Genomic DNA, 113,500 nt, shown 5'->3' on the forward strand with positions numbered 1-113,500 from the left:
GATCAGCGCTCTGCTGGGGCAGGGGGTGGATGCTTTCTGGACCACCGTGGCGCTGTTTCGCGACATGCAGTCCACCAACGGTCGCCTGGCAGCGCGGCGCGAAAAACAATCGCTCGCCTGGATGTGGGAGCGCATCGACGCGGGCCTCAAGCTCGCGTTTCGCCAGCACCCGCAGGTCAGGGAGCTGCTGCCCCAGATGCAGGCCGATGTGGCCGCAGGGCGCATCGCGGCATCGACTGCAGCACGAAATCTGCTGCTGGCGCAATCCAGTACAGCGCAAGCAGCTATCAAATAAATAGTAAACAAACCACCGAATTCACCAAAGGACGACCATGCAAGACATCCTGGATCAACTGGAGAAAAAGCGTGCGCTGGCACGCCTGGGCGGCGGGCAAAAGCGCATTGATGCGCAGCACGCCAAGGGCAAGCTCACGGCGCGCGAGCGCATCGAGCTGCTGCTGGACGACGGCACGTTCGAGGAATGGGACATGTTCGTCGAGCACCGCTGCACCGACTTCGGCATGGAGGACAACAAGATCCCCGGCGACGGTGTGGTGACGGGTTACGGCATGATCAATGGCCGCCTGGTGTTCGTGTTCAGCCAGGACTTCACGGTGTTCGGCGGTGCTTTGAGCGAAACCCACGCCGAAAAGATCTGCAAGGTGATGGACCAGGCCATGAAAGTCGGCGCACCGGTCATCGGCCTCAACGACTCGGGCGGCGCGCGCATCCAGGAAGGTGTGGCGTCGCTGGGCGGCTATGCCGACGTGTTCCAGAAGAACGTGCTCGCCAGCGGCGTGATTCCGCAGATCAGCATGATCATGGGCCCGAGCGCCGGCGGCGCCGTGTACTCGCCCGCGATGACCGACTTCATCTTCATGGTGAAAGACAGCTCGTACATGTTCGTGACCGGCCCCGAAGTAGTGAAGACCGTGACCCACGAAGAAGTGACGGCCGAAGAACTGGGCGGCGCCGTGACGCACACCACCAAGAGCGGTGTGGCCGACATGGCGTTCGAGAACGACGTGGAGGCGCTGATGATGCTGCGCCGCCTGTACAACTACCTGCCGCTCAACAACCGCGAAAAAGCCCCGGTGCGCCCCAGCAACGACCCGGCCGACCGCATGGACCGGAGCCTGGACACCCTGGTGCCCGAGAACCCCAACAAGCCCTACGACATGAAGGAGCTGATCCTCAAGACCGTGGACGATGGGGATTTCTTCGAGCTGCAGCCCGAGTACGCCAAGAACATCCTGATCGGCTTCGCCCGCATGGAAGGCCAGACCGTGGGCATCGTGGCCAACCAGCCGCTGGTGCTGGCGGGCTGCCTGGACATCAAGAGTTCCATCAAGGCCGCGCGTTTTGTGCGCTTCTGTGACGCTTTCAACATCCCCGTGGTCACGTTTGTGGACGTGCCCGGCTTCATGCCCGGTACCAGCCAGGAATACGGCGGCATCATCAAGCATGGCGCCAAGCTGCTGTACGCGTATGCCGAGTGCACCGTACCCAAGATCACCGTCATCACCCGCAAGGCCTACGGCGGCGCGTACGACGTGATGAGCTCCAAGCACCTGCGCGGCGACGTGAACCTGGCCTGGCCCAACGCCGAGATCGCGGTGATGGGCGCCAAGGGTGCCGTGGAAATCATCTTCCGCGAAGACAAGAACGACCCCGTGAAGCTGGCCGCACGCGAGGCTGAATACAAGCAGCGTTTTGCCAACCCGTTCGTGGCCGGCGCACGTGGCTTTATCGACGACGTGATCCTGCCGCACGAGACACGCAAGCGCATCTGCCGGTCGCTGGTGATGCTGCGGGACAAGAAGCTCGAAAACCCATGGCGCAAGCACGGCAACATCCCACTGTGAGCGGACAAGGAGCATAAGAACATGTTTACGAAAATCCTGATCGCCAACCGTGGCGAAATCGCGTGCCGCGTCATCGCCACCGCCCGCAAGATGGGCATCGCCACCGTCGCCGTCTACTCCGACGCCGACAAGGAAGCGCGCCACGTCAAGCTGGCCGACGAGGCTGTGCACATCGGCGCGGCGCCCTCGCGCGAGTCGTACCTGCTGGCCGACAAGATCATTGCCGCCTGCAAACAGACCGGCGCGCAGGCCGTGCACCCGGGCTACGGCTTCCTGTCGGAGAACGAAGCCTTCGCCAAGCGCTGCGAGGACGAAGGCATTGCCTTCATCGGCCCCAAGGCGCATTCGATCGCGGCCATGGGCGACAAGATCGCGTCCAAGAAGCTGGCCAACGAGGCGAAGGTCAACACCATCCCGGGCTACAACGACGCCATCAGCGGCCCCGAGCAGGCGGTGGAAATCGCCAAGGGCATCGGCTACCCCGTGATGATCAAGGCCTCGGCCGGGGGCGGCGGCAAGGGCCTGCGCGTGGCGTTCAACGACAAGGAAGCGTTTGAAGGCTTCACCAGCTGCCAGAACGAAGCCCGCAACAGCTTTGGCGACGACCGTATCTTCATCGAGAAGTTCGTGCAGGAGCCGCGCCACATCGAGATCCAGGTGCTGGGCGACAGCCACGGCAACGTGATCTACCTGAACGAGCGCGAATGCTCCATCCAGCGGCGCCACCAGAAGGTGATTGAAGAGGCGCCGTCGCCCTTCATCAGCGATGCCACCCGCAAGGCCATGGGCGAGCAGGCGGTGCAGCTGGCCAAGGCGGTCAAGTACCAGAGCGCGGGCACGGTGGAGTTCGTGGTCGGCAAGGACCAGGACTTCTACTTCCTCGAAATGAACACCCGCCTGCAGGTGGAGCACCCGGTGACGGAATGCATCACCGGCCTGGACCTGGTGGAGCTGATGATCCGCGTGGCAGCAGGCGAGAAGCTGCCGCTCGCGCAAGCCGACGTGAAGCGCGACGGCTGGGCCATCGAGTGCCGCATCAACGCCGAGGACCCGTTCCGCAACTTCCTGCCATCGACCGGCCGCCTGGTGCGTTTTCAGCCGCCGGAGCAGAGCATGTTCCAGGGCGACACCGACAAGAAGCTTGGCGTGCGCGTGGACACAGGGGTGTATGAGGGCGGCGAGATCCCGATGTACTACGACTCGATGATCGCCAAGCTCATCGTGCACGGCACCGACCGCGACCATGCGATCGCCAAGATGCGCGCGGCGCTCAACGGCTTCGTGATCCGGGGCATCAGCAGCAACATTCCGTTCCAGGCGGCCCTGCTGGCCCACCCTAAATTCGTGACCGGCGAGTTCAACACCGGCTTCATCGCCGAACATTACGGCAAGGGCTTCCACTCCGAGGACGTGCCACACGAGGACCCGCTGTTCCTGGTGGCACTGGCCGCTTTCATGAACCGCCGCTACCGTGCGCGCGCCTCGGGCATCAGCGGCCAGCTGGCAGGGCACGAGGTGAAGGTGGGCGAGCAGTTCGTGGTGGTCACGCTGGGGGCCGAGGGGCAGAACGAGCACCATGCGGTCTCGGTCACCGACTTCCAGGACAAGTCGGGCTCCAGCGTGGTGGCCGTGGACGGCAAGAGCTACCAGATCAGCAGCGCCGCCACGCTGGGCCAGATCCGGGTGCAAGGCCAGTGCAATGGCGCCGGGTTTACCGCGCAGGTGGAGCGCGGCGTGGGCAAGAACCCGCTGGCCCTGCGCATCGCGCACAACGGCACGCAGATCGATGCGCTCGTGCTGTCACCCCTCGGTGCACGCTTGCACAAGCTGATGCCCTTCAAGGCGCCGCCGGACCTGTCCAGGTTCCTGCTTTCGCCCATGCCCGGCCTGCTGGTGGATGTGGCGGTGCAGCCCGGCCAGAAGGTGCAGGCCGGTGAAAAGCTGGCCGTGATCGAGGCCATGAAGATGGAGAACATCCTCTTTGCTGCGCAGGATGGCGTAGTGGGCAAGGTGGTGGCGGGCAAGGGCGAGTCGCTGGCGGTGGACGACGTGATCATTGAGTTCCAGTGATGCCGCCGAGCGCCCCGGTCCGCGCAACACGCTGGCCTGGCCACACACCGCGATGACCGTGGTCTTGCGTGTGCTGCTCGGGCTGGCCGGCGCCGTGCTGCTGGTGGATGGCGCCGTGCTCATGGTCCTGGGGCACCTCGATCTGGGCACCATGCTGCCCGCCGCGTTGGGGGCGGTCTTCCTGGCCCTGGCCGCGTGGTGGACTCCGCTGGCGGGCTGGCGGCACCGTGGGCGGCGGCGCCAGCAGCTGTGGCGCGCGGGCTGGTGGGGCCTGGCGGCCTGGATGGCCAGCCTGGGGGTTTTCTGGGCCTTTCTGGAGAATGCCGGCATCCCGCCTGCACAGGTGCCGCCCGTGCAGGCCATCGTGGTGCTGGGGGGCGGCATCCAGAACGGGCAACCCCGGCCGGCGCTGGCAGCACGGCTGGACACGGCGGCCGCGCTGGCCCGCCTGCAGCCCACCGCCCTGATCGCCGTGTGCGGCGGCGAGGTATGGGGTGAAACGCACACCGAAGCCGAGGTGATGGCCCGCTATCTGCAGCAGCGCCATGGCGTCGCCGCAGGGCGCCTGGTGCTGGAGGCGGAAAGCACCAGCACCGCGCTGAATCTGGCGCTGGGGCGCCCCCTGCTGCTGGCGCGTGGGGTGCCGGCCACGGCCCCGCTGGCCCTGGTGACCAGCGACTTCCACCTGCCGCGCGCCCTGCGCATCGCGCGACGCCATGGCTTCACGGCCATGGTGCCGGTGGCGGCGCCCACCCCCCTGGCCACGCGCTACAACGCGCGGCTGCGCGAATACTTCGCCACGCTGAGCAGCTGGGTGCTGCGCGAGGCATGAGGCCAAGCGGCCTTCTACGCGGAATAGGCCGCTTGCGCTGTACGTAACTGCATTTATAGCTATCAATCAAGGAGCAAATCATGACGGCAAAAGAGCGGCCCTTCAAAGTCCTGGGCATTCAGCAGGTCGCCATCGGCGGCACGGACAAGGCACGCATGAAGACCCTGTGGGTGGACATGCTGGGCCTCACGCAGACGGGCACGTTCCAGAGCGAGCGCGAGAACGTGGATGAAGACATCCTCGCGATGGGGCGGGGCGCCTGGAAGGTGGAGGTGGACATCATGCAGCCGCTGGACATCGACAAGAAGCCCGCCGTGCACACCACGCCGCTCAACCACATCGGCCTGTGGATCGACGACCTGCCCATGGCGGTGGAATGGCTCACTGCCAAAGGCGTGCGCTTTGCGCCCGGCGGCATCCGCAAGGGCGCTGCGGGCTATGACATCACCTTCCTGCACCCCAAGAGCAACGACGAGTTTCCGATCGCTGGCGAAGGCGTTCTGATCGAGCTGGTGCAGGCGCCGGCCGAGGTGATCGCGGCGCTGGGCTGAACAACGGCTGGCTGCCGATGGTGCGGGGGCGACGGCATGCGCCAACGTCGCCCATCGTCAGGCGCCCCCGGGCCACGCGGGGCGGCAGATGGGCACAGATAGCGCCGCGTTGCGGTTGCATCGCGATGGTCGCGTTCCACCACGCGCCAACCTGCCGTCAAATGCGCTGAAAACCCCGTGTTCTGCGCACAAAAAACCAAGGACTTGGGGGCTGTTGGCGACGTACTTTTGTTGGCACTTTTTGTGACCCTTCGGCGTGCGTTTGTGCCTTTTTCTCCTCCAGAATCCGCCCACGTCGCCGCGCACCGGCCGGACAACCTCCTGGCCCAGGCCGCGCGCGCTGTGTAACCCCTGCCGATGGCGGCCCCGTGCCGCCATGGAGCAGATGACTTGAAGGGAACCGATCGCCATGACTTCCATGACCTCCGCCACCGCGGCCACCCAGACCGTTCAGTTGCATCGCCGGCCCGCGCCGCCAGCGCCGCAAGGCCCCTGGAGCGTGGACGCCATCCAGGCGCTGCTCGACAGGCCGCTGATGGACCTTCTTTTCGAAGCGCAGACGGTGCATCGCCAGCACTGGCCCGAGGGAGACATCGAACTGGCCACGCTGCTGTCGGTGAAGACCGGAGGCTGCCCCGAGAACTGTGGCTACTGCCCGCAGGCCGCCGAGTTCGACACCGGTGTGAAGGCCGACAAGCTGATGGAGGTGGACGAGGTGGTGCGGGCTGCCCAGGCCGCGAAGGACGCCGGCGCCACGCGGTTCTGCATGGGTGCGGCATGGCGCGCCCCGAAGGACCGGGACATCGAGAAGGTCAGCGCCCTGATCGGCGCCGTGAAGGGCCTGGGCCTGCAGACCTGCGCCACGCTGGGCATGCTCGAATCGCACCAGGCGCAGGCGCTCAAGGATGCGGGCCTGGACTACTACAACCACAACCTCGACACCGCGCCCGAGTACTACACCGACGTGGTCAGCACCCGCGCCTACCAGGATCGGCTCGACACCCTGCAGCACGTGCGCAGCGCGGGCATCAGCGTGTGCTGCGGCGGCATCGTGGGCATGGGCGAGGCGCCCGTGCACCGCGCGGGGCTCATCGCGCAGCTGGCCAACCTCAGCCCGTACCCCGAGTCCGTGCCCATCAACAGCCTGGTTCGCGTGCCGGGCACGCCGCTGGCCGACAGCGAGCCCATCGACCCGCTGGACTTCGTGCGCATGATCGCCGTCGCCCGCATCACCATGCCCAAGGCCCGCGTGCGCCTGTCCGCGGGGCGCCAGCAGATGGGCGAAGCCGTGCAGGCACTGTGTTTCCTGGCCGGGGCCAATTCGATCTTCTATGGCGACAAGCTGCTGGTGACGGGCAACCCGGATGTGGATGCCGACGTGCGGCTGCTCGCCAAGCTGGGACTGGACGGCCACCGGACGGCGGCGATGGCAGCGCAGGAGGACGGTGGCAGCGTGCAATCTCCTTGCCACCACCCGCATGAAGAGGGCATCTGCGGCTAGGCGCCCTGGCCGTCCGGCACCAGGCGGTCTTCCTCGGGCAGGTCGCTGGCCATGCGGTCGATCTGGGCCTGCAGCGCGTGCTCTCCGTCGGCGAAACGCTGGGCAATGCGCCGGAACTCCTCGGAGAGCGACAGGAAGGCGTCCACCATGTCGGGATCGAAGTGGCTGCCCCGGCCGTCGCGGATGATCTCGACCGCGTGCTCGTGGGAGTAGGCGGGCTTGTAGACCCGCTCGGAGATGAGCGCGTCATACACGTCGGCCACCGCCATCAGCCGTGCTGACAGGGGAATGGTGTTGCCCACCAGCCCCTCGGGATAGCCTGAGCCGTCCCACTTTTCCTGGTGGCTGTAGGCGATCTCCTTGGCGTAGCGGAAGAAGGGGTTGTCCTGCGTGGTTTCGCTTTCGGCCGCCACGATGGCGTCGCGCCCCAGCGTGGTGTGGGTCTTCATGATCTCGAATTCTTCGGGCGTGAGCTTGCCCGGCTTGAGCAGGATGCGGTCGGGTATGCCCACCTTGCCGATGTCGTGCAGGGGGGCGGACTTGAAGATCACCTCGATGGCATCCTCCGTGAGCTCATCGCGAAAGCGCGGGTGGTTTTGCAGCTTGCGGGCCAGCGCTTCCACATAGTGTTGCGTGCGCCGGATGTGGTTGCCTGTCTCGTTGTCGCGCGTTTCCGCCAGCGATGCCATGGCGCGGATGGTGGCGTCCTGCAGTTCGGCCAGGGCACGCGTGCGGTTGGCCACCTCCTGCTCCAGAAAGTGGTTGTGGTGGGCCAGCAGGTCCCGCGCGCGCTTGAGCTGCAGATGGTTGCGCACCCGGGCCATGGTGATGGCGGGGTTGACGGGCTTGGTGATGTAGTCCACGGCGCCCAGCTCCAGTCCCACCGTCTCGTCGTCGGTGGCGCTCATGGCCGTGAGGAAAATCACCGGAATGGCCTCGGTGTCGGCGTTGAACTGCAGGCGCCGCAGCACCTCGTAGCCGTCCATGTCCGGCATCATGATGTCCAGCAGGATCAGGTCGGGTTTTTCGGCCGCCACGATCTGCAGCGCGCGCTCGCCGCTGGGGGCCAGCTTGACCTTGTAGTCCGGCCGCAGAAGGTCGCTCATCAAGGAGAGATTGCCGGGCGTGTCATCCACCACCAGCACCGTGCATTTGCCGCCGCTTGATTCCAATGGACTATTCATGAACTGGGTCCTCCGTGTGTCGTGCGTCGGGAATCCACGCCTGGCGCAGCACCGCGAGTGCGTCGGCGAAGAGATAGTTCTCCAGCAGCCGTTTCATGTCGGCATAGGCGGCGGGCCCCAGCCGGGCCTGCAGGCGGGGGCCGGAGTCCCTGAACAGCTCCACGGCTTCCGAGTCGCTGTCCGCCAGCAAGGCGTCCAGGCGTGCCAGGAGGTCGCGGGCGTGCGCCGCATCCATGGGCGCGTGTGGTGACTCAGGGGGCGCGGCGGCCGCGCTGGTGGCGGCGTCGGACTCGTGGGGCAGGGCTTTCTGCAGGGCCGTCACCAGCGCCTGGCAGGCAGCTTCCACCGGCTGCAGCAAGGCCTCCAGGGGGCCGGCCTGCGCGTTCTGCGCGATGGCCTGTTCCGCGGCATGCGCCAGTTCGGCCAGGCCCACCGCGCCAATGGTGCCTGCCGAGCCTTTCAGCGTGTGCATGGCGCGCCGAGCCGCCTGCGGCTGGCCTTCCGCCAGATGGGCGCGCGTCTCCTGCACGGCGCGGGCCTGGCCGACCACGAACTTGCGCAGCAGGCTTTCGTAGGCGGCGCGTTTGCCCAGCACCCGCCGCAGCCCGGCGGCCGTATGGAGGCCTTCGATGTGTGCCAGGGGGTCGGCTGCCGGCGCCATTGCCGCGGCGGGCGCATCCGCCGTGGGCCGCGCTGCAAGCGCTGCATCGCCGGTGCCCCCCGTGTGGGGCAGTGCAATCCACTGCCGCAGCGCGGCAAACAGGGCCTCCGGGTCGATGGGCTTGGCGATGTGGCCGTTCATGCCGGCGTCCAGGCACTGTTCGCGGTCGCCACTCATTGCGTTGGCCGTCATCGCCAGCACGGGCAGGCGCGCCCAGGCTGGGTTCTCACGCAGCCGGCGGGTGGCCGTGAGGCCGTCCATCACCGGCATCTGCATGTCCATGAGCACGATGTCGTAGGCGCCGCGGGCCAGCATGTCGAGCGCTTCCTGGCCGTTGGCGGCCGCATCCACCACCAGCCCGGCACTGGCCAGCAGTTCGCGGCCCACCTGCTGGTTCAGGTCGTTGTCATCCACCAGCAGCACGCGCGCACCCCGGATCGAGTCCAGGCCTGCGCCCCGCGCCGGGGGCGGCAGGCGCCGCGCTTCGTCCACCCGTTGTGTTCCGCCCAATGCCCGCATGGCGGCATCGAACAGCTGTGATGGGTTCACCGGCTTGGTCAGCATCAGCCCGACGCCCGTGCGGGTGAGTTCGTCCAGCACATCGTCGCGGCCATGCGCGGTGACGATGACGGGGCGGGGAGGGTGGGGCAGCCGTGCGAGCTGGCGGGCGGTTTCGAACCCGTCCATGCCGGGCATTTTCCAGTCGAGAAAGGCGATTTCACAGGGCCGCCCAGCCTCGCCGGCGGCGCGTGCCAGTTCCACGGCCTGGGCCCCTGAGCTGGCGAGCGTCACCGAAAAACTCATGCTGGACAGCAGCTCCGCGAGGATCTGCCGCGCCTGTTCGCTGTCGTCCACCACCAGCACCCGGCGCCCACGCAGGTCGGGCTCCGGCAGCAGCGGGCGCTGGGTGGAGTCTCCCAGGCCGAGCCGCGCAGTGAACCAGAACGTGCTCCCCCGGTCGGGCAGGCTTTGCACGCCCACGTCCCCGCCCATCAGGCCGGCCAGCTTCTTGGAGATGGCCAGCCCCAGCCCGGTACCGCCGTACTTTCGCGTGGTGGAAGTGTCGGCCTGCTCGAAAGAGCGAAACAGCCTTGATTGCTGTTCCTCGGTGAGGCCAATGCCGGTGTCCTGCACCTCGAAGCGCAGCAGCACGCCCTGGGCATCCCGCGCCGCCTCGCGGACCCGCACGATGATCTCGCCCTCGTCCGTGAACTTGACCGCATTGTTGGCGTAGTTGACGAGGATCTGCCCCAGCCGCAGCGGATCTCCCCGCAGGTCGGCGGGCAGGTGCGAGTCCACATCGAACATCAGCTCCAGGCCCTTGGCGGCGCATTTGTCGCTCAGCAGGTTGGCCACGTTGTCGAGCACGCCATGCAGGTCGAAATCCACCACCTCGACCTCGAGCTTGCCCGCCTCGATCTTGCTGAAATCCAGGATGTCGTTGATCAGGCCCAGCAGGTGCTGGCCCGACCGCTGGATCTTCTCGATGTAGTCGCGCTGGCGTGCGGTCAGCTCCGTTCCCAGGGCCAGATGGCTCATGCCGATCACGGCGTTCATGGGCGTGCGGATCTCATGGCTCATGTTGGCCAGGAAGTCGGATTTCATGCGCGATGCATCCTCGGCCTTGGCCTGGGCCACCACCAGTTCATCTTCGTGTTCCCGCAATGCCGCGTTGACCTGCTGCAGCTGCTCCGTGCGCTGGGCCACGCGGGCTTCCAGCGCCTCCTCGTTGCGCCTGAGGGCGTCCACCAGTTCGGCCTGCGCTGCCAGGGCGAGGGATCTCGCCTTTTCGCGCTTGAGAAACTGCCGGGCCATCGCGAACGCGAGCAGGAAGGTCAGGATGGCCTGGAATGCCGTCAACCCGGTGGTCAGCAGTGTCTGGCGCTTCACTTCCGCATTGCGCCGGTCGCCCAGCAGGGCCGAGATGCGCGATGCCTGCAGCGACAGTTCCTGGATGATGTCGCGAAGCCTGTTCAGCTCCACCCGCAAGAGCTTCATGTTCGCGTGGCGGGAGGCCGCGTCGACGCTCTGTCCAAAATGGCTGTCTCCCGCGGCGACAAAGTTCTGCAATGCGTCGAGGGCGTTGCCGTAGATGGGCTCTCCCTGCATCAGGGTGCGGGCGGTACCGCTCTCCAGTGCGCTGAAACGGCTCAGGAACAGGTCGTAGCGCAGCTCCAGGCGGTCGGGGGGCATGCTGGCGGGATCGATCTCGAACTGGTGCAGCGCGTGGTCGAGCTTCTCGTATTCGACACTGAGCTGCAGGAACGACCACAGCGCGTTGACGTCACCCCGGCGCATGACCGCTTCCACGCTGCGGTACTGGTGGTACTGCACGCCGGCGATCGCCACATACGCCACCACCAGGCCCGCAATGATCAGCCGCAGAAGGTGTTTGCTGCGCAGCATGGCGTGGTGCTGGGGATCAAGGGCCCAGGCGCTAGCGGATGCGCAGCACGTTCAGCTGCCAGGCCGCGCGGTTGTAGTACAGCTCGCTGCGCAATTCCGCCTTGGTATCGAACGGGTAGACGATGAAAAGCGGGCCTTTCTCGCGCACGCGCATGGGGCGGTTGTTCATGAGGCGGGCGATGATCACGTCGTGGCGCGTGGCGTCGTCCACGGGAATCTCCGTCTTGTAGTCGTTCAACGCCACGGCCGTGATGCTCGTCCCCTTCGCTCCGACCGCCGCCAGGACATCCCGCAGGAGCGGGCCGGTGAAGGAGACCGCGCTGGGATACCACGGCGTCTGGGTGGAGAAGCTGTGCTGGGGCAGCTTTTCCAGCATCGCCATGTCGAACTGGGCCTGCGAACCGTTGTTCGCCTGGCTGATCGCCCCCTCGATGGTGAGGACCACGGGACCCGTGGGCTTGTCCAGCGCATGGGTTGCGGGCCCTGCCAGCGCGAATCCGACCAGAACCGCCACTTTCACCCAGCAGGCAACGCAACGTGCCGCCGAAAACCTGGAGAGCATGTCGACCCCCTTTTTTGCAACAGTCTTACAGACCGTCGCTCAAAATGTAAACTGATTTGTGGCCGGTGCCTGTTGTTTCAGTGTGAGGGGTATCGTTTTTGAGCGGCCGCGGCACGCGCTGCACCCGCCGCCCGCGAGGCCGCCGGGCTGAAGGCGCGCTCTGAAGCATCAAAATCCGAAGGCGCTGCTGAAACCCGGGCCGGCGATGATGTCCCGCGCTGGCGCAGACTTGTTCCCTCGCAACCCATGACACCTGAATCGAAACCACAGCGATGACCATGCCCATCGACACCGCGAGCGACCTCGACCGACTTCGCCGCGCCTCCGACGCTGCCTGCCGCCTGATGAAAGTGCTGTCCAACCCCGACCGCCTTCTCCTCCTGTGCCAGCTCACGCAAGGCGAGAAAAGGGTGGGGGAGCTGGAAGCACTGGTGGGCGTTTCCCAGCCGACCCTGTCCCAGCAACTGGGCGTACTGCGCGAAGAACGCCTGGTGAACACGCGCCGGGAAGGGAAACACATCTACTATGAGATCGCCAGTCCGCAGGCCCTGGCGGTCTTGGACGTGCTGTTCGAGCAATTCTGCGCCGCCCCGCCAGGGGCTCCCTCCATCCCGCCGGGTTGACGGGCGCCTACCGCGTCCGGCACAAAAAATGGTGTGCAAGGGGCCGCAGCACCGGCGCATATTCTCCGCGCAAAGCGCCTTCGCGTTGCTGGGAATACCCTCGTGGTGCATTGATCGCAATATCGTGACAAGCGGCAACGAGATGGGTAAAGTTGCCAGCAAGCTTTGTGCGCCGCAGCGGGCTATTGCGGCCCTTGGGCACTGATCAATGATGAAGCATCCGGCTCACGGTCGGCCTCGCTTCATTCTTCGCAACGCATGGCCAATTTCAGAGTCGAGGGTCCCCCTTTGAGTCGAAAATACCCGACGCCGTTGAACGAACTCGGTTGCGTCCCTTTCCCCGGCGGCAAAGGCTTTCTGCAATGAGTACCCACACAGCCGAAGGCACCCCCTTCGACACGGAGGTTCATCTGTCCGATGCCGACTACCAGCGGCTGGTGGAGCAGGTGCAAGCGGCCGTATTTGTGATTCGCAAGGGCAGATTCCTCTTCGTGAATCCCAAGCTCGTGGAGCTTTTCGGCTACACCAAGGAGGAAATGCTGGAGAGCATGGATCCCATGCTGCTGTGCGCGCCGGAGCACCGGGACATGGTGCGCGAGCAGGCCAATGCGCGGGTCGCCGGAGTCCCCGGCAAAGCCTATGAGATCGAATGCCTGCGAAAGAATGGCGAGAAGTTCAATGCCCAGGTTTGGGGCGTGCGGATCTTTCTGGGGGAGGAAGCGGCGGATCTGGTCACGCTGCACGATGTCAGCGCCATTCGAACGGCGACCCGCTACGCGCAGCAACGCGCTCAGTTGTTCAGCAATGCCGAGGAACTCGCCCGCATCGGCTCCGCCGAGATGGATCTGGTGTCAGGCACCGTCACCCTGTCGTCCGGCATGCACGCCATCTTCGGAATCCCCCAGACTGACGCTCCGGCCGGAAAGGACTGGCTGCTGGCCCGGGTTCCCGCTGTGGAACGGCCGTATGTGCAGGCGATCAGCGAAGGCGTGTCACCTGACGATGTCTGCGAGTTCCAGCACCGCATCGTTCATTCGGACGGCAGTTTGCGCACGGTGCTGCACCGCGTGCTGGCGGACGCCGACGACGAGGGCCGGGTGGTCAGGACGGTCACGCTCCTGCAGGACATCACGCTGCAGCGCGCGGCGGAGCAGCGGCTGGACAAGCTTGCGAACACGGATGAAGTGACCGGATTGCCCAACCGCAGCGCGTTGACGGAGTATCTTGATACGAGGATGCGCGAGGCGGCGCGGGAAGGGCGGCAGATTGCCGTCCTGAGCGTGGAGATCGACCGGCTCAAGCTCGTGAGTGAATCGCTGGGCTACGCGGCAGGGGACCAGCTGCTCATGGAGGTGGGAACTCGGCTGCAGCCCCAGGCGTTCGAGGATGACCTGCTGGCGCACTTTGGCAGTGGCGAGTTTTCGCTGGTGCTGGCGCGCGAGGGCAATGTGGACGAGCAGTTGGCGCGCACCGTTGCGGCCTCGCTGGTGGATGCGCTGTCGCTGCCCGTCGCGATTGGCGACAACGAAATCAAGGTGACGTGCGACATCGGAATATCCCTGTACCCGGCGCACGGCGAGGACCCGGAAAAGCTGCTTCAGCAGGCTCAGGCGGCCATGTACCGTGCCCATGAACTGGGCAAGAACCAGATCTGCGTGTTCAGCTCCGGCATGCACTCCAAGGCCATCTCCAGGCTCGCCATGGAGTCCGGGCTGCGCCGGGCCCTGGAGCGCAATGAGCTTGATCTGCACTATCAGCCCAAGCTGGAACTGGTCAGTGGAACCGTCATTGGCGCCGAGGCCTTCCTGGAGTGGAACTCCCCGGACGGCACCCTGATACCCAGGTCCAGCTATATACGCGTCGCCGAGGAAACCGGCCTTATCGTGCCCATCGGCGAATGGGTGCTTCGCGCTGCCTGCCGCCAGGCGCTGGAGTGGCAGCGTGCCGGGCACGCCAGCTTCCGGATTGCCGTCAACCTCTCGGCCCGCCAGCTCCAGCAGCCTGATCTGGTCCAGCGGATACAAAAGGTGCTCATTGAAACCGGCCTTGATCCCCGGCTGCTGGGACTGGAGATCACCGAAGGCGCCCTGATGGGCGAGAGCACGCGCATCGCGCGGATTCTGGGCGACCTGAAGGCGCTGGGCATCGAGATCTCGCTCGATGATTTCGGGACGGGCTATTCCAGCCTGAGCTACCTGCGCACACTGCCCATCGATGTCGTGAAGGTGGACCGTTCGTTCGTCCACGACGTCACGGCGGCATCGCAGGACGTGTCCATCACGCGCGCCATCATCAACATGGCGCACAGTCTGCAGATGAAGGTGTTGGCGGAAGGCGTGGAAACCGAAGGCCAGCTGGCGCTGCTCATCGCCAACCGCTGCGACCAGATGCAGGGCTTCTACTTCAGCGGCCCCGTCTGCGCCGACGACATGAGCGCGTTGCTGAGCAAAGGCCAGGCACTGCCGGAGCACCTGCTGCTGCGCCGCACCCACCGGCGCACGCTGCTGCTGGTCGATGACGAGGACAGCATCGTTTCGGCGCTGCGCAGGTTGTTGCGCCGCGATGGCTATCACATCGTGACCGCCAACAGCGGTGCGCAGGGCTTGCAGCGGATGGCCGAGAATTCGGTGGACGTGATCGTTTCGGATCAACGCATGCCCGGCATGACGGGGGTGGAGTTTCTGCGCCGGGCCAAGGAGCTGTATCCCGACACCATCCGCATGGTTCTGTCCGGCTATACCGAACTGCAATCCATCACGGATGCCATCAATGAAGGGGCCATCTACAAGTTCCTCACCAAGCCCTGGGATGACGAGAGGCTTCGCAACCACGTCGCGGAAGCGTTCTCCCAGAAGGAGATGGCGGATGAGAATCGGCGCCTGGCCAATGCGGTGCTCAGTGCCAACGAGGAGCTCAGCGCGGTCAATGACCGCCTGCAACAGCTGCTGGCGAACCAGCGGGAGCAGATCCACCGTGAAGAGAGTAGCCTGAGCGTTGCGCGGGAGGTGCTGGACAATATTCCGGCCGCCGTCATCGGGATCGACCTGGAAGGCATGGTGGCGTTTGTGAACGCGGATGCCGAAACGCTGTTTGGCACCACGGCGGCTTTGCTCGGGCAGGACGCGGAACAGGTCCTGCCGGAGGATCTTCGCAAGGTGTGGCATTTCGCGGACCAGAGCTACCACGATGTCCAGGTTGCCGGCGGGGCGTTTCGCGTGGTATGCAGATCGGTGGGAGGGGAAAATCATTCACGGGGGCGGCTGCTGGTCCTGGTTCCCAGCAGCGCGGCCTGACACCTACGGACTCCCATGCAAGCTCTTTCCACCTCGATTGAATGGACCCCGGAGGGGATGCTCCTGGCCCAGCCGGTGCTGGACGCGCACGGACAGCTCCTGCTCCCGGCGGGGACGCCCATCACGCGCGGGATCCTGAACAGCCTGCAGCAGCGGGGAATCGACACCGTCTTCGTCAATCCGCCGGAAGGTGTTTCGGGCATTGTCGACAAGCTGGATCCAGCCACACAGCAGGCACAGACGGAAAAACGCCTGCTGCATCTGTTCCGGCCTGCCATGCGGGCCGGCCAGCTCAATCCGCTGTTTCATCTGATCCTGCGATATCGCTCCACGGAGACACCATGAAGCAGCTCACTGCAGATGCCATATTGCGCAGTGTCCATGAGCTGCCGGCGCTGCCCGCGGTGGTGCTGGAACTGATCCAGTCCTTTGGGGACAGCCATGTTTCCGCCGAACAGCTGGCCGTGAAGATATCGCACGACCAGGCCATCGCCGCCAAGACGCTTCGGCTGGCGAACTCTTCCTTCTATGGCCTTCCTCGCCAGGTCACCTCCATCGCAGAGGCCACCGCGATTCTCGGGCTTCGCACCCTGCGCAGCGTGGCCACGGCCGCGGGATTGGTGGGCGGTTTTGCGAACTCCCGCTGCCAAGGGTTCGACTTTGATGCGTTCTGGCGCCATGCGATCGGTACGGCACTCACCGCCAGAGCCTTGGCGCAGCGCACGCGATTGGACGAGGATGCGGCGTTCACGCTGGGGCTGGTGCATGACATCGGGCGGCTGGTGCTCGTGAGCTCCTACGAGGACGAGTATGCCCAGGCCATTGCTTACCAGCTGGAACACGATTGCCTGATGCATGCCGCGGAGCGCCACTACTTTGGTGTTGACCATGCCGAGGTCGGCGGGGTGATCGCGGAGCATTGGCATTTTGCGCCGGAGATTGTTGCGGCCATTTCATGCCACCACCGCCCGCCGCCTGCCAGCGGCCTGTGCCTGACGGACCTCGTGCATGTCGCCGACAACATTGCGCACGGCCTGGATCTTTCTCACAAGGAAAACGATATGGTGCCCTTGCTGGCCCTGGATGCCTGGGGCAGACTGGCACTGGCCGACGGTGACTACATGGCAGTTTTCGATGCGGTGGCAGAGCAGCATGAGGTTGTCTGCCACGCACTCCTGGCCTGAAAGAGGTGCCCTACATGAATTCTCACGACCCACTACTTCGCGAAAGCACCGTGGACACGCCGTCGGCCGTGTCGTCCCCTGACACCACGGAAGACAGGGTCAAGGAGCTGCTGCGATCCAACGAAGAGTTGACGCAGCTCAATGCAAAGCTCTCGGATGCGCAGGACAAGCTGATGCAGTCGGAAAGGATGGCATCCATCGGGCAGCTGGCCGCGGGTGTCGCCCACGAAATCAACAACCCCATTGGATTCATATTCTCCAATTTCGGCACCCTGGAGCGCTATCTGAGCGACCTGTTCCAGATGCTCGCGGCCTATGAAGAGGCGGAGTCTGCGCTCGGTGATACCCCGGTGGCGGTGCGCCTCAAGGCATTGCGCGAAAAAATAGAGCTGGATTTCCTGAAGGAAGACATTCCCTCCTTGATGGCGGAATCGAAAGACGGCATTACCCGCGTGCGCAACATCGTTCAGAACCTCAAGGACTTCTCGAGGGTAGACACCTCCCAGAAGTGGGTGCTGGCCGATCTGCACCACGGCATCGATTCCACCCTGAACATCGTCAACAACGAAATCAAATACAAGGCGGACGTTGTCAAGGCATATGGGGAGCTTCCCGACATCGAATGCCTCCCCTCCGAACTCAACCAGGTCTTCATGAACCTCCTGGTCAATGCCGCCCATGCCATCCAGGCGGACAGGGGCACCATCACCATCCTCACAGGCGCCGACGACTCACGGGTGTGGGTGGAGATACAGGACACGGGCGAGGGCATCGCCAAGGAGAATCTGGGGCGCATCTTCGATCCGTTCTTCACCACCAAGGCGGTCGGCAAGGGCACCGGGCTGGGCCTTTCGCTTTCGTACGGAATCGTCAAGAAGCACCTGGGAAGCATCGATGTCTTCAGCGAACCGGGTGTCGGGACGCGCTTTCGCGTCACGCTGCCGATACGCCACGCAGCGGAGGCGTAAGGGGTGAACTCCGATATCGACCTCACGGCCGCTCTTCCGACCTTGTCTCCGGAGGTCGGCCAATCGCAGGAGGATGCACGCGTCTGGCGAATTCTGTGCGTGGACGACGAGCCCAACATCGTGGCTTCGCTCAAGCGCCTGTTCCGGGGCAGTGGATACCAGGTAACGACCGCCACCAGCGGTGCCGAGGCGATTGCCCAGATGGAGCAGGAACCCGTGGACCTGATCTTCTCCGACATGCGGATGCCAGGAATGAGCGGCGCCCAGTTGCTGGAGCAGGTGCGCCAGCGCTGGCCCCGAACGACGCGAATCCTGTTGACGGGGTACGCGGACATCGGATCCACCATCGCGGCCATCAACAGCGGTGAAGTCTATCGGTACATCACCAAGCCCTGGGATGACGGGGAAGTGCTTGCGACGGCCCACCAGGTGTTCGAGCGCCATGCCCTGGAGCATGAGAAGGACCGCCTGGAGGCCCTTCTCAGGTCCAAGAACCAGGCATTGATGGAGCTCAATGAGACCCTGGAGGAAAAGGTTGCTGCGCGCACCAGTGAGTTGCTCCAGCTGAGCCAGAAGATCAAGAAAAACTACCTCACTTCCATCAAGGTGTTCTCCAACCTGATGGAGTGGAGGGGAGGGCAGCTCTCCGGCCATTCACGGCGCGTGGCGGACCTGGCCCGCCGCACCGCGCGTGCCATGAACATGAGCGAGGCGGACCAGCAGGACGCGTTCATCGCCGGCCTGATGCACGACATCGGCCAGATCGCCTTGCCCGATACCCTGCTGGCCCGGCCTGTTCCCAAGCTATCTGAGGAAGAAACCGTCCAGTACCGCCGTCACGCCGTGCTCGGGGAGCAGGCGCTCATGGCGCTTGACGACATGCAGGCGGTGGCCAATATCATCCGAAGCCACCATGAGCGGCACGACGGCCTGGGCTATCCGGATGGCCTGGTGGGGGAGATGATTCCCATGGGCGCGTGCATTCTCGCCGTGGCGGACACGTATGACGACCTGCAAATCGGCCACCTCAGCTCCACGCCCTTGAATGCCGCGGATGCCAGGTCGATGATCGCGCGGGGCAGGGGGACCCAGTTCCACCCCGAAGTCGTCGATGTCTTCCTGCAAATGCTGCTGAAGGCTGCGCCCGGCGCGGAAACGCCCCCGCGCATGCTGCGCACCGTACAGCTGCGGCCGGGAATGATCTTGGCGCGGGACCTCCTGTCCACCGAAGGCGCCGTGCTGCTCGCGGCGGACCACGTGCTGACGGCCGAGCTGATCAAGCGGCTGAGGTTGCGCGAGGGACGGGACGGTACTGAAATGATCCTGCCGATCAAACCGTAATACGAAGGACTCAGGCATGCAGAGAATTCTCCTACTGGATGACGAGCCCCATGTCCTGGCGGCGATAAAGCGGAGCCTGCGAGCGGGACTCGGGGCTGATCTGCGCATTGAAGAAACGGTGGAACCGGAAGTGGCATTGGCCAAGCTCAGAGAGGCCGTTTTCGATGTGGTGATTTCGGACTACCGGATGCCCCTGATGACCGGCGTGGAGTTTCTGAGCCTCGTGCGGACCATTCAGCCCAGGGCGGTGCGGATGGTGCTGAGCGCATCGTCAGATTCGGAAAACCTGATGCGGGCGGTCAATGATGCGGAAGTCTTCCGCTACCTGCTGAAACCTTGGGATGAGAAAGACCTTCTCGGGCATGTGCGCTCGGCCCTGGAGCGGGCCGATCAGCTTCGCCACGAGAACGATCTGGCCGATGTCGGGCGTCACGAGTTTGGCCAACTCAGCGCCACGGAACTGGAACGCCGCCGATTGGAGGCTCTGGAGCCGGGACTGACCCATGTGACATGGGGGCCGAATGGAGAAGTCCTGGGGCCGGACAGCTAAGGACCGCGGCCCCACAGCCCTGGGCCTTCAAAATCCCCGGGGCGGTTTGCGCCATTCAAGCGCCTTTGCGCTGGGCAGCGTCATGGTGCCTGAATGCTTCGCGGATATTTTCCCGCAGCAGATCGTCGTCCCAGGGCTTCGTCAGAAATTTATAGATGGCGCCTCGGTTGATCGCGTCCGAAATGGATTCCAGATCGGTATACCCTGAAAGAACAATCCGGATGGTTTCGGGGTAGAGTTCCCGCGCCCGGGAGAGAAATTCCGTTCCAGACATCTCGGGCATGCGCTGGTCCGAAAGAATGACCTGCACTTCTTGTTGCGCCAGGATGTCGAAACCATCTTTTGCACTGTTGGCGGTCAATATTTCATATCCATCACGCCGCAACAGACGCCGCATCGAAGCCAGTATTCCTGGTTCATCGTCCACGATCAGAATTCTCTTGGGGGGTTCTGCGGATTTTTCGGGAATCCTGAGGGTGACGCCATCGGCCAGCAGGCGTCCAAAATCCTCGGCAGGTACCGGCCTGCTGAAATAGTACCCCTGGATTTCATCGCACTTCTTGCGATGCAGATAGCTCATTTGCGCCTCTGTTTCCACGCCTTCGGCAATGACCTTGAGCTTGAGATTGTGGGCCAGGTCGATGATCGCAGTGCAGATCGCAGCGGCATCGGGGTCGTAGATGACCTCTTTGACGAAACTCTGGTCGATTTTCAAATAATCGATGGGAAACCGCTTCAGATAGGCCAGCGAAGAATAGCCCGTCCCAAAATCATCGATCGCCAGGCGGACACCCATTTCACGGATGTCGTGGAGGCGCTGGATGTTCACGTCAATATCCTCCATGAAGAGGCTTTCCGTGATCTCGATATCGATGGGGACTTCACCGCCCTTGCTGCCTTTCAGGCAAAGGCCGAGGATCTTCGAGAAATCGGACCGCCGCATCTGGACGGCTGAAACATTCACGGCGATCCTTGGAGGTGTCAATCCTTGGCTGCGCCACTTGTCATGGTCGCGAATGGCTCTTTCCAGAACCCATTGGCCCACATCGATGATCATTCCCGTTTCTTCGAGGATGGGAATGAAAACCGAAGGTGGAACCAATCCTGACTCGGGGTCATTCCAGCGAATGAGTGCCTCCATGCCGGTGATTTTTCCGTCAAGGAGCGCGACCTTGGGCTGGTAGTGCAGAACGAACTCGTCGTTCTCCAAGGCCCTGTGCAGCTTGCTTTCTATGCTCAGCTGGCTGTGCACACGGGTATTCATCGAGGCGGTATAGAACTGATACCGTCCCTTGGCCGCACCGGCCTCGCGCGATGCGGCTTCCGCATGCGCAAACAGCATGTCCGCCTCCCGCCCATCGTCCGGATAGAGGGATATGCCTGTGCGAAAAGTCAGGTACAGCTCTTTCCCCTCCACAACGAATGGACGGTCCATCAAGGGGAATATCTTTTCCGACAAAAGATGCGCTATTTCCGCGGGAACACTGCGATAGGTCGCAATGATGCCGAAATGATCGGCACCCATTCTGGCAATCTTGTCGTTGGAGCCCAGGGCTTCCACCAGCCGCCTGGCCACCGCCTGGATCACCGCGTCTCCCGCATGCCTGCCCAGGGTATCGTTGATATTCTTGAACCGGTCGATGTTCATCCAGACCAAGGCCACAGACGCCGCGTCCTCCGCAGTGCTGGCGGCGCCTTGAATCAGCTGGTCCAGGCGGTCCTGCAACAGGCTTCTATTGGGAAGCCCCGTCAGTGCATCGTAGTAGGCCAGGTAATTGAGCCGCTCGGATTTTTCAAGATGGTCCAGCGAGAAGGCAATGTCAGAGGCCAGTTCTTGCAGAAGCTGGATTTCGGCATCATCAAAGAAATCTCTCTCGGACGAATACAGTGCCATCAGTCCGATGACTTTCTTGTTGACCGACAGCGGGAACAGGCCAAAGCTCTGAAATCCCCTGTTGATTGCCTCATCCCTCAGGACAATTCTCGGGTCGGTTCTGACGTCCTGAACCAGGATGGTTTCCGAGCTCCCGACGCATTCGCCCACCAGGCCGTGGTTCTCACGTTCGAGAACATTCAGCCCCATGGGAATGTGCTCGATGTAATCTTCTCCGGCCCCTGCCCAGGCTGCCGCCGCCACATGCTGCTCTTCCATGTCAGCGATGCCGATCCAGGCCAGGCGAAAGCCCCCTGCATTGACGGCGATCTGGCAGGCCTCGTGAAACAGCTCTTTGCGATCCTGCGTCCGCACGATCAGCGAGTTGATGCTGCTCAATACCGCATAGATCCTGTTGAGACGCTTGACCTTGAGTTCCGCATTCTTGCGCTCGGTGATGTCCACCACGGAGCCCGCCATATAGGTTGCCTTGCCGCTTTCATCCCAGACAGCTTGCCCTTTGGCATGCGACCAGCGGTAGGAGCCATCCTTGGCGAGTGCCCGGTATTCGACGTCGTAGGGAACCTGCTGCCTGATGTGGGCAGCGAAAGCGTCCAGCACCATCTGGCGGTCGGACGGCTCCAGCAGGCCCAGCCACGCCGCCGCGGTATTTTCTATTTCATGGTCCTGGTAGCCCAGGCGAAATTTCCATTGCGCGGAGATTTGCGCGATGCCCGTGTCGACATTCCAGTCCCACACATCGCCGGTGGAGGCCGCCAGCCGAAACCGCAATTCGCTGTGCCTTAGCGCCTCCTGCGTGCGCTTTTGCTCGCGTGCGGACAGGGCGTCATTGAGGGCGCGGCGGACCGCGGGGGCCAGCCGCCCCAGGTCATGCTTGAGGATGTAGTCCGTCGCCCCGCTCTTGAGGGCATTGATGGCGTTCTCTTCCCCGATGGTTCCCGACACGAAGATGAACGGGACGTCCGGACACACCTCCCTGGCCACCGACAGGGCATCGAGGCCACTGAAGCGCGGCATGCTGAAGTCGGACAGGATGATGTCCGGCACATCCACCCGCAGCTCATGGCGCAGCCGCTCCTCGGTGTCCGCGCGGCGGCTCGTGAAGTTGAACGCCGCGCGCCGCAACGCGTGCGCTACGAGTTCCGCGTCGTTGGGCTCATCCTCGACCATCAGGATATTCAAGGGGACCACTTGCAAATATTCCTCCTGCCACAGGGACACCCCTGTGGAACACTGCCGTGTGGAGACGAGTCTAGGGGGCTGCACCCCAGGTATCAAGAGATTCTTAATTTGCGCGGTTCGCGTGCGCGGCCGCCGTTGAACGGTAGGCAATACCCGGTTTTCAACCTACCATTGTTTCCAAGTCGGCGCTGACGGCTTGGCATCCACAAACCCGGGGAGGCAGGCGGTGATTCAACCCAGAGCATGCTTGGCAGGATTGCTGGCCCTGTCCCTGTCGCCGATCCAGGCCCAGGATAACAAAGCCTCCGCGCTTGCCGAACTCTCACTGGAAGAACTGGCAAGCATCCAGATCACCTCCGCGGCCCGGCACCCCGAGTTCCTCGGGGATGCTTCCGCCGCCATCTTTGTGATCACCTCCGACAGCATCCGCCGCTCCGGCGCCTCCATGCTGCCCGAGGCATTGCGGCTGGCGCCCAATCTCCAGGTGGCCCGCCTGGACGCGAGCCAGTACGCGATCAGCGCGCGCGGTTTCAACAATGCCATTGGCAACAAGCTGCTGGTGTTGATCGACGGCCGCACGGTCTACACGCCGTTTTTCTCCGGGGTGTTCTGGGACCAACAGGACGTCATGCTGGAAGATGTTGACCGGATAGAGGTCATCAGTGGACCGGGAGGTACCTTGTGGGGCGCCAACGCCGTCAATGGCGTGATCAACGTGATCACGAAATCCTCCGCCAGCACCCAGGGTGGGCTTGTCGCCGTGGGTGCCGGCAATCAGGGCCGGGACGCATCGTTCCGATATGGCGGCGTGCTGGGAGGAGGGGGGACGTTCCGTGTCTACGCCAAGGGCGACGCGACCCGGCCCGTGGTACAGACCGGAAGTGCCGCGGCAACGGATGGACGTTCGCGCGGGCAAATGGGATGGCGCGCGGACTGGGTGGACAATGGCAGCGAACTGACCTTTCAGGGCGACGTATACGCTGGGGCCACCGACAGCCGTGGCCTGTTTGGCCGCTTTGACCTGGGGCGGGTCGAGGCGTCGGGGGGCAACGTTCTTGGGCGCTTGACGCGAAAACTTCCGGCAGGGCAGGACGTTCGCCTGCAGGCCTACTACGACTATACGGACCGCAAGGATGCCTTCCTCTACCAGCCGCGGCAACGGGTTCTGGATGTGGAGTTCCAGCATGGCGTGCCCCTGGGAGCCCACCGGCTGCTGTGGGGCGGGGGATACAGGCAGGCCCGGGACGACATCCGCCCTGGCGTGATATTTGGATTCACGCCAGCAGCAGCTTCGCTGCGCTGGGCCAATGTGTTTGTGCAGGATGAATTCAAGCTGACCGACCGCCTCAACCTGACGCTTGGCACCAAACTGGAGAAGAATGACTTCACGGGGATGGAGTCGCTTCCGAGTGCCCGCTTCGAATGGAAACCGAGCCCGCAGCAGCTCTGGTGGGGCGCCGTGTCGCGGGCGGTACGGGCCCCGGCACGCCTGGACCGCGACATACACCTGCCCCCGAACCCCCCATTTCTGATCGCCGGAGGCCCGGATTTCCAGTCGGAAATCGCCAAGGTGCTGGAGCTGGGCTACCGCTCCCAGCCCTCGGCCTCGCTCTCCTACTCCGTCACCGCCTTTCAGCACCATTGGGACAAATTGCGCAGCGGTCAGCGTCCTCCCGGGGCACAGGTGCAGAACATGATCGAGGGAAAGACCTGGGGCCTGGAAGCCTGGGGTGAATGGCATGCGGCACGCCATCTGCGCCTTGCGGGCGGGCTGTCCTTGCTGCGCAAGAACCTTCGGGTCCGGCCGGGCAGCTCGGACCCCGAGGGGCCCCGCGCGCTGGGCAATGATCCCCGCCACCAGTGGATGCTGCGTGCCGGGCTCAATCTGCCCCACCGCCAGGAGCTCGATGTCATCGTGCGCAGGGTAGGGGCCTTGCCGGACCCCGCCGTGCCTGCGTACACGGCCGTCGATCTGCGTTTTGGCTGGACGGTGCGGCCTGGCGTTGAACTGTCGATCGTGGGCCAGAACCTGTTCGACGGATCCCACCCGGAATTCAATGCGGCACTGAACCGCAGGGAAATTCCGCGCAACGTGGCGTTGCGAGTCAGGTGGTCTCTGTGAACACCTGGAGATCGCCGTGGCGGCTGGAGCGAGGGGTGGCGCTGTGGGTGCTCCTGGTCGGCCTGGCCTGCGGGCCCTGCGCCGCCCAGCCGGACTGGCCGAACGACGAGTCGCAGATCAAGGCCGCGTTCCTGTACAAGTTTGCCGGGTATGTGGATTGGCCCGAAGGCTTTCTGGGCAGCGTGGAGACGCCATTCACGATCGGCGTGCTGGGGGCCGATCCCATTGCAGATGAACTGGTGCAGATCGTCCAGGGGCGCAAGATCCATTCGCGCAGCATCGTGGTGAGCCGGCTCAAGGCCGGAGACCCGCTGGAAGACGTGGCGATCCTGTTTGTGGGCAAGGGGGACGCCGCCCGCCTGAAACCCGTGCGGGGCACATTGCAGGCGCAGCCCATCCTGGTAGTCACCGAGGAGCCCGCAGGCCTTGCGTTGGGCGGCATGATCAATTTTCTGCTGGTGGATCGCCATGTGCGTTTCGAGGTTGCGCTGGCGCCCGTGGAAAAAAGCGGGCTGCGCCTCAGCTCCCGCTTGCTCGCGGTGGCCCAGAGAGTCCACGCCGAAGGGCGCTAGATGCTCAACGCCATAGCACGCTCGCTGCGCCACAAGTTCGCGTTGGCGATGCTCGCGGCAACCTTCGTGTCGCTGTCGGTGGCGGGAACCGCGCTCGCCCTGTATGAACTCCAGGCCTACAAGCAGAACGTGACCAGTGACCTGCTGACGCAGGCCGAAATCCTGGGGCGCGCGACAGGCCCCGCCCTGGCGTTTGACGACCACAAATCCGCGGAGGAAAACCTGTCCCTGCTGGAAACCCGGCGCCAGATCCGGGCAGCCGCCATCTACAACGCCCGCGGAAAGATGGTGGCCCGGTACCGCGGTGCGGGTGCCCATGCCGAGCACAAGGTCCCTGCATTGCCCGAAGCCGACGGCGTGCGACTGCAAGACGGCGAACTGGTCGTTTTCAAGCGGATTCTCGAAAACAAGGAGATCGTCGGAACGGTCTACATGAGCGCGGACTACGAACTGGCGCAACGGTTTCGGGGCTACCTGGGCATCCTCGCGAGCGTCATGGGGCTGAGCCTGCTGGTGGCGGCAGGCATGTCGGCATGGCTTCAGTCGGCCCTGACCAAGCCCATCCTCGCCGTCACGAACGTGGCGCGCCAGGTGACGGAGCGCAAGGACTTTTCACTGCGCGTGCAGAAGACGACGAAGGACGAGCTGGGCTATCTGGCGGATGCGTTCAACGACATGCTGTCGGAGATCGGCCGGCGCGCCGAAGACCTGGAAACGGCCAACAGGGCCCTGGAGCGCGAAGCGCAGGAGCGCCGGCGCGCCGACCAGGACGTGCGCCAGCTCAACGCGGAGCTGGAACAGCGGGTGTCCCAGCGCACCTTGCAGCTGGAAACCGCCAACCAGGAACTGGAGAGCTTCAGCTACTCGGTGTCGCATGACCTGCGCGCGCCCCTGCGGTGGATCGTTGGCTTCTCCGAGGCGCTGATGGAAGACCACGGCGCGAACCTGGACGACGAGGCCCGGCGGAAAATCCAGATCATCCAGAACGAGGGGCGGCGCATGGGCGTGCTCATCGACGACCTGCTCGCCTTTTCCCGGCTGGGGCGGCGTGCGCTCAAGGTGAGTGACGTGGAGATGGGGGCGCTGGTGCTGGCCACCTGGAATGCGCTCAAGGAGCGCGAGGATTTCAGCCGGGTCCAGCTTCACATCGGCGCCATGCCCGTGGCGACGGGAGACCGCGTGCTCCTCGGACAGGTGTGGACCAATCTGTTGTCGAACGCCCTCAAATTCAGCTCGAAACAGGAAAATCCACGCATTGAAATCGGTGCCATCACGGACGATCAGGAACACATTTTCTTTGTGCGTGACAATGGTGCCGGATTCAATCCAAAGTACAAGGCCAAGTTGTTCGGTGTTTTTCAGCGCCTGCACGACACCAGCGAATTTCCGGGAACGGGCGTAGGTCTCGCCTTGGTCCAGCGGATAGTCCACCGCCACGGAGGCCGCGTCTGGGCCGATGGCAGCCTGGGCGAAGGCGCGACGTTTTATTTCACTGTCCCACGGGAGAGCCGCGATGGAGCTGTTTGAAGAAATCGACATCCTCCTGGTGGAGGACAGCCCCAACGACGCGGAGCTGGCGATCCGCGCCCTGAAGAAGCGGGGATTTGCCAACAAGATGCTGTGGGTCAAGGATGGCGAACAGGCCATCAACTACCTGTTTCGGCTTGGCGAGTATTCGCAACAGCACGATGAAACCAGCCCGAAGCTGGTGCTGCTGGATCTGAAGATGCCGCGGGTGGATGGCATGGAGGTGCTGCGCGCCATCAAGGAGGACCAGCGCACGCGCCGCATTCCCGTGGTGATACTGACGTCGTCCCAGGAAGAGCGGGACCTGACACTGTCCTATGACCTGGGGGTCAACAGCTATGTGGTCAAGCCCATGGACTTTGACGAGATGGCGGATGTGGTCTGTCAGGCCGGGTCGTATTGGCTGACCGTCAACCGCACGCCGTAGCTGGCCCGGGCGGTCATCCGGGATCTTTCATCCAAGGAGAGCGCGGGGTTGCGCAGAGCGTGCCGCGAAGGGATGCTCGAACTCAAGCGCGCTCAATGATATTTGTTATTTAACATAATATACATCGTATAAAGTCACAGGGGAACCACCAAACCCCGCCAGATCCGTGCCGCCATCAGCCGCTACCATCCCTCTCCATGACCCTCCCCACCACGACCCCATCCACTCCGTCTTCTTCCATTCACTTCGGCCACCAGGGCCGTGTCTGCATCGTCACTGGCGGCGCCCAGGGCATTGGCGAGGCCTGCGTGCGGCGGTTTGCCGCCGAGGGCGCCAAAACGGTCGTCGCGGATGTGGACGATGCGCGCGGCCAGGCGCTGGCGCAGGAACTGGGGGCGCTGTATGTGCGCTGCGATGTGGGCGACAAGACGCAGGTGGATGCGCTCGTGGCCCGGACCCTGGCGGCCCACGGGCGCATCGACGTGCTGGTGAACAACGCGGGCATCTTTCGCGCGGCGGATTTTCTGGACGTGACCGAGGCCGATTTCGATGCCGTGCTGCGGGTCAACCTGAAAGGCTCGTTTCTTGTCGCACAGGCCGTCGCGCGCGCCATGGTGGTCTCGGGCGGCGGCGCCATCGTCAACATGAGCTCGGTCAATGGCGTGCTGGCCATCCCCAATATCGCCAGCTACAACGTGAGCAAAGGCGGCGTGAACCAGCTCACGCGCGTGATGGCCCTGGCGCTGGCCGACAAGAATATTCGCGTGAACGCCGTGGCCCCCGGCACGATCGCCACCGAGTTGGCCGCCAAGGCCGTGCTGACCAGCGACGAGGCCAAGCAGAAGATCATGAGCCGCACCCCCATGAAGCGGCTGGGCGAGCCATCGGAGATTGCCGATGTGGTGGCCTGGCTGGCCAGCGATGCCGCCAGCTATGTGACCGGCGAGATCGTGACCGTGGATGGCGGGCGTATGACGCTGAACTACACCGTTCCGGTCTGACGCGCCGAATTACTATTGAATTGATAGCTGTCTGCGCTTGATGTACAAGCGCTGTCGGCTATTTTTATTCAATTTTCAAGCCTGCGGCATGCGCCGCAGCAGGCCCGCCATGCTGCGCGGCCAGCCGACCGGGCCGAACCAGGCGCCGCCTGCAATCGCCCAGGCGTTGACCACGCCATACAGCACCAGCGCCACGCCCTGTGCGGCGAACACCGCCGCCAAGCCGCCGCCCCAGCGCAGCGCCAGCCAGCCGCCCGTCACCGCCACCGCCAGGCGCGTGATGTTGCCGATGACGGGCCAGAGCAGGCGCCCTGCCCCTTGCGAGGCAAAGTACAGCACCAGGCCCAGGCCGAAAAAGCCGTACACCGGGCCGACGGTGCGCAGATACAGCGCGCCGGCCTCCAGCATGGCCTGATCGCTGTTGAACAAGGACAGCCACGCGTTGGGAAACGCAGCCGCCCACAAGCCAATCGCCTCGGCCATCACAAATGCCATGCCGGCGCCGATCCAGGTGGCGCGCAAGGCCCGCTCACGCTGGCCCGCGCCAATGCAGGTGCCCACCATGGCCACCAGCGGTGCACCCAGGCCGAAGACCAAGGGCACCAGCAGGTATTCCAGGCGCGACGCGGTGCCGTAGCCCGCGATGGCCGCCGTGCCAAAGCCGCCCACCAGCGCCGTGGTGACGCCGATCGCCAGGTTGGTGGCAACGGTGGAGACCGTGCCCACCAGCCCGACCCGCAGGATGTCCTTGAACAGAGTCCAGCGGAACCGGATGTGCGCCAACGATGGCCGCAGCAGGCTGCGCGGCGACCACAGGTAGGCTGCCAGCACCGCGCTGCCAATCAGGTAGTACGCCATCAGCGCGATGGCCCCGCCAGCGATGCCCAGGCCGGGCATGGGGCCCCAGCCAAAGATGAACAGCGGCGACAGCGGCACCAGCACGAAGGCGCCCAGCACCGTCACATACGCTGGCACGGCCATGTTGCCGGTACCCCGGATCACGGCCGACAGGGTGTTGAACAGCCACACCAGAAACGCGCCCGCGAACACCCAGTTGGAATAGACCAGCGCGGCATCCAGCGCGCCGCCCGTGCCGCCCATGCGGGTGTAGAGCCAGCGCCCTCCTCCCACCACGCCCACGGTAAAGACCAGCGAAAACACCGCCGCAATGGCCAGCGCATGCAGCACCAGCGCATCGGCATCGTCGCGCCGCCGGGCGCCCAGGGCGCGGGCGATGGCCGACGCGATGCCGCCGCCCATGGCGCCGGCCGAGGTCATCTGCATCAGCATGACCACCGGGAACACCAGGGCCATGCCCGCCAGCGCATCGGTGCCCAGCTTGCCGACAAAGTAGGTCTCGATCAGCCCGACGCCCGCCTGCGCCAGCATGACCAGCACATTGGGCGCCGCCAGCCGCAGCAGCGTGGGCGCGATCGGCGCCTCCAGCAGCATGCGGGTGCGTGGGTTCAGGGGTTCGGTCACATCAGGCCCCTGCCCCATCGGCCGCAGGCCTGCGCGGCACCACGATGCGCACGGTGGACAGCTGCAGCACATCGCCGTGCTGGTTGCGGGTTTCGCTGCGCACGGTGACCATGCCACGGTCGGGCCTGGATTTGGAGGGCTGGATCTCCAGCACCTCGCTCACCACGTGCAGCACGTCGGTGGCGCGCGTGGGCCGGGGCCAGCTCACCTCGGCGCCCGCGCCGATGATGCCGCCCGCGATCGGCAGGCCGGTGGTGACCTGCAGGCGCATGGTCACGGACGCCGTATGCCAGCCGCTTGCGGCCAGACCGCCGAACAGCGTGGCGCGGGCGGCGGCATCGTCCATGTGAAAGGGTTGCGGGTCGAACTGGGCGGCAAAGGCCTTGATCTGCGCTTCGTCCATGGCGTGTTCGCCGCTTCTGAACTGGTCGCCCACGGTCAGGTCGTCCAGGTACACGGGCTGCATTCCGGTGGGGGCGGATGCGGTGGAAACAGGGTGAGCGGTCATGGCAACAAATGGGGAGATGAGGGGATGGCGGGTGGATGTTGTCGTGGTCAGGCTGCGGCGGGCGCGGGGCGCACCAGGCGGGCTTCGCGGATCGGCAGGTTGACCAGGGCCGCGCCCACGGCCAGCACGATGTCGATGTACCAGACCCAGTCATAGCTGCCGGTGGCCTGGAAGACGGTACCGCCCAGATAGGCACCGAAGAATCCGCCAATCTGGTGCGCCAGCATCACGATGCCAAACAGCATGGCCATGTTGGCCGTGCCGAACATCTTGGCCACCAGCCCCACCGTGGGGGGCACGGTGGAGAGAAACGTCACACCCATCACGGCGGCAAAGACCAGCACCACGGCGGGCGTCTTGGGCGTCAGCAAGAAGATCAGCACCGCCAGGCCGCGCGTGGCATACAGCAGCGACAGCAACGACTTCATGCGCCAGCGCCCCACGGCCCAGCCCATGGCCAGGCTGCCGACAATGTTGAACAAGCCGATCATGGCCAGCGACCATCCGCCGATCTCAGGCGGCAGGCCACATGCGGCGATGACGCCCGGCAGGTGCGTGGCCAGGAACGCCACGTGAAAGCCGCACACCAGAAAGCCCGCCGCCAGATACCGGTAGCTCGGCGTGGCCAGCGCCTGCGCGATGGCCTCGCGCGCCGTCAGTGCCTTCTGGCCGGATGCGGCGGCGGCCTGCGCGGCCAAGGCGTTCGAATTGCCCCGGAGCACCCACACCGCAGGCAGCGCCAGCAGCACCAGCACACCCAGCCACTGCATGGCACTGGCCCAGCCTACCGCGGCGGTCAGGCCAATGGCAATGGGCGCCATCACGAACTGCCCGAACGACCCGCCCGCGTTGACGATGCCGCTGGCCAGCCCGCGCTTGTGGGCGGGTACCAGCCGCGCGGTGGCCGCCATCAGCACCGACGGCCCGGCCATGCCCGCGCCGCCGGCGGCCAACACGCCAATCGCAAAAATCAACCCGACCGTGGTGGTCATGTAGGGCGTGATGAAGGTGCCCAGCGCCACCAGCGCCACGCCCAGCAGGATCACGCGGCCCGTGCCGATGCGGTCGGCCACCGCCCCCGCAAACGGCTGGGTCAGGCCCCACCAGAGCTGGCCGAACGCAAAGGCCAGGCTGATGCTGCCAATGCCCAGCGCGGTGGACGTGTTGAGCGCCGACAGGAACAGGCCCATGGTCTGGCGCGTGCCCATGGTGAGGGCGAACGCGCCCGCAGCGGCCAGCAGCACGAGCCACAGCGCGATCGGTGTGCCCCGTGCGCCCGGTGAGCCCGGGGTGGCAGGAGCGGCGGGCGCCGCGAACACGTTGCCGCCGCCCAGGTTGCGGGAAGGTTGGGTGTCATTCGTCATCGCCGTGCTCCTGCTTTTCCTGCATGCTGGCCAGCAAAGCCAGGGAGTCGTCCACCAGCGCATGCAGGGCGTTCACGCGCTCCGCGCCCAGGGTGTCGTTGAGGGACAGCTGCGCCACTTTCCAGCAGCGCTGGGCCTGCGCACGCTTGTCGCGCCCCGCGTCGGTGATGTGCACCAGCCGGCTGCGCGCATCGGCTCCCGCCTCCAGCGTGACCCAGCCGGCATCCACCAGGGGCCGCAGGTTGCGGGTGAGCGTGGAGGCGTCCATCTTCATTTCCACCGCGAGGTCGCCCGGACGGATGGGCCCGAGCTTGAGCACGTGCGACAGCAGCGAGTACTGCGTGGTCTTGAGCCCGCACCGGGCCATCTCGGTGTCATAGTGGTGCGCCACGCGCCGCATCAGCTGGCGCAGCTTGAAGTTGGTGCAGCCCTGGGGCGGCACGGCGGCAGGCGCGTTTGCGGGGGTGATTTCAGCTTGCATGCGATCAATTGTATCTGCAATAATTGCATATGCAACTAGCCGGCTGGCCCATCAACCCCATTCCCTTCCGAGGTATCGCATGACCCAGAACAACCAACTCGAGCAATGGCTCGCGCAAGAGCGTGAAATCGCAGCCCGCCTGGAGGCCGGCGTGGGCGCGGGGGTCTCGCGCCCCGACCAGGTCGCCGGCCTGAACGGCCTGCAGATGATGCAGGCCATGCTGCGCGGTGAACTGCCCTACCCTCCCATCGCCCGCACGCTGGACTTCCAGCTGATGGAGGTGGGCGAAGGCCTGGCCATCTTCCAGGGAACCCCTGGCGCGGCCCACCTGAACCCCATGGGCACCGTACACGGGGGCTGGTTCGCCACCCTGCTCGACTCGGCCCTGGGCTGCGCCGTGCACACGCGCATGCAGCCGGGGCGCGGCTACACCACGGCCGAGCTGGGCGTGAACCTCGTCAAGGCGCTCACGCCCAAGGTGCAGCGCGTGCGCGCCGAAGGCCGCGTGATCCACTGCGGGCGCCAGCTGGCCACGGCCGAGGCCCGCCTGGTGGGGCCCGACGGCACGCTGTATGCCCACGCCACCACCACCTGCCTGGTTTTTGACATGCCTGCACAATCGAAGGGATGAAATTCCTCCACACGATGCTGCGCGTTGGCAACCTTCAACGCTCGATTGATTTCTATACCCAGGTGCTCGGCATGCAACTGCTGCGCCAGTCCGAGAACCCCGAGTACAAGTACTCGCTGGCCTTCCTGGGCTTTGACGGCGGCAACCCCGGCCAGGCCGAGATCGAGCTGACCTACAACTGGGGCACCGAGAGCTACGAGATGGGCACCGCCTATGGCCACATCGCGCTGGGCGTGCCCGATGCGTACGCCGCGTGCGAGAAGATCAAGGCCTCGGGCGGCAACGTCACGCGCGAAGCGGGTCCCGTCAAGGGCGGCACCACGGTCATCGCGTTTGTGACGGATCCCGATGGCTACAAGATTGAATTGATCCAGCGCGCCGAGGGGACTGGTGGCGCAGGCTTGCGCTAATAATAACTATCAAATATATAGCTGCTGGCGCATGATGGATAAGCGCTAGAGGCAAATTCGAACCCATAAAAAAACCCGGCATTGCCGGGTTTTTTCATGGGGCGACCTGCTGGAGGTCACTGCACAGGGACTAGGCGCCCAGGGCCACTTCCACGCGGCGCGCTTCGGCGTTGCTGCCGGTGGCGGTGGTTTCTTCGGGCTTCTTCAGCTCGATCTTGTCTTCCGCCACGCCCAGGCCCTTGAGCGCATCGCGCACTGCAAAGGCGCGTTGCTTGGCCAGCTCGGCATTCAGGGCGGCGTCGCCCGTGGCGTCGTGAAAGCCCGAGATCACGGCCTTCTTGCCTTCGGCCACGCCCTTGACCACGTCGGCCAGGGCTTCGTTGGCGCCTGCGGCAAGGTCGGCCTTGGCGCTGGCAAAGTAGAACTTCACCACGCCGTTTTCCACCCGGACGCTGGCCACGTCAGCGGCGGCGACCACGGCGGGCGCGCTGGCTGCAACGGCCGTGGCGGGCGCGGGCTTGACGGCGCCGGAAGCGCCGACACGCTTGACCACCACGGTGCCCACCACCACGGAGATCACCAGTGCGATCAGGGCGAACAGGAAACCCAGGGCGAAACGTTGTTGGCTATCGTCGTCAGAACTAGACATTGGAGATCCCCGAAGTGATGAAAAAAGAAGGTGTGGCGGCCCTGGAACCTCGCGGCGCAAGTCCCCAGGGCGCTGAAGCAAAGCTTTCGATTGTAGAGTGATCGCATGACGAATCTTCCCGCGCCCCTTCGCGACCCGGCCCCCATGCTGGAGCGCGCGCTCAAGGAATGGGGTGGCCACGACGACCTGTGGATCTTTGGCTACGGCTCGCTCATCTGGCGCCCGGATTTCGACTACGCCGAGCGCCGCGCCGCCAAGGTGCACGGCTGGCACCGGGCGCTCCGGATGTGGAGCCGCATCAACCGCGGCACGCCGGAATGCCCGGGCCTGGTGTTCGGCATGCTGTCGGGCGGCAGCTGCCGGGGCATGGTCTTCCGCGTGGACAAGGCGCATGCCCGGCAGGTGCTCATCAACCTGTGGCAGCGCGAGATGGTCACGGCCGTGTACGACCCGCGCTGGCTGCCCTGCCGCACGCCCCAGGGGACCGTGTCCGCGCTCGCTTTCACTTTGTCACGAAAAAGCCCCAACCACACGGGGGAGCTGCCCGACGACGAGTACCGCCGCATCTTCGCGCAGGCCTGCGGCCGTTTTGGCACCACGCGCGACTATGCCCAGGCCACGTACGAGGAACTGCGCAAACACGGCATCCACGACCGCGCGCTCGCCAGGCTGCTTGCGCTGACCCACAAATAGTGCACACTTTTGGCGGGCGAACCTGCTCCCTGTCTTGCACCAGCGCGCAGGGCGTCCGCATGATGCACCGTCTCTTAACGTTCAAGGAGTATTTGATGAAGCAAAGGAATCGTTGGGCCTTCGGGCTCTCGTCCATCGCCGTGCTGGCCCTGGCGGGCTGCGCCGCCTATTCGTCGGGCCCGTCTGCCACGGCCAAGCTGGAGCCCACGCGCGGCAGCACCACCTCGGGCACGGTGGCGTTTGCCCAGTCCGGCGACGTGGTGAAGGTGTCGGGCGAGGTCCGCGGGCTCAAGCCGGGCGCCGAACACGGTTTCCATATCCATGAAAAGGGCGACTGCTCCAGCGGCGACGGCATGAGCGCCGGCGGCCACTTCAACCCGGGCGGCAAGCCGCACGGCCACCACGGCGCGGGCGAGCACCACACGGGTGACCTGCCCAGCCTGAAGGCGGATGCCAACGGCGTGGCCACCTTCAGCTTCGAGTCGCGAACGATCCGCGTGGGCAGCACGGCCAACGACATCGTGGGCAAGGGCCTGATCGTGCACCGCGACCCCGACGACTACAAGACCCAGCCCACGGGCAACGCCGGCCCGCGCCTGGCCTGCGCTGTCATCGCAGCGAAGTAGAGACCGCCGAAAAAGGAAAAGACGGCGCGCCGGCAGGGCGCGTCCGGCACACGACCCGCTCGCCGCGACCTCGGCCAGCGGGTCGTTTCCTTTGCGGGTGTCAGGCCCGGCGCGCGGCCAGGATGCGCTCGGCCCGCGCGAGGTCCTGCACCGTGTCGATGTCCGTCACCGTGCCTTCGTCCTGCACGTCCACGGTCCGGACCCCGCCCCGCAGCGTCTGCTGGCGCACCACGCCGGCAGCGCCCTGTTCGCCGGAGAGCGCCAGCAGATCCGGCAGGCACGGCGCGGCAAAAGCCACCGGATGGCCGCGTTCTCCGTGGAACAGCGGAATGGCCACCGCGCAGCGCCCCAGGGCCGCCGCCATGGTGCGCAGCGTCGCGGGCTGGACCAGCGGCAGGTCGCCGGGCAGCACCAGCCAGCCGCCCGCCCCCGCCGTGGCGCGCACGGCCGCCGCGATCGAATCGCCCATGCCTGGATGGCCCGCGTCCTCGAGGTGCCAGGCGAGCCCGCTGGCACGCACGGCGTTCAGGGTGTGCTCCAGCACCGGCAGCCCGGCCAGCAGCGCGCGCAGCTTGTGCACCTGGCCGCCGGAGGCCGCGAAACGCGCGCCCCGGCCGGAGGCCAGCACCAGCACGACGGGCACCGGCGGCCCGTCCGGCTTCATGGGGGGGGTATCGGCGAGGTGCGGGGTGGACATTGCCAGCATGCTACGGCAACGCGGCCGCCGCGCGCCTCAGGCCAGCGTAGAGCCGCCGTCCACCACCAGGTGGTGGACGCGGATGAAGCTGGCGGCGCCCGGCAGCTGGAACAGCACTGGCGCCGCCATCTCGTGCGCCAGCGCGGGGCGGCCCGCCGGGGACGCCTGCAGCAGGGCGCGTGCCGGTGATGGCATGCCCCCTCCTTCCCTGCCCTCCCCGGGCGCCAACGCCGTCAGGCGAGCTTGAACGGCAGCTCGCGCGGGGTCTTGCCCGTGAGTTGCGCGATGGCGTTGGCGAACGCCGGCGCCAGCGGCGGCAGGCCGGGCTCGCCCATGCCCTTGGGTGGGTCGGCGCTGGGCACGATGTGCACCGTCACCTGCGGCATGTCGGTGATGCGCGGCACGGCAAAGTCGCCAAAATTGCTCTGCTCCACCACGCCGTCCTTGAGCGTGATGGCGCCGCCGGGCAGGCACATCGACAGGCCCATCAGCGCCGCGCCCTGCACCTGGGCTTCCACGCTCTTGGGGTTGACCACCAGGTTGCAGTGCACGCCGGCCGTGATCGTGTGCAGCTTGGGCGTGCCGTCCTTGACGGAGGCCTCGACCACATAGGCGACCACCGACTCGAACGATTCATGCACCGCCACGCCCCAGGCGCGGCCGGCCGCCAGCTTCTTCCTGCCGTAGCCCGACTGGGCCACGGCCAGCTGCAGCGCGGCCTTGTGGCGGGGGTGCTTGTCGCCCATCAGGGCCATGCGGTAGGCCACGGGGTCTTGCTTCGTGGTGCGCGCCACTTCGTCGATGAGGGTTTCCATGGCGTAGGCCGTGTGGGTGGAGCCCACGCTGCGCCACCACAGCACCGGCACGTTCACGTCGGGGTGGTGCACCGACAGCTTCATGGGCACGTTGTACGGCTCGCCCATGCCCTCGGTGGTCGTGGCGTCGATGCCGTTCTTGACCATGAAGGCCTCGAACGGCGAACCCTTGGTGATGGACTGACCGACGATGGTGTGGTCCCACGCCAGGATCTTGCCCTGTGCGTCGAACCCGATTTCGGCGCGGTGCACGTGCATGGGGCGGTAGTAGCCGCCCTTGATGTCGTCCTCGCGGCTCCAGAGGGTGCGCACCGGCGCGGTGATGCCCGCCGTGCGCGCGGCCTTGGCCACGCCGCAGGCCTCCACCACGTAGTCGCTGGTGGGGATGGCGCGGCGGCCAAAGCCACCACCGGCCATCTGCGTGTTCACCTTGATGTTCTGCGGCTGCAGGCCCAGGGTTTTGGCGGCGGCCATGGCGTCCAGGCCGGGCATCTGCGTGCCCATCCACAGCTCGGCCTTATCGCCATCGAGCTTCACCGTGCAGTTGAGCGGTTCCATGGGCGCGTGCGCCAGATACGGGAAGACGAACTCGGCGCTGATCTTGTGGGCCGCACCCGCCAGCGGCGCCATGTCGGCCTGCATGGCCACGTTGCCGGGCTTGGCGGCCAGTTCGCGGTACTGCGCCAGCAGTGCCGTGGTGTCGGGCTTGCCCACCGCGCTGGTGTCCCATTCCACCTTTAGAGCGTCGCGCCCCTGCTTGGCGGGCCAGTAACCATCGGCCACGATGGCCACGCCCTCGCCGCCCCGGTCGGTGGGCACGCGCAGCACGGCCTTCACGCCCTTGATGGCCTTGGCGGCGCTGTCGTCCAGCGACTTCAGCTTGGCGCCAAACACGGGCGGGCGGGCCACCACGGCCGTCAGCATGCCGGGCAGGCGCACGTCGATGCCGTAGTCCTGCTGGCCGCTCGACTTGGCCTTGGCATCGAGCCGCCCGGTGGGCTTGCCGATGAGGCGGAACTGCTTGGGGTCCTTCAGGGTGACCTTTTCGGGCACGGGCTGCTTCATGGCCGCTTCGGCCAGCGCGCCGTAGCCCAGCTTCTTGCCGCCAGGGCCGACGACGAAGCCATTGCTGGCGCGCAGTGCCGAGGCATCCACGCCCCACTGCGCCGCGGCGGCCGAGACCAGCATGGCGCGGGTGCGGGCGCCCAGCTCGCGGTACTGGGTGTACGAGTTCTTGATGGAGTTGGAGCCGCCCGTGAGGTGCATGCCCATCATCGGGTCGGCATAGGCCTGGTTGGCATCGCCGTGCACGCTGCGCACCTTGCTCCAGTCGGCGTCCAGCTCCTCGGCCAGGATCATGGGCAGGCCTGTCTGCACGCCCTGGCCGAAGTCCAGGCGGTTGATGGTGACGGTGACCGTGCCATCGGCGTCGATGCGGACAAAGGCTGAAGGCTGCTCGAACGGCTTGAGGCCTGTGGGTGCGGCGGCGGCCCCTGCGCCCTGCGCTGTGGCCACCAGCGGAAACGCGCCCAGGGCAAAGCCCGAAGCCGCCGACACCTTGAGGAAGGTGCGCCGTGCGAGACCTCCGATGCCTTCCATTGCACCGTTTACTCCTGAATTGGTAGCTGCTTGCGCTTTATCCATAAGCGCCAGAAGGTGTTTTGGCATGAAAACATGGGCCTGGCCCTGCAGGGCCTGTGCGTCGAAGTGCATGGTGTTCTCCTTCAATCAAGCCAGGGTCTTGGCAGCGTCATGGATGGCCGCGCGAATGCGCACATAGGTGCCGCAACGGCACACATTGCCCGACATGGCGGCGTCGATGTCGGCGTCGCTCGGCTTCTTCTTGCCCTTGAGCAAGGCGGTGGCGCTCATGATCTGGCCGCTCTGGCAGTAGCCGCATTGCGCCACGTCGTGTTTCACCCAGGCGGCGTGCACGGCCTTGCCCACCTTGTCGCTGGCCGTGACGGCCTCGATGGTGGTGATCTTCTGCCCCGCAGCGGCCGAGATCGGCGTGATGCACGAGCGCACCGGCGCGCCGTTCAGGTGCACCGTGCAGGCCCCGCACAAGGCCTGGCCGCAGCCGAACTTGGTGCCGGTCATGCCCAGCGTGTCGCGCAGGGCCCAGAGGATGGGAGTGGATTCATCGGCATCCACAGCCGTGTCTTTGCCATTGATGTTGAGGGTGGGCATCGCGGGGTTCTCCGTGGGGAAGGTGTTGTTGTGTTGCGGGCGCGGTCAAGGAGACAGGGGGGGCGGCGTCAGCGACGCCATCGGCCGTGAAGGGGTTGGAGCGTGGTGCGTGGCATTTTTAAGAGAATATGAATTCGATTAAAAGATCAACCCCGGGCGGCAAAAAAGCATCGCTGTCTCCCGCTCAGGCCTTCAAGGCGTCCCAGCACAGCCCAAAAGCCATCTGGTGCACGGCGTCTTCGTCGGGCAGCACCTTGGTGCGGATCAGGTTGCCCGTCTCTCGCACCGACCCCACCAGGCTGGCGGTGAGCAGCGGTATCGGCACGGCCTTCAAGATCTCCTGCTGCTGGCCCTCTTCCATGAGCGCAAAAAAACCGGCCATCAGGCGGGTCGAGAATTCGCGGTTGCCCTCGGTGAACCAGGGCGAGTTGTAGTACTGCTCCTGGAACACCACCTCGGCATATTGGTCCAGCCGGTGCCGCAGCAGGTTGCCCCAGGCGCGCCGCACGCGGGCGCGGTAGGGCATGCCGGGCGCGATGCCTTCCATGATGCGGGCGGCCGTGACCGTCTTGGCATCCTGGTAGAGCTGGCTGATGAGTTCATCCTTGGACGGGTAATACACATACAGCGTGCTGGTGGCAATGCCCGCTGCGCGGGCGATGTCGGCCAGGGTCAGGCCGCTCAGGCCCGTCTGGGCCACCAGCTCGAAGGTGGCCTGGGCAATGGCGCGCTGTTTTTCGTCGTCTTTGGGTTTCATCGGTGTGTCAATATAAGCGAATATCCATTCGGCAACAACCGGGGCCACGGAAGGCCCCGCGACGCCACAAAACCGGCGTGCACAATCGTGCCCATGACCACCTCCATCGCCGACCTTCGCAAGAGCTACGAGCGCGCTGAACTCAACGAAGACGCCTCGCACGCCGCCCCCCTGCAGCAGTTTGACCAGTGGCTCCAGGAAGCCATCAGCGCCGAAGTGCCCGAGCCCAACGCCATGACCCTGGCCACCGTGGGCAGCGACCTGCGCCCCAGCACCCGCATCGTGCTCATCAAGGGCTACGACGAGCGCGGCATCGTCTGGTTCACCAACTATGACAGCCGCAAGGGCCGCCAGATCGCGGGCAATCCCTATGCGGCCGTGCAGTTCCACTGGGTGGAGCTGGAACGCGTGGTGCGCATCGAAGGCATTGTGGAGAAAGTCAGCGACGAAGAAAGCGACGCGTATTTCAACAGCCGTCCGCTCGACTCGCGCATCGGCGCCTGGGCCAGTCCGCAAAGCCAGGTGATCTCTGGCCGGGGCGTGCTGGTGGCCAATGCCGCCAGGTACGGCGCGCAGTTCTTGCTGAAACCGCCCCGCCCGCCGCACTGGGGCGGGTACCGCCTGAAGCCGGACCAGTGGGAGTTCTGGCAGGGGCGCAAGAGCCGCCTGCATGACCGGCTGCGGTATCGGATGGATGCGGGGGAGTGGGTGCGGGAGCGCCTGGCGCCCTGAACCTCTCCTGCCCGGCGGCACCAGCACCGACAAGGAGCAGCATGTTTTCGCACATCTTCGTGGGCGTGACGGATTTCGACCGCGCCCTGGCCTTCTACCAGCCGCTGATGGCTGCCCTGGGCGTCGCTCAGCGCTTTGTAGACCCATCCCGCCCCTGGGCCGGCTGGCAGAGCAGCCCCGACCCCCGCCCCCTCTTTCTCATCGGCATCCCCTTTGAAGGCGCGCACGCGCCGGGCAATGGCCAGATGACGGCTTTTGCCGCCCGCAGCCGCGCGCAGGTGGATGCCGTGCACGCCGCGGCCTTGGCCCATGGCGGCCATTGCGACGGCCCGCCGGGCCTGCGCCCGCAGTACCACGCCCACTACTACGGCGCGTATTTCCGGGATCCCGACGGCAACAAGCTCTGCGTGGCCTGCCACGTCCCCGAGGACGCCTGAGCCACCGCGCCCGATCGCCTTCGCAGGCCGCGTTTACGGCGCTGCCACCACCCAGCGCGTCACCGCCAGGATCACCACCGGCATCGTCACCAGGCCCAGCGCGGTGGACACCGCCACGCTCGCCGTCACCTCGTCCTCGGCCACGCCATAGCGCTGCGCGAACAGAAACACGTTGGCGCCCACGGGCAGCGAGGCCGCCACGATCATCACGGCCAGCGGCAGGCCCGACAGGCCCAGCGCCCAGCCCAGCGCTGCCAGCACGAGGGGGTGCGCCACGCACTTGACCAGGGCGATGCGCATCGCGGCCCTGAAATGGCGTCCCACCCTGGTGAAGGCGAGCGTCACGCCCACCAGCAGCAGCGCGATGGGCCCCAGGGCCTGGCCCAGCAGCAGCAGGGGCTTGTCCACCACCTGCGGCACCACCAGCCCGGTCTGCGCGAACAGCAGGCCCGCGATGATGGGCAGCGGCACGGGGTGCACGATGCCGTTGCGCATGGCCTGCAGCACCGTGCGCCACAGGGGCTGGTGCGCCCCGCCACCGCCGCCGTCCGCGGCCGCATGCTCGCGCGCCGCCGCGAGTTCGAACACCACGGTGGCGGCGGTCAGCAGGATCAGCGAGTGCACCGAGATCAGCGTGAACAGCGTGACCAGGCCCGCGTCGCCAAACACCAGGCCCACCAGCGGCACGCCGATCATGAGCGTGTTGCTGAAGGTGTTGGCCAGGGCCCGCGCCGCCGCCAGGGTGTTGAAGCCCTGCAGCGCCAGCGTGGCCGCATACACGATGCCAAACGCCACGAAGTAGATGCCCACGGGGCCGAAGTCGAGGTCCTGGATGCGCACCGTGCTCATGGTGCGGAACAGCAGCGCGGGCGTGAGCACCATGAACACCAGGTTGGCCAGGTCCTTCACCGCGGCCGCCCGTATCCAGCCGCGCTGCCCCACGTAGAAGCCGAGGGCGATGAACAGGATGACGGGGATCAGCGAGGTGAAGACGGCGGAGTTCAAGATCAGAAACCAACGGCGGACAGGTGGGCGCGTATTGTGCGCCTGGCCGGCGGGCCCCGGGCTCCGGGGTGCTATATTTTCGATAGCTGGCGGCGCAAGTGGATACAGCGCCAGATGGCATTTTGGCCTGATTCAATGCGCGTGCAAGGCAGCGTCCGTCTGCGCGGACCCGCCCGCCGGGCCTGGCGCCCTCCTGTATTCTGGAACACCGCCCTGCCCCCTGCGTCCATGAAGTTCGCCGCCTTCTTCCGCAACCTGAACCTCGGCCATGGACATGCACCGTCGCGCATGGCACTGGAAAGCGCGTTCTTGCAAGCTGGCGCTGATGAGGCCGCCTCGTTCCAGACCAATGGCACGGTCGCCTTCAGCGCGCGCGGCGTGCGGCCCGCGCAGGGGATTGTCCGCACGGTGCAGCGGTCGCTGCGCGGCGGGCATGGATTCGATGAACCCGTGTTTCTGCGCAGCATGGCCTATCTGCACACGCTGCTGGCGCGCGATCCGTTCGAGGGCATGGCCAAGGCGCCGCCCATCTACGACTTCTACGTGACCTTCCTGCACGACGGCGCGAAGCTGCTGCCCCCGCTGCCCACCTGCAATGCCCGCGAGGACGTGCGCGTGCTGCTCTACACCGGCTCCGAGGCCCTGTCGTACAACCACCTTGTCGGCAAGACCATGGGAAACCCGAACGTCTTTGCCGAGCAGCAGCTCGGCCTGCCGGCCACCACGCGCACCTGGGGCACGGTGGCCCGGCTGGTGCGCAAGCACGGCTGACAAGGCCAGGGGCCCGCGCCCGCGCTCAGGCCCTTGCCGGCCCTTCGCCCGTGTGCGGCGGGCCGCGCGGCGACAGCAGCTGCAGCACGCCCTCCAGCCCCTGCACCTGGTGGTCGGCCAGCTCCCAGGGCCGCACGCCGGGCCGCACGGTCTGCACGGTGGTGGCCCCCAGCGCGCGCCCGGCCGCGAGTTCGGACAAGGGGTTGTCGCCGATCACCAGCGCGTGCCGGGGTGCGCAGCCTTCGCGCGCCAGGATCTGCTCGAAAATCGGCTGCTTGCCGTGCGGTGCGCCATCGCTCGCCGGGCGGTCGTCCACCGCGTCGATGAACACCTGTTCAAACCAGGGCCGGATGCCCAGGGCGTCGATCTTGCTGTCCTGCAGGCGCCGAAAGCCGCTGGTGACCAGGTAGCGCCGCAGGGGAATGCGCGGCAGCAGGCCGATGTCGGGGTAGCCGTGCAGCGGGGCGCGCACCTGCAATTGGCTGAACTGCCGCCAGCCCGCCGCGCGCATGGCCGGGGTGAAGCGGTAGCGCTCGGCCACCAGGTCAAACGCCGTGAACCAGCATTGGTACAGGGCCTGCTCCAGCATGGCGGGGGCCAGCGCCCCCTGGTTGGCCTGCCGGATGGCCTCGAACGCGGGCTCGAACAGCGGCCCCACGGCCCGTGCGTCGAGCAGGCAGTTGTCCAGATCGAAAATCGCTACGGCGCAGTGCTCCATCGTGCGCTCACCCCGCCACCACGGACACCCCGTGGTCCGCCAGCGTCAGGCTCACGGGGGCGCCCACGTCCAAGGGCGACTTCACCAGGGGCGAGACCACGAAAATCTCGCCCAGCGCGCTGGCGAAGGTGTATTCCATGATGCTGCCCAGGTAGGTGCGCTTGGTCAGCCGCGCGGCCACGCCGGTGGCGGTGGCGGGCCCGATGACCCAGGCCTCGGGCCGCACCGCGATCTTCACCGGGCCGGAGGCCAGCGAGGCGGGAGACGGCACGCGCAGCGGGCCGAACTCGGCATGGCTGGCGCCCGCCGGGCCGCCGGCGTGGTTGCGGCCCTCGAACAGCATGGCCTCGCCCATGAAGCCCGCCACGAACTCGGACGCGGGCTGCTCGTACAGCTCGCTGGGCGCGCCGCGCTGGGCGATGGCGCCCTTGTTCATCACCATGATCTGGTCGCTGACCGCCAGGGCCTCGCTCTGGTCGTGGGTGACGTAGGCCACCGTCAGCCGCAGGCGCTGCTGCAGCGTGCGGATTTCCTCGCGCATGGAGCGCCGCAGGCGTGCGTCCAGGTTGGACAGCGGCTCGTCGAACAGCAGCACCGCCGGCTCCAGCGCCAGCGCCCGGGCCAGCGCCACGCGCTGCTGCTGCCCGCCCGAGAGCTCGTGGGGCCTGCGCAGGTCCAGGCCGTGCAGGCCCACGGTGTCGAGCATGGCGCGCGCCTTCTCGCGGGCCGGCCCCTTCTTCATGTCCGACATGGCGAGGCCATAGCACACGTTGTCGATGACGTTCATGTGCGGAAACAGCGCATAGCTCTGGAACACCAGGCTCACATTGCGCTGCGCGGGGCCGAGGGCGGTCACATCCTGGCCTTCGATGAGGATGCGCCCCGAGGTCGGGGACTCGAGCCCGGCGATCATGCGCAGCGTGGTCGTCTTGCCGCAGCCCGAAGGGCCCAGGATGGTGGTGAGCGTGCCGCGCGGCACGGTGAAGCTGATGTGGTCCACGGCCAGCGGGTCATGGCTGCCGGGGCCATAGCGCTTGCTCACGCCCTGGAATTCAATGCCGTGGGAATCGGGGTTCGTCATGGTGGGCATGCGTGAAGGTGTCCGAAAGCCTGTTCAAAGTCCTGCTGGAGCCGCGCGAGCACTTTGCCGGGATGCGATGCCAGGTCCGGGACTGGTGGGTGAAAAAAACCGAAAGCCGGCATGGGTGGGACGGCATGCGCTCAGCCCCAGGCCAGCAGGGCGTCCACGCCGATGACCTGGCCCTGGTCGAGGCGGTTGAACAGCGTGACCTCGGCGCCCATGGCCTCGGCGATCTGGCGGCAGATCGACAGCCCCAGGCCCACGCCGCCCTTGCCGGCGGAAAACGGCTGGAACAGCCGCTGGCGCACGGCGTCGTCGATGCCCGGGCCTTCGTCCCACACCAGCACCTCCTTGTGGCCAGTGCTGTCGCGCAGCAGCACGCCCAGCCGCCCGTGCGCGGGCGTGTGGTGGATGGCGTTGGCCAGCAGGTTGCGCATGAGCTCGCCCAGCAGGGCGGCGTCGCCGGGGGCCCACAGCGCCTCGGGGCCCTCGAGCGCGAAATCCAGGCGCTTGGCGGCGATCAGCGGCGCCAGCTCCATGACGGCCTCGCGCGCGATGGCGTTCAGGTCCACGCTGGGCAGCTCGCCCACACGCTTGAGCTGCTCCACCTTGCTCAGGCTCAGCAGCTGGTTGGCCAGGCCGGAGGCCCGGTCCACCGTGTGCAACATCTGGTGCAGCGCATCGGCGACCAGCACGTCGCCGGAAATGGCCGACTGCAGCTGCGTGCGCAGCACCGCCATGGGGGTGCGCAGCTGGTGCGTGGCATCGGCCAGAAAGCGCCGCTGCTCGTCGATCCAGCGGCTCTGGCTTTGCTGCAGCTCGCCAAAGTGCCGCACGGCGGGCGCCAGCTCCGAGGGGCCTTCGTCGCCGTGGTCCGGGTTCCCGGCGCCCGGCCGGGTGAGCGACACATCGGCATGGAGCAGCCAGCCCGATGCCACGCGCGACACCACCACCACCATGGCCGTCATGGCCAGCGCCAGCAGGTACATCCCGCCCACGCCCGCCCCGCCGACGGCCAGGCTGGGCAGCCGGGGCGCGCGTTCGCTCCAGGGGCGGGCCACCTGTCGCACCACCACGGGGGCGGCGCCCTGCCCTCCTTGCGCCACCGGGGGCGGGTGCAGCGTGACCGCCACCCGCACCAGCTGGTCCCCCGCCTGCGCCAGGTAGAAATGCACATTGCCCGGGCCCCGCGCGGCTTCGGCGGGGGGCACGCGCGGCAGGGCGGCGCTGCCGGCCAGGCGCTCGCCATCCAGGTTGCTTTCGCGATACCAGACCGGCGTGGAGCCATGCGCCGTGGGCAGTGTGTCGGGCGGCGCCACGGGCCAGTCCGCCAGCGCCGCGCGCAGTGCATCGTCCTGCGCGGCGGCATCGTGCCGCACCTGCTGTGCCACCTGCACCAGGGTGATCAGCGCCACCAGCGCCCACAGTGGAACCAGCAGCCACACCAGCAGCAGCCGGTGCAGCGAACCGCCCCGGGGGCGCCACGGCCGCCACCACCTGCGCACACTCACCGGGGTACCCCGCCCTTGTCCGATTTGTCGCCTTTTTGCGCGGCCATGCTGTCGGCGTCGCACAGCAGGTAGCCCACGCCGCGCAGGGTCACGATCTCGGCATTGGTGCCCACCAATTTCTTGCGCAGGCGGTGCACCACCACCTCCACCGCGTCGGCCTGCACCTGCTCGCCCGTGTCGGCGAACACCTGCGTGCGCAGCTCTTCCTTGCTCACCACGCGGTCGATGCGCGACATCAGGAGCCGCAGCAGCTCGGCTTCGCGCTGCGACAGGTCCAGCGGCAGCGCCTCGTTGTAGAACACGCCGCTGGCCGGGTCGCGGTAGAGCGCGCCGCAGCGCAGCTGCCCGTCGCGCCCCACCCGCCGCGTCAGGGCCCGCAGGCGCGCCACCAGCTCGTCCAGGTCGAAGGGCTTGGCCAGGTAGTCGTCGGCCCCGGCCTCCAGCCCGGCCACGCGGTCGGTCACCGCGGCGCGGGCCGTCAGCGCCAGCACGGGCGTGGTGCTGCCGCCGTCGCGCAGGCGCCGCAGCACCTCCAGGCCGTCCAGGCCCGGCAGCGACAGGTCGAGCGTGATCACGTCGAAGGCCGTGCGCCGCGCCGCGGCCAGGGCCTCCTTGCCATCCGCGCAGCACAGCACCTCGAAGCCGCGCGCCACCAGGCTGCGGCTCAGGGCTCCGGCCAGGTCAAAATCGTCCTCCACCAACAGCAGTTTCATCCCGCGATCATGCCCTCCCGCCGGGGGGGCCGGCCACTGTGCTTCTACGGAGGCCGGGTGAAAGCAAGTCGAAAGCGTGCGGAGCGCGGCGCGGGCGGGCGCGGCCCACGGTGGGTGAAACCCCGCCAGCCCGCACAAGGGCCTGTGCTGCCCGCCGCGCCCTGTCCCTTCTCTAGGCCATCCGCGCCTCGATCCGCCTTATTTCCTGAACCGCCAGTTCCGTCAAAGCCTGGGCGCTGAACGGGCGGCCGATCAGCACCGTGTTGTTGTTGTCGGAGGACGCGCACAGCTGGATGCGGTCGGGCTCCCCGCCGGCATCGAAGAGGACGCGGAACACCCGGGTGCTGCGCGCCGGATGCCATTCCACCTTCTGGTGAAAGTAGGTGCACGACACGGCGTTCGCCAACGGCTGGGGCACCAGCCCCAGCGTGTTCACCAGCAACCCATGAAGTGCTTCGCGGTTCATCTGCGTTCCGAAAGAAAAGAAGGCCTGCCGGGCACCTTCGGCAGTGGCCTGAATCGGCCCGCAGGCCCGGACGAACGTGGGCAGCACGAAGATGAAATCCAGCAACCGGGCACCTCGCGCAAGGGGTTGGCGGGATGGTGCGGCGTGCGCCGGCGGCAGCTTGAGCTGGCAGGCCGGTGACGTCAGCGCTGCCCGTGGCGCTTGCCGTCACGGCGCTGCAGCCGCTGGAAGGCCACCATGGCCATCCACACCGCCATGGCCATCAACGCCCATTCGGAAAGGGTTGGTATGGAAGAAGCCGCCACCGCGGCAGACCACACCAGCGAAACAGGGATTGCAGAAGAGGTGCTGGTATCGCTGCCGGCGAAGCCGCATGAATCTGCCACGCCTGCGGTGGAAACGGCGATCCCGCTGCAGAACATGTTGTGCCTTGCTGATGTGGTGCTGGTCTCAAAGAAGGAAAACCGGTCACCGATGCCGTGGGGAGCCGTGCCAGAAATCCAGCGCTGGATCAGAATGTTCACACCCGTGATCGCGCCGCTCGCATCGGTCGTGACGCGGAAGTTCCAGACCCGGACGCTCGGGTCTGCATGGGTGTACGTGGTGAGGCCATCTGAAAAACTGAAGGCCGAGACCAAGGCGCCCAACTGTGCAGACGCCAGGTTGGCGGCCAGCGGCGCGGTGGTCGTGAACGAGCCAGACGTGTTCATCGCCGTGGTGAAGTTCTGGCACGGTGGCGTGCCGCACACCGTGAAGTTTGTGAAACCCGTGTAGTTGCCCGCCGCGGTGGCCACGTAGGTGGTGGACTGCGCTTGAGCCGCCCCCGCTGCGCCCAGCAAACAAGCAAGCGATCCCAGCCACTTCCAGACGATCTTTTTGAACATTTTGGTTTCCACGGTTGGTGAGCACGTTGCGCCGTCCCGGGCACTGGGTCCCCCTTGACTGCGCCGAGCGCCGCCCATGCCAGCCTCGGCGCCTCAGCATGTTACCCGTGCGGGCCGCGCGGTTGCGCCCTGGATCCGGGCCCGGCGTATCCCGCTTGACCCGCCTCTGCCCTGAGCATCGTGACCGGTCTTCTGACCGGCATCTTTGAATTCGTCGCTGAAGTGCCGGTGTTCAGGTGCCAGCGCGCCAAGCTCTGGAGAGCCCGTTTTTCGTCCTGATCAAGGCAAGGCCCCTTGGGTTGGCTGGCGCCAAGCGTGCCCCATCCGTCAAGGCCTGCCACGGTCAACGCGAGGCCGGGATGTCATCGATTGCTATATTTACAATAGCTGCCAGCGCTTGATGAACAGGCGCAGAAGTCCAAAAACATGTTCGATTGCCGGCCTCCATCGGAGGCAGCACATCGACCAGCAGTAACCCCCCCTGGTTCCAGACTGGAAGCACCCCAGCGAAACCACCGAAAACCAGAAGGGGATGAGGAAGGCAAGCCATGCGACAGCCTCGCAGGCAATTGTCCCCGACACGCTTTATGGAAACACGCACACGCCCAATGACTGACTTTTGGCCCGGTACATGGCGGTGTCTGCAGCGCGCAGGTAGTCGTCGACCGTCGCCAGCGTGGATGCGCTGCTGGCCAATCCGATACTCGCACCACTGATCACGGTGTGCCTGCCAATCACGTAAGGCACTTCCAGGGCGGCGGCAATCTGCTCCGCGCGTTGGCTGGCTTCAGCGGGATCAATGGACTCCAGCAGCACATTGAACTCGTCGCCACCCATGCGGGCGACCAGATCCCCCGTCCGCACGCAGGATTCGAGCCGCCGTGCCACCTGTTGCAATAGCTGGTCGCCCACGTGGTGCCCGTAGCTGTCATTGACGGCCTTGAAACTGTTGAGATCCAGCAGCAGCACGGCGAACATCGTGGCTCCATCGCGTGTCGGCATGCCACCACCGTTCGCCACCTCGTTCTGGTGCAGCGCGATGAGATGAGCGAGGCGATCGCGGAACAATGGCCGGCCGGGCAAGTTGGTCAGCGCATCGTAGGAACTGCCACGTTCGGCCAGATCGCTCAAGGAGCCCGCCATGCGCACCGCAACGCCGTCTTCGAACTCGGCGAGCCCGCGCCAATTGACCCACACCAGCCGCCCCGCCCCGTGGAACGCGCGGAAATCCACCGAAAAGTTCGGGCTGTTCCCCGATAGGTGCCTGCGGTAGGCCTCCTGCACGCGCCCGCGATCCTCGGGATCGATGAGCTGCTCAAGAAAGCGCCAGCCTCCGCTATGCACAATATCGGCGCTACCCAGCCCGACGATCTGGAGAAAACGCCCGGACACATGCAGGGCATCCGTTCGCAAGTCCCAATACCAGATGCCGTCATTGGATCCGCGCGTCGCCAGCGAATAGCGGTTTTCGGAGCGCAACAACTCGAGTTCGGTGTTCTTCTGCTGGGTGACGTCGATCATCAGGCCGATCATGCGGTTCGGTCGCCCCGGCTCGACCACTGCACGGCACAGATCGCGCACCCATACCACCTTGCCAGACTTGGCAATCAGCCGGTAGCTCATCTCGTAGGCATGGCTGTGCGTGGCGTTGTAGGCGGCATCGTCGATCACCAAGGCCGCCTCCAGATCATCGGGATGCACATGCGCCCGCCAGAAGCCGGGGTCGGCCCGCCACTCCTCCACGGAGTAGCCGAACAAGCGTTCGACCTGCGGGCTCAGAAAGGTATTGCCCACGCCGATTTCAGCTTCCCAAACCACTCCATCAATGGTTTCCAGCAAGCGCAGAAAGCGCTGGCGAATTTCCACCAGCACCTGCTCGGTGACCTCGGTGATCTCGATCAGGACACCCTGGCGGCTGATCACCCGATCCGCCGCATCCGTCTCCGGGTGGAGCTGCAGACGCACCCAGCGATAGTCCGCGTCGGCAAAGCGCAAGCGGAACACCGGCATGCCCGAGCGCATGGTGCCGATGTCGTCGGGATGCACGAATTCAAGCAAAGACCTGCCAAGCGCCACCGCCACCGAATGGCCGGTGAGCTTGTGCCACGCCGGATTCAGATAAGTGATCTCCCACAGCGCATCGGTTTGCACCACCGCCTCGGGTAACAGTTGCAGCAGCTTTGCGGACGGCGTGGGAGTGGTGGGCATGCAGGGCTGTTGCAAAAAGGGGGGCAAATACATCCAACGGATAGCAAAATCAACCACGTAAGATCAAGTATGGCACGGGTTTATGGCACTTGCGGCCCCGTTGTTTCGGTGGTTTGGTGCAGCGATAGGGTGCAAGCCAGCAACGCCCTCCCCCTGCGGGCGCTCGTGCACATCACGACGGCATCGCCCGTCAGAACGCCACGTTCACGCCCACCGTCAGATTGCGCCTTACCAACGGCCCGGCAGTCTTGACAAAGGATGTAGGTGCGTAGGCCAGCCAACCCGTCCGGTTGTCGGCCTTGAGGGTGCGACTGCCACGGCGCACCGCTGCTGAACTGGCTGTGGGCGGTCGGACACCTTGTACAGCAGCGGCTTGTGCAGCGCTCAGGCCCTGCAGCGTCATCTGCTGGACCATCTCCAGGCGACGGGCAAACGTAAGTCGGGCGCGCTTATGGATGTTCATTCGGTTGGGTGTCCTGAGTCGACTGGGTGTTTGGCGACTTCCAGTCTCTCAACCCAATCCGGATGAACACCGGATACAACCTATTGAATCCTCACATCTAGCCAGGGTGGCCATGTGGTTCTTCAAACCGAGGCAGCTGCCGCAGTTCTTCGACCCGCATTCCCTGTTTGCTCATCACGCGCGGCACCAAGAACGCTCTCCACCGCTGCTCAAATGCGTCCACCTGCTGCTGGTAGCGCGTGTGGCTGTCCACATCTGTGCCGGCGAGCCGTTCGCCATATAGCGCCAGCGCCAGGCCGGGTGACAGCCATGACCATGCCGACACCTGTTGGGCTTGCCGTACACGGCTTTGGCGGAACTGTTCCACCAAGGGCTGCAGCGTTTCGTCCTGGTCCAGCACGCGCACTACAAAGCTGGCGGGCCATGCAGCGGGCTGTTGCGCGGGGATGTGCGGGTGTTCGTCGTACCAGGCTTCGGCCAGCGCCTGCTCGTTGTCCTCGGCCTGGTGCTGTGCGTCGCGCAGGGCCACCACGGCTGACAGGCGCGATGGCAGGGGCGCGGCTTTTTGCGCCAGCAACACCAGACCCGCGGGCACGGCAAACGTCAACGCCAGCCACAGCCCCAGCGCAGCCAGTATGCTGGTGGCGCCGCTGATGGGCAGGCACGACAAGATGCCGCCCAGTGCCACCCACAACGCGCAGAACGCGCCCAGCGCGGCAGCCCACTGCAAGGCGACCGCAGCGGTGGCACCAGGGTCCAGCAGCAGCGCCGGCATGGTGGCTGCCACCGCAACCATCCACAGCGCCAGCAGCCTCCAGCCCAGAGCGGCGAGCAGGATGGGGCCGATGCCGTAGTGCGACTGCACCCGCAGCAGGCCCAGCCGGCCCTGCTCACGCTCTTCCTGCAGCAGCCCGGCGCACAGCACCAGGGCCACCAGCGGCAGCAGCAGCGCCACCATGGCTGGCAGGCCGGGCAAACCGGTGTCCGTGAGCAAAGGGTTGCGCAGCGGACCCGGGTCGCGCGAATCGACATGCCGGGTGTCGAGCGACGCCTTGGTGCGCGACGGCAAGACCTGCAGCCGCTGCACGCCCAGCGCCAGGCCTGCCTCTACCGGCATGCGGGTGACGCCCAGATCGCTGCGGCCCAGCTGGTAGGTGGCGGTGGCACTGGCCGCGCTGGGTGCGGGGCTGGCCTGCAGGCGCAGTTGCTGGGCGTGCAGTTTGTCGGCGAATGCGGTTTCGTCCTGCGCTGCGGCTTGGCGCCAGGCTCGGGCGTCCAGGCCCGCCACGGTGGCAGAGGCCAACAGCACCAGCAAAAGCGCGGCCAGCGCCCACCACGCCACGGGTTGGCGGTACAAGCGCAGGCCCTCGGCCTGCCAATGGATGAGGCGTGGATATGGCATGCGACGGGTTGTGGTTGTAGTGGTGACAAGGGCCGTCAAGGGTTCAGCCTCCTGGCGCCCAGGCAGAGTGCCGTCAGGGCCGCCAGCAGCCAGGCCGCCAGGGCAGCCCAGTCAGCGGCGCTGTGGCGCAGCGCAAAGCCGATGCCGGGTGGTGTGTAAGTCCACTCCGGAATCGCCTGCCACAGCGCGTTGCCTGCGTAGCGGCTCTCGAACGAAGTGACCCCCTGGGTAGCTTGCAGGTCCCATTCGTCCACCAGGGTGGTGAAGCGCTCGCGGTATTGCTCGGCGGCTTCTTCAAAGTGCTGCTGGTGGGCCAGGTCGGTGCCCGCCAGTGCGCTGGTCACGGCCCGCATCGGGGCGTAGGGCGATACGGCGGTCAGCCATCGCAGCAGGTATTGCTGCTGTGCCTGCGTGTCCCGCAACTGGCCGAAATGGAGTGCGTACACCTTGGTGGCATACGCATCCCTGAACAGGCGGCGCTTGGCATTGGCGCCAAAGGGCAGGTCTTCCAGGCGCGCCACGCCGTTGTCGGCCAGCAGTTGTGCGTCAAACGCCTTCATGCGCTGGGCGGCGCTGCCCTCCCCCGGCAGGCCCTGGTCAATGTCGCGCTGGATACCGGCCCAGAACGCCTCGCCCGTGGGCAGTGGCGCCAGCGCCTCGACCGTGGACGCCGCCAGGCGCGGCACGATGAACACCCAGCCCACCCACAGCGCCAGCAACACCAGCAGCGCGCCGCGCGAAGTGCGACACCTGGACGACACCCCGACCGTGACGGCCGCCCAGGTGGCGTAGTACGCACCGAGCGCCGCCAGCAGCATTGCGGCCTCAGCCGCACCCTGCCGTGCAGCCAGCAGCCAGCCTGCAACCAGCGCAGCGGGTGCCAGCACCAGGGCCACGCTGGCACACAGCCCCAGCCACTTGCCCAGTACCAGCGGCACGCCGCGCATTCCACACGCATGCAGCATGCGCAGGGTGCCCTGCTCCCGTTCTTGCGTGACAGAGCCATGGCCCAGCACGGCGAGCAGCAATGGCACCAGCGCCAGCAGCACAAACGCCGGGGTGAAGTCGCCCAGGCCCATGGACGGGGCGGCGTCAGCGGCGGGTGCGTGCAGCGCCATGTTGCGCTTGTGCGGCTCCAGCCACAGCGCCTGACCGGTGCGCGCATGGATGCCAGGGTCTACGCTGGACAGTGGCAGTTGAGGCTTGAACGCATACAGCCCGAAGTGCGCTGCACGGTGGGGGTTGCGGTCGCCCTGGTGATCCCACTGCGCACGCGCGGCGGCCTCGACCTGATGGCGCTCCTGTTCTGCCACCTGGCGCTGGTGCACGGCCGACACCAGCACGGCCGCCAACAGCAGTACCAGCACCAGCCCGAGTCCCGACAAGCGCCCGTCGCGCAGCAACGCGCGCATCTCCTTGGCGGCGATGGATGCGATCATGGTGCGGTGTCCTCCACCACGCCGCGCGCATGCTGCAGGTAGATGCGCTCCAGCTCGTTGTGGGCGATGTCGTGCGCGGCAAACTCCGCCACCAGGCGCCCTTCGCGAAGGATGCCGATGCGGTCAGCCACCTGAATGGCATTGAACAGGTCGTGTGTGGCCATCAGCACGGCCATACCGCCCTGCTTGGCCTGGAGCACGCTTTGCGCAAACTCGTTGGCAGCAGCAGGGTCCAGCCCGGAGGTGGGCTCGTCCAGCAGCATGGCACGGGCACGGCGCGCTTTGGCAGTCGCCAGGCCTACCTTTTGCCGCATGCCCTTTGAATACCCGCCAACCCGGCGGCCTTGTGCATCGGGTGCCAGGCCCGACGCTGTGAGCAGGTCGTGCGCTTGCGCGCTGTCGAGTGCAATGTCTGACAGCTTGCAGAAGTAGCGCAGGTTCTCCACCCCCGACAGGTAGGGGTACAGCGCCACGTTCTCGGGCAGATACGCCAGGTGAGCGCGTGCCTGCTGCGGCTGCAGCGAGGCGTCCACCCCGTTGACCAGTGCCTGGCCCGACGCGGCGGGAACAAAACCCAGCAGCGCGTTCAGCGTGGTGGTTTTGCCCGCGCCGTTGCCGCCCAGCAGCGCATACACGCTGCCCGCCGTGACCGCTAGGTTGAGCGCCTGCAGCGAGACCTGGTCGCCCCGTCGGATGGTGAGGGCGCGGGTCTCAAGAATGGCCGCGGCTTCCATCAGAAGAAGTAGCGCAGTGTGGCGCCAAACGTGCTGCGGGGAAGGGGCGACATCATCAGCCCTGCGGCACTGCCGTAGGCGATTTCGGTGCCGTAGCGGTGGGGCTGGAAAGTGGCGTACAGCGACAGCTGCGTCTGCTTCCAGTCGTACGTGGCGCGCAGGTCATAGCGCGTGTACAGAGGCATGGTGCGCTCTTGCGTGGCGGGCGTGCCCACGCAGTACGGCATGTCCGCGATCAGGTAGGCATCTGCATTGAGTGTGAGCTGGCCTTCGCCCAGCCGCAGCTTGTGCTGGGCCCCGGCCTTGAGTTGCGTGGCAGGCACCGTGAGCTTTGCACCGGTATTGGGTGCCGGGTTGTCCACCTTGGCCTCCAGGATCTTGCCGATGCTGGCGTACACGCTGGTGGCGCTGCTGGCGCGCCAGCGGGCTTCCAGCTCCAGCCCTTTGCGCGTGGTCTCGCCCACCGATTTGAAAGAGCCATCGGCCTGACCCACGATTTCGTCGGAATTCTGAATGGCGTACCCCACGCCCGACACTGTCCAGCCGCTGGCAGGCGATGCGGTGAAGCCCAAGTCGAACGAACGCACCTTGCTAGGCGCGATCTGGCTGATGACACCGCCTGTCGCACCCAGCGGGCCGGTGGCGCCGCTGCTGCTGATCTGCTCGGCCGAAGGCGACCGCATGCCTTCGGCCACGTTGGCAAACAACTCCACCTGCGGTGTGAGCGACCACGACGCGCCCAGCTTGGGCGTGAACACGCCCTTGTCGTAGCCGGTGCTGGCCGCGGGCAGCTTGAGGTTGGCGATGTCGTAGTCAAACCGGTCGTAGCGCGCACCGGCGCTCAGTTTGAGGGTATCGGTCACGCGCCACTGGCCCTGCGCAAACAGCCCGTAGGTCAGCAGGTCCAGGTCTTGCGCATTGACGTAGTTGGCCGATGGTGCGCGGTTGACATAGATCTGGCGGTAGGCGTCGCCACGGTCCTTGCGCAGCTCGGCGCCGAAGGCGATGGCGGCATTGCCAAACGTGGTGTTGTGCAGCACGCGCGCGCCAAGGATGTCCCGGTCGTCCACGCCCACCGTATGGTGGGTGGTGTTGGCCGTGATGCCGCGTTTGCGATTGAGGCTCTCCGCATAGGCCGTGGCATACCAGCCCGCCTCACCTTCGGCCGGGGCGCGGTTGAACACCAGGCTGGTACGCCGCGCATTCCCGAAGCCGGCGTTGTTCGATTGGGTGGAGCGTGGGTCCAGCCCAGCTTCCAGCGCGGGCAGCAGCAGATACCCAGGCGCATCAAAGTCGGCCACGTAGCGCATCACGCGCAGGCTGTAGCGGGCGCCTTGGTGCTGGGTAGACAGCTTCCAGAACAACGTGTCGCGGCCGGTGCGGGACGCATAGCGGTAGCCATCGTTGTGGTACACATCGGCCATCCACAGCGAGTCGATGGTGGAAAAGCTGGTGGGAATGGTGTTGGACAGCACCAGGGTACTGCGGCGCAGGCCATGGCGCTCGGCGCTGATACTGACGCTAGACGGCGTGGCACTGCCGCCGTTGCGGGTACGGATGTCAACAGCGCCTGCGCGGTTCTGGTCGCCATACAAGGCAGAGATAGGACCTTTGATGAGGTCCACGCCGTCGATCAGGTCGGCGTGGAGCCATTCCAGAAACACCGGGCCGTGCCCTGCCCCACCCTGGCTGGACGGAATGTTCTGCGGCACACCGTCAACATACACGGCGGTATCGGCGCCGTGCGTGCCCTGGGTGGCAAACCCGCGCATGCGAAATCCGTTGCCGGTTTCGCCCTGGTCGATGTTGTTGGCCAGCACGCCGGGCACGCGGCGAAAGATGTTGGAAATATCGCGGCCAACATTGGTGTTGGCAATGTCGTCCTGGTTGAGTTGCTGCACCGTTGCGGGGAGTGCGCCTGGCTGGAGCGTGACGGCAGCGCGTTCGCCGGGCGTGCGCGTGGCGGGGGCGGTCGTGCCCAGCACGTCCACTGCCGGAAGAGCGCGTGCGGGCTGGGTGATTGCTTCTGATGCGGAAGCTGCGGCAGGTTCCTGTGATGTCTGTGCATGGGCCCACGGCACCAGTGCCGCCGCCAGTGCGGCAGCAGTGAGCTTGGCAACGGGCTTGCGGTTGAGCGCAGCACGGCTGCGCGATGGAGAAGGGGAAAAACGGGTTGGGTTCATGGCGGGTTTCGTCAACGGACGATTTGGGGTACGGGCACGAGTACGAGCGCGCGCACGCGCTGCCCAACCGCCGAGGGATCGGCGGCAGTCAGAGTGCGCTTGGAAGTACGTGAGCGAGTGAGTGAATGGGGCTGGGCAGGCCGCGCAATGCGGCCAGCTTTTAGAAAGCCACCTTCACCCCTACCGTCACGTTGCGCCCCATCAGCGGCGCCGCGTTCTTGATGAAGCTGGTGTGTGCATACGCCAAGCGGTCCGTCAGGTTGTTCGCCTTCAGATACACCTGCCACGGCGTGCCGCTGCTGAACTGGCCGTTGTAGCTCACCCCGAGGTTCAGCATGCCGTAGCCCGGCGTCGCGGTTTCGAACTCCGCCACGCGGTTCTGGCGGGCCACCTGCACCCATTCGACCAGGCCTTCCCAGGCTTGCCAGTTGCCGTCCAGGCGGATGCCCGCGCGCGTGGCGGGGATGCGGGGCAGCAGGCCGCCGCCGTCGTTGAGCCGGGCGCGCACGGTGTCGCCGAACAGGGTGATACCCAGGTTGCGGTTCAGGCGCTGGCGCACCTGGCCTTCGATGCCGGTGAAGGTGGCGTCGGCCTGGCTGTACTGCAGCAGTTGCAGCCCGTCCACCGCATCGAGCGTGCGGCCGTAGATGTAGTTGTTGATGCGGTTGCGGAAGATGCTCACGCCAAAGGTGGTGTCGCCGCTGGTCTTCCTCAGGCTCACATCGATGTTCTGCGAGATCTCGGAGCGCAGGTCGGCGTTGCCGCGCTCATAGGTGCTGGTGGCCATGTGCAGGCCCTGGGCGTACAGCTCTTCGGCCGACGGCGCGCGGCTGGCGCGGGTGAACGAGGTGCCTACCTGGTAGCCGGGCGTGAATTTCCACACCGCGCCCAGCGATGCCGACGTGCCGTTGTGGCTGCGCTCGATGCCGCTGGCCTGGGCCTCGGCGGTCTGGCGGTCGTGGCGCAGGGCGGCTTCGAAGCGCCAGTCGCCCACGCGGTATTCCTCCAGCGCGAAGAAACCCAGCTTGCGGGTGACCGTGGGCTGGACATAGGCCTCTTCGCCCTCGGCGCTGAACTTGCGCTGCGAGGTCTGCAGGCCGACCACGCCCTTGAACCCGGCCAATGGCTCGTGCTGCAGTTCGATGCGCATGTCGTAGGCCTTGTTCTTGAAGGTGGTGCTGATGGCGCCGTCCTCGACCTCGTCGTGCACATAGTCGGTGACGCCGGCGCGCAGGCGCAGGGCCGAGAAGCCGGCGAAGGGGTTGCGCAGCTCGCCCCGGATGTCGAAGCGCTCGCTGCGCAGGTCCACCACGGGCACGTCGCCATGCTCTTCGGCGCCGTGGTCGTGGCCGTCTTCCCCTTCACCCGCGTGGGCGCCGCAGTGCAGGTGGTCTCCATGGGTGTGGCAGCCCTCGAAGCTGTGGTTGTGGCCCGGCAGGCCGTACTTGGCGCTCTGGCGCGTGTAGGCGGCGCCCAGGTAGCCCTGCTCACCCACCCACGACAGGCCGACGCTGCCGGTGTTCGTGCGGTTGAAGCTGCCCAGCACCTTGCGGGCGGGCTCGCCCTCGGGGGCCCAGCCCTTGCCCACGCGGTAGTCGCCCGCGTCGCGCGCCACGCCTTCCACGTGCACGGCCAGGTTGCCCGCGCCGCCGGTCAGCGAGAAGGCCCCCGCCCCTTCGCCCGCGCCGGTGTTGGCGCGCAGCTCGGCGCTGCCTTCGTAGCCCTTTGGCGGGATGGCGGTGGGGATCTTGCCGTCCAGCACGTTGACCACGCCGCCCACGGCGCCGTTGCCGTAGACCAGGGCCGAGGGGCCGCGCAGCACCTCGATCTGCGTGGCGAGCAAGGGCTCGGAGACCACGGCGTGGTCGGGGCTGATGGTGGAGGCGTCGTGCAGCTCGGCGCCGTCGCTCAGCACCTTGACGCGCGGGCCGTCCATGCCGCGGATGATGGGGCGGCTGGCACCGGCGCCGAAGTGGCTGCTGGTGATGCCGGGTTCGCTGTTGAGCGTCTCGCCCAGCGTGGCCTCGCGGCGGCGCACGAGCTCGTCGCCCTCCAGCACGGTGACGGGCGTGGTCATGTCGCTGGCGCCCAGTTGCAGGCCGCTGGCCGACACGGTGACGGACGGCAGGCTGGGCGCTGCCTCGGTGGCGGGGCCGGCGGCGGCGGGCGCGGCCTGCGCGTGGGCGCTGCCCGCGCCCGACAGCGCCAGCATGGCGGCCAGGGCCACGGGGTGGAGGGCTGGACGGGCGCGCCGCGCTGGCGCGCAAGGGGCTAAGGAGGTGTGGATCATGGTGGTGCTTGCAACAGGGGGGCGCGCCGCGCCGGCCAGGCCAGGCGTGCAGCGCGCGGCTTCACGCCACGGGGCGGGAAGCCGTGAATAAAAAGTGCCTCCAGCGCTTGATGGTCAAGCGCTGGCAGCTATGAAATCAGGAGCTTTGATGTAAACGAAGCACGGGGTGCGCCGTGGGGGAACCTGCTCCGGCGGCATTGGCGGCCCTGCGGCAGAGGCGGGGGCGGCCGGCGCGTGGAAAAGGCCCGGGGCGTGGTGCTTCAGGCCCGGCCGGGCGGGCCGCGCGCCTGGAACAGCGCGACATGCGCAATGGCGACGCGCCCCGCGGGGTCGGTGGATGGTGCCTGCGCGGGCACCGCATGGGGCAGCGCCAGGGGGGCGCTGTGCAGGGCATCGCCCAGCGCGAGCTGGTCGAGCACGAGGCAATCGACGGGAGCGTGGTGGCCCAGGAGCAGCGGCAGCAGCAGGCCGTGGCCGTGCCCGTCGCCGCTCGCCGAAGCGGCGGCCCCTGGTGCAATGGACGCCGCGGATGCGGCGGAAGACAGCGCCTGCCCCGCATGCACCCGGTCCAGCGCGCCGCCGTGCACCACCTGGTGCAGGCGCCCTAGCGTGGGCACGGCCACCAGGGCCAGCAGCAGCCAGGCCAGCGCCAGCCGCACCACCTGCGACGGCAGGCGGTGGCTCCCCCGCCCTTGCCCGCGCGCACCCTGCCCCGCGCCGCGCAGGGCATGCGGCCGCGTGGCTGGTCGGGGGCGGAAGGCGGAGGTCACGGTAAAAAAATAGGGGGCGGGGGCGGCGCGGACAGGCAAGGCGCCGGCAACCTGCGATTATTTCACCGGCACGGCCTCGACCACGCGGTAGTACAGGCCGTACTGGTCGTTGTGGAGCACGGTGAATCTGCCTTCGACCACCACGGGCTCCAGCGAATAGCGCACGGGCGTCTTGGCCTTGACCTCGACCATGCTCTCGGGCCCGCCGGGCAGGCAGAACGAGCAGGTCAGCGGCACCGAGGTGAGCAGGAAGTGCGTCTGCGTGGCCTTGGCGTCCAGCGGCATCATGAAGCCCTGGATGCGCTGCGTGGTCTTGTCCATGCCCTTTTGCGCGTCGTTGAACACGGGCAGGATGCCGTCCTTGGTCGTTTTCTTGGTCAGGTCGGTCAGCACCGACCAGGGGACCACGTCATTGCGCTGCGGCAGCGGCGCGATGGGACTGTTCGGGCTGTGGTAGCCCGCACCGGAGCCCGACGGCACACCCGCCACCGGCGCACCCCCAGCCCCCGCCGGCAAGGGCGAACTGAGCGCAGGCGCCGCGGAAGGCTGGCCCTGTGCCAGGGCGGTGCCGGAGATGCCGACACCCAACGCCAGCGCCAAAGGCAGAGCGACAGAGCGCCCGGGCACAAACCGAGGCAACAAACGATGGTGCATAAAAATCCCCTTCCGTGAACGCCCCGTGCGCACAGGGCCAACTGTTCCATGACCGCATCAACGCCGTCGAGGAACCACTTGACTCCACCCGACCTTATTTGCGGCTGCGCCCGACAAAACCGGCGCGCCCCCATGCCAGTGCCCCCGTGGAACCGGCTCCGCAGGGCCACCGGGGCGTCCCCCCTCAGGGGGGAAGGCGCGCAGCGCCTCAGGGGGGAGCTTTAGTGCATGTGGCGCATGCCGCAGTATTTGCCAATGCCCAGACCCTTGCACGCGGCCTGGAGTTCCTTCTGGCAGGTGTCGTGGCCCTTGCCGGCCTCCAGGCACTTGGCGGCGGCCTCGTGCGCGGCGGCCATGGCGCGGTGGCGCTCGGCATCGGCCTTGGTTTCCTTGTCGGAATGCGCGCCCTGGGCATGCGCCAGCGCGCCCGCCAGCAGCAGGGGCGCCAGGGCCAGGGCGGTGAAGAGCTTCTTCATGGTGAACCTTTCGAATCGGTGGGTCGGAAATGGAAATTCAGGGTTGGCTCAGCAGGTCCGCGACCTCGGTGCGGTAGGCCTGCATCGCTGGCAGCAACGCCGACAGGGCCGCCACGCCGGCGGCCAGCAGCGGCACGCCGGCCTCCGCGGGCAGCCACACCAGGCCGCTGACGGGCAGCAGGCCCTGTGCCTGCAGTGCCCAGCCCAGCGCGTGGGCCAGGCCGTGGCCCAGCAGCAGGCCCAGGGCGCAGGCCATGGCGGCCAGCCACAGGGCCTCCCACAGCACCAGCCCGGCCACGCGGCCCGGCGGCGCGCCCAGCATGCGCAGCATGGCCAGGTCGGCGCGGCGTTCGCGCACCGCGTTCCACAGCGCGATGAACACGCTGAGGGCCGCCACGGCCAGCAGCACGCCGCCAAAGGCGCGCAGCACATCGGCGCCCACGCCCAGCAGGCGCAGCAGGCGCGTGACCTCGATGGCGGGCGCGGCCGCCTGCATGCCCGTGTCGGCATTGATCCGGCGCGGCAGCGTGACGGCGGCGAGCGGCGTGCGGTAGCGCACCAGGGCCACGGTGACCTCGCGGTCGTCCTTCAGCAGTTCCAGGTCCTCGTCATCGGTGGCCATGGCGCTCTCGTGCACCATCCAGACGGATTCGGTGCTGGTGAGGATGAGCCGGTCGAGCACGCAGCCGCAAGGCGCCAGCACACCGCTCACGCGGTAGGGGTGGTCGCCGTGCGCGTGCCCTCCCCCGCCCAGCCCGTGGCTGCCCACAAAGGTGGCACCCACCAGCTGCGCACCGCCATGGCCGGCCCTGACAATGCCGCGCGCCACGGTGGCGCCCAGCACCGCATCCATGGGCTGGCGCCACAGCACGCCTTCGGCCAGCGCGGCCTCGTAGTGCGCCACGTAGTCGGGCGTGGTGCCCACGATGCGAAAGCCCTGGTAGCTGTCGCCCAGGCTGAGCGGGATGACCTGCGCCACCAGCGGGTTCTTCTGCAGCGCCTGCACCTCCTGCAGCGGAATGTTGCCCGTGGGCACGTCGATGTGGAACACCCCCGCCAGGATGAGCTGCAGCGGGCTGCCCTTGGCGCCCACCACGAGGTCGATGCCCGCGAGGTCGCGCTCGAACGCCTTGTCCAGCTGCGTGGCCACCAGCAGCACCAGCGTGATGGCCGCCAGGCCCAGCGTGAGCACCAGCAGGTTGAGCACGGCCGCCAGGGGGCGCGACCACAGGTAGCGCCAGGACAGGCGGGCCAGCTTGATTGCTACTGAATTCATAGCTTTTCGCGCTTGTCCTGCAAGCGCCCGGGGCCAATTTCGTTCAAGTCCAGCATCTGCGCGCTGGCCAGGGCCTGCACCACGCGCTGGTCGTGCGTGGCAATCACCAGGCTGGCATCGCAGGCGGCGGCGCTTTGCCGCAGCAAGTCCAGCGCATCGGCGGCGGCCTCGTCGTCCAGGCTGGCCGTGGGCTCGTCGGCCAGCAGCAGCTCGGGCGACAGCAGCACGGCCCGCGCCAGCGCGACGCGCTGCGCCTGCCCGCCCGAGAGCTGGTGCGGCCGGCGCGTGGCGAGTTCGGCCACGCCCACCTGCGCCAAGGCACGGGTGATGGCGGCATCGTCGCGCGGCAGCCCGGCGGCAAAGTAGACCAGCGCCAGGTTGTCGGCCACCGTGAGCGCGCTGGAGAGGTACAGCTTCTGCGGCAAAAAGCCGATGCTGCGCGCGCGCCAGGCGTCAATCTCGGCGCCCCGCTGCGTGCCCAGCTGGGTGCCCGCCACGAACAGATCGCCGTCGCTGGCACCCCGCAGGCCGGCGATGAGCGACAGCCAGGTGGACTTGCCGGTGCCCGAGCGCCCCCGCAGCAGCAGCGTGCCGCCCTGGCGCAGATCCACATCGGGGAAGCGCAACGGCGCGTCGCCGCCGGGGTAGGCATAGGAAAGGCCCCGGGTGCGGATCATGCGGCGGCGCCCTCGGCAGGGTGCGCGCAGCCCGCGCAGCGGCCGCGCACCGCGATGTCCACCGCCAGGCTCTCATGCCCCGCCGTGGCCAGTGCCTGCAGCACCTGCCTGAGCGCGGTCCGCACCTTGGCCGAGCCCTGCGACAGGCGGAACTGGCGGTGGCAGTCATCGCATTCAAAGCGCGGCGCCGCGCCGTCGTCGCCCTGCGGCGCGAGCGCGTAGCGCGTGACGCGGGCGGCATCCACCTGCTTGTGCAGCAGGCCCGCGGCGGCAAACCGGTCGAGCATGCGGTAGACGGTGACCTTGTTGACGGGGGCGCCAGCGCCGGCCAGCGCGGCTTCCACCTCTGCCTCGGACAACGCAGCCTCGGGGCGCGCCGCGTACAGCGCCGCCAGTGCCCGCGTGGCACGGGTGGCGCGCATGCCGGCGGGCAAGGTCCAGGTGGCGGCGGGCAATGTGGCGGGGGAGCGGCGGGGTGTGGGCATGGCGGGTGCTGGGGGCGGCGGCGCCTGTAACGCAATCAGCTTGCATTATGCAGGCAGCCGGCACTCCGCGGCGGCAATCACCGCCCGCTGGCACGGGCCATCCCGCCCCTTCAGAGCCTTCTGGCCGCCGCGCCAGCACCGTCCCGGGGCGCGAGGCCTCAGGACCAGAGGCGGTAAAGCCAGTAGCTTTCGTCCTCGGCCTGCACGCGCCGGGCCAGCTCGGAGGGGCTTTGTCCCGTGACGCGCTGCGTCTCGCGGCACAGGTGGGCCTGGTCGGCATAGCCCGCGCCCAGCGCCACGTCGTGCCAGCGTGGCGCGTGCCCCGACTGTTCGCTCTCCAGCCGGGCCCGCGTGAGCGCGGTTTCCGCCCGCGACAGCCAGCCAAGGCGCCGCAGCGACTGGCCGGCCCAGGTCCGCACGTGGCGCTCCAGGCTGCGCAGGCTGCCCCCCAGGCCCCGGGCGGCAGCGTGGGCCTGCAATTCGCGCATCCAGCGCACGGCCGCGGCGGCGCCCGCCGCAGGGGCCTCGGCATGCGCAGGTTCCTGGCTGGCCACGAAGTCCTCCAGCAGCGCCATCCGCTGCGCATCGCTGGCGGCCGCGCGCACGCCGTCGCACAGCGCGAGCCAGGCGGGCGACAGAACGTCCTGCACGGGCAGCAGTCCGTCTACCAGGGTGCTGATGTCCAGGCCCGTGAGCCGGTGGAATGCCTGCGGATGGAAGACCACGCCAAAGGTGCGCACCGGGCCGGGGTTGCGGGTCACCAGCGGCCGGGTCTGGGGCCCCAGCAGCAGCGTGGCCGGCAGCGCCCGCACCGCCTGCTGGCCGGGGCCGAGCTGCTCGGAGCTGCCCTCCAGGTACCAGGCGATGCCGCAGTACACCGAGGCCGGATAGCGGTTGAGCTGCGGGCCTTGCGCCGTGCCGTGCGCACGGCGCGTGGTGTCCTTGGTGATGTACGCGCGGATGCACCCCGCCAGCGGCGCAGGCGGCAGGACCACGGTGGCAAAAGGGAGCTGGAACCGGATTCGCACAGGCACGCATCGTAAACAGGTCCGCCCCGGATCCCAACGCTGGACCAACAGACGCCAGGCCTGCGGCACGCCGCGCCTGGCGAAAACGTTCAAGACGGCACCGCCGGTGCGCGCCAGAATCACCCGCACCATGACACCCACGACCCGCTCCGCCGCACCTGCCCCCTCCACCCCGCAGCAGCCGCTGCTGGCATCGGCCCGGCCCAGCCATACCGCCCTGCTGTGCGGCATCGCGCGCGCCCGGCACCAGTTGATCGAGGGCGGCGAGATCTTCGCCGACCCGCTGGCGCTGGACATCCTGGGCCCCGCCGGGGCCGCGCAGGTGCGGCAGGCGCTTGAGGGCGATGGCCCGCAAGGCCTTGCGAGGGACGCGGGGAGCTTTTCGCAGGCCATGCGCGGCGCGCTGGCGGTGCGCAGCCGCATTGCCGAGGACACGCTGCGCGAGGCCGTGGCCGCCGGGGCCACCCAGTACGTGGTGCTGGGCGCGGGCCTGGACACCTTTGCCTTGCGCGGTGAATGGCCGCGCGGCCTGGCGTGCGTGTTCGAGGTGGACCACCCGTCCACCCAGGCATGGAAGCGGGGCCTGGCCGCTTCGGCGGGCTTGTGCATGCCCCCGGGGGCTGCCTATGTGCCGGTGGACTTCGAGCGCCAGGATTTCATGGAGCAGCTGGTGGCCCAGGGCCTGGACGCGGGCCAGCGCACGGTGTTCTCCTGGCTGGGCGTGACGATGTACCTCGCCCCCTCGGCCGTGCAGGCCACGCTCGCGCGCATCGGTGCCGGGGCGGCGCCGGGGAGCGTGCTGGTGTTTGACTACGTGCGCCGCCCGGGGGCGCTGCAATGGGGCCGCAAGCTGGCGCTGGGCCTGATGGCGCGGCGTTTCGGCCGCATGGGCGAGCCCTGGCGGTGTTTCCTGCGCGATGCCGAGCTGCGGGCCCTGCTGGCGGGCCATGGCTTCGAGCCCCCCGAGTTCATCACGCCCGCCATGATCCGCAGCACGCTGCTGGCCCACCGGCCCAGCACGCCGCGCCAGCGGGTGCTGGGCGGGCTGCTGGGTGGCGTCGTGCGGGTGCGTGTGGGTGCGCGGGCCCCCGCGGCGGCCCGGTGACCACCGCCGCGGCCTGCGTCACGGCCGCGCCGTCACGCCGGCTTGAGATAGCGGGCGAAGGTCTTGCGGAACTTGTCCACCTTGGGGCCCACCACGAAGGCGCAGTAGCCCTGGTTCGGGTTGTTCGCGAAGTAGTCCTGGTGGTAGGCCTCGGCCGCGCTGTAGTTGGCCAGCGGCTTCACCTCGGTGGTGATGGGCGCGCCGAACAGCTTGTCCTGCGACATCTGGCGGATCATGCCGTGGGCGATGTCGCCGTGCGCGGGGTTGTCGTAGTAGATGCCGCTGCGGTACTGCGTGCCCACATCGTTGCCCTGGCGGTTGAGGGTGGTCGGGTCGTGGGTATGGAAGAAGATCTCCAGGATCTCCTCCAGGCTGATCTCGTCGGCGTCGAACGTCAGGCGCACCACCTCGGCATGCCCGGTGTCGCCCCGGCAGATCTGCTCGTAGCTGGGGTTCAGCGTGTGGCCGTTGGTATAGCCGCTCTCCACGTCGGTGATGCCCCGCACGCGGTCGAACACGGCCTCGGTGCACCAGAAGCAGCCGCCGCCCAGAGTGATGGTTTGCAAGGTCATGGTGGTCCTTTGGTTGTGCTTTGCGATTATGAATTGACGCTCCGGCAGGTGCTTGCTACATTACTAACCGGTCAGTCATTAACAGAATTTCCCTTGTCCCCCACGCCCAACCCCTCTTCCGCCCCCCCGGGCACCAAGCGCGAGCGCCGCAAGGAAGCCCGTCCTGGCGAGCTGCTGGAAGCGGCGCTGGACCTTTTTGTCGAGAAGGGCTTCGCCGCGACCCGTGTGGATGAGGTGGCGGCGCGTGCCGGGGTTTCCAAGGGCACGCTGTTCCTGTATTTCCCCAGCAAGGAAGAACTCTTCAAGGCCGTGGTGCGGCACAACATCGCCGGCCGCTTCGAGGAGTGGACGCAAGAGCTGGAGACCTTCGAAGGCACCACCGCCGAGCTGCTGCGCTATTGCTACGAGGTGTGGTGGGAGCGCATCGGCTCCACCAAGGCCTCGGGCATCACCAAGCTGATGTTCAGCGAAGCCCAGAACTTCCCCGAGATCATGCAGTTCTACCAGCAGGAAGTGATCCAGCCGGGCCAGGGGCTGATCCGCCGCATCATCCAGCGCGGCATCGAGCGCGGCGAGTTCCGGCCGGTGGCGCTCGACTACATCGTGCACGTGGTGCTGGCCCCCATGATCTTCCTGATGATGTGGAAACACTCGCTGGCGGTCTGCATCCCCGACGGCCTGGGCCTGCAGCCCGAGCTGTTCATCCAGGCGCAGATCGACAACGTGCTGCATGGGCTGCTCGTGCGGCCCGATGCACCCCCGTGCGCCCCTCCCTCCTCCTCCCCTTCTTCTTCTCCGCCCGTGCGCGGCGCCTGACCATGAAACGCTGGATTCCCTGGGTGGCGGCAGCCATCGTCGTTGTGTTGCTGGGCGGCGGCGCGTGGCGCGCCATGGCGGCCCGCCAGGCGCAGCAGAAGGCGCTGAGCGAGGCCAGCGCCCAGAAGGCGCAGGCGCCGCTGCAGCTGGCCGCGGACGAGATCGTCACCGTGCGGCGCCAGAGCCTCACGCTGGAAGTGCCGGTGTCGGGTTCGCTGCGGGCGGTCGAGTCGGCCATGGTCAAGGCCCGCGTGGGCGGGGAACTGCAGGGCCTCATCCTGCGCGAGGGCGACAGCGTCAGGGCCGGCCAGGAAATCGCCCGCATCGACCCCACCGAAGCCCGCGCACGGCTGCGCCAGGCGCAGCAGCAGGCCGATGCCGCCAAGTCCCAGGTGGACATCAACCAGCGGCAATACGCCAACAACCGCGCGCTGGTGGACCAGGGTTTCATTTCGCCCACGGCGCTGGTCACCTCGCAGGCCAGCCTGGAGGCGGCGCAGTCGAGCCACCAGGCCGCCGTCTCGGCCGCCGACGTGGCGCGCAAGGCGCTCGACGACACCGTGCTCAAGAGCCCGATCACCGGGCTGGTGGCCCAGCGCCTGGCCCAGCCCGGCGAGCGCGTGGCCGTGGACGCCCGCATCATCGAGGTGGTGGACCTCTCCCGCCTGGAGCTGGAGGCGCTGCTGAGCCCCGCCGATTCGCTGGCCGTGCGCGTGGGCCAGAAGGCCCTGCTCACCATGGAAGGCTCGGCCGTGCCCGTGCCCGCCACCGTGGCGCGCATCAACCCCAGCGCACAGGCCGGCAGCCGCACGGTGCCCGTCTACCTGCGGGTGGAGCAGGCCCGGGGCGAAACGCCGCTGCGCCAGGGCCTGTTCGTGCAGGGCACGCTCGACACCGGCCGCGCCGAGGTGCTGGCCGTGCCGCTGGATGCCGTGCGCACCGACAAGCCAGCGCCCTACCTGCAGACGCTCAAGGACGGCCGCGTGGCCTACGTGGAGGTCAAGACCGGTGCGCGGTCGGTGCTGAGCGGCCAGACCTGGGTCGCCATCGAGGGCGTGGCCGAGGGCACGCCCGTGATCGCCGGCCGCATCGGACAGCTGCGCGAGGGCACCGCCGTGGCGGCTGCCGCGCCCGCCGCCCCGGCCTCCGTGCCCCGCACCGCCCCCTGACCGCGCCGCACCGCCATGTGGTTCACCAAAGTCAGCCTCAAGAACCCCGTGTTCGCCACCATGGTGATGCTCGCCATCGTGGTGCTGGGCCTGTTCTCGTACCAGCGCCTGAAGGTCGATCAATTCCCCAACATCGACTTCCCGGTGGTGGTGGTCACCGTGGACTATCCCGGTGCGTCGCCGGAAATCGTCGAAAGCGAAGTCACCAAGAAGATCGAGGAAGGCGTCAACTCGATCGCCGGCATCAACGCCCTCACCTCGCGCAGCTATGAGGGCACGGCCGTCGTCATCATCGAGTTCCAGCTGCACATCGACGGCCGCAAGGCCGCCGAGGACGTGCGCGAGAAGGTGGCCACCGTGCGCCCCCTGCTGCGCACCGAGGTCAAGGAGCCGCGCGTGCTGCGCTTCGATCCCGCCAGCCGGGCCGTGTGGTCGCTGGCCGTGCTGCCGGACGACACGGCGGGCGCCACGGCCCGCAGTGCCGTGGAGCTGACCACCTGGGCCGAGCAGACGCTGAAGAAGCGCCTGGAGAACGTGCGCGGCGTGGGCGCCGTGAACCTGGTGGGCGCCACCAAGCGCGAAATCAACATCTACCTGAACCCGCAGGCGCTCGAAGCCTTCGGCGTGACGCCCGACCAGGTGACCAGCGCCGTGCGCAACGAGAACCAGGACCTGCCCGTAGGCTCCATCCGGTCCCTCGCGCAGGAGCGCGTGGTGCAGATCGATGCGCGCATGCAGCGCCCTGAAGATTTCGGCAAGATCATCGTCGCGCGCAAGAACGGTGCGCCCGTCCGCCTGGACCAGGTGGCCCGCGTGAACGACGGCGCGCAGGAAGTCGAAAGCCTGGCCCTGTACAACGGCCAGCGCACGCTGCTGCTGTCGGTGCAGAAGTCGCAGGGCGAGAACACCATCGAGGTGGTGGACGGCCTGACCGCCGCCGTGGCCGAACTCAAGAGCCAGTTGCCGCCCGGCGTGCGGCTGGAGACCATCGGCGACAGCGCCCGCCCCATCCGCGTGGCGGTGAACAACGTGCGCCAGACGCTGATCGAGGGCGCCATCCTCACGGTGCTCATCGTCTTCCTGTTCCTGAACTCCTGGCGCTCCACGGTGATCACGGGCCTCACCTTGCCCATCGCGCTGATCGGCACCTTCCTGTTCATGAACATGTTCGGCTTCACCATCAACATGATCACGCTGATGGCGCTGAGCCTGTGCGTGGGCCTGCTGATCGACGATGCCATCGTGGTGCGCGAGAACATTGTGCGCCACGTGCAGATGGGCAAGGGCGCTTACGACGCGGCGATGGACGGCACGCAGGAGATCGGCCTGGCCGTGCTGGCCACCACGCTGTCCATCGTGGCGGTGTTCATGCCCATCGGCTTCATGGGCGGCATCATCGGCAAGTTCTTTCACGAGTTCGGCATCACCATCGTCGCGGCGGTGATGATCTCGATGTTCGTGAGCTTCACGCTCGACCCCATGCTGTCGAGCATCTGGCACGACCCGAGCATCCACGCCCACGGGCAGAAGACAGAGCCTGTCACCTTCTACGACAAGACCATCGGCCGCGTCACGGGCTGGTTCGACCGGGCCACCGATGCGCTGGCCGAAGGCTACCAGCGCATCCTGCGCTGGTCGCTGGTGCACAAGCTGGCCACCGTGGGCATTGCGCTGGCCATCTTCGTGCTGAGCATTTTCATGGTGCCGCTGCTGGGCACCGAGTTCGTGCCCAAGGCCGACTTCTCTGAAACCACCGTCAATTTCTACACGCCGGTGGGCTCCTCGCTGGAAGCGACCGAGGCCAAGGCCCGGCAGGTGGAAGGCATCCTGCGCGAGATGCCGGAAGTGCGCTACACCCTGGCCACCATCAACACCGGCAGCGCGCAAGGCAAGATGTACGCCAATCTGTACGTGCGCCTGGTGGACCGCAAGGACCGCAGCCGCAGCGTGGACCAGATGTCGGACGTGCTGCGCGAGCGCCTCAAGACCGTGCCGGGCATCACCATCACCCACGTGGGCCTGCTCGATGCCGTGGGCGGCCAGAAGCAGGTGGAGTTCTCGCTGCAGGGCCCCGACCTGCAGGAGCTGGAGCGCCTGACCAGGATCGTCACGGACAAGATCCGCGACATCCCGGGCCTGGTGGACCTGGACACCAGTGCCAAGCCCGACAAGCCGGTGATCGCCCTCGATGTGCGCCGCGAGGCCGCCTCCGACCTCGGCCTGGCCGTGGCCCCCATGGCCGCCTCGCTGCGCACCTTGGTGGCAGGCACCACGGTGGGCAACTGGCGCGCTCCGGACGACCAGACCTATGACGTGAATGTGCGCCTGGCCCCCGAGGCCCGCACCGCCCCGGCCGACCTGGAGCGCCTGCCCTTCGCTCTGACGGCCGCCGACGGAACCACGCGCATCGTGCGCCTGAACCAGGTGGCCCGCGTGACCGAATCCACCGGCGCCAACCAGATCAACCGGCGCGACCTGACCCGCGAGGTGGCCGTGAACGCCAACGTGGCCCAGCGCTCGGCCGGCGAGGTGTCCAACGACATCAAGAAGGCGCTCGAGAGCGTGAGCTTCCCGCCCGGCTACCGCTACCAGTTCGGCGGCTCCACCAAGAACATGGCCGAGTCCTTCGGCTATGCCATCTCGGCCCTGGCCATGGCCATCATCTTCATCTACATGATCCTGGCGAGCCAGTTCAAGAGCTTTTTGCAGCCGCTGGCGCTCATGACCTCGCTGCCGCTCACGCTCATCGGCGTGGTGCTGGCGCTCCTGATGTTCCGCTCCACGCTGTCGATGTTCTCCATCATCGGCGTGGTGATGCTGATGGGCCTCGTGACCAAGAACGCCATCCTGCTGGTGGACTTCGCGATCCGCGCCCGCGAGGAACACGTGAACGACGAAGGCCGCACCGTGCCCGGCCTGCCCCGCGCCGACGCCCTGCTGCTGGCCGCGCGCGTGCGGCTGCGCCCCATCCTCATGACCACGCTGGCCATGATCTTCGGCATGGTGCCGCTCGCGTTCGCGCTGTCCGAGGGTTCCGAGCAGCGCGCGCCCATGGGCCAGGCGGTGATCGGCGGGGTGATCACCTCCTCGCTGCTCACGCTGGTGGTGGTGCCGGTGGTGTATTGCTACATGGACGATCTGGCGCAATGGGCCCTTCGCCGCATGGGCCGCGGCCGCCCCCTGGCCGGGGCCTCTAAAATCGAGGGTTTGTCCTGACCCACGCCTCCCCTGGAGAAATCCCATGAACATGCCTCTGAACACGTCCGCCAATACCAGCGACCCCGTCGCCCAGGCCCGCTACAACATGATCGAGCAGCAGATCCGTCCCTGGAACGTGCTGGACGCCGACGTGCTGGACCTGCTGGCGATCGTTCGCCGCGAAGATTTCGTGCCTCCGGCCTACCGCAACATGGCGTTCATGGACATTGAAGTGCCCCTGCTCGGCAATGACGCCGAAGAGGCCGTGCGCCTGGGCCACAGCATGCTGCAGCCGCGCGTCGAGGCGCGCATCCTGCAGGACCTGCAAATCAAGCCCACCGACCGCGTGCTGGAGATCGGCGCGGGCTCCGGCTACATGGCCGCCCTGCTCGCCCACCGCGCCGAGCGCGTGGTGTCCCTCGAGATCAACCCCGAGCTGGCCGAGATGGCCCGCGAGAACCTGCGCGACGCGGGCATCCAGAACGCCGACGTGCGCCAGGGCGACGGCGCCCGCGATGCCATCCCCGATGGCCCGTTCGACGTGATCGTGCTCAGCGGCTCGGTCGCCGAAGTCCCCACGGCCCTGCTGTCGCACCTGCGCGATGGCGGCCGCCTGGGCGCCATCGTCGGCGGCGAACCCGTCATGCGCTTCACCGTGACCCGCCGCGCCGGCGACCGTTTCGAGACGGTGTCGCCCTGGGACACCATCGCGCCGCGCCTCGTGAACTTCCCCGAGCCGTCCGGCTTCACGTTCTGACCCCGGCTCCCCGAGCCTTGCATCCTGAGTCCCCTTCGGAGTCCTGCATGATCGATCACGTCCGTCCCGCCCAGCTGTCCGCTTGGTTCGCCGCCGCCCCCGAAGGCGGCCAGCCCCTGGTGCTGGACGTGCGCGAGCCCTGGGAGCTGCAGACCGCCAGCGTGCGTGCGGACGGCTTCGAGCTGGCCGCCATCCCCATGGGCGAGCTGTCCGGGCGCCTGGCCGAGCTGAACCCCGCCCGCCCCATCGCCTGCCTGTGCCACCACGGCGCCCGCAGCCTGCGCGTGGCGGCCTTCCTGCAGCACCACGGTTTTGAGCAGGTGGCCAACATCACCGGCGGCATCGACGCCTGGTCGCAGGAAAGCGACCCCGCCGTGCCCCGCTATTGACGACGGCGGCGGCCGGACCGCCCGCAGCCACCGCGCCTGTTTTGCCCCATTTTCGACACGCAGACTCTTTTCCGAAGGACCTCCATGACACCGCTACGGCCCCTCTCCCTGTCCCTTCTGTCCCTGGCGCTCGGCGCGGCACTGTGTGCCCCGGCGCAAGCCCAGAGCCTGCTGGAACTGGTGGAATCGGCCCGCACCTATGACACGGCGTGGCAATCGGCCCGCGCCCAGCTCGATGCGGCGGCCCGCCGCGCCGACCAGGCCCGCGCGGGCCTGCTGCCCAGCGCCGGGCTCACGGCCGGGCTCAGCCGCGCCAATGTGGAGCTGAGCCGCCCGCCGGTGGAAAACACCGGCACCACGCAGACGCTGGGCATGCAGGCCTCGCAGCCGCTGTACCGCCCCGCCAACCGCATCACCCTCGAACAGGGCCAGCGTGGCGTGGATGTCGCCCAGGCGCAGCTGGATGCGGCCACGCAGGACCTGCTGGTGCGTGTGAGCCAGGCTTACTTTGACGTGCTCGCGGCGCAGGACACCCTGGCCTTCGTGCAGGCGCAGAAAGCCGCCGTGTCCGAACAGCTGGCGTCGGCCAAGCGCAACTTCGAGGTGGGCACCACCACCGTCACCGACTCGCGCGAAGCCCAGGCCCGCTACGACCTGGTGGTGGCGCAGGAAATCGCCGCCGAAAACGACCTGCGGGTGAAGCGCCTGGCGCTGGACCAGCTCGTGGGCATCACAGGCACCACCCCCAAGCCCCTGGCGCTGCCCGTGCCGCTGCCCTCCGTGCAGCCCGACAACGTGACCACCTGGGTGGATACCGCGCGCGACCAGCAGCCCGGCGTGCGCCAGGCCGCGATCGCGCTGGACATCGCCCGCCTGGAAACCAGGAAGGCCGAAACCGGCCATCTGCCCACGGTGGACCTGCAGGCGGGATACAACATCACGCGCAACCCGAACGGCACCATCACGTCGCCCGGCGTGAACAACCGCACCAACAGCGCCAGCGTGGGCGTGGCGTTCAACCTGCCGCTGTTCGCCGGCTTCTCGGTGCAAAACCGCATCAGGGAAACCCTGGCCCTGGAAGAAAAGGCCACGGCCGACCTGGAAACCACCCGCCGCAACGTGGCCCAGGCCACGCGCGCTGCCTTCTTTGGCGTGCAGTCCGGCCAGGGCCAGGTGCAGGCCCTGGAAGCGGCCGAGGCCTCCAGCCAGAGTGCGCTGGACGCGAACAAGCTGGGCTACCAGGTGGGGGTGCGCATCAACATCGACGTGCTGAACGCCCAGAGCCAGCTCTTCCAGACCAAGCGCGACCTGGCCCAGGCACGCTACAACGTGCTGCTGGGCACGCTCAAGCTGCGCCAGGCGGCGGGCACGCTGACGCAGCAGGACGTCGAGGCGATCAACGCCCTGCTCGTCAAGTAGAGGGAGACAGGGAAGCCCCGGCGGGCTGCACGATCGCGCGCACCGCCCGGGCCGTTGCCAGCGCCGCCCCACGGTGGTCGCTGGCGAAGCGGCCCGCACGTTCGCTGGCGGCCTGCTGGCGGCCGGCGTCCAGTGCCAGCGCCGCAGCGCACGCGATGCCGGCGGCCATGTCGGGCACGCGCTGCGCGGCGCCCGCCGCGCAGGCCCGCTCGGCCGCCTCCGCAAAATTGAAGGTGTGCGGCCCCAGCACCACCGGGCACCCGCCAGCAGCGGCCTCGATGAGGTTCTGGCCGCCCAGCGGCGCAAAGCTGCCCCCCAGCAAGGCCACGTCGGCCAGGCCGTAGTACAGCGCCATCTCGCCCAGCGAATCGCCCAGCCACACATCGGCCGCCTCGGGCCTGGCCGCCCAGGTGCTGCGGCGCGACACGCCGAGCCCGGCGCGCTGGAGCAGCTGGTGCACCTCGTCAAAACGCTGCGGGTGGCGCGGCACGATGAGCCACTGCACGTTACCTGCTTCGCCATTGATAGCTGCTGGCGCTTTGCCAGCAAGCGCTGGAGGTTGTTTTTGCTTGAAATTTTCCAGCCACATCGCCTCCTCGCCCTCACGGCTGCTGGCCAGCAGGACCACGGGGCGTCCCGCGCGCGCGCGCCAGGCGCGGCCCTGGGCGGTCTGGGCGGCGTCGGGCACCACATCGAACTTGAGGTTGCCAAACACGCCGCGCACCGGGGCGCCGATGGCCCGCAGGCGGGCCGCGTCGTCCTCGGTCTGGGCCCAGACGGCGGCCAGGCCGCCATAGGCCGGGCGCGCCAGCGGCGCCAGCCGCTGGGCCTTGCGCAGCGACGTGGCGTTGAAGCGCGCATTGGCCAGCACCAGGGGCACGCCGCGCCGCTGGCAGCCGGCCACCAGGTTGGGCCAGACCTCCGTCTCCATGAGGATGCCGATGGCCGGGCGGAACTTGCGCAGGAAACGTGCGACCGCGCCCGGCGTATCCCACGGTTGCCACACCTGCACGTCACCGGGGTGCAGCAGCCGCTCGCCCTCGGCCCGCCCCGTGGCCGTGCCGTGGGTGAGCAGCAGGCGCATGCCCGGCAGCTGTTCGCGCAGCTGCCCGAGCAGGATGCCGGCGGCGCGGGTTTCGCCCAGGGATACGGCATGGATCCAGACAAAGCGGCCGAGCGGGTCGGAGCTGCTGTGCGGCATGAGGCTGTCCATGGGCGCCGGGTAGCGGCCAAACCGCTCGCCCACCGCATGCCCATAGCCGGGCTCGGCCACCGCGCGGCGGCGCAGCTTGCGGCGCAGCAGCGGCTGCGCGCACCAGGTCACCAGCGAATACAGGGCCCGCGCGGCGTTCATACCGGAAGGGGCAGGTCCAGCACGCCGCCGCTCCAGCCGCTGTCGCCGCGCGCGGCCCAGACCAGGCAAGGCCGGTCGTGGGTGGCCGCGGCCACGCACCCGCCCCCGGGCTCCCAGACCGCGCTGCGGCCGGCGCTGGCGTAGCCGCCCGAGGCCCCGCTGTAGTTGGCCAGGAGCACGGCCATGCCGTGGTCCCGCGCATAGCCGCGCAGCAGGTCCGACTCGGGCCCGTAGCCTTTTTCGGAAATCAGCGCGCTGGCGGCATAGAGCACCGCGCCCGCCCCGTGCGCGGCGCGCGCATGCTCGGGGTGGGTGATGTCGGCGCAGATGGCCAGCCCCGTGGGTTCGCCGGCGAGCAGGTGCACCTGCGCGTCGTCCATTCCCGCGCTGGCGAATGACGCTTCGCTGGCATGCAGATGGCGCTTGCGGTACAGCGCCGCGCTGCCATCGGCGCCCAGCACCCATGCGCCGATGGAGGGCAGCAGCGCGCCCGGCGCCACGGGGGCCGCGGGCGCGCCCACCACCAGCGCCATGCCGTGGTCGCGCGCCGCCTGCCGCAGCGGCGCCAGCACGCCATGGTCGGCATCCAGCACCTGGGCGGCCAGCACCGCCGGCTCGTAGCCCGTGAGCGACAGCTCCGGAAACACCAGCACCTGCACCCCGTGGTGCGCCGCCACCCGCGCGAAGGCCAGGTGCGTCTGCACGTTGCGCGCCACGTCCCCGGGCACGGACGGCGACTGCGCGGCAGCGATGCGCAGGGGGGTGGACAGGTGCGAATTCACGGTCGGCGGATGGGCGAAAGGGTCAGGGAAAGTTCGGCGGGGCGAATGCGCCGTGCGGGCATCATCGCGCCCGGCTCAGTGGCTCGCGGCCCCCACGTGCGCACCAGGCTTCACGCGGTGCAGCAGGGCCAGCATGGCCGATTCGATGCGCGCCAGCGCCTCGCTCGTGTGGCCTTCGAAGCGCAGCACCAGCACGGGCGTGGTGTTGCTGGCACGGATCAGGCCAAAGCCGTCCGGCCAGTCCACGCGCAGCCCGTCGATGGTGCTGACCGTGGCGGGCGCCGCGAAGGTGCCGGCGGCCAGGGCCTGCAATTCGGCCGTCAGGCGGTGCGGCTCACCCTCGGCGCAGGCCACGTTCAGCTCGGGGGTGGAGAAACTCGTGGGCAGTGCGTTGAGCACGGCGCTCGGGTCGCTGCTCCTGCTCAGGATCTCCAGCAGGCGGCAGCCCGCATAGGTGCCGTCGTCGAAGCCGTACCAGCGCTCCTTGAAGAAGATGTGGCCGCTCATCTCACCGCCCAGCGGGGAGTTGGTCTCCTTCATGCGGGCCTTGATGAGCGAATGACCGGTCTTGAACATCACCGGCACGCCGCCGGCGGCCGCAATGGCGGGCGCCAGGCGCTGGGTGCACTTCACGTCGAAGATGATCTCGCCGCCGGGCACGCGCGAGAGCACGTCCTGCGCGAAAAGCATCATCTGGCGGTCGGGGAAGATGTTGGTGCCGTCCCTGGTCACTATCCCTAAGCGGTCGCCATCGCCGTCGAAGGCTAGGCCCAGTTCTGCATCGCTGGCCTTCAGGGCGTCGATCAGGTCGCGCAGGTTCTCCGGCTTGCTCGGGTCGGGGTGGTGGTTGGGGAAGTTGCCGTCCACCTCGGAAAAGAGCTCGATCACCTCGCAGCCCAGCGCGCGGAAGATGGCCGGCGCCGACGCACCGGCGATGCCGTTGCCGCAGTCCACCACCACCTTGAGCGGACGGGCCAGCTTGATGTCGCCCACGATGCGCGCGGTGTAGGCCGGCAGCACGTCCACATGCCGCACCGAACCGCCGGGCAGCAGCTGCCAGCTTTCCTGCTCCATGGTGCGGCGCAGGCCCTGGATCTCCTCGCCGTAGATGGCGCGGCCATTGAGCACCATCTTGAAGCCGTTGTAGTCCTTGGGGTTGTGGCTGCCCGTGACCTGAATGCCGCTTTGGCACAGTGTGCTGGCCGCGAAGTACAGCAGCGGCGTGGTCACCAGGCCCACGTCGATCACCTCGATGCCCGCCTCGACCAGCCCCTGGATCAGCGCGGCGGACATGACCGGGCCCGACAGGCGCCCGTCGCGCCCCACGGCCACCGTGGTCTGCCCTTCGGCGCGGGCGGCGGTGCCAAAGGCCCGGCCCAGGCCCAGGGCCACTTCTTCATTCAGGGTGGACGGCACGATGCCGCGGATGTCGTAGGCTTTGAAAATGGCGGGCGTGGGCTGCACGTAGGGGCCTTTCACGAAGAGGGTTGAAACGTCCGCAGCATTGTAGGCGGCCCCTTCCGCCTCCTTGCGCACGCCGCCCGGGGGCGCCGAGGCACATGTCCGAAAACGGCCAGTGCGCGCGCCGCCGGGGCCTATCATCCCGCCATGACATCGCCCCACCTGCCTTCCTCCACGGACACCGACATGGCCTCGGACGAGGGCCGCTATCTCGCCGTGCTGGCCCGGGACGCGCGCTTTGACGGACGCTTCTTCACCGGCGTGACCTCCACCGGCATCTATTGCCGCCCGGTGTGCGCCGTGCGCACGCCGCGCCGCGAGAACTGCCGCTTCTTCAGCCTTGCCGCCCAGGCCGAGAGCGCGGGCTTCAGGCCCTGCCTGCGCTGCCGGCCGGAGCTGGCGCCGCAGGCGCTGGTGTGGTCGGTGCAGGATGCCAGCGGCATCCTGGTGCAGCAGGCCGTGCGGCTGCTGGATGCGCCCGACCTCTGGCCGGCCCGGCCCACGCGGGGCGACAGCGGCGCCACCGTCGCCCGGCTGGCCGAACGCCTGGGCGTGAGCGACCGCCACCTGCGCCGCATCTTCGAGGCCGCGCTGGGCGTGTCGCCCCTGCAGTACCTGCAGACCCGGCGGCTGCTCACGGCCAAGCAGCTGCTCACCGACACCCCGATGCCGGTCACGCAGGTGGCGCTGGCCAGCGGCTTCGCGAGCGTGCGGCGCTTCAATGCGGCGTTCGCGGGGCACTACGGGCTCAATCCCACCCAGCTGCGGCGCAGCGGCGCGGGCCCCCTCAAGGCGGGCGCGTCCGGCACCGGCAGCACCTTGCGCCTGGCCTGGCGCCCGCCCTTCGACGTGGCGGCGCTGCTCGCGTTCTTCGAGCGGCGGCAGTTCCACGGCGTCGAATGGGTGCTGCCCCACGAGGCCACGCTGCGCCGCACCGTGCGCCTGCCGCCCGCCTGCACCGGCATGGCGCAGGAGACCACCGGCTGGTTCAGCGCGCGCTTCGACGTGGCCCGCCACCAGGTGCTGCTGCAGACCAGCGACAGCCTGTACCCGGTGCTGCCGCTCGTGATCCGCCGCGTGCGCGCCATGCTGGACCTGGACGCCGACCCGGCGGCCATCAACGCCGTGCTGCACCCGCACTTCCCGGGCGGCGACGGCCTGCGCGTGCCCGGTGCGTTCGACGGCTTCGAGCTGGCCGTGCGCGCAGTGCTGGGCCAGCAGATCACCGTGGCGGCCGCGCGCACGCTGGGGCAGCGGCTGGTGGAGCGGCTGGGCGAGCCCATCGCCACGCCCTGGCCCGGGCTGAACCGGCTGTTTCCCACGGCCGCCGCGCTCGCCGTGGCCAACGGCGACACCCTGGGCCAGCTGGGCATCGTGCGCCAGCGCCAGGCCGCCATCGTGGCGCTGGCCCGCGCCGTGGACAGCGGGGGCCTGGCCCTGCATGCCGGCGCCGATGTGGCCGCCACCACGGCCGCCCTGTGCGCCCTGCCCGGCATTGGCGACTGGACGGCGCAGTACATCGCCATGCGCGTGCTGCGCTGGCCCGATGCCTTCCCTGCCGCCGACGTGGCGCTGCACAAGGCGCTGGGTGTCCAGGGCCAGAAAAACCCGGCGCGCGCCGCCAGCGCGGCGTCCGAGGCGTGGCGCCCGTGGCGCAGCTATGCGGTGCTGCGCGCCTGGGCGGCGGGCACGGCGGAGCCCGCCATCCCGGCGCCTGAAACACTATCAAAACAATAGCTTTTCGCGCTGATCCAGCAAGCGCTGGCGGCCTGTTTTATTCAAAATCACCGAGATTCCCCATGCAATACCACCCCCACACCGTGCAGGCGCGGGCCAGCACCGCCCTTGGGCCGGTGCGCCTGGCCGCATCGCCCGCCGGCCTCTGCGGCGTCTGGTTCGAAGGCCAGCGCCACGAACCCGCCAGTTTTCTCCACGGCGGGCACGCCTGGGCCGAGGCGGCCGGCCATCCCGTGCTGCAGGCCGCCGCCAGCCAGCTGCAGCAGTACCTGCGGGGCGAGCGGCAGGCCTTCGATCTGCCGCTGGATCTCTCGGGCGGCACGCCGTTCCAGCAGGCGGTGTGGCGCGCCCTGCTGGCCATCGGCCGCGGCGGCACCACCAGCTATGGGCGCCTGAGCCAGCAACTGGGCCGGCCGCTGGCCGTGCGCGCCGTGGGCGCGGCCGTGGGGCGCAACCCGCTGAGCGTGGTGGTGCCCTGCCACCGCGTGCTGGGCGCGGACGGCAGCCTGACAGGCTACGCGGGCGGGCTGGACCGCAAGACGGCCCTGCTGACCATGGAGAATGCGCTCTTCGCGCCCCCGCGGCCGCCCGTGCCGGCGGGCGCCCTGCCCCCAGAGAAAGGCCATGAATGAACAGCCCGAACAGCCCGGGAACCCAACCCGTCACCACCTGGATCGGCGAATTCATCCTGCTGGCGGCGCTCTGGGGCGCCTCGTTTCTTTTCATGCGGCTGGGGGCGTCCGAGTTCGGCCCGCTGCCCACCGCCGGGCTGCGCGTGGCGCTGGCCACGGTGTTCCTGTGGCCCATCATGCTGCGCCAGGGCCATGGGCCCGCGCTGCGCAGGCACTGGCGGCCCATCATGTTCGCCGGGGTCATCAATTCGGCGATTCCGTTCGCGCTGTTTTCCTGGGCGGTGCTGCACCTCGCCACGGGCCTGACCTCGATCCTGAATGCCACCGTGCCCCTGTTCGGCGCGCTGGTGGCCTGGCTCTGGCTGGGCGACCGCATCAACCGCCTGCGCTGGGCGGGCCTGGCCCTGGGCTTCGTGGGCGTGGCGCTGCTCGCGTGGCGCGCGCCGGCCGGCACGGGTTTCAAGAGCGACAGCGCCGAATGGGCGATCGCGGCGTGCCTGCTGGCATCGTCCTTCTACGGCCTGTCGGCCAGCTTTGCGCGCCGTTTCCTCACGGGCATACCGCCCCTGGCCACCGCCACGGGCAGCCAGCTGGGCGCGGCGCTGGGCCTGGCCGTGCCCACCCTGTGGCTGTGGCCGGCGCAGATGCCGGGCCCCCGCGCCTGGGGCTGCATCGTCGCCATCGCGGTGCTGTGCACGGGCATCGCCTACATCCTGTACTTTCGCCTCATCGCCAGCGCGGGGCCCAGCCGGGCACTGGCCGTGACCTTCATCGCGCCCGTGTTCGCGGTGCTGTATGGCGCGATCTTCCTGGGCGAGCGCATCACGCCGTGGATGCTGGGCTGCGCGCTCGTCATCGTGTGCGGCACGATGCTGTCAACGGGGCTTATCAGGACACTGCGGCCGGGCCGGACGGCGCCGGAACAGCCATAAACTCGAGGAATGGTTTTTTCCCCGGGCCGCTGCGATCTGAGTCTTGCGTTGGACGGCGCGGGGCACCGCGCCGCCGCACACCACCCGGGCCGGTCGGCGCGGGCAGCGGTTTGCGCTGAAGCCGTCCCGGCCCCCTGGCCCTGCCTTTGCAGCGCGCTCCGCCATGGGTAACAACACGCTCCTGGCCGGCACGGTACTGATGACGCTGCTCCTGGTGCTGGAGTGGCTCCCGCCCCAGGAGGCGCTGCGGCCATCGCGGCGCACGCTCTGGCTGCTGGGCGTGGCGGGCGGCGCGGTGTCGGCGGTGTCGTTCACCGCGCTGCACTGGAATGCGCCCGAGCTGAGGCTGGTGGCCTATCCCACCGTGGCCGCCTTCATGGGACTTTATTTCGGCGGCCTGCCGGCCGCCATCACCGCCCTGGTGGCGCTGCTGGCCGTGGTCGCGACGGCCCCCTCCGCCACCCCGCCCGCCGTGCTGGTGCTGGGCGCCACGTGGCTGCTGGCATGGCTGTGGCGGCGCATGGCCCGGCGCCTGCCCCTGCGCCCGGCGGCATGGATCGCGCTGGTGGGCCTGGCCATCACCCTGCCCCTGGTGGTATCGGCCTGCCTCTGGCTCGCGAACCTCGCGCCGCCGGCCGGGGCCCCGTGGCCGACAAGCCTTCCCTGGCACCATGGCGCGGGCGTTCTGATGCTGGGCGTGGGCCGCCTGCTGCTGGCCAGCAAGGCCCGCGCGGAGCTGGCGCGCACCAGCACCCAGCAAGCCCTGGTGCAGCGCGAACAGCAGTTGCAGCTGGCCATGGACTCCCTGGGCGGAGGCCGGTGGGAATGGGACGTGGTCCAGCGCCAGTTCCGCTGCCACGGCCGGTTCTACGAGGCGTTTGGCATCAGCTGCGACGACGCGGACGCCCAGGGCCTGTGGGAGCGCTGGTATGCGCTGCGCCACCCCGCCGACGCCCAGCGCAACGCCGCCCGGCTGGCGCGGGCCATGGACGGGCTGGACGAGACGTACGAAGCGGAATTCCGCGTGATGGACACGCGCGGCCAGTGGCGCTGGCTGATGTCGCGCGGCGCCGTGGCCCGCCGCGATGCGGGCGGGCGCCCGCTCAGCCTGATCGGCATGGACGTGGACATCACGGCCCACCGCGAGGTGGAGGACGCTCTGCGCTCCTCGGAGGCCAAGTACACCACCTTCTACCAGACGCTCCCCGATCCCGCGGGCATCTCGCGCATCTCCGACGGGCGCTACATCGACGTGAACCCCGCCTTTTGCGAGGTGCTGGGCCGCCCGCGCGACGAGGTGATCGGGCGCACGTCCTCCGAGCTGAAGATCTGGGCCTCCGAGCAGGAGCGCGCACGGCTGGTGGACACCTTCCGCCGCGAGGGCAAGGTGGACCGCCTGCCGCTGGTGGCCCAGCGCGACGGAATCCGCATACCGGGGCTGATGTCGGCACGCTCCGTGCTTGTGGATGGCGAAAACTGTTTTGTCTTCGTTTTCCACGACATGACCGAAGCCCACCGCGCCAGCGACGAACTGCGCGCCCTCAACAGCCTGCTGCAGCAGGCGGGCCGTCTGGCCCGTCTGGGCGCCTGGGAGGACGAGCGCGGCAAGGGCCTGGTCTACTGGTCGGACGTGTGCTTCGACATCCATGGCCTGGCGCCCGGCTCCCCGCTGCCGCACGACTACATCGACCGCCACGTGGCCCCCGCCTACCGGGAACCCCTGCGCGACCGGTTCCGCCAGAGCATCCTCGAGCGCGCCGAGTGGAGCATGGAGATGGAGGTGCTGCACACCGACGGGCGGCTGGTCTGGGTGCGCGCGCGGGGCGAGCCCGTCATCGAGAACGGCCGGGTCACCCGCGTGCGCGGCGTGATGCAGGACATCGACGAGGCCAAGCGCGCCGAGCAGCGCCTGCGCCAGTCCGAGGAGCGCTTCTCGCGCATCTTTCACCTCATGCCCTACCCCATGGGCCTGTCGCGCCGCATGGACGGGCGCTACGTGGACATCAACCCCGCCTGGGTGGAGATGCTGGGCATCCCGCGCGAGGAGGCCATCGGCCGCACCGCCATCGAGCTGGGCATCTTCACCGCCGACGACCGCCAGCGCCTCATGGATGCGGTGGCGCGCTCCGGCCAGCTCAACAGCTACGAGGTGAAGCTGAACGTGCGCGGCGGCCCGCCGCGCACCGTGCTGCAGTCCATGCGGGCGACCGAATTCGACGGCGAACCCTGCTGGCTGTTCTCGGTGCACGACATCACCGACCGCAAGCGCGAGGAAGAGCAGGTGCGCGAACGCGAGGCGCTGCTCTCGCTCACCATCTCGGCCGCGTCGCTGGGCCTGTGGGACTGGAACCTGCAGACCGGCACCGTCACGGGGGACAGCCGCTGGCGCGCGATGCGCGGCCTGCCCGCATCGCAGGGCCCCTTCGGCGCCACGCAGTGGACCAGCGGCATCGCCCCCGACGACATCGACCGCATCACCACCGAGGTCGCCCGCCACACCGCCCACCCCGGCACGCCGTTTGACGCCACCTGGCGCGTCAACCAGAGCGAGGCCGGCGACGATGCCGTGCGCTGGGTGCGCAACCTGGGCAAGATCGTCGGCCTTGACGCCATGGGCCGCCCCGAACGCATGCTGGGCGTGGCGATCGACGTGACGCCCCAGCGCGAACAGGAAGTGCTGCTGCAGCGGCTGGCGCTGTTCGATGCCCTCACCGGCCTGCCCAACCGCGTGCTGCTGGCGCGCAAGCTGCAGGAATGCATGGACCAGGCGCGTGCAAACGGCACGCAGCTGGGCGTGGCCTACCTGGACCTGGACGGCTTCAAGCCCGTGAACGACCGGCTGGGCCACGGCGCGGGCGACCGCCTCCTGGTGGTGGTGGCCGGCCGGCTCACGCGCGCGCTGCGTCCGCTCGACTGCGTGGCCCGCCTGGGGGGCGACGAGTTCGTGATCCTCATGCCCGGGCTGGACTCGGCCAACGGTTGCGAAGCCATGCTCCACCGCGTGATGGAAAGCATCTCGGCCCCCTACACGCTCGACGCCGAGCGCGTGGTGGTCACGGCCAGCATCGGCTACACGGTGTTCCCGCAGGACGACGCCGATGCCGATGCCCTGCTGCGCCATGCCGACCAGGCCATGTACGCCGCCAAGCAGGCCGGGCGCAACCGCTTCCACCAGTTCGATGCCGCCCAGGAGCGCGCCCTGCAGCTGCTGCGCGCGCAGGGGCGCCACCTGCGCGACGCGCTGGCCGATGCCCAGTTCACCCTGTACCTGCAGCCCAAGGTGGACATGAAAAGCGGCGCCGTGGTGGGCGCCGAAGCCCTTGCGCGCTGGCAGCACCCGCAGCGCGGCCTGGTGCCCCCCGGCGAATTCCTGCCGCTGCTGGAGGGGACCGAGCTGGAGATCGGGTTCGGCGAATGGGTGGTCGAGGCCGCGCTCTCCATCCTGGAGGAACTGCAGGCGCGCGGCATGGCCCTGCCGCTGAGCGTCAACATCGCCGCCCAGCACCTGCAGCGCCCCGACTTCGCCGACTGGATGGCCCGGTGCATCGCGCGCCACCCCGGCGTGCCCGGGCACCTGGTGGAAATCGAGATCACTGAAAGCGCAGCGCTGTACGACCTGGCGGCCGTGGCGCACACCCTGACCGCGCTGCGTGGGCTGGGTGTGGTGGTGTCGCTGGACGATTTCGGCACCGGCTACTCGTCGCTGACTTACCTGCGCCGCCTGCCCATGGACACGCTCAAGATCGACCAGAGCTTCGTGCACGGCATGATGGGCGATCCGGGCGATCTGGCCATCGTGCAGGGCGTGATCGGCCTGGCGCGCTCGTTTGGCTACCGCGTGATCGCCGAAGGCGTGGAAACCATCGAGCAGGGACAGATGCTGCTGCAGCTGGGCTGCACCCAGGCGCAGGGCTATTGCATCGCGCGGCCCATGCCGCTGGCGGACTTCACCGGCTGGGCGGCCCAGTGGCAGCTGCCATCGGGCTGGCAGCGGCAGGCCCAGGGAAGTTTCAGGTAAAAACCGCGCAAGCGCTTTTCAGGCAAGCGCATGAAGCTATTAAAAATATAGCAAACTGCACCGGGCACGCTGCTGCCACGTGCACTCTGCCCTCCATCAACCCCGGCTGGACCGCGCCAGCCAGGCCTGCAGGCGCTCCACGCCCGCCTCCAGCCGCGCGGGGTCCCTGGAGGCAAAACACCAGCGCAGCCAGCCCTGGGCCTCGGGCGCGAACGCATTGCCCGGCGCCAGGCCCAGGCCGGCCTCGCTCACCAGCCGCTGGGCGACCGCCAGCGAATCGTCAAAGCCGTGCAGGCGGAAGAAGGCGTACATGCCGCCGAGCGGGCTGGCCACCTCCACCTGCGGCAGTGCGGCCAGGCGGGGCAGCAGCGTGTCGCGGCAGCGGCGCATGCGCGCCACCAGGGGCGGCGTGATCTCGCCCGCATGCTCCAGCGCCGCCAGGCCCGCGCGCTGGGTGAACACGCTGGCGCAGGAGGTGTTGAATTCGATCAGCTTGCCCACGGCGTCCACCAGCGCGGGCGGCAGCACGAGCCAGCCCAGGCGCCAGCCGGTCATCAGGAAGCTCTTGGAAAAGCTCTGCACCACGATGAGCCGGTCCTCGGGCGCGGCGATGTCCAGGAAACTCGGCGCGCAGCCGTGGGGGGTCGCCTCGTAGTACAGGCGTTCGTACACTTCGTCCGCCAGCACCCAGGTGCCGGTGCGCCGGCAATGGTCCAGGATGGCCTGCTGCTCCGCGCGCGTGAGCGTCCAGCCCGTGGGGTTGTTGGGTGCGTTGACGATGAGCAGTCGTGTGGCCGGCGTGATGGCGTCGAGCAGCACCTGCAGGTCCAGCGTCCAGGCACCGCCCTCGGCGCGCAGCGGCACGCACCGCACACGGGCACCCAGCACGGCGGGCTGGGCCGTGAGGTTGGGCCACACGGGCGTGACGGCCACGACCTCGTCCCCCGCATCGAGCAGCGCCTGCATGGCCACCATCAGCGCGCTCACGCCCCCCGAGGTCACGGCGATCCGTTCCGCACCGATGGGGCCATGCAGCGCGCTGGCGTAGGCGGCTATCGCCTGGCGCAGCTCGGGCAGGCCGAGGTTGTGGGAGTAGAAGGTCTCGCCCCGCTGCAGGGACTCGATGGCCGCCTGGCGCACGGGCTCGGGCGTGACCTCGTCGCTTTCGCCGAACCAGAAGGCCAGGACGTCGGCCCGGCCCATGCCGGCGTTGGCGACTTCACGGATCTTGGAGGCTTCGAGGTTTTCTACGGCGAGGCGCATGGGGTGGTCCTTGGAAAGCGCAGGAGTGGCGATGGTCGAGCATAGCGCCAGCTGGAGCGGGGCGGCGCCTTGATGGGAGGCGGCTCGGGTGCAGGGGCGGAAGCCGGGATGTCGCCCCGGCCTCCGCCTTCAAACCAGGCACGCGATCAGATCAGCACACAAACCCAGCAGGCTCCGACAAGCTCAGCCCAAACAACCCAGAAGAACCGTCGAGCCCGTTCACTCCCCCACCAGTTCCCGCACCTGCTGCAGCGCCGCCGGATCCTCCATCGTCGTCAGGTCTCCCGGATCCCTGCGCTCGGCCACCGCCTGCAATGCCCGCCGCAACAGCTTGCCGCTGCGCGTCTTGGGCAGCACGCTCACGAAGTACACGCGCGAGGGCCTCGCCACGGCACCCAACTGGCTGTCCACCTGCTTCATGACCTCGCCCTCGAGCTTCAGGCGCGCGGCATCGGTGTCGAGTCCGCTCGCATCGCGGGCCACGGCAAAGGCCATGGCCACCTGGCCCTTGAGCGCATCCGCCACGCCCACCACGGCCACTTCGGCGATGTTGGGGTGCGCGGCAATGCTCTCCTCGATCTCGCGCGTGCCCAGGCGGTGGCCCGCGACGTTGATCACGTCGTCGGTACGGCCCAGGATGAAGTGGTAGCCATCGGCATCGCGGATGCCCCAGTCGAAGGTGCTGTAGATCAGTCGGCCAGGGATGCTCTTCCAGTAGGTGTTGACGAATCGCGCGTCGTCGCGCCACACGGTCTGCATGCAGCCGGGGGGCAGCGGGCCCTCGATGGCGACCACGCCCTTCTGGCTCTCGCCCGCCAGCTCCTGGCCCGTGGCTTCGTCGATGAGCTTCACGTCATAGCCGTACATCGCCTTGCCCGGGCTGCCGAAGCGCGTGGTTTGGGGTTCCACGCCATTGGCCAGCGTCAGGATGGGCCAGCCGGTTTCGGTCTGCCAGTAGTTGTCGATGATGGGCACCGAGAGCGCGTCGCTGATCCACTGGGCCGTGGGCTCATCGAGCGGCTCGCCGGCCAGCCACAGGGCCTTGAGGCTTTTCACGCTGTATCTGGCCAGGTAGGCAGGGTCCTGCTTCTTGAGCACCCGCACCGCCGTGGGCGCCGAGAACATGTGGGTGACCTGGTACTTCTCGACAATGCTCCACCACACGCCCGCGTCGGGGCGCGTGGGCAGGCCCTCATACATGATGGTGGTCATGCCCGCGATGAGCGGGCCGTAGATGATGTAGCTGTGCCCCACCACCCAGCCGATGTCGCTGGTCGCGAAATACACCTCCCCCGCCTTCGCGTCAAAGATGTGCTTCATGCTGGCCGCCAGCGCCACCGTGTAGCCACCGGTGTCGCGCTGCACGCCCTTCGGCTTGCCCGTGGTGCCGCTGGTGTAGAGCGTGTAGCTGGGGTGCGTGGACTCGACCCATTCGCAGGGGACCACGGTGGCCAGGTGCTTTTCGCGCAGCGGTGCCCAGTCGTGGTCGCGCCCGGGCTGCAGGTGCATCGGCGCCAGGCCTCGGTTGACCATGAGCACGGCGGCGGGCTTGTGCCTGGAGAGCGCGATGGCCTCGTCCAGCAGCGGCTTGTAGGGCACGACCTTGCCGCCGCGCGAGCCCGCATCGGCGCTGACCACGGCCACGGGTTCGGCGTCCTCGATGCGCGAGGCCAGCGAGCCCGAGGCAAAACCGCCAAACACCACCGAATGCAGTGCGCCAATGCGCACGCAGGCGAGCATGGCGAACGCCGCCTCGGCGATCATGGGCATGTAGATGAGCACGCGGTCGCCCTTCTTCACGCCCAGCGACAGCAGCACGGCCGCCATGCGCTGCACCTCGGCGTGCAGCTCGGCAAAGCTGTAGCTGCGCTCTGTGCCGGTTTCGGTGGAGATGGCCACCAGCGCGGGCTGGCTGGCGCGCGTGGCGAGGTGGCGGTCGACCGCGTTGTGGCACAGGTTGGTGGTGCCGCCCACGAACCACCGGGCAAACGGCGGGTTGCTGTAGTCGCACACCTGCTGGGGCGGGGTCTGCCAGTCGATCAGCCGGGCCTGCTCGGCCCAGAAGGCGTCGCGGTGATCAATGGACTGGCGGTAGAAATCGGCGTAGCGGCTCATCGTGGTGTCTCCTCGGCATCTCTTCCGGCCCGCCTGGATGGCAGGTTTTGAATTCATAATTATTCATGACGGGCTTGCGGCAAACTGACGCAACCGGCAGGGAACACCGCGCCACGCCCTGCGCGCCCTCCCTTCCAGGCCCCCTCCCATCCACCGTGCGCAGGGGTCCGGGCGCAGGAAGAACCCCTCGGCGGCAGGGACGGCGCGCCGCCGGATGGCGGCGCGGAAACAACGGTGGGCCCCGGACCGTCACGGGTTGGGCGGATACTCGCGCGCTGCATGCATTCGCGCATGCAGCGCGCAACCCCCATCGAGACGTCCCGCCCAGAACTTTCATGCCATGACCTCCGCGCACCCTGCCCCGCCGCCGGACGAGACGGCCGCCACCAGCCCTGCCCCGGTTCCTTTCGCCGAGGCTTTCCGCTTCTGGCTCAAGCTGGGCTTCATCAGCTTTGGCGGGCCCGCCGGACAGATCGCGATCATGCACACCGAACTGGTGGAGCGGCGGCGCTGGATCAGCGAACAGCGCTTTCTGCACGCGCTCAACTACTGCATGCTGCTGCCCGGCCCCGAGGCCCAGCAGCTGGCGACCTACATCGGCTGGCTCATGCACCGCACCTGGGGCGGCATCGTGGCGGGTGCGCTGTTCGTGCTGCCCTCGCTGTTCATTCTGGTGGCGCTGTCGTGGGTGTACCTGCGTTTTGGCGATGTGCCGGCGGTGGCGGGCGTGTTCTATGGCATCAAGCCCGCCGTGACGGCGCTGGTGCTGCATGCCGCGCACCGCATCGGCACCCGCGCGCTCAGGAACCGGTGGATGTGGGGCATCGCGGCTGCGTCCTTCGTGGCGATTTTTGCGTTCCACGCCCCCTTCCCCGCCATCGTCCTGGCGGCGGGCCTCATCGGCCACTTCGGTGCCCGGCGCTGGCCGGCGGTGTTCGCCCTGGGGGGCGGGCATGCGGGCGCGGCCAGGGGCTACGGCCCGGCCCTGATCGACGACGACACCCCGACACCGGCGCACGCCCGCTTCTCGCGCGGCCACCTGGCCAGGGTGCTGGGGGCGGGCCTGGCCCTGTGGCTGGCGGCCATGGCGGTGCTGGTGGCCACGCAGGGCTGGGAAGGCACGCTCACCCAGATGGGCTGGTTCTTCACCAAGGCCGCGCTGCTGACGTTTGGCGGCGCCTACGCCGTGCTGCCCTATGTGTACCAGGGCGCGGTCGAGCACTACCAGTGGCTCAATGGCCCGCAGATGATCGATGGCCTGGCGCTGGGCGAGACCACTCCGGGTCCGCTCATCATGGTGGTGGCCTTCGTCGGTTTCGTGGGAGGCTGGCTGCAGCAGGTGTGGGGGCCCGATGCGCTGTTCGCGGGCGCGGCGGCTGCGGCCGTGGTGGTGACCTTCGTCACCTTCCTGCCATCGTTCATCTTCATCCTGGCCGGCGGCCCGATGGTGGAGGCCACCCATGGCAGGCTGGGCTTCACCGCGCCGCTGTCCGCCGTCACCGCCGCCGTGGTGGGCGTGATCCTGAACCTGGCGCTGTTCTTTGCCTACCACCTGCTGTGGCCCCAGGGCTTTGGCGGCGCGTTCGATGCGATCTCTGCCGTGATTGCCCTGGGAGCGGGGGTGGCGTTGTTCCGCTTCAAGGCCGGCGTGCTGCCATTGCTCGGTGGCTGCGCGGCGGTCGGGCTCGCGGTGACACTTCTCAAGCCTTGGCTGTGACCTGAGCCCATGGGAGGCTGGCGCGCCCCCGGCTTCGGCGCCGCTGATTTGCTATGTTTTTTATAGCTTCCGGCGCATGAAGGGAAAGCGCCAGCGCCCCAAAAGACCTGATGCCGGGCTACTTGATCAGACCGAGCACATCCTTGAAGGCCGGGTGCTCGCAGCTGCCCAGCCATTCAAACGCCACCATCTCGGTCGTCACCAGTTCCGCCCCCGCGCCGGCCAGGCGGTCGAAGGCCGCGTCGCGGTTGCGCTCCGTGCGCGAGCCGCAGGCATCGGTCACGACCCAGACCTCGAATTCGTCGTCGATCAGGTCCAGCGCGGTCTGCAGCAGGCAGACGTGCGCCTCGCACCCGGCGATGACGATGGTGCCGCGCTCGGCGCCCTGTGCGGTGGCGGGTTTCTGCAGGTGCTTGGGCAGGCTGCGCGCGTTGCCGCCCTGAGGCTTCGCGGGCGGGCGCAGCCATTCGCCCAGGCCTTCCTCGGCCGCGCTGAAATGCATCTTGGCCAGCGTTTTCTGGCACAGGGCGCGCAGCGCGGCATCATTGGCGCCCAGGCGTGAGGGATTCTGCTCCGTGCCCCACACGGGCACCTCCAGCATGCGCGCGATCTCGGCCAGGCGGCGGGCATTGGCCAGCACGGCAGGGCCCTCGAAGATCGCGGGCATCAGGCGCTCCTGGTAGTCGACCAGGACGAGTTGGGATTCAGTGGCGTCAAGCAGCATGGTGTGGACCGCTCCGGGCGGCCGGATTCTCTGGAAGTGGGGCATTGTCGCAGCCCCGCCGGCGCGCCCGCCGATCAGGAGGGCTGCAGGCGCAGCAGCTGGCCCTGCGGGCTGTCGGTCAGCAGGTAGATCAGGCCGTCTGGCCCCTGGCGCACGTCGCGGATGCGCTCGCCCTGGCCCTGCAGCAGCTTTTCCTCGCGCAAGACCTTGCCCGGGGCGACTTCCAGCCGGTGCAGGGTGCCGAACTTGAGAGACCCCACGAACAGGCTGCCCTGCCACGCCGCGCCGTAGCGCGCGCTGGTGAGGAACGCCATGCCCGAGGGCGCAATCGACGGCACCCAGTAGTGCAGCGGCTGCTCCATGCCCGCCTTGGCCGTGCCTTCACCCATCCTGCCGCCCCCGTAGTTCTCGCCGTAGGTGATCACGGGCCAGCCGTAGTTGCGGCCGGGCCGGGGCAGGTTGATCTCATCGCCCCCCTGGGGGCCGTGCTCGTGCATCCACAGCTGGCCGTCAGGGCCCAGGGTGGCGCCCTGGGGATTGCGGTGGCCGTAGCTCCAGATCTCCGGCAAGGCGCCCGCGCGCTGGCGAAACGGGTTGTCGGCCGGCACCGCACCGTCCGGGGTGATGCGCACGATCTTGCCGTGGTGGTTGTCGAGCCTTTGCGCATCGTCCTTGCGCTGGTAGCGCTCGCCCAGCGCCAGGAACAGGTTGCCGTCCGCCGCCTGCACGATGCGGCAGCCGAAATGCTGGGCGCTGGCCACCTTGGGCTGCTGGCTGAAGAGGACCTTGACCTCCTGCAGGCTGCGCGCATCCGCGGACAGCGTGGCCCGTGCCAGCGCCGTGCTGTTGCCGGACGCGCCACCCGGGGCGGGCTCCGAAAAGCAGAAGAAGATACGGCGGTTGCGGGCGAAGTCGGCATCGGTCACCACGTCCAGCAAGCCGCCCTGCCCGCCCGCGGCGACGGCCGGCACGCCCGCCAGCGCGGGCCCCACCTGCCCGCCCGCGCTGACCACCCGCATCCGGCCCCGCCGCTCGGTGACGAGAAACTGCCCTTCGGGCAGGAAGGCCACGGCCCAGGGGTGTTCCAGCCCCCGTGCCACGGTTGCCACGGACACGCCCGGCGGCGTGCCCTGGGCGGAAACACCGCCATGGTGGGCGCCCGCCACGGCCCAAAGCGCCGCCAGGCAGGCCCGCGCGGCCCGCGAAAGGGGCATTTTCCGTGTCCATTCCATCTCGTGGCGCTCCTGAAAAAGTTGAACACCATACCCCCAGAGCCACCGCCCGGCCAGGCCTGACATGGCGGCCCTCCACGGCGGCGCAGCCGAGGATTCCCTCCGGCAAATCCCTGCTCGGGATTTACTTGAACGAAATCAACAGCTTGCACAGGTGATTATTTTTGATAAGTAAGCATACCGTGGTACCCTTCGCCCCCATGTCCCGATGGCTTTGCACCCTCCTCCTGGTCTGCGCAACCTCTGCCCAGGCTGCGCCGCAAGCGGCAAACCCCGACGATATGGACCGGTTCATCACCGACAAAGGCCTGCTCACGCGGCTGGAGGACGTGAGCCACCGGGTGGCCGACAAGGCCCATACGGTGGCGGACCGCGCGTCCGGGCTCGTGGTGAACGCCATGGGATTCCTGGGCGTACCGTACAAGCGGGGCGGAAACAGCGCGGAAACCGGCTTCGACTGCAGCGGCTTCGTGCGGGCCATGTACGAGCAGACCGTGGGCCTGCTGCTACCCCGCCGGGCCGACCAGCAGGCTGCCGCCACCCAGGTCATTGACAAGAAGGAACTTCAGCCCGGGGATCTGGTGTTCTTCAACACCATGCGCCGCAACTTCAGCCATGTGGGCATCTACGTGGGGGACAACAAGTTCATCCACGCTCCCCGCAGCGGCGCCGAAATCCGCGTGGAAGACATGGGCGTGGCTTACTGGGCACGCCGCTTCAACGGCGCCCGCCGCGTCGCGGGCTCGGGCAGCGACGACCTCGCGCAAGCCAAATAGCAACCACGCCGCTCGCCCGGCCAGGATGTCCCCTCGCAGGCGCCCTGCCTGCGGCTAGCGTTTGATCTCGTACACCGTCTCGGTGCTGCGGATCGGTCCCCCCACCACATTCACCGGGCCTATCGACGGGTCGCGCAGCATGGCCTTGGCCTTGGCCATGTCTGCCTGGTACGTGGCGCGTGCCTGGGATTCGCAGCTGCGGCGGTCCGCCGAGGGCATGGCCCGGCATTCCTCCAGGCTCACCTTCAACCCACCGCCGGCTTCGCGGATGGCGGTCTGGTAGCGCTGCTGGGGCGTGGTGTCCGGTACCGCGCCGCGGGACAGCGAGGCCTCGTCGCCACTTTGGGCCGCGGCGGTCGTGGGCCCCGCCAATGCCGCCCCCAGCGCGAGCACCGCCACAAACACCAGGGGGAAGGAACGGGTCTTGAAATTTGTTGTCATCGGTCTTCCTTTCAGTGGAGACGCTTCACTGTACGGCGCCGCCGGTCCCGCAGGCGGCAAGTACCCGCCGCGCCGTGGTGTCGGACGGGACCCACAGCCGACCCCTTCATGACGCCGGACCTCGCTTTCCACCCTCACCCGTGTCGGGAACGCGCGCCCCGCAATGGGACGCGCACAGTGCGCGTTGTCCGACAAGCTGGCGGCGCGCGCGCTCCTTAGAGTGGGCAGATCGCGTCGCAGCATGCAGGGGAAACATCATGGGAACATTGCTAGGAACATTGCTGGTGGGTTTGATGGTCGGGCTTCTGGCCCGTGCCCTGAAACCCGGGGAGGACAAACTCGGATGGATATTGACCGCGCTGCTGGGGGTGGCGGGCTCGTTTCTCGCCACCTATCTGGGTTTGGCGATGGGCTGGTATGCACAAGGGGAAGCCGCTGGCTGGATCGCGTCGGTCGTGGGGGCCATGCTGCTTCTGGCCGCGTTCACCCTCGTCAAGGGAAAAACCTGAAACGGCCGCTGAAGAATCTCCTTGCGCGGCCACGGGCGTTGCCCTTTGCCAACCACCACCGCATCAGGTACAACCCGCCCATGCCCACTTCCTTGCAAATGGCGGCCGGCAACGCGGCCCTCACCGCTGCCGTGCAGCGCAGCCGCAAATTGCTGCATCGGCGCGCATTGGTCGCGGCGGCCGCCAGTTCCCTGCCCGTGCCAGGGCTCGACTGGGCCGTGGACGCGGCGCTGCTGTCCCGCCTGCTTCCGCAGATCAACGCCGAGTTCGGCCTGTCCGCGCAGCAGATCGACCAGCTCGATCCGCACAAGCGCGAGCAGGTGCAGAAGGCCGTGGCCCTCGTGGGCTCCGTGCTGATCGGCAAGCTGGTGACGCGCGAGCTGGTCATCCGGGCCACTCAGACCGTGGGCGTGCGCCTGACCGCCAAGCAGGCGGCGAAGTACGTGCCGCTGGCGGGCCAGGCGGTGGCTGCGGGTATCGGCTATGCCACGCTGCGCTACCTGGGCGAGCAGCACCTGCGCGACTGCGTGCGCGTGGTGCGGGAGGTCGGCCTGCAGCTGCCCGCCCCCGCCCGCACCTAGCGTGGCCTGACCTCGCTTACTCCGCCGCGCAGACGAAGCTGCTGGCATCCTCCACGCTGCCCGAGCCCTTGTATTTGGCGAACTTCGGGTAGGCACACAAGGGCCGTGTGCGATTGGGCATGTCGGTACTGGCAGGCAGTGCCTTGGCGGCAAGGGTCTCGGGTGCCACGCCCTTCTCCACCCAGTCCACCATGGCCTGGATCGAATCGAAATTGTCCGTGGCCGGGCCGCCCGAGCAGTGGTTCATGCCGGGCACCAGGAACGTGCGCGCGAAACCCTGCGTGGCCGCGATACCTCCGTGGTGGGACGCCAGGCGCTCGTAGTAGTCCAGGGTGTCAAGCGCCGAGAAGATCGGGTCGGACATGCCATGGATGAACAGCATCTTGCCGCCGCGCTGCTTGAACGCGGCGAGCTTGTCGTCGCGGTACGTGTCGTAGATGGCCGAGTAGGCCTCCATGCGCGCGGGGTCGGTGTCGAAGTTGAACGTCAGCGGGTTGAACGTGAGGTCCGGCGGGGTGAGGAATTCGTTGACCAGAGCGTCCACCATCAGCGTGATGTAGCGCGCATCCGGCGTGGCGGTGGTGGAGCTGCCCAGCGTCCAGCTGCGCCAGCCCGGGGCGGCCAGGCCCGGGTCCCACGGCTGGCCCGCATACAGCGCCTGGCCGGCCGAGTTGCGCGGGCCCGCGAACACGCTCTTGAGCGCCCCGACCTGGGCGCTGCTCAGGCAGTCGGCCTGCTTGCCGCCGCGGCACTGGAGCACGGCGGGGTCGAACTGGCAGGCCTTGACGTTGTTCACCATGCCGTCGGCCACGCCATCGGCGGCATCGCACGACGCCTTCACGCCGTTGGCCACCAGCTGGAGGTCGGCATTGCTGAAGGCCTGCGACAGGATGCGCTTGCCCGCCGCGTCCTGCGGGGCGATGGCGTTGAACTGAATGGTGTTCCACATCGCCGCCACCGTGGCGCCGCTCGACACGCGCATGGCGGGCGCGCCGGCGGTGATGGCGTCGAAGTAGTCCGGGAACCGCTGCGAGAACATCATGCCCTGGCGCCCGCCGCCCGAGCAGCCCGAGAAGTACGAATGGTCGGGCCTGCGGCCATACAGGGTCGAGATCAGCGACTTGGCGGCCACGGCCGTCTTGTCGTAGGAGTTGTAGGCATGGTCGATGCGCGCTTGCGGGTCCGCCCCGAAGCTGGCCGAGGTGCCGCTGTGCCCCGCGTCGGTGGAGACCACCGCGAAGCCCTGCCCCAGCGGCGACGGCGTGCCGCCCGAGATGCTGGAGCTGAGGGAGGTGTCGCGCAGGATGCCGTCATTGCCGCCGCCACCGATGAACAGGAAACGCCCGTTCCATTGGTCCGGCAGGCTCAGCTGGAAGCCGATGGCGTAGTTCTTCCCATCGACGCCCACGCGGGGGTTGATGCTGCCCGTGACCACGCAGTGGCCGGGCAGGAAGGCGCCGGTGCTGGCGCCGCCCGGCCGCCTGGTGTCCGCCGCCACGTAGCTCGCCGTGAGCGTGGTGGCCGCGAGGCCCGCCTGGCTGGGCAGCGCAGCGCAGGCCGCCGCCGGGGTGGCGGGCTGGGCCGAGGCATCGCCATTGCCGCCGCCGCAGGCCGCCATCAACAAGGGCATGGCAAGCGCGGCGGGGACGACCTGGCGGCGCAGCCGGGATGGGCGCGCGGCCGTGGAGGCGGGTGGCAGCGCCCGCGAGGCATGGGCAAAAGGCATGGCGTATGTCTCCTGAGGTGGTGGGTGGGGTGTTTGTGCTGTGTGGCGCCGGGGATGCAGGGCGCAGCGCTGACAGGGCGCGGGTGCGCAGTGGCGCCGGCCGCCCGCGTGCGCAGGTGCAGGAGTGCTGGAGGTGGCCTGGGTGGGGCCTGAGCGGCGTCAACCGCTCTGCCGCGCTGTCAGCCCATCAATCCGCCTTGAAGCCCGTGGCGGCCACGGCCTTGCCCCAGGTGACCGTGTCGGCGGCGATGGTGCGGGCAAAGTCCTGCTGGCTCGTGCCCGTCACGCGGAAACCCGCCTCCTCCATCTTGGCCCGGCCCTCGGGCGACTGCACGGCCTTGACGATGTCGGCATTGAGCCTGGCGATGATCTCCGGCGGCGTCTTGGCGGGTGCCACGATGCCGAACCACGAGGAGAACTCCAGGTTGGCGTAGCCCTGCTCCTTGATGGTGGGCACGTCCGGCAGCGTGTTGGTGCGGGTGGCGCCGGTGGTGCCCAGCGCGGCCAGCTTGCCGGCCTTCACGTTGGGGGCGGCCAGGCCCACGCTGGCGAACACCCCCTGCACGTCGCCGCTGAACAGCCCGCCCAGCGCATCGGCCGTGTTCTTGTAGTGCACCGGCTCGGGCTTGAGCTTGACCGCATCGCCGAACATGAAGGCGCCAAAGTGGCCGGGCGTGCCCGCGCCGAAGGTGGCCAGGAACAGGCCCTTTTGCTGCTTGGTCCAGTCCACGAACTCCTTCACGTTGCGCGCCGGCACCTTCTGTGGATTGACCAGCAGCACGAAGTCGGAGGTGACCACCTGGCTCACGGCCGTGAAGTCCTTGGCCGGGTCGTAGGGCAGCTTGTTGTAGCTGCTGGGCGCAATGCTGAGCTGGCCCGTTTCACCCAGCATCAGCGTGTAGCCGTCGGGCGCGGCACGCGCCGCTTCGCCCGCCGCGATCAGCCCGCCCGCGCCGGGCTTGTTGTCCACGATCACGCCCGCGTTGCCCCAGCCTTCGGACAGCTTTTGCGCCAGCAGGCGCGCCACGATGTCCGGCCCCGTGCCCGCCGGAAAGCCCACGATGATGCGCACGGGCTTGCTGGGGTACGTGGCTGCCCCCTGCGCCTGGGCGCCGGCCCAGGGCATCAGCCCTGCGAGCATGGCGGCGGCCAGAAGGGCGCGGCGTGGCGTGGCGATGAAAGAGGTGGGCTTGGCGGTGGTCTTCATGGATGTCTCCAGGGTTCTTGTACGTTGGGAAGATTCAAAAATTCAGAAATTGCCCGGTGTGCCGGGCGCTAGCGCAGCTCAAAAAAGCGCATGGCCACCGCATCCGGGTAGCGCGCGCCGGTGCCGACGAACATGCGCTCGGCGATCCAGGCCAGCGCCGGGGACGCGGTCTCGAAGCTCGGGCTGCAGCGGAAATAGACTTGCGCCGGGTCCACCGCCTCGCCGCGCACCAGGCGGGCGATCAGCTCGGCCGGGCCGGAGCGCACGGCCCGGTTTTGTACGTAGATGAGATCGCCACCATCGGTTTCGAGCACGTAGCGGGCGTCCAGCTCCGACAGCCGGTCGTTCACGATGAGCTGGAAGTCCGCACCGCCGGGCAGCACCCGTGCGCGCCAGCCGTCGCCAGAGGCGCTGCCGCCCAGGATGGGAATCAGCCGGCGCAGCCCGTGCACGGTGTGGCCCACCTCCTGGGGGGTGCCGACCTCCACGCGCAGGTCGGCAAAAAATCTGAATTGCGGGTCGGGCAAGGGGATGAGGTCAGGCATGGGACCTAGCGTAAGTCCCGTTGCCACCCAAGCCTGTCATCCCAGAGGATGACGGGATAACCCGGGCTTTCGGCGACGGAATCGGGGGCGTTTTCAGCGCACACTCCACGCTTTCGGCAACGAACACTCCAATTTCCGACTTTTCCCATGCGGCAGTGGCTCCCCCCTTCCCTGCAGAAAGCACCCGGCCGGCAGGTGCTGCAAAACCCCGCCAGCGAGACCCTGGCGAGCATGGTCCACCGCCTGGGCGGCAACGGCTTTGCCAAAGGGCTTCTGCAGGACCTGGAGCCCGTGCTGCCTGCGGCCTCGTGGTCGGTGTACCGCACGGGCCACCGCTGCAAGCCCACGCTGTTCATGTCGGCCAGCCGGGGCGTGCCCGACACCACGCAGGATTGCTGGTGGGCGTACCTCTCGGGCCCCTACCGCAGCGATAGCACCTGGGGCCGGGCTTTTGATGAAGCACCGTTTGCCCAGCCCGAGACGCGGCTGTGCCACGTCACGGCCACCGAGGTGGAGGGCGAACACCGTGCCCGGGTGTATGAGGCCCACGGCGTGGCCGAGCGCGTGTCGGTGGTCGAATACGAAAGCGATGGCTCGGTGTTCGCCGTCAACTTCTACCGCCACCAGCACCAGCGGGCGTTCAGCGACCGGCAGATCGGCGCGTTCGAGTCCGTGGCGCCCGTGCTGCTGGCCCTCACGCGCAAACACATTGTTCTGTCGCACCCGTTTCCACCCACAGCCACGGCTGCCTGGCGAACAGAGGACAGCCGCCCAGGCCCGGCAACGTTGACCGTGAATACATCGGGCGCCCCCGCACTCCTGCCAGCCGGCGCCGCACTCGCCCCGCTGGCCGCCGATGGGCTGCCGGTGCTGCGCATGCGCCTGGTGCGCCTGCAGGCCGAGCTGACCGACCGCGAACTGGACGTGTGTGCCCGGCTGCTGCAGGGCATGACGCACGAGGGCATCGCCAGCGACCTGGGCCTGAGCGTGCCCACCGTCAAGACCTACCGCAACCGCGCCTTCGCGCGCCTGGGCATCCACTTTCGCAACGAGCTGTTTGCGCGGGTGCTGGGCGGATAGAAAGGGCCTCCCCCGCTCTCAAAATCTCAGACGCCCGGCGACCATGGCGGTGGCCGCCGCCGGATGGTCTGCGCCTTCACGATGGCCGTGCTCGTCTGCGCCTTGTCGGCAATGCGGTCCAGCACGCCGTCGAGCTGCTCGATGGAACGCACATACACCCGGGCGACAAAGCAGTCGTCGCCGGTGACCTTGTCGCACTCGCAGAACTCCGGCGTCTCCTGGATCAACTTCTCCACCGCCGCCAGCTGGCCCGGCAGCGGCTTGATGCGCACGATGGCCTGCAGCTGATAGCCCAGCGCGCGCGGTTCGATGTCCACCGTGAACGCGCGGACCACCCCGCGCTCTTCCAGCCGCCGCAGCCGCTCGGACACGCTGGGTGACGACAGCCCCACGCGTTCGCCCAGCACCTTGAGCGAAGTCCGGGAGTCCTGGTGCAGCACGGTCATGATGGCCTGGTCGATGGAATCCATGGCAAGCAGCTCCTCAGAATCAATGGTTGCCTCAGATTATGAGGATTTATTGAGCAGATGCCTTTTTTCATCCATTCCACGCACGGGCCCGTTTTCCTATAGTCATTCCATCAACTCACGGATGGAATGACACCCATGGACAAGAAAACCCAAGGCACGCTGGAGATGGGCACCGCCATGGCGATCTCCGGCACGATCGGCTGGTTTGTCGTGGAATCCGGCCTGCCGGCACTGAACGTGGTGTTCTGGCGCTGCGTGTTCGGCGCGGCCACGCTGGCGGCCGTGTGCGCCGCCATGGGCCTGCTGCGGGGTGTACTGACCTGGCGCACGGCAGCGTGGGCGGCCCTGGGTGGCGTGGCCATCGTCACCAACTGGCTGCTGCTGTTTGGCGCGTATTCGCACGCTTCCATTTCGATCGCCACGGCGGTCTACAACACCCAGCCCTTCATGCTGGTGGTGTTTGGCGCCCTGCTCTTTGGCGAGCGCGTCACCCCGGCCAAGCTCGGCTGGCTGGCCCTGGCATTCGGCGGCATGCTGCTCATCGTGCAGGCCCGGCCCGGCGCGAGCCAGGGCGGCACGCACTACGCGCTGGGCATCGTCATGGCACTGGGGGCCGCCTTCTTCTGGGCGGTGGCCTCGGTGGTCGCCAAGCGGCTCACCGGCACGCCGCCCCACCTCATCGCCCTGGTCCAGGTCTGCGTGGGCGTGCTCCTGCTGGCGCCGTTTGCCAACCTGGGCACGCCACCGCAGGATGCCCGCACCTGGCTGCTGCTGGTCACGGTGGGCGTGGTGCACACGGGCCTCATGTACATCCTGCTGTACGGCGCCGTGCAGAAGCTGCCCACCTACCTGCAGGGCGCGCTGTCCTTCATCTATCCGGTGGTGGCGATTGGCGTGGACTTCGCCGCGTTTGGCCACCGCCTGCAGCCGGCCCAGTGGCTGGGAGCTGTCGCCATCCTGCTCGCCGCGGCCGCCATGCACCTGCAGGGCAGCCGGCCCCGGGCGACCACCACACCGCAGGCGGCGGCACAAGGCGCCAAATAGCGCCGCATCCCGCCAGGCCCAGCCCATGGGCACGGCACAATCACCGGCCAGTGACACACCCCGGTGACCTCCCTTCTCCCGCCGAGCCGCCCGCGCCGCCGCGATCCGACCGCCAGGCGGTGATCGCCGCCTGGGTGGCCGCCCTGCGCCGCCAGGCCGATGCAGCGGCACTGAAGGCCCTGCCCCCGCTGACGGACGCCGAGGCCGCGCGCGTGATGGCGCTGATGCGGGGCGACGAGACCGGCACGGAGACCGCCACGCCGCCCGCCGGGCGCACCGCGCCACCGCCCGGCATCGCCACCGGGCACTTCCGCCCGCGCATCACGCTGATGACGCTGGGCCGGGGCGACGGCCTGCTGGGCCTCAAGCCCCAGGGCAAGATGGGGCCGCGCGGCGACAGCGTGACGCTGGCCCAGATCGACTGGACCTACCGCACCGACGACACGCCGCCGGGTGCCATCGCCTGGCAGGCGCCCGCCCCCACCTCCATCCTCAACTCGCGCCCCGCCCCGCTGCAGGATCTGTACGACACCGGCGGCCCCGTGGTGCGCATGCAGCGCGACGTGGCGGCCGAGTCGGACGCCATGGACCTCGTGTGGGATCTGGGCCTGTTGCCCGTGGACGCACGATCGCTGCAATGGCGCAACCGCGATGCCGCCGCCAGCCTGGGCCCGCTGTGGACGCTGGCGCAGGAGGCCTTCTTTGGCGACTTCTGGGCCGAGCAGATCCCCCAACTCCGCGCCAGAGGCTGGAGCGTGGTGGTGCAACCGGGCTTCGCGCACGAGAGCGTGCCCGTGTTGCGCTGGAAGCTGCACATCGCCCCTGACACCGGCGAACTGCTGGGCAAGGAAGTGGACGGCCCGCTGGCCCCGCGCGAGCGCCCCGTGCAAAAACTGCAGCTGCCCGAGCGCGAAGGCGCCTGGCTGCTCAGCCTGGGCATCGAGATCGACGGCGAAACGCTGGACCTGGCCCCCATGCTGGCCGACCTGCTGCGCCGCGACGCGCGCTGGCTCAATGCCCGGCAGATGGCCTCCATTGACGACATTGCCATCATTTCGCTGCGCGCCCCGGGCGGCAAACGCATCGACGCGCCCGCCGGCCCGCTCAAGGCCATCGTGGGGGCCATGGTCGACCTGCTGACCGACCCGACCCGCAACCAGCGCAAGGACGGCGACCCGCTGCACCTGGGTGCGTGGGAGGCCCGCCGCATCGAGGCCCTGCGCGCCGGGCTGGTGCTGGCCCACCGCGTGGGCACGGTCAATGGCTGGAACAACGACTGGCAGCTGCAGGGCGACGTGGGCCTGGCCCTGCTCGCCAAGCGGTTGCGCACCATCGGCCCCCCGCAAGCGGTGGCTGCACCGCAAGGCCTGCAGGTGCAACTGCGCCCCTATCAACTGGAAGGCCTGGCCTGGCTGCAGTACCTGCGCGCCCAGGGCCTGGGCGGCATCCTGGCCGACGACATGGGCCTGGGCAAGACCGCGCAGGCGCTGGCCCACGTGCTGGCCGAGAAGGAGGCCGGGCGCCTCACCCGCCCCGCCCTGGTGGTGCTGCCCACCTCGCTGCTCTTCAACTGGCAGGCCGAGGCCGCGCGCATGGCACCCGGCCTGCGCGTGCTGGCGCTGCATGGCGCCAGCCGAGGCCAGCGCTATCTGCAGATGGCCGACCACGACCTGGTGCTGACCACCTACCCGCTGCTCTGGCGGGATGTGGAGGCGCTGGCCGCACAGCCATTCCACCTGCTGATCCTGGACGAAGCGCAGATGGTGAAAAACGCCGGCAGCCGCAGCGCCCGCGCCTTGCGCCAGCTGCAGGCCCCGTACCTGCTGTGCCTGACGGGCACTCCGCTCGAAAACCACCTGGGCGAGCTGTGGGCCCAATTCGACTTCCTGATGCCCGGCTTTCTGGGCGATGTGCGCAGCTTCAACGCCCGCTGGCGCAAGCCCATCGAGGAAAACGGCGAAACCCTGCGCGCCCAGCTCCTGTCGCAGCGCGTGCGCCCGTTCATCCTGCGCCGCCGCAAGCAGGACGTGGCCACTGAGCTGCCGCCACGCACCGAGGTCATCCAGCGCGTGCAGTTGCAAGGCAGGCAGCGCGAGCTGTACGAGGCCGTGCGCACCACGGCCGACAAGCAGGTGCGCCGCGCGCTCGAGCGCCAGAGCTTCGACGGCGCGCAGATCACCATCCTCGACGCCCTGCTCAAGCTGCGCCAGGTCTGCTGCGACCCCAGATTGGTCAAAGGCACCACAAAAACGGCGCAGACGATGGAACGCGCCAAGCTCGAACTGCTGGCCGACATGCTGCCCGCCCTGGTCGACGAAAGGCGCCGCGTGCTGGTGTTCTCCCAATTCACCGAAATGCTCGCGCTGGCGGCCGAGCTGCTCGACACCCTGGCCCTGCCCTACCTCACCCTCACGGGCCAGACACCGCCCCGCCAGCGCGGCGCGGTGGTGCGGCGGTTCCAGGCACGGGACGCAACCAGCGCCCCCATCCTGCTCGTCAGCCTCAAGGCCGGGGGCCTCGGCCTGAACCTCACCGCCGCCGACACCGTGATCCACCTCGACCCCTGGTGGAACCCCGCCGTGGAAGAGCAGGCCACCGCCCGCGCCCACCGCATCGGGCAGGACCAGCCGGTGTTTGTCTACAAGCTGGTGGTGGAAGGCAGCATCGAAGAACGCATGCTGGAACTGCAGGCCCGCAAGGCCGCGCTGGCCCAGGGCGTGCTGGGCCACGACGCCGAAGGCGCGGTCAAATTCAGCGAGGCCGACCTGCACGCCCTGCTGGCGCCCCTTTCCGAACCAGCCAACAACCCGCTGGGCATTCCGGGCGAGGACGCGCTGCGCTGGGGCGGCACGGGCAAACGGCGCCCCCGGCCGCTGCAGCCGCCCGAGGCTTGAAGGTTTTTTGGCTGTCAGCGCTTGTCCAGCAAGCGCCAGCAGCTATCAAATTGAAAGCAGTCCGGGCCCTGTGCCTGCCTGCCCCGAAAATGCAGAATTCAAAAGCAAGCAACGGAGTGCGCCCCGCCCACCCCGTCCCTAGAGTGCATGGCATCGCAACCCACCTTGTGAGCCATCCGCCATGAATCCGAACTCCGCCCACCTCCACGCGAAAGCCCCGCCCCTGCATTCCACCCGCGTTGCCACCATGCCCCACCGCGCAACCCCCTCCGCCAAGGCCGCACAGGCCGCTGCCGCCACCCAGGCCGACCCGCGCTGGGCGGCGGTGGTGGCGCGCAGCGCGGCGGCGGATGGCAGCTTCTGGTACTCGGTGCAGACCACGGGCGTGTACTGCCGCCCCAGTTGCGCGGCGCGCACGCCCCGGCCCGAGAACGTGCGGTTCCATGCCAGCTGCGACGAGGCTGAAGCAGCCGGATTTCGCCCCTGCCAGCGCTGCAAGCCCCGGCAGCCCTCGGCGCTGGCACACCATGCCGAGCTGGTCACGCAGGCCTGCCGCATCATCGAAGCCGAAGAAGCCACCACGCTCGATGCGCTGGCGGCCCGCGTGGGGCTGAGCAGTTCGCACCTGCACCGCGTCTTCAAGCAGGCCACCGGCCTCACGCCCAAGGCTTACGCCGCCGCCCGGCGGGAGCAGCGTGTGCGCAGTGCCCTCGAGCAACAACCCACGGCCTCCGTGACAGACGCCATCTACGGCGCGGGCTACCAGTCGAGCAGCCGGTTCTATGAGAAATCCGCCCAGGTGCTGGGCATGACCCCCACGCGCTACCGCGCGGGCGGCGCGGCGCAGCGCATCCGCTTTGCGGTGGGGCAGTGCTCGCTGGGCGCGATCCTGGTGGCGCACAGCGGCCAGGGCCTGTGCGCCATCCTGCTGGGCGACGACCCCGAAGCCCTGGTGCACGACCTGCAGGACCGTTTTGCCCAGGCCCAGCTGGTGGGCGGCGATGCGCAATTCGAATCGCTCGTGGCCCAGGTCGTGGCCTTTGTCGAAGCGCCCGGCCTGGGCCTGAACTTGCCGCTGGACGTGCGGGGCACGGCCTTCCAGCAGCGCGTGTGGCAGGCGCTGCGTGCCATTCCCCCGGGGCAGACCGCCAGCTATGCCGACATCGCCCGGCGCATCGGCGCGCCCACCGCCACCCGCGCCGTGGCGCAGGCCTGTGGCGCCAACACGCTGGCGGTGGCCATACCGTGCCACCGGGTGGTGCGCAGCGACGGCGCGCTCTCGGGCTACCGCTGGGGCGTGGAGCGCAAGCGGGCGCTGCTGGACCGCGAAGCCGGCGCCGCCGAACCAGCACACGCGCGGGAGAAGGCCGCATGAGTGCCCTGCCCCAGGACACGCACCCCTGGCCTGCCCGCGTGGCGGCCCTCGACTGGGCCCAGGCCACCGACGACCTGCACACGCAGGGGCATGCGGTACTGCCTCGGCTGCTGGGCGAGCACGAATGCACAGCGCTCGCGGGGCTGTACCGCCACGCCGGCCCGCCCCTGTTCCGCAGCCGCGTGGTGATGCAGCGCCATGGTTTTGGCCTGGGCGAGTACCAGTACTTCAGCTACCCGCTGCCGGACGTGGTGGCCGGGCTGCGCGATGCGCTGTACCCCCATCTATGCCCCATCGCCAACCACTGGAACGCCGCCATGGGCATCGATGCGCGCTACCCGCCGCGCCATGCCGACTTCATCGCGCGCTGCCACGCGGCGGGCCAGTTGCGCCCCACGCCGCTGCTGCTGCAGTACGCGAGCGGCGACTACAACTGCCTGCACCAGGACCTGTACGGCGAGCACGTGTTCCCGCTGCAGGTGGCCATCCTGCTGTCGGAGCCCGGCCGCGACTTCACCGGTGGCGAGTTCGTGCTGACCGAGCAGCGCCCGCGCATGCAGTCGCGCGCCGAGGTCGTCCCCCTGTGCCAGGGCGATGCCGTGGCCTTCGCCGTGCACCATCGCCCCGTGCAGGGCACGCGCGGCGTCTACCGCGTCCACATGCGCCACGGCGTGAGCCGCGTGCGCTCGGGGCAGCGGCACACGGCGGGCATCATCTTTCACGATGCTGCATAGCGATGCTCCCGCTGAGGCGCCTTCGGGGCCTTCACCCCTCTCTCGCTGCGCGGGAGGGGCCGCGCCCGGTGGCCTGGCGGAGCCAGTTCCACGGGCGCGCTCGCCCGGATCGCGCCCGTTGCACCGGGTCGGGCCATCACGCTAGAACCATGAATCCATGAACCTCGGTCTTTTTGATGAACTGCCCGCCACGCCCCAGGGGCCCGAATGGCTGGAGTCAGGCGCCGTGGTGCTGCGCGGCTTTGCCCTGGCGCAGGCGGCGCAGCTGCTGCAGGCCGTCGAGGCGGTGGCGGCCCGCGCACCGTTCAGGCACCTGGTCACGCCCGGCGGCAAGCGCATGTCGGTGGCCATGACGAACTGCGGGCCGCTGGGGTGGATCAGCGACCGCAGCGGCTACCGCTACGGTCCCACGGACCCGCTGACGGGCGAACGGTGGCCGCCCATGCCGGAGGTTTTCCATGCGCTGGCCCGCGAGGCCGCCGGGGCGGCGGGCTACCCCGGCTTCGCGCCCGACGCCTGCCTCATCAACCGCTACAGCCCGGGCACGCGGCTGTCACTCCACCAGGACCGCGACGAGGGCAACTACGACCACCCCATCGTGTCCGTCAGCCTGGGCATCCCGGCGGTCTTCCTGTGGGGTGGCGCGCAGCGCACGGACAAGGCCCGCCGCGTGGGGCTGCTGCATGGCGACGTGGTCGTGTGGGGCGGCCCGGCGCGCCTGCGGTTCCATGGCGTGCTGCCGCTGGCCGAGGCCGCGCATGCGCTGACGGGCGCGCAGCGCATCAACCTCACCTTTCGCCGGGCGCGCCAGGAACCTGGGCCGGTCTCTTCAGCAGGCGGCGCTGCCTAGCGCGGGTACCCCGTCTGCGACGCGATGGAGGCCAGCAGGTGGTCGGCCGCCGCGCGCCCGCGCAGGCTGTCGGCCACGGTGAGCCGCTTGCCGTTGCGCAGCTCCACCTCGATGCGGTAGAAGGTCTCCTGCCGCGCCCCCGTCTGGGTGGAATAGCTTTCGGCCACCCGCAGCCGGGCGATGTCCGTGGCGGGCGCCTGGTGGTGGACCAGCATGAGCCCCAGGAGCCGCCGCTCGGTGCGGATGCCCCGGCCGTCCAGCTCCACGCTGAGGCTGTTGGCCACCGCGTAGAAGCCGCCCACCACCGCCGCCCCGCCCAGGCCGCCGAAGGCGATGAGGAAGAGCACCGGCACATCCTGGCCGCCCGCCAGCGCGGCAATGCCCACGAACACCGCCCCGGCGAGCATCCAGACGATGGTCTGCTTCCAGGCGCGCCCATACGGCAGGTACAGCCGCACCCCACCGGGAATGCGCTCCAGCTCGCTCACCGCGGCCACCTCGGCGTGGCGCATTTCCCGCAGCTGCGGATGCTGCGCCGCGTCCGCGCGCGCCCCGTGGGAAGTCGCACCGGTGGCGTACACCGGCACGTCGAACACACGCAGGAACCTGAGCCCGGGATCGGCCGATTCCACCTGCAGCCGCCATGCGTGGTGTTCGCTGTCCACCGGCTCCGTGGCGGGCAGGCCCGCCGGCACCCGCAGGCGCAAACCCAGCTGGATGCCATCGCCCCGGGGCTCGACCTGGGCCACGCCCTGGCTCTGCCATACCGTGGTTTCGCGCGACTCGCTCTTGCCGCCAGTGCGGCTGCGGTAGTGCCGCACGCAGCTGAGCGTGACCGCGAAGTGCTGCTGCCCGGGCCGGTGCGCCACGGGCAGCGCGAGCGTGGCGCCAAAATCGCCGCCGATGGCGCCTGGAAACGGGTCCAGCACCAGCCGTACATCGCCAAAGCGCCAGGCATCCAGCGTGGCCCGCACGGCCCACACCAGCGTCGCGACAGCCGCCAGCAGCAGGGCCCCGAACACGGCCACCAGCAGGTACTGGGGGCCGTCCAGCGCCTCGTCCCGGTGGGCGATCGCGGACGGCCATGCGATCGCATTGCAGACCAGGGCAAATGTCCATGCGACCCACACCTCATAGCGCTTGTTCGACCGGATGCTGTTGCCCGCCCAGGCCGGCCGCCCCATCCAGGGCTGGGCCGATGCCTCCAGCGCCTGCGCGCCGCGCCCGGCGCGGAGGCCGCGCCATGCGCCATGGAGCATGCCCAGGCCCACGCCGCCGAACAGCACCACGAACAGCATCTTGAACAGCTGCATGCCCGGGCGCAGGCTGCGGTCCAGCACGGCCTCGTGGGGGTTCGACGGGTTCACCCAGGCCTGCACCGGCTGGCCCTCGCGCTGGGCGGCCTCCAGGCGTTCCCCCAGCTGCTCCTGGAAGTCGCCGATGTTGTCCGCGCCGGACCCAATCGCCACGCGCTGGCCTTGATAGTCCCGGCCCCCCACCTGGTAGCGGTAGCTGGCCGACACGCTGTAGGTGGTGGACTTGCTGCCACGCGAGGTCTCCAGACGCGCCGACACCAGCGTGGCCGGCACCGGCTGCCAGCCCTGCATGCGACCCCAGTCGTACAGCGTGGGCAGCACGCCGAAAAGCAGCATGCCCACGCCCACGGCGGCAAAGGGCAGCGCGAACAGCGCCATCGCCCAGGTGCCGGACTTGCCCCCGCCCTTGCGCGCCTGGGCCTCGCGGTGCTTCTTTCTCTGGGTGTTGCTGGTGGCCATCGGTGTGCTGATGACGTGGCGCATGGTGGCCGGGGCCCTGCCCGCCACCGGCAGCGTGGCGGGCAAGGCGCGGCCGGCCACGGCGTCACGTCCTCCTCCCTGTGTTCTTGTGTGCTGGAAAAATTTGCGCCTCCCGTGCGCTGGCACGGCCTGGACGGGGGCCGCGCGGCGCCCGGACGGGGGCAGGCCTGATTCTGCGACCCGCCGCGCGCACGCGCAATGCATGTGGGGTAGTTGTCGTTTTTTGAATCTTTCAGGGCCCTGGCGCTTCATGGATATGCGTCGATAGCTACATATTCGATAGCAAAAGTACCCTTGCCCCGGCAGCCCATCGGGGCACCAGGGCGAATCGGCCTTTGCCAGAATGGCGCCATGACCACGCCCACCGCATCCCACCGCGCGCCCCGCTACTGGCTCATGAAGTCCGAGCCGGACGAGTGCTCCATCGACGACGCCCTGGCCGCCCCGGACGCCACCGTGCCCTGGACCGGGGTGCGCAACTACCAGGCGCGCAATTTCATGCGCGACGAGATGCACATCGGCGATGGCGTGCTGTTCTACCACTCCAGCTGCCCGGAACCGGGCATCGCGGGCATTGCCCGCGTGGCGTCTTCCGTGCGGCCCGACCCCACCCAGTTCGATCCGCAATCGCCCTACCACGACCCCAAATCCCCGCCGGACAAGCCGCGCTGGCTGCTGCTGGACGTGCAGGCGGTGCGCAAGACACGGCTCGTCAACCTGGCGCAGCTGCGGGCGCGCCCCGAACTGGGGGAGATGCGGGTGCTGCAGCGGGGCAACCGCCTGTCGATCACGCCGGTGGAGCCTGCCGAGTGGAGCCTGATCCTGGAGATGCTGGAGCCGCGCGCGGCGGCCCGCCAGGGGTAGCGGGAAACGGCCCCGGGGCTACCCTGGCGGGAGTGGCACGGGTACCGGCCCGTCTTGCGGCACCGGCGCCATGGGCGCCGAGCGCACGCAGTTGCGGCCGTCCGCCTTCGCGCGGTACAGCGCGGCATCCGCCCGTTCCACCAGCTGCGGCCATCCGGCCTCGCCCCGGTAGCCGCACGCCACGCCAAAGCTGGCCGTGACGCGCAGCGCGGTGTCCTCCGCCGAGGTGAAGGTTTCCCGCTCGAGCGCCTGGCGCAGCTTCTCGGCGATCACGAGGGTCCCGGCCATGTCGTCCCCCGCAACCAGCACCGCGAACTCCTCCCCGCCAAAACGGGCCACGATGTCGTTGGAGCGCAGAACCGTGCGCAGCAGCCTGGCGACCTGGATGAGCACGCGGTCGCCGGTGGGATGGCCGTGGGTGTCGTTGACGGCCTTGAAGTGGTCGATGTCCAGGAGGATGAGGCACATCGGGTCCCCCGCGCCCCTTCCGGCCCGCTGGGCCTGCGCGTGCCCGTCGAGCGCCCGGCGGTTGAGCAGCGAGGTCAGGCCGTCCGTCTCCGCCAGGCTCTTGAGCTCGTTGGCCATGGACGCCCGCTCCCTGAGCTTGCCCTGGAGCACCTCGATGGCGCGAAAGAGGCCGGTGACCTCGCCCGCGGCCGTGGGGTGCCCGTAGGGCACGGCGGGCCGGTCTTCGGCCAGCCGCAGGACCGCCGCGTGGGCATGGAGCAGCGGGCGGAAGACGCGGGCCCGCACCGAAAGAATCAGCCACACCAGGATCGCGAAGATGGCGCCCGTCACGACCGCCACCGCCGCCAGGGTGGCCAGCGCCGCATCCCTGTTGTGCTCGGACCGCTTGACCGCCGCGTCCAGGAAAACGCTGCGGTAGGTTTCAATCGGCCGCATGGTCGGCACGTAGCGCTCGGTGAACTCGGTCGCCGACATCGTGTAGCGGGCGCCCGGGCGTCCTTCGGCGATCAGCCGGTCGATCAGCGCAAAACCATCGCCGAAGTAGCCGCGTTCGATCTCTTCGCGGGTTCTTGCCAGCGTTTCATTGTCATGCAGCCCCCCGTGGGCGCCGATCACCTGCCACAGCGCCCTCAGTCGCCCCTGCGTTTGCCGGCTCTCGATGATGTTCTTGAGCGGCAGGCGCTGCCCCAGGGCGATGGGCGCCATGATCTGCGAGGCGGCCCGTCCCCCATAGTCCCGGAAGTCATTGAGCATCTGGCCGATCAGGACGGGAGAGGCCAGGCTCGCGTCGTGGTGCAGGATCTCGTTGGCCTGCCAAGCGATGATCGCCTGGACTTTGTCGGACGCCTCGAACATGCCCTGGATGGCCGCATCCAGCTCGTCCGGACGCAGCGAGGCCAGGGGCACCGCCGCCGCCTCGTCGACCTGGCGCCGCGCCCGGGCCAGCTGCTGCGTGACACCCTCCAGCAACGCCGGCGGCACGGGGTGGTGGTGCAGGCCCCAGCGCGGCGGCTGCGGCTGCGCCAGCGCCGCCAGCGCGGCGTCCACCCGGGACCGCAACTGTGCCAGGCGCCGGGTTCCCGCGCTGTCGGGCGCGGGCGCTTCGGACATCACGACATTCGCGGGCCCCCGCTCCGCCGCGACCAGGGTGGCGATATCGAGAACGCGCCGGAAATGCTGGATGTCGTGCAGCCCCTGCCGCGCCATCTCGAATTCGTGGAACGTCGGCACCACGATCGTCAGCGCGAGCAGCGCCGTGGCGAGGATCGCGATCGCGACATGGATCGACAGCCTCGTGTTGAAGCTGCGCTCCGGCGACACCGCGGGGCTGGCGTCCTGCGCGGTGTCCGCCGCGTCCATGGCGCCCGCCGCGCCCTCTCCTTCTTCTTTTTTCTCTGTGGAAAACAGTGGAAAGAACAGCTTGAACCTCCTGGAGCCCCGAAATTGCACCCATTGCGCGCAGCGGCATGCCGCCCGGCTGCCAGACTAGGTTACCACCTGCAACCAGAGGCCCAGGGGGGTGATACCCGCAGGGCCCCGCCCCACGGCATGCCGGGCGCCGGTAGGAACGTGCTGACGGCCGCCTGCTTTCCCGTCCGACATCCGGCGGGCCGGCCGGCGCGCAGTGTGGTCCCTTTCACCACCACTTAGGAGCACGACATGCGCACGGCAAGCAATGAGCTCATGCAGCTAGAAAGGAAATTCTGGCAATCGATGGTCGACGAGGACACGGACACCGCCCTCGCCATGCTCGATGAACCGGCACTGATGGTCAGCAGCCACGGCGCCATGCAGTTTGACCACGCCACCTACCGGCGGATGGCGGAACAGGGCCCGATGGTGATCAAGTCCTTCGAGCTGAGCAACATGAACGTGCTGTTCCCCGACGACAACACGGCCGTCCTGACCTACCACGCGCGGCAGGCCCTCACGCCCCGTGGAAGGTCGGAAGAAATCAATCAGGAAATGACGGATTCGTCCGTCTGGACGCGCAAGGACGGCGAGTGGCGCTGCGTGATGCACACGGAAACACCCGTGGACGCCCGCCCGCAGCACTGACCTCCCCGCCCGGGCCCGCCGCGCAACCGGCCACGGCCGTGCGGCCTACTCAGGTTGCTGGGGTTGCTGGGGTTGCGGCGGCTGCTGGACAGCGACCGCCGCGCGCGCCTGGGCGTGCAGCTTGGCCAGGAACTCCCGGTCCAGCAGCAGCCACAGCATCACCGGGGCCAGCGCGGTGAAGATGAACAGGTTGAAGTGGTAGAGGAACGCCACCACGTCGGCCACCCACCCGGGCAGCCCCGTCTGCACGAACACCTCGCGCCCGGCGCGGTTGAAGGCGTCGTTGCACCACTGCAGGGCGACGTTGACCGCCTGGATCGGCAGCATGGCCACCGAGCCGATGAGCAGCTTTCGCACCCAGCCCCGAGGAAACGAGGCAAGCAGCAATGCCCACAGGATCACGATGCCGTAGCCCAGCAGGCGGTAGTCCACCACGGGGGCGAGCTTGCCCGAGCGGAACTGGCCGTTTTGCACCGAGACCACCTTGAGCGTGGTGTTCAGCACCCCGGTGGTCTCCTTCTGGGTGTAGCTCAGCGCCCAGTGGAACACGGCGGAAGACGCCTCGCCCGCCATGAAGAACACGGGCTTGGAGAGTTGCGGCGACAGGTAGTACCACAACGGCATCAGGCACAGCAGGCTGCCAATGGCGACCAGCAGGAAACGTCCGACCGAACTAAGCTGCATTGGCGAGGGGGGGTTGAGGGGGTGAGGGAGGTTGTTGCCGGGCGATCCAGCGGATCCAGAGCATCCAGACCACCAGCACATCCAGCATGATGAGCGCCTGCCAGAGGTACAGGTGGGCAAACTCGAACACGGTCATGTTCCACTTGCCCAGGTAGTACAGGCTGATGATGCGCAGCAGGTTGACGGCCTGCACCGCCGCGATGCCGATGGCGATGCCGGCGAGCTTGTGCTTCCAGCTCGAAGGAAACGCGATCATGCCGGCGATGAGGATGATCGCCGCCTCCACCCCGTTGCAGCCCGCCTCGATGGACACCGCGAAGCCCGTGGCCTTGCTCATGAGGATGCGGCCGTGGTGCGCCACGTCGGCATCGAGCGGGGTCATGAGCGCCGCGCTGGCGGTGGCTAGCAGGCTGGTCCAGGGCTCGATGGCGACCCGTTGCACCTCGTCGAGCATGTCGATGCGAAAGAGAACCGCCAGCACCACGATGAAAATGAGAAAGAATCGGACCATACGTCGATGAGAAGAACCTGGTGAGGCGCACCAGCGCGCCAGGATTGCGGCAGGCGGCGAGGCCATGAAAATGCGGGCCCGTTCACTCGGGCGCCGCAAAGAATATCAGAAGCCATCCCAAATCCACAAAGCCCGAATGGCATGGGCATGGCGTTGGTCCCCGGCGCATATCCCGGAGACGGCGCTTAAAGGTCCGGCGCCGCGTACACCAGCACCTTGAGGGCGCGTTCCGGGTCCACGTCCGCAAATGCCGCCGGGTTGTCCACCCTCTCCACGAACGACAGCCCGGGCGCCAGCGCCTGCATCTGCTCCCGCAGGAATCCCTCGCCCAGCTCCGGCGCGTTCAGGCACAGCAGCGCGTGTCCGCCGGGCGCCAGCAGGTCCGGCAGGCGGCGCATGAGGCGGGCATAGTCCTTCGTGGCCACGAAGCTGCCCTTCTGGTAGCTCGGCGGGTCCACGATGACCAGGCCATACGGCCCGCTGCGGGTGATCTTGCCCCAGCTGCTGAAGATGTCGTGCGCCAGAAAGCTCGCGCCCGTGGCGATGCCGTTGAGCTGGTGGTTCTGCTGGCCCACGGCGATGGCGCCATGGCTCATGTCCACGTTGACCACCTGCCGCGCGCCCGCCTGCAGCGCCACGACCGAGAACGCACAGGTGTAGGCAAAGAGGTTGAGCACCTTCAGGCCGTAGCGGTCCGCGCCGCGCGCGGCGGCAAAGTCGCGCACCCAGCGGCGGCCGCCGGCCATGTCCAGGAACAGGCCGTGGTTCTGCCCGCGCAGCACGTGCACGCGAAAACGTGCGCCGGCCTCGGTGACCGCATGCGGGTCGGGCACGGCGCCCGCCATGAGGCGGGTATCGCTGCGGCCCTCGGCGCGCAGCGCCTCGCCCCGGTGCTGGAACACCCAGTTCAGCGGCTGGCCATCCGGCGCGATCAGCGACCACCGCGCCTGCAGCGCGGCGCCAATGGCGTCGAGCGCTTCCTCGGTGGCCGGGGCAAAGCTGGTGAGTACAAAAACGGGCGGGTACACATCGAGCACCCATTGCTCGCAGCCCGGGTGCAGCCCGCCCCGGCCGTGGAAGATGCGCTGGGCATCGGTGGGCAGGGGCATCGCGGCGATGGCGTCGAGCAGGGCTTGCATGGAGAAAAAAGGCTTCAATGAACGGAAATCAGGAGAAAACGGCCGCATGCGCTGGTGCACTCATGCCGCACAGCTATTATTTCAATAGCAACCATGGATTATCGCCTGTGGCCCGGCGCGGGCGGGCTGCGGCCGGGTGGCTTGTGCACCCGCCGTGCCGGCCTGTCAGGCTTCTCCTGCGCTGTCGGCCCCGGGCGGGGCCTGCCGCGCCAGCCACTGCTTGCGCGAAGTGCGCAGCTTGAAGCGCTGGCGGTAGGCCCCCGGCGTCACCCCGCACACGCGGGCGAACACCTTGCGAAAGCTGCCCGTGTCGCTGTAGCCGCATTGCTGCGCC

General features: G+C 68.1%; 101 protein-coding genes and 1 pseudogene (2 of these 102 running past the window's edge). 48 read left to right on the top strand and 54 right to left on the bottom strand.

The features are described 5' to 3' along the window. The 6 genes from meaB to bioB all read left to right on the top strand — a co-directional run. Positions 1–295, top strand: partial view of a methylmalonyl Co-A mutase-associated GTPase MeaB gene (meaB, locus tag AC07PV_RS02415; protein ID WP_218294993.1) — the final stretch only. 722 nt of this gene lie to the left of the window's left edge; 295 of the gene's 1,017 nt are visible here — the last part of the coding sequence; the start codon falls outside the window, past its left edge; it ends in the stop codon at positions 293–295. Between the two features lie 37 nt (positions 296–332). After that, positions 333–1,865: an acyl-CoA carboxylase subunit beta gene (locus AC07PV_RS02420; protein ID WP_010458871.1), complete on the top strand. Its 1,533-nt coding sequence runs from the start codon at positions 333–335 to the stop codon at positions 1,863–1,865. Positions 1,866–1,886: 21 nt separating this feature from the next. Continuing rightward, the gene (locus tag AC07PV_RS02425) at positions 1,887–3,935 is read left to right on the top strand and encodes an acetyl-CoA carboxylase biotin carboxylase subunit (RefSeq protein WP_492262008.1); all 2,049 of its coding nucleotides are present in this window, start codon (positions 1,887–1,889) and stop codon (positions 3,933–3,935) included. Next, positions 3,922–4,767, top strand: coding sequence for a YdcF family protein (locus tag AC07PV_RS02430; protein WP_370627709.1), 846 nt, complete (start codon positions 3,922–3,924; stop codon positions 4,765–4,767). The genes AC07PV_RS02425 and AC07PV_RS02430 overlap by 14 nt, the downstream gene beginning before the upstream one ends. 80 nt (positions 4,768–4,847) lie before the next feature. Further along, a complete protein-coding gene (locus AC07PV_RS02435) occupies positions 4,848–5,318 on the top strand; it encodes a VOC family protein (RefSeq protein ID WP_218294996.1) in 471 nt (156 codons plus the stop codon). A 409-nt stretch (positions 5,319–5,727) separates the two neighbouring features. Further along, entirely contained in the window at positions 5,728–6,819 is a 1,092-nt protein-coding gene (gene bioB / locus AC07PV_RS02440) for a biotin synthase BioB (protein WP_492245972.1), read from the top strand. Here the strand turns inward: bioB and AC07PV_RS02445 are convergent. The 3 genes from AC07PV_RS02445 to AC07PV_RS02455 are packed head-to-tail and all read right to left on the bottom strand — an operon-like array spanning position 6,816 to position 11,632. After that, on the bottom strand, positions 6,816–8,003 hold the full coding sequence (locus AC07PV_RS02445; protein ID WP_494629271.1) for an HD domain-containing phosphohydrolase: 1,188 nt from the start codon (positions 8,001–8,003) through the stop codon (positions 6,816–6,818). The two genes, bioB and AC07PV_RS02445, sit on opposite strands and share 4 nt — an antisense overlap. Beyond that, positions 7,996–11,070, bottom strand: coding sequence for a hybrid sensor histidine kinase/response regulator (locus AC07PV_RS02450; protein WP_494629272.1), 3,075 nt, complete (start codon positions 11,068–11,070; stop codon positions 7,996–7,998). The genes AC07PV_RS02445 and AC07PV_RS02450 overlap by 8 nt, the downstream gene beginning before the upstream one ends. A 31-nt stretch (positions 11,071–11,101) precedes the next feature. Then, positions 11,102–11,632: a putative pterin-binding protein gene (locus AC07PV_RS02455; RefSeq protein ID WP_494629274.1), complete on the bottom strand. Its 531-nt coding sequence runs from the start codon at positions 11,630–11,632 to the stop codon at positions 11,102–11,104. 278 nt (positions 11,633–11,910) lie between these two features. On the opposite strand from AC07PV_RS02455, the gene AC07PV_RS02460 reads away from it, so the two are divergent. The 7 genes from AC07PV_RS02460 to AC07PV_RS02490 all read left to right on the top strand — a co-directional run bounded on the left by AC07PV_RS02460 (position 11,911) and on the right by AC07PV_RS02490 (position 19,591). After that, the gene (locus tag AC07PV_RS02460; protein ID WP_218295000.1) at positions 11,911–12,255 is read left to right on the top strand and encodes an ArsR/SmtB family transcription factor; all 345 of its coding nucleotides are present in this window, start codon (positions 11,911–11,913) and stop codon (positions 12,253–12,255) included. Between the two features lie 362 nt (positions 12,256–12,617). Then, positions 12,618–15,548: an EAL domain-containing protein gene (locus AC07PV_RS02465; protein ID WP_494629275.1), complete on the top strand. Its 2,931-nt coding sequence runs from the start codon at positions 12,618–12,620 to the stop codon at positions 15,546–15,548. Positions 15,549–15,563: 15 nt separating this feature from the next. Then, positions 15,564–15,893, top strand: coding sequence for a hypothetical protein (locus tag AC07PV_RS02470; protein WP_492253225.1), 330 nt, complete (start codon positions 15,564–15,566; stop codon positions 15,891–15,893). Next, the gene (locus tag AC07PV_RS02475; RefSeq protein ID WP_218295003.1) at positions 15,890–16,732 is read left to right on the top strand and encodes an HDOD domain-containing protein; all 843 of its coding nucleotides are present in this window, start codon (positions 15,890–15,892) and stop codon (positions 16,730–16,732) included. Before AC07PV_RS02470 ends, AC07PV_RS02475 begins: the two co-directional genes overlap by 4 nt. Positions 16,733–16,746: 14 nt before the next feature. Further along, positions 16,747–17,700: an ATP-binding protein gene (locus AC07PV_RS02480; protein WP_218338570.1), complete on the top strand. Its 954-nt coding sequence runs from the start codon at positions 16,747–16,749 to the stop codon at positions 17,698–17,700. Positions 17,701–17,703: 3 nt separating this feature from the next. Then, positions 17,704–19,041, top strand: coding sequence for a response regulator c-di-GMP phosphodiesterase, NosR family (gene nosR, locus AC07PV_RS02485; RefSeq protein WP_494629276.1), 1,338 nt, complete (start codon positions 17,704–17,706; stop codon positions 19,039–19,041). A gap of 16 nt (positions 19,042–19,057) precedes the next feature. Continuing rightward, a complete protein-coding gene (locus AC07PV_RS02490) occupies positions 19,058–19,591 on the top strand; it encodes a response regulator (protein WP_218295004.1) in 534 nt (177 codons plus the stop codon). Positions 19,592–19,646: 55 nt separating this feature from the next. Here the strand turns inward: AC07PV_RS02490 and AC07PV_RS02495 are convergent, their stop codons facing one another. Beyond that, entirely contained in the window at positions 19,647–22,667 is a 3,021-nt protein-coding gene (locus AC07PV_RS02495) for an EAL domain-containing protein (protein ID WP_492253222.1), read from the bottom strand. A gap of 247 nt (positions 22,668–22,914) precedes the next feature. Between AC07PV_RS02495 and AC07PV_RS02500 the strand changes: the two genes are divergently transcribed. The 5 genes from AC07PV_RS02500 to AC07PV_RS02520 all read left to right on the top strand — a co-directional run bounded on the left by AC07PV_RS02500 (position 22,915) and on the right by AC07PV_RS02520 (position 28,316). Further along, the gene (locus AC07PV_RS02500; protein WP_494629278.1) at positions 22,915–24,789 is read left to right on the top strand and encodes a TOL_0244 family TonB-dependent receptor; all 1,875 of its coding nucleotides are present in this window, start codon (positions 22,915–22,917) and stop codon (positions 24,787–24,789) included. Then, positions 24,786–25,361, top strand: a complete 576-nt coding sequence (locus AC07PV_RS02505; RefSeq protein WP_218295007.1) for a TOL_0243 family YfiR-like periplasmic protein — start codon at positions 24,786–24,788, stop codon at positions 25,359–25,361. Before AC07PV_RS02500 ends, AC07PV_RS02505 begins: the two co-directional genes overlap by 4 nt. Beyond that, the gene (locus tag AC07PV_RS02510; RefSeq protein ID WP_494629280.1) at positions 25,362–26,888 is read left to right on the top strand and encodes a sensor histidine kinase, YfiR-like protein-associated; all 1,527 of its coding nucleotides are present in this window, start codon (positions 25,362–25,364) and stop codon (positions 26,886–26,888) included. After that, positions 26,875–27,315, top strand: a complete 441-nt coding sequence (locus tag AC07PV_RS02515; RefSeq protein WP_218338576.1) for a response regulator — start codon at positions 26,875–26,877, stop codon at positions 27,313–27,315. Before AC07PV_RS02510 ends, AC07PV_RS02515 begins: the two co-directional genes overlap by 14 nt. 197 nt (positions 27,316–27,512) lie before the next feature. Next, a complete protein-coding gene (locus AC07PV_RS02520) occupies positions 27,513–28,316 on the top strand; it encodes an SDR family NAD(P)-dependent oxidoreductase (protein ID WP_494629282.1) in 804 nt (267 codons plus the stop codon). 75 nt (positions 28,317–28,391) lie between these two features. Here AC07PV_RS02520 and AC07PV_RS02525 read toward each other — a convergent pair whose 3' ends face one another. From AC07PV_RS02525 to AC07PV_RS02540, 4 genes are read right to left on the bottom strand one after another with little or no spacing between them, the layout of a single operon-like run. Beyond that, positions 28,392–29,816 carry an MATE family efflux transporter gene (locus tag AC07PV_RS02525; protein WP_218338578.1) on the bottom strand — a complete coding sequence of 475 codons (1,425 nt, stop codon included), beginning with the start codon at positions 29,814–29,816 and terminating at the stop codon, positions 28,392–28,394. Beyond that, complete coding sequence (locus tag AC07PV_RS02530) at positions 29,800–30,306, bottom strand: MaoC family dehydratase (protein WP_218295012.1); 507 nt, start codon at positions 30,304–30,306, stop codon at positions 29,800–29,802. The genes AC07PV_RS02525 and AC07PV_RS02530 overlap by 17 nt, the downstream gene beginning before the upstream one ends. Positions 30,307–30,353: 47 nt before the next feature. Beyond that, positions 30,354–31,670 carry an MFS transporter gene (locus AC07PV_RS02535; protein ID WP_494629283.1) on the bottom strand — a complete coding sequence of 439 codons (1,317 nt, stop codon included), beginning with the start codon at positions 31,668–31,670 and terminating at the stop codon, positions 30,354–30,356. Continuing rightward, on the bottom strand, positions 31,660–32,151 hold the full coding sequence (locus AC07PV_RS02540) for a MarR family winged helix-turn-helix transcriptional regulator (RefSeq protein WP_218295013.1): 492 nt from the start codon (positions 32,149–32,151) through the stop codon (positions 31,660–31,662). The genes AC07PV_RS02535 and AC07PV_RS02540 overlap by 11 nt, the downstream gene beginning before the upstream one ends. A 79-nt stretch (positions 32,152–32,230) precedes the next feature. On the opposite strand from AC07PV_RS02540, the gene AC07PV_RS02545 reads away from it, so the two are divergent. Both AC07PV_RS02545 and gloA read left to right on the top strand, forming a co-directional pair. Then, positions 32,231–32,782 (top strand): PaaI family thioesterase, encoded by a 552-nt coding sequence (locus AC07PV_RS02545; RefSeq protein ID WP_218295014.1) that lies wholly within the window; start codon positions 32,231–32,233, stop codon positions 32,780–32,782. Next, complete coding sequence (gene gloA, locus AC07PV_RS02550) at positions 32,779–33,192, top strand: lactoylglutathione lyase (protein ID WP_010458830.1); 414 nt, start codon at positions 32,779–32,781, stop codon at positions 33,190–33,192. The genes AC07PV_RS02545 and gloA overlap by 4 nt, the downstream gene beginning before the upstream one ends. 130 nt (positions 33,193–33,322) lie before the next feature. On the opposite strand, the gene AC07PV_RS02555 is transcribed toward gloA, so the two are convergent. Continuing rightward, entirely contained in the window at positions 33,323–33,841 is a 519-nt protein-coding gene (locus tag AC07PV_RS02555; RefSeq protein ID WP_218338581.1) for an OmpA family protein, read from the bottom strand. Between the two features lie 105 nt (positions 33,842–33,946). Here AC07PV_RS02555 and AC07PV_RS02560 point away from each other — a divergent pair, with 105 nt between their 5' ends. Next, entirely contained in the window at positions 33,947–34,534 is a 588-nt protein-coding gene (locus AC07PV_RS02560; RefSeq protein ID WP_218295016.1) for a gamma-glutamylcyclotransferase, read from the top strand. Between the two features lie 95 nt (positions 34,535–34,629). After that, a complete protein-coding gene (locus AC07PV_RS02565) occupies positions 34,630–35,160 on the top strand; it encodes a superoxide dismutase family protein (protein WP_218295017.1) in 531 nt (176 codons plus the stop codon). 100 nt (positions 35,161–35,260) lie between these two features. Here AC07PV_RS02565 and AC07PV_RS02570 read toward each other — a convergent pair whose 3' ends face one another. The 5 genes from AC07PV_RS02570 to AC07PV_RS02590 form a co-directional block, all read right to left on the bottom strand. Beyond that, on the bottom strand, positions 35,261–35,857 hold the full coding sequence (locus AC07PV_RS02570; protein WP_494600378.1) for a nucleotidyltransferase family protein: 597 nt from the start codon (positions 35,855–35,857) through the stop codon (positions 35,261–35,263). A 36-nt stretch (positions 35,858–35,893) separates the two neighbouring features. Further along, entirely contained in the window at positions 35,894–36,052 is a 159-nt protein-coding gene (locus AC07PV_RS02575; RefSeq protein ID WP_494600379.1) for a hypothetical protein, read from the bottom strand. Between the two features lie 38 nt (positions 36,053–36,090). Beyond that, positions 36,091–38,271, bottom strand: coding sequence for a xanthine dehydrogenase family protein molybdopterin-binding subunit (locus AC07PV_RS02580; RefSeq protein WP_494629284.1), 2,181 nt, complete (start codon positions 38,269–38,271; stop codon positions 36,091–36,093). Between the two features lie 129 nt (positions 38,272–38,400). Continuing rightward, on the bottom strand, positions 38,401–38,862 hold the full coding sequence (locus AC07PV_RS02585; protein ID WP_192425055.1) for a (2Fe-2S)-binding protein: 462 nt from the start codon (positions 38,860–38,862) through the stop codon (positions 38,401–38,403). Positions 38,863–39,046: 184 nt separating this feature from the next. Next, positions 39,047–39,619, bottom strand: a complete 573-nt coding sequence (locus AC07PV_RS02590; RefSeq protein WP_192425053.1) for a TetR/AcrR family transcriptional regulator — start codon at positions 39,617–39,619, stop codon at positions 39,047–39,049. Positions 39,620–39,712: 93 nt separating this feature from the next. Between AC07PV_RS02590 and pdxH the strand changes: the two genes are divergently transcribed. Then, positions 39,713–40,351: a pyridoxamine 5'-phosphate oxidase gene (gene pdxH, locus AC07PV_RS02595; RefSeq protein WP_492245959.1), complete on the top strand. Its 639-nt coding sequence runs from the start codon at positions 39,713–39,715 to the stop codon at positions 40,349–40,351. 41 nt (positions 40,352–40,392) lie between these two features. Continuing rightward, entirely contained in the window at positions 40,393–40,788 is a 396-nt protein-coding gene (locus AC07PV_RS02600) for a VOC family protein (RefSeq protein WP_492245958.1), read from the top strand. A 33-nt stretch (positions 40,789–40,821) separates the two neighbouring features. Here AC07PV_RS02600 and AC07PV_RS02605 read toward each other — a convergent pair whose 3' ends face one another. Further along, the gene (locus AC07PV_RS02605) at positions 40,822–41,793 is read right to left on the bottom strand and encodes an AEC family transporter (RefSeq protein ID WP_369642456.1); all 972 of its coding nucleotides are present in this window, start codon (positions 41,791–41,793) and stop codon (positions 40,822–40,824) included. 228 nt (positions 41,794–42,021) lie between these two features. On the opposite strand from AC07PV_RS02605, the gene AC07PV_RS02610 reads away from it, so the two are divergent. After that, positions 42,022–42,564, top strand: a complete 543-nt coding sequence (locus AC07PV_RS02610) for a DUF1697 domain-containing protein (protein ID WP_492245956.1) — start codon at positions 42,022–42,024, stop codon at positions 42,562–42,564. Positions 42,565–42,589: 25 nt separating this feature from the next. On the opposite strand, the gene AC07PV_RS02615 is transcribed toward AC07PV_RS02610, so the two are convergent. From AC07PV_RS02615 to AC07PV_RS02710, 20 genes and pseudogenes are all read right to left on the bottom strand, one after another. Beyond that, positions 42,590–43,282, bottom strand: coding sequence for an HAD family hydrolase (locus AC07PV_RS02615; protein ID WP_494598193.1), 693 nt, complete (start codon positions 43,280–43,282; stop codon positions 42,590–42,592). A 7-nt stretch (positions 43,283–43,289) separates the two neighbouring features. After that, positions 43,290–44,363 carry an ABC transporter ATP-binding protein gene (locus tag AC07PV_RS02620; protein ID WP_494629286.1) on the bottom strand — a complete coding sequence of 358 codons (1,074 nt, stop codon included), beginning with the start codon at positions 44,361–44,363 and terminating at the stop codon, positions 43,290–43,292. Positions 44,364–44,503: 140 nt separating this feature from the next. Beyond that, positions 44,504–45,874: a sensor histidine kinase gene (locus AC07PV_RS02625; protein ID WP_494629287.1), complete on the bottom strand. Its 1,371-nt coding sequence runs from the start codon at positions 45,872–45,874 to the stop codon at positions 44,504–44,506. Next, positions 45,871–46,587, bottom strand: coding sequence for a response regulator transcription factor (locus AC07PV_RS02630; RefSeq protein WP_218295027.1), 717 nt, complete (start codon positions 46,585–46,587; stop codon positions 45,871–45,873). The genes AC07PV_RS02625 and AC07PV_RS02630 overlap by 4 nt, the downstream gene beginning before the upstream one ends. A 172-nt stretch (positions 46,588–46,759) precedes the next feature. Then, positions 46,760–47,158, bottom strand: coding sequence for a hypothetical protein (locus AC07PV_RS02635; RefSeq protein WP_494629289.1), 399 nt, complete (start codon positions 47,156–47,158; stop codon positions 46,760–46,762). Positions 47,159–47,235: 77 nt separating this feature from the next. Then, positions 47,236–47,937, bottom strand: a complete 702-nt coding sequence (locus AC07PV_RS02640; protein ID WP_494629290.1) for an IPTL-CTERM sorting domain-containing protein — start codon at positions 47,935–47,937, stop codon at positions 47,236–47,238. Between the two features lie 585 nt (positions 47,938–48,522). Continuing rightward, a complete protein-coding gene (locus AC07PV_RS02645; protein WP_369642450.1) occupies positions 48,523–50,145 on the bottom strand; it encodes a PAS domain-containing protein in 1,623 nt (540 codons plus the stop codon). 340 nt (positions 50,146–50,485) lie between these two features. Further along, positions 50,486–50,608, bottom strand: a pseudogene (locus AC07PV_RS02650) (IS481 family transposase); the annotation flags it as partial. A gap of 97 nt (positions 50,609–50,705) precedes the next feature. Next, a complete protein-coding gene (locus AC07PV_RS02655; RefSeq protein ID WP_494629292.1) occupies positions 50,706–52,010 on the bottom strand; it encodes a DUF3526 domain-containing protein in 1,305 nt (434 codons plus the stop codon). A gap of 35 nt (positions 52,011–52,045) precedes the next feature. After that, positions 52,046–53,449, bottom strand: a complete 1,404-nt coding sequence (locus AC07PV_RS02660) for a DUF3526 domain-containing protein (RefSeq protein WP_494629293.1) — start codon at positions 53,447–53,449, stop codon at positions 52,046–52,048. Beyond that, on the bottom strand, positions 53,446–54,183 hold the full coding sequence (locus AC07PV_RS02665; RefSeq protein WP_494629295.1) for an ABC transporter ATP-binding protein: 738 nt from the start codon (positions 54,181–54,183) through the stop codon (positions 53,446–53,448). Before AC07PV_RS02665 ends, AC07PV_RS02660 begins: the two co-directional genes overlap by 4 nt. Then, positions 54,183–56,366, bottom strand: coding sequence for a TonB-dependent receptor (locus AC07PV_RS02670; RefSeq protein WP_494629297.1), 2,184 nt, complete (start codon positions 56,364–56,366; stop codon positions 54,183–54,185). The genes AC07PV_RS02665 and AC07PV_RS02670 overlap by 1 nt, the downstream gene beginning before the upstream one ends. A 160-nt stretch (positions 56,367–56,526) precedes the next feature. Continuing rightward, the gene (locus AC07PV_RS02675) at positions 56,527–58,656 is read right to left on the bottom strand and encodes a TonB-dependent receptor domain-containing protein (protein ID WP_494629298.1); all 2,130 of its coding nucleotides are present in this window, start codon (positions 58,654–58,656) and stop codon (positions 56,527–56,529) included. 260 nt (positions 58,657–58,916) lie between these two features. Continuing rightward, positions 58,917–59,426, bottom strand: a complete 510-nt coding sequence (locus tag AC07PV_RS02680; RefSeq protein ID WP_494629300.1) for a hypothetical protein — start codon at positions 59,424–59,426, stop codon at positions 58,917–58,919. Positions 59,427–59,483: 57 nt separating this feature from the next. Beyond that, positions 59,484–60,080 (bottom strand): DUF3299 domain-containing protein, encoded by a 597-nt coding sequence (locus AC07PV_RS02685; protein ID WP_492805216.1) that lies wholly within the window; start codon positions 60,078–60,080, stop codon positions 59,484–59,486. A gap of 221 nt (positions 60,081–60,301) precedes the next feature. Continuing rightward, positions 60,302–60,556 (bottom strand): hypothetical protein, encoded by a 255-nt coding sequence (locus AC07PV_RS02690; protein WP_218295037.1) that lies wholly within the window; start codon positions 60,554–60,556, stop codon positions 60,302–60,304. A 37-nt stretch (positions 60,557–60,593) separates the two neighbouring features. Beyond that, positions 60,594–61,832, bottom strand: a complete 1,239-nt coding sequence (locus AC07PV_RS02695; RefSeq protein ID WP_494629302.1) for an ABC transporter permease — start codon at positions 61,830–61,832, stop codon at positions 60,594–60,596. After that, complete coding sequence (locus tag AC07PV_RS02700; RefSeq protein ID WP_494629304.1) at positions 61,829–62,509, bottom strand: ABC transporter ATP-binding protein; 681 nt, start codon at positions 62,507–62,509, stop codon at positions 61,829–61,831. Before AC07PV_RS02700 ends, AC07PV_RS02695 begins: the two co-directional genes overlap by 4 nt. Next, on the bottom strand, positions 62,506–62,931 hold the full coding sequence (locus AC07PV_RS02705) for a Fur family transcriptional regulator (RefSeq protein WP_218295321.1): 426 nt from the start codon (positions 62,929–62,931) through the stop codon (positions 62,506–62,508). The genes AC07PV_RS02700 and AC07PV_RS02705 overlap by 4 nt, the downstream gene beginning before the upstream one ends. Positions 62,932–63,152: 221 nt before the next feature. Then, positions 63,153–63,989: a DUF6597 domain-containing transcriptional factor gene (locus AC07PV_RS02710; RefSeq protein ID WP_492253199.1), complete on the bottom strand. Its 837-nt coding sequence runs from the start codon at positions 63,987–63,989 to the stop codon at positions 63,153–63,155. Between the two features lie 163 nt (positions 63,990–64,152). Here AC07PV_RS02710 and AC07PV_RS02715 point away from each other — a divergent pair, with 163 nt between their 5' ends. Continuing rightward, entirely contained in the window at positions 64,153–65,127 is a 975-nt protein-coding gene (locus AC07PV_RS02715; protein ID WP_494629305.1) for a class I SAM-dependent methyltransferase, read from the top strand. Between the two features lie 32 nt (positions 65,128–65,159). Here the strand turns inward: AC07PV_RS02715 and msrA are convergent, their stop codons facing one another. Continuing rightward, on the bottom strand, positions 65,160–65,699 hold the full coding sequence (gene msrA / locus AC07PV_RS02720; protein WP_218295042.1) for a peptide-methionine (S)-S-oxide reductase MsrA: 540 nt from the start codon (positions 65,697–65,699) through the stop codon (positions 65,160–65,162). A gap of 93 nt (positions 65,700–65,792) precedes the next feature. On the opposite strand from msrA, the gene AC07PV_RS02725 reads away from it, so the two are divergent. The 6 genes from AC07PV_RS02725 to AC07PV_RS02750 all read left to right on the top strand — a co-directional run bounded on the left by AC07PV_RS02725 (position 65,793) and on the right by AC07PV_RS02750 (position 73,447). Beyond that, the gene (locus AC07PV_RS02725; protein ID WP_218295043.1) at positions 65,793–66,515 is read left to right on the top strand and encodes a TetR/AcrR family transcriptional regulator; all 723 of its coding nucleotides are present in this window, start codon (positions 65,793–65,795) and stop codon (positions 66,513–66,515) included. 2 nt (positions 66,516–66,517) lie between these two features. Next, complete coding sequence (locus AC07PV_RS02730; RefSeq protein ID WP_218295044.1) at positions 66,518–67,684, top strand: efflux RND transporter periplasmic adaptor subunit; 1,167 nt, start codon at positions 66,518–66,520, stop codon at positions 67,682–67,684. A gap of 15 nt (positions 67,685–67,699) precedes the next feature. After that, positions 67,700–70,900, top strand: a complete 3,201-nt coding sequence (locus AC07PV_RS02735) for an efflux RND transporter permease subunit (RefSeq protein ID WP_494629307.1) — start codon at positions 67,700–67,702, stop codon at positions 70,898–70,900. Between the two features lie 25 nt (positions 70,901–70,925). Continuing rightward, entirely contained in the window at positions 70,926–71,639 is a 714-nt protein-coding gene (locus AC07PV_RS02740; protein ID WP_218295046.1) for a protein-L-isoaspartate O-methyltransferase family protein, read from the top strand. A gap of 47 nt (positions 71,640–71,686) precedes the next feature. Next, complete coding sequence (locus AC07PV_RS02745; RefSeq protein ID WP_218295047.1) at positions 71,687–72,028, top strand: rhodanese-like domain-containing protein; 342 nt, start codon at positions 71,687–71,689, stop codon at positions 72,026–72,028. An 84-nt stretch (positions 72,029–72,112) separates the two neighbouring features. Then, a complete protein-coding gene (locus tag AC07PV_RS02750) occupies positions 72,113–73,447 on the top strand; it encodes a TolC family outer membrane protein (protein WP_218338603.1) in 1,335 nt (444 codons plus the stop codon). Here the strand turns inward: AC07PV_RS02750 and AC07PV_RS02755 are convergent. From AC07PV_RS02755 to AC07PV_RS02765, 3 genes are all read right to left on the bottom strand, one after another. After that, positions 73,440–74,801, bottom strand: a complete 1,362-nt coding sequence (locus tag AC07PV_RS02755) for a 3-deoxy-D-manno-octulosonic acid transferase (RefSeq protein WP_494629309.1) — start codon at positions 74,799–74,801, stop codon at positions 73,440–73,442. The genes AC07PV_RS02750 and AC07PV_RS02755 overlap by 8 nt on opposite strands. Continuing rightward, complete coding sequence (locus AC07PV_RS02760; RefSeq protein ID WP_218338605.1) at positions 74,798–75,583, bottom strand: carbon-nitrogen hydrolase family protein; 786 nt, start codon at positions 75,581–75,583, stop codon at positions 74,798–74,800. Before AC07PV_RS02760 ends, AC07PV_RS02755 begins: the two co-directional genes overlap by 4 nt. A 75-nt stretch (positions 75,584–75,658) precedes the next feature. Next, positions 75,659–77,047, bottom strand: coding sequence for a phosphomannomutase/phosphoglucomutase (locus AC07PV_RS02765; RefSeq protein ID WP_494629477.1), 1,389 nt, complete (start codon positions 77,045–77,047; stop codon positions 75,659–75,661). 144 nt (positions 77,048–77,191) lie between these two features. On the opposite strand from AC07PV_RS02765, the gene AC07PV_RS02770 reads away from it, so the two are divergent. From AC07PV_RS02770 to AC07PV_RS02785, 4 genes are all read left to right on the top strand, one after another. Then, complete coding sequence (locus AC07PV_RS02770) at positions 77,192–78,781, top strand: DNA-3-methyladenine glycosylase 2 family protein (RefSeq protein ID WP_494629311.1); 1,590 nt, start codon at positions 77,192–77,194, stop codon at positions 78,779–78,781. A gap of 62 nt (positions 78,782–78,843) precedes the next feature. Beyond that, positions 78,844–79,413 carry a methylated-DNA--[protein]-cysteine S-methyltransferase gene (locus AC07PV_RS02775; protein ID WP_369642435.1) on the top strand — a complete coding sequence of 190 codons (570 nt, stop codon included), beginning with the start codon at positions 78,844–78,846 and terminating at the stop codon, positions 79,411–79,413. Beyond that, a complete protein-coding gene (locus AC07PV_RS02780) occupies positions 79,410–80,345 on the top strand; it encodes a DMT family transporter (protein ID WP_218295053.1) in 936 nt (311 codons plus the stop codon). The genes AC07PV_RS02775 and AC07PV_RS02780 overlap by 4 nt, the downstream gene beginning before the upstream one ends. 163 nt (positions 80,346–80,508) lie before the next feature. Next, positions 80,509–84,363: an EAL domain-containing protein gene (locus AC07PV_RS02785; protein ID WP_492253191.1), complete on the top strand. Its 3,855-nt coding sequence runs from the start codon at positions 80,509–80,511 to the stop codon at positions 84,361–84,363. Positions 84,364–84,459: 96 nt separating this feature from the next. Here AC07PV_RS02785 and AC07PV_RS02790 read toward each other — a convergent pair whose 3' ends face one another. Together AC07PV_RS02790 and AC07PV_RS02795 are read right to left on the bottom strand one after the other, a co-directional pair. Further along, positions 84,460–85,626 (bottom strand): pyridoxal phosphate-dependent aminotransferase, encoded by a 1,167-nt coding sequence (locus AC07PV_RS02790; protein ID WP_218338609.1) that lies wholly within the window; start codon positions 85,624–85,626, stop codon positions 84,460–84,462. A gap of 219 nt (positions 85,627–85,845) precedes the next feature. Next, the gene (locus AC07PV_RS02795) at positions 85,846–87,741 is read right to left on the bottom strand and encodes a propionate--CoA ligase (RefSeq protein ID WP_494629313.1); all 1,896 of its coding nucleotides are present in this window, start codon (positions 87,739–87,741) and stop codon (positions 85,846–85,848) included. A 340-nt stretch (positions 87,742–88,081) separates the two neighbouring features. On the opposite strand from AC07PV_RS02795, the gene chrA reads away from it, so the two are divergent. After that, entirely contained in the window at positions 88,082–89,458 is a 1,377-nt protein-coding gene (gene chrA, locus AC07PV_RS02800; RefSeq protein ID WP_494629314.1) for a chromate efflux transporter, read from the top strand. A 118-nt stretch (positions 89,459–89,576) separates the two neighbouring features. On the opposite strand, the gene AC07PV_RS02805 is transcribed toward chrA, so the two are convergent. Then, on the bottom strand, positions 89,577–90,182 hold the full coding sequence (locus AC07PV_RS02805; RefSeq protein ID WP_218295058.1) for an isochorismatase family protein: 606 nt from the start codon (positions 90,180–90,182) through the stop codon (positions 89,577–89,579). 74 nt (positions 90,183–90,256) lie between these two features. Further along, positions 90,257–91,396, bottom strand: coding sequence for a PQQ-dependent sugar dehydrogenase (locus AC07PV_RS02810; protein ID WP_218295059.1), 1,140 nt, complete (start codon positions 91,394–91,396; stop codon positions 90,257–90,259). A gap of 218 nt (positions 91,397–91,614) precedes the next feature. Here AC07PV_RS02810 and AC07PV_RS02815 point away from each other — a divergent pair, with 218 nt between their 5' ends. Further along, a complete protein-coding gene (locus AC07PV_RS02815) occupies positions 91,615–92,190 on the top strand; it encodes a C40 family peptidase (RefSeq protein ID WP_218295060.1) in 576 nt (191 codons plus the stop codon). Between the two features lie 54 nt (positions 92,191–92,244). Here the strand turns inward: AC07PV_RS02815 and AC07PV_RS02820 are convergent, their stop codons facing one another. Continuing rightward, entirely contained in the window at positions 92,245–92,631 is a 387-nt protein-coding gene (locus tag AC07PV_RS02820; protein ID WP_218295061.1) for a hypothetical protein, read from the bottom strand. Between the two features lie 257 nt (positions 92,632–92,888). On the opposite strand from AC07PV_RS02820, the gene AC07PV_RS02825 reads away from it, so the two are divergent. Both AC07PV_RS02825 and AC07PV_RS02830 read left to right on the top strand, forming a co-directional pair. After that, a complete protein-coding gene (locus tag AC07PV_RS02825; RefSeq protein ID WP_218295062.1) occupies positions 92,889–93,140 on the top strand; it encodes a GlsB/YeaQ/YmgE family stress response membrane protein in 252 nt (83 codons plus the stop codon). Positions 93,141–93,220: 80 nt separating this feature from the next. Next, a complete protein-coding gene (locus tag AC07PV_RS02830; RefSeq protein WP_218295063.1) occupies positions 93,221–93,721 on the top strand; it encodes a hypothetical protein in 501 nt (166 codons plus the stop codon). Positions 93,722–93,737: 16 nt separating this feature from the next. Here the strand turns inward: AC07PV_RS02830 and AC07PV_RS02835 are convergent, their stop codons facing one another. The 3 genes from AC07PV_RS02835 to AC07PV_RS02845 form a co-directional block, all read right to left on the bottom strand. After that, the gene (locus AC07PV_RS02835) at positions 93,738–95,447 is read right to left on the bottom strand and encodes a tannase/feruloyl esterase family alpha/beta hydrolase (RefSeq protein ID WP_492253190.1); all 1,710 of its coding nucleotides are present in this window, start codon (positions 95,445–95,447) and stop codon (positions 93,738–93,740) included. Positions 95,448–95,634: 187 nt separating this feature from the next. Further along, positions 95,635–96,654 carry a Bug family tripartite tricarboxylate transporter substrate binding protein gene (locus AC07PV_RS02840; protein WP_494629315.1) on the bottom strand — a complete coding sequence of 340 codons (1,020 nt, stop codon included), beginning with the start codon at positions 96,652–96,654 and terminating at the stop codon, positions 95,635–95,637. A gap of 68 nt (positions 96,655–96,722) precedes the next feature. Further along, positions 96,723–97,199 (bottom strand): DUF3237 domain-containing protein, encoded by a 477-nt coding sequence (locus tag AC07PV_RS02845; protein WP_218295066.1) that lies wholly within the window; start codon positions 97,197–97,199, stop codon positions 96,723–96,725. A gap of 147 nt (positions 97,200–97,346) precedes the next feature. Between AC07PV_RS02845 and AC07PV_RS02850 the strand changes: the two genes are divergently transcribed. After that, complete coding sequence (locus AC07PV_RS02850) at positions 97,347–98,279, top strand: helix-turn-helix transcriptional regulator (protein ID WP_492805233.1); 933 nt, start codon at positions 97,347–97,349, stop codon at positions 98,277–98,279. A gap of 26 nt (positions 98,280–98,305) precedes the next feature. Here AC07PV_RS02850 and AC07PV_RS02855 read toward each other — a convergent pair whose 3' ends face one another. Continuing rightward, positions 98,306–98,749 (bottom strand): Lrp/AsnC family transcriptional regulator, encoded by a 444-nt coding sequence (locus AC07PV_RS02855; RefSeq protein WP_492805235.1) that lies wholly within the window; start codon positions 98,747–98,749, stop codon positions 98,306–98,308. 135 nt (positions 98,750–98,884) lie between these two features. On the opposite strand from AC07PV_RS02855, the gene AC07PV_RS02860 reads away from it, so the two are divergent. The 5 genes from AC07PV_RS02860 to alkB all read left to right on the top strand — a co-directional run bounded on the left by AC07PV_RS02860 (position 98,885) and on the right by alkB (position 105,646). Further along, positions 98,885–99,793 carry a DMT family transporter gene (locus tag AC07PV_RS02860; RefSeq protein ID WP_494629317.1) on the top strand — a complete coding sequence of 303 codons (909 nt, stop codon included), beginning with the start codon at positions 98,885–98,887 and terminating at the stop codon, positions 99,791–99,793. 50 nt (positions 99,794–99,843) lie between these two features. Next, positions 99,844–102,687: a DEAD/DEAH box helicase gene (locus tag AC07PV_RS02865; protein ID WP_494629318.1), complete on the top strand. Its 2,844-nt coding sequence runs from the start codon at positions 99,844–99,846 to the stop codon at positions 102,685–102,687. A gap of 247 nt (positions 102,688–102,934) precedes the next feature. Further along, positions 102,935–104,062, top strand: a complete 1,128-nt coding sequence (gene ada / locus AC07PV_RS02870) for a bifunctional DNA-binding transcriptional regulator/O6-methylguanine-DNA methyltransferase Ada (RefSeq protein ID WP_494629320.1) — start codon at positions 102,935–102,937, stop codon at positions 104,060–104,062. After that, on the top strand, positions 104,059–104,796 hold the full coding sequence (locus AC07PV_RS02875) for a 2OG-Fe(II) oxygenase (protein WP_218338621.1): 738 nt from the start codon (positions 104,059–104,061) through the stop codon (positions 104,794–104,796). The genes ada and AC07PV_RS02875 overlap by 4 nt, the downstream gene beginning before the upstream one ends. Before the next feature lie 157 nt (positions 104,797–104,953). Beyond that, positions 104,954–105,646: a DNA oxidative demethylase AlkB gene (alkB, locus tag AC07PV_RS02880; RefSeq protein ID WP_494629321.1), complete on the top strand. Its 693-nt coding sequence runs from the start codon at positions 104,954–104,956 to the stop codon at positions 105,644–105,646. On the opposite strand, the gene AC07PV_RS02885 is transcribed toward alkB, so the two are convergent. Continuing rightward, a complete protein-coding gene (locus tag AC07PV_RS02885; RefSeq protein ID WP_494629322.1) occupies positions 105,643–107,502 on the bottom strand; it encodes a DUF3592 domain-containing protein in 1,860 nt (619 codons plus the stop codon). The two genes, alkB and AC07PV_RS02885, sit on opposite strands and share 4 nt — an antisense overlap. 291 nt (positions 107,503–107,793) lie before the next feature. Between AC07PV_RS02885 and AC07PV_RS02890 the strand changes: the two genes are divergently transcribed. Continuing rightward, on the top strand, positions 107,794–108,306 hold the full coding sequence (locus AC07PV_RS02890) for an EVE domain-containing protein (RefSeq protein WP_218338623.1): 513 nt from the start codon (positions 107,794–107,796) through the stop codon (positions 108,304–108,306). 18 nt (positions 108,307–108,324) lie between these two features. On the opposite strand, the gene AC07PV_RS02895 is transcribed toward AC07PV_RS02890, so the two are convergent. Beyond that, a complete protein-coding gene (locus AC07PV_RS02895) occupies positions 108,325–110,133 on the bottom strand; it encodes a GGDEF domain-containing protein (protein ID WP_494629324.1) in 1,809 nt (602 codons plus the stop codon). 300 nt (positions 110,134–110,433) lie between these two features. Here AC07PV_RS02895 and AC07PV_RS02900 point away from each other — a divergent pair, with 300 nt between their 5' ends. After that, positions 110,434–110,832, top strand: coding sequence for a nuclear transport factor 2 family protein (locus AC07PV_RS02900; RefSeq protein ID WP_494629326.1), 399 nt, complete (start codon positions 110,434–110,436; stop codon positions 110,830–110,832). Positions 110,833–110,877: 45 nt separating this feature from the next. On the opposite strand, the gene AC07PV_RS02905 is transcribed toward AC07PV_RS02900, so the two are convergent. The 4 genes from AC07PV_RS02905 to AC07PV_RS02920 all read right to left on the bottom strand — a co-directional run. Beyond that, positions 110,878–111,516 carry an exosortase H-associated membrane protein gene (locus AC07PV_RS02905; protein ID WP_492255349.1) on the bottom strand — a complete coding sequence of 213 codons (639 nt, stop codon included), beginning with the start codon at positions 111,514–111,516 and terminating at the stop codon, positions 110,878–110,880. Continuing rightward, on the bottom strand, positions 111,506–112,027 hold the full coding sequence (xrtH, locus tag AC07PV_RS02910; RefSeq protein WP_218295076.1) for an exosortase H: 522 nt from the start codon (positions 112,025–112,027) through the stop codon (positions 111,506–111,508). The genes AC07PV_RS02905 and xrtH overlap by 11 nt, the downstream gene beginning before the upstream one ends. 185 nt (positions 112,028–112,212) lie before the next feature. Next, positions 112,213–113,166, bottom strand: a complete 954-nt coding sequence (locus AC07PV_RS02915) for a class I SAM-dependent methyltransferase (protein ID WP_218338627.1) — start codon at positions 113,164–113,166, stop codon at positions 112,213–112,215. A 165-nt stretch (positions 113,167–113,331) separates the two neighbouring features. Further along, on the bottom strand, positions 113,332–113,500 hold the end of the coding sequence (locus AC07PV_RS02920) for a helix-turn-helix domain-containing protein (RefSeq protein WP_494629327.1). The gene runs 947 nt beyond the window's last position; the window shows 169 of its 1,116 coding nt (coding positions 948–1,116); its start codon lies beyond the right edge, outside the window; its stop codon occupies positions 113,332–113,334.

This window comes from Acidovorax sp. GW821-FHT09A11 (genome assembly GCF_059418365.1).

Excerpts from the sequence above, each read along its gene's own strand:
- AC07PV_RS02420 (WP_010458871.1), top strand. The coding sequence starts at position 333 with ATGCAAGACATCCTGGATCAACTGGAGAAAAAGCGTGCGCTGGCACGC.
- AC07PV_RS02425 (WP_492262008.1), top strand. The coding sequence starts at position 1,887 with ATGTTTACGAAAATCCTGATCGCCAACCGTGGCGAAATCGCGTGCCGC.
- AC07PV_RS02435 (WP_218294996.1), top strand. The coding sequence starts at position 4,848 with ATGACGGCAAAAGAGCGGCCCTTCAAAGTCCTGGGCATTCAGCAGGTC.
- bioB (WP_492245972.1), top strand. The coding sequence starts at position 5,728 with ATGACTTCCATGACCTCCGCCACCGCGGCCACCCAGACCGTTCAGTTG.
- AC07PV_RS02445 (WP_494629271.1), bottom strand. The coding sequence starts at position 8,003 with ATGAATAGTCCATTGGAATCAAGCGGCGGCAAATGCACGGTGCTGGTG.
- AC07PV_RS02450 (WP_494629272.1), bottom strand. The coding sequence starts at position 11,070 with ATGCTGCGCAGCAAACACCTTCTGCGGCTGATCATTGCGGGCCTGGTG.
- AC07PV_RS02455 (WP_494629274.1), bottom strand. The coding sequence starts at position 11,632 with ATGCTCTCCAGGTTTTCGGCGGCACGTTGCGTTGCCTGCTGGGTGAAA.
- AC07PV_RS02460 (WP_218295000.1), top strand. The coding sequence starts at position 11,911 with ATGCCCATCGACACCGCGAGCGACCTCGACCGACTTCGCCGCGCCTCC.
- AC07PV_RS02465 (WP_494629275.1), top strand. The coding sequence starts at position 12,618 with ATGAGTACCCACACAGCCGAAGGCACCCCCTTCGACACGGAGGTTCAT.
- AC07PV_RS02470 (WP_492253225.1), top strand. The coding sequence starts at position 15,564 with ATGCAAGCTCTTTCCACCTCGATTGAATGGACCCCGGAGGGGATGCTC.
- AC07PV_RS02475 (WP_218295003.1), top strand. The coding sequence starts at position 15,890 with ATGAAGCAGCTCACTGCAGATGCCATATTGCGCAGTGTCCATGAGCTG.
- AC07PV_RS02480 (WP_218338570.1), top strand. The coding sequence starts at position 16,747 with ATGAATTCTCACGACCCACTACTTCGCGAAAGCACCGTGGACACGCCG.
- AC07PV_RS02490 (WP_218295004.1), top strand. The coding sequence starts at position 19,058 with ATGCAGAGAATTCTCCTACTGGATGACGAGCCCCATGTCCTGGCGGCG.
- AC07PV_RS02510 (WP_494629280.1), top strand. The coding sequence starts at position 25,362 with ATGCTCAACGCCATAGCACGCTCGCTGCGCCACAAGTTCGCGTTGGCG.
- AC07PV_RS02515 (WP_218338576.1), top strand. The coding sequence starts at position 26,875 with ATGGAGCTGTTTGAAGAAATCGACATCCTCCTGGTGGAGGACAGCCCC.
- AC07PV_RS02520 (WP_494629282.1), top strand. The coding sequence starts at position 27,513 with ATGACCCTCCCCACCACGACCCCATCCACTCCGTCTTCTTCCATTCAC.
- AC07PV_RS02525 (WP_218338578.1), bottom strand. The coding sequence starts at position 29,816 with ATGGGGCAGGGGCCTGATGTGACCGAACCCCTGAACCCACGCACCCGC.
- AC07PV_RS02530 (WP_218295012.1), bottom strand. The coding sequence starts at position 30,306 with ATGACCGCTCACCCTGTTTCCACCGCATCCGCCCCCACCGGAATGCAG.
- AC07PV_RS02535 (WP_494629283.1), bottom strand. The coding sequence starts at position 31,670 with ATGACGAATGACACCCAACCTTCCCGCAACCTGGGCGGCGGCAACGTG.
- AC07PV_RS02540 (WP_218295013.1), bottom strand. The coding sequence starts at position 32,151 with ATGCAAGCTGAAATCACCCCCGCAAACGCGCCTGCCGCCGTGCCGCCC.
- AC07PV_RS02545 (WP_218295014.1), top strand. The coding sequence starts at position 32,231 with ATGACCCAGAACAACCAACTCGAGCAATGGCTCGCGCAAGAGCGTGAA.
- gloA (WP_010458830.1), top strand. The coding sequence starts at position 32,779 with ATGAAATTCCTCCACACGATGCTGCGCGTTGGCAACCTTCAACGCTCG.
- AC07PV_RS02555 (WP_218338581.1), bottom strand. The coding sequence starts at position 33,841 with ATGTCTAGTTCTGACGACGATAGCCAACAACGTTTCGCCCTGGGTTTC.
- AC07PV_RS02560 (WP_218295016.1), top strand. The coding sequence starts at position 33,947 with ATGACGAATCTTCCCGCGCCCCTTCGCGACCCGGCCCCCATGCTGGAG.
- AC07PV_RS02565 (WP_218295017.1), top strand. The coding sequence starts at position 34,630 with ATGAAGCAAAGGAATCGTTGGGCCTTCGGGCTCTCGTCCATCGCCGTG.
- AC07PV_RS02570 (WP_494600378.1), bottom strand. The coding sequence starts at position 35,857 with ATGTCCACCCCGCACCTCGCCGATACCCCCCCCATGAAGCCGGACGGG.
- AC07PV_RS02575 (WP_494600379.1), bottom strand. The coding sequence starts at position 36,052 with ATGCCATCACCGGCACGCGCCCTGCTGCAGGCGTCCCCGGCGGGCCGC.
- AC07PV_RS02580 (WP_494629284.1), bottom strand. The coding sequence starts at position 38,271 with ATGGAAGGCATCGGAGGTCTCGCACGGCGCACCTTCCTCAAGGTGTCG.
- AC07PV_RS02585 (WP_192425055.1), bottom strand. The coding sequence starts at position 38,862 with ATGCCCACCCTCAACATCAATGGCAAAGACACGGCTGTGGATGCCGAT.
- AC07PV_RS02590 (WP_192425053.1), bottom strand. The coding sequence starts at position 39,619 with ATGAAACCCAAAGACGACGAAAAACAGCGCGCCATTGCCCAGGCCACC.
- pdxH (WP_492245959.1), top strand. The coding sequence starts at position 39,713 with ATGACCACCTCCATCGCCGACCTTCGCAAGAGCTACGAGCGCGCTGAA.
- AC07PV_RS02600 (WP_492245958.1), top strand. The coding sequence starts at position 40,393 with ATGTTTTCGCACATCTTCGTGGGCGTGACGGATTTCGACCGCGCCCTG.
- AC07PV_RS02610 (WP_492245956.1), top strand. The coding sequence starts at position 42,022 with ATGAAGTTCGCCGCCTTCTTCCGCAACCTGAACCTCGGCCATGGACAT.
- AC07PV_RS02615 (WP_494598193.1), bottom strand. The coding sequence starts at position 43,282 with ATGGAGCACTGCGCCGTAGCGATTTTCGATCTGGACAACTGCCTGCTC.
- AC07PV_RS02620 (WP_494629286.1), bottom strand. The coding sequence starts at position 44,363 with ATGACGAACCCCGATTCCCACGGCATTGAATTCCAGGGCGTGAGCAAG.
- AC07PV_RS02630 (WP_218295027.1), bottom strand. The coding sequence starts at position 46,587 with ATGAAACTGCTGTTGGTGGAGGACGATTTTGACCTGGCCGGAGCCCTG.
- AC07PV_RS02640 (WP_494629290.1), bottom strand. The coding sequence starts at position 47,937 with ATGTTCAAAAAGATCGTCTGGAAGTGGCTGGGATCGCTTGCTTGTTTG.
- AC07PV_RS02645 (WP_369642450.1), bottom strand. The coding sequence starts at position 50,145 with ATGCCCACCACTCCCACGCCGTCCGCAAAGCTGCTGCAACTGTTACCC.
- AC07PV_RS02655 (WP_494629292.1), bottom strand. The coding sequence starts at position 52,010 with ATGCCATATCCACGCCTCATCCATTGGCAGGCCGAGGGCCTGCGCTTG.
- AC07PV_RS02660 (WP_494629293.1), bottom strand. The coding sequence starts at position 53,449 with ATGATCGCATCCATCGCCGCCAAGGAGATGCGCGCGTTGCTGCGCGAC.
- AC07PV_RS02665 (WP_494629295.1), bottom strand. The coding sequence starts at position 54,183 with ATGGAAGCCGCGGCCATTCTTGAGACCCGCGCCCTCACCATCCGACGG.
- AC07PV_RS02670 (WP_494629297.1), bottom strand. The coding sequence starts at position 56,366 with ATGAACCCAACCCGTTTTTCCCCTTCTCCATCGCGCAGCCGTGCTGCG.
- AC07PV_RS02675 (WP_494629298.1), bottom strand. The coding sequence starts at position 58,656 with ATGATCCACACCTCCTTAGCCCCTTGCGCGCCAGCGCGGCGCGCCCGT.
- AC07PV_RS02685 (WP_492805216.1), bottom strand. The coding sequence starts at position 60,080 with ATGCACCATCGTTTGTTGCCTCGGTTTGTGCCCGGGCGCTCTGTCGCT.
- AC07PV_RS02690 (WP_218295037.1), bottom strand. The coding sequence starts at position 60,556 with ATGAAGAAGCTCTTCACCGCCCTGGCCCTGGCGCCCCTGCTGCTGGCG.
- AC07PV_RS02695 (WP_494629302.1), bottom strand. The coding sequence starts at position 61,832 with ATGAATTCAGTAGCAATCAAGCTGGCCCGCCTGTCCTGGCGCTACCTG.
- AC07PV_RS02700 (WP_494629304.1), bottom strand. The coding sequence starts at position 62,509 with ATGATCCGCACCCGGGGCCTTTCCTATGCCTACCCCGGCGGCGACGCG.
- AC07PV_RS02705 (WP_218295321.1), bottom strand. The coding sequence starts at position 62,931 with ATGCGCGCCACCCGTGCCACGCGGGCACTGGCGGCGCTGTACGCGGCG.
- AC07PV_RS02715 (WP_494629305.1), top strand. The coding sequence starts at position 64,153 with ATGACACCCACGACCCGCTCCGCCGCACCTGCCCCCTCCACCCCGCAG.
- msrA (WP_218295042.1), bottom strand. The coding sequence starts at position 65,699 with ATGACCTTGCAAACCATCACTCTGGGCGGCGGCTGCTTCTGGTGCACC.
- AC07PV_RS02730 (WP_218295044.1), top strand. The coding sequence starts at position 66,518 with ATGAAACGCTGGATTCCCTGGGTGGCGGCAGCCATCGTCGTTGTGTTG.
- AC07PV_RS02735 (WP_494629307.1), top strand. The coding sequence starts at position 67,700 with ATGTGGTTCACCAAAGTCAGCCTCAAGAACCCCGTGTTCGCCACCATG.
- AC07PV_RS02740 (WP_218295046.1), top strand. The coding sequence starts at position 70,926 with ATGAACATGCCTCTGAACACGTCCGCCAATACCAGCGACCCCGTCGCC.
- AC07PV_RS02745 (WP_218295047.1), top strand. The coding sequence starts at position 71,687 with ATGATCGATCACGTCCGTCCCGCCCAGCTGTCCGCTTGGTTCGCCGCC.
- AC07PV_RS02750 (WP_218338603.1), top strand. The coding sequence starts at position 72,113 with ATGACACCGCTACGGCCCCTCTCCCTGTCCCTTCTGTCCCTGGCGCTC.
- AC07PV_RS02755 (WP_494629309.1), bottom strand. The coding sequence starts at position 74,801 with ATGAACGCCGCGCGGGCCCTGTATTCGCTGGTGACCTGGTGCGCGCAG.
- AC07PV_RS02770 (WP_494629311.1), top strand. The coding sequence starts at position 77,192 with ATGACATCGCCCCACCTGCCTTCCTCCACGGACACCGACATGGCCTCG.
- AC07PV_RS02775 (WP_369642435.1), top strand. The coding sequence starts at position 78,844 with ATGCAATACCACCCCCACACCGTGCAGGCGCGGGCCAGCACCGCCCTT.
- AC07PV_RS02780 (WP_218295053.1), top strand. The coding sequence starts at position 79,410 with ATGAACAGCCCGAACAGCCCGGGAACCCAACCCGTCACCACCTGGATC.
- AC07PV_RS02785 (WP_492253191.1), top strand. The coding sequence starts at position 80,509 with ATGGGTAACAACACGCTCCTGGCCGGCACGGTACTGATGACGCTGCTC.
- AC07PV_RS02790 (WP_218338609.1), bottom strand. The coding sequence starts at position 85,626 with ATGCGCCTCGCCGTAGAAAACCTCGAAGCCTCCAAGATCCGTGAAGTC.
- AC07PV_RS02795 (WP_494629313.1), bottom strand. The coding sequence starts at position 87,741 with ATGAGCCGCTACGCCGATTTCTACCGCCAGTCCATTGATCACCGCGAC.
- chrA (WP_494629314.1), top strand. The coding sequence starts at position 88,082 with ATGACCTCCGCGCACCCTGCCCCGCCGCCGGACGAGACGGCCGCCACC.
- AC07PV_RS02805 (WP_218295058.1), bottom strand. The coding sequence starts at position 90,182 with ATGCTGCTTGACGCCACTGAATCCCAACTCGTCCTGGTCGACTACCAG.
- AC07PV_RS02810 (WP_218295059.1), bottom strand. The coding sequence starts at position 91,396 with ATGCCCCTTTCGCGGGCCGCGCGGGCCTGCCTGGCGGCGCTTTGGGCC.
- AC07PV_RS02815 (WP_218295060.1), top strand. The coding sequence starts at position 91,615 with ATGTCCCGATGGCTTTGCACCCTCCTCCTGGTCTGCGCAACCTCTGCC.
- AC07PV_RS02820 (WP_218295061.1), bottom strand. The coding sequence starts at position 92,631 with ATGACAACAAATTTCAAGACCCGTTCCTTCCCCCTGGTGTTTGTGGCG.
- AC07PV_RS02825 (WP_218295062.1), top strand. The coding sequence starts at position 92,889 with ATGGGAACATTGCTAGGAACATTGCTGGTGGGTTTGATGGTCGGGCTT.
- AC07PV_RS02830 (WP_218295063.1), top strand. The coding sequence starts at position 93,221 with ATGCCCACTTCCTTGCAAATGGCGGCCGGCAACGCGGCCCTCACCGCT.
- AC07PV_RS02835 (WP_492253190.1), bottom strand. The coding sequence starts at position 95,447 with ATGCCTTTTGCCCATGCCTCGCGGGCGCTGCCACCCGCCTCCACGGCC.
- AC07PV_RS02840 (WP_494629315.1), bottom strand. The coding sequence starts at position 96,654 with ATGAAGACCACCGCCAAGCCCACCTCTTTCATCGCCACGCCACGCCGC.
- AC07PV_RS02845 (WP_218295066.1), bottom strand. The coding sequence starts at position 97,199 with ATGCCTGACCTCATCCCCTTGCCCGACCCGCAATTCAGATTTTTTGCC.
- AC07PV_RS02850 (WP_492805233.1), top strand. The coding sequence starts at position 97,347 with ATGCGGCAGTGGCTCCCCCCTTCCCTGCAGAAAGCACCCGGCCGGCAG.
- AC07PV_RS02855 (WP_492805235.1), bottom strand. The coding sequence starts at position 98,749 with ATGGATTCCATCGACCAGGCCATCATGACCGTGCTGCACCAGGACTCC.
- AC07PV_RS02860 (WP_494629317.1), top strand. The coding sequence starts at position 98,885 with ATGGACAAGAAAACCCAAGGCACGCTGGAGATGGGCACCGCCATGGCG.
- ada (WP_494629320.1), top strand. The coding sequence starts at position 102,935 with ATGCCCCACCGCGCAACCCCCTCCGCCAAGGCCGCACAGGCCGCTGCC.
- AC07PV_RS02875 (WP_218338621.1), top strand. The coding sequence starts at position 104,059 with ATGAGTGCCCTGCCCCAGGACACGCACCCCTGGCCTGCCCGCGTGGCG.
- alkB (WP_494629321.1), top strand. The coding sequence starts at position 104,954 with ATGAACCTCGGTCTTTTTGATGAACTGCCCGCCACGCCCCAGGGGCCC.
- AC07PV_RS02890 (WP_218338623.1), top strand. The coding sequence starts at position 107,794 with ATGACCACGCCCACCGCATCCCACCGCGCGCCCCGCTACTGGCTCATG.
- AC07PV_RS02895 (WP_494629324.1), bottom strand. The coding sequence starts at position 110,133 with ATGGACGCGGCGGACACCGCGCAGGACGCCAGCCCCGCGGTGTCGCCG.
- AC07PV_RS02900 (WP_494629326.1), top strand. The coding sequence starts at position 110,434 with ATGCGCACGGCAAGCAATGAGCTCATGCAGCTAGAAAGGAAATTCTGG.
- AC07PV_RS02905 (WP_492255349.1), bottom strand. The coding sequence starts at position 111,516 with ATGCAGCTTAGTTCGGTCGGACGTTTCCTGCTGGTCGCCATTGGCAGC.
- xrtH (WP_218295076.1), bottom strand. The coding sequence starts at position 112,027 with ATGGTCCGATTCTTTCTCATTTTCATCGTGGTGCTGGCGGTTCTCTTT.
- AC07PV_RS02915 (WP_218338627.1), bottom strand. The coding sequence starts at position 113,166 with ATGCAAGCCCTGCTCGACGCCATCGCCGCGATGCCCCTGCCCACCGAT.